This is a genomic window from Pseudomonas sp. TAA207, from assembly GCF_001529285.1.
Lineage (GTDB): Bacteria > Pseudomonadota > Gammaproteobacteria > Pseudomonadales > Pseudomonadaceae > Aquipseudomonas > Aquipseudomonas weihenstephanensis.
Genome location: NZ_LLWJ01000071.1, coordinates 171405 through 286384, shown reverse-complemented (window position 1 = coordinate 286384; position 114980 = coordinate 171405). Strand labels below are relative to the sequence as shown.

At 58.1% G+C, this 114980-nt stretch carries 105 protein-coding genes, 1 tRNA gene, 1 other RNA gene and 3 pseudogenes (2 of these 110 cut by a window edge); 77 read left to right on the top strand and 33 right to left on the bottom strand.

Annotation, left to right across the window (positions count from 1 at the left end):
• From AP059_RS19465 to AP059_RS19455, 3 genes are all read left to right on the top strand, one after another.
• A protein-coding gene (locus AP059_RS19465; RefSeq protein WP_048362548.1) for a cytochrome c1 crosses the window boundary here: on the top strand, window positions 1-197 show its 3' portion. The gene continues 583 nt to the left of window position 1, outside the view; the window shows 197 of its 780 coding nt (coding positions 584-780); its start codon lies off the left edge, out of view; the stop codon is at window positions 195-197.
• Window positions 198-383: 186 nt separating this feature from the next.
• Window positions 384-1001 (top strand): glutathione S-transferase N-terminal domain-containing protein, encoded by a 618-nt coding sequence (locus tag AP059_RS19460; protein WP_048362549.1) that lies wholly within the window; start codon window positions 384-386, stop codon window positions 999-1001.
• A gap of 17 nt (window positions 1002-1018) precedes the next feature.
• Entirely contained in the window at window positions 1019-1432 is a 414-nt protein-coding gene (locus tag AP059_RS19455) for a ClpXP protease specificity-enhancing factor (protein WP_059765097.1), read from the top strand.
• Between the two features lie 110 nt (window positions 1433-1542).
• Here AP059_RS19455 and AP059_RS19450 read toward each other — a convergent pair whose 3' ends face one another.
• The 4 genes from AP059_RS19450 to AP059_RS19435 all read right to left on the bottom strand — a co-directional run bounded on the left by AP059_RS19450 (window position 1543) and on the right by AP059_RS19435 (window position 4986).
• Window positions 1543-2124, bottom strand: coding sequence for a BON domain-containing protein (locus tag AP059_RS19450; RefSeq protein WP_048362551.1), 582 nt, complete (start codon window positions 2122-2124; stop codon window positions 1543-1545).
• Window positions 2121-2714 carry a phosphoheptose isomerase gene (locus tag AP059_RS19445; RefSeq protein WP_048362552.1) on the bottom strand — a complete coding sequence of 198 codons (594 nt, stop codon included), beginning with the start codon at window positions 2712-2714 and terminating at the stop codon, window positions 2121-2123. Before AP059_RS19445 ends, AP059_RS19450 begins: the two co-directional genes overlap by 4 nt.
• A gap of 137 nt (window positions 2715-2851) precedes the next feature.
• Window positions 2852-3214 (bottom strand): YraN family protein, encoded by a 363-nt coding sequence (locus tag AP059_RS19440; protein WP_059765094.1) that lies wholly within the window; start codon window positions 3212-3214, stop codon window positions 2852-2854.
• Complete coding sequence (locus AP059_RS19435) at window positions 3214-4986, bottom strand: penicillin-binding protein activator (RefSeq protein WP_059765092.1); 1773 nt, start codon at window positions 4984-4986, stop codon at window positions 3214-3216. The genes AP059_RS19440 and AP059_RS19435 overlap by 1 nt, the downstream gene beginning before the upstream one ends.
• A 235-nt stretch (window positions 4987-5221) precedes the next feature.
• Here AP059_RS19435 and rsmI point away from each other — a divergent pair, with 235 nt between their 5' ends.
• The 18 genes from rsmI (at window position 5222) to lpxC (ending at window position 24742) form a co-directional block, all read left to right on the top strand.
• The gene (gene rsmI, locus AP059_RS19430) at window positions 5222-6079 is read left to right on the top strand and encodes a 16S rRNA (cytidine(1402)-2'-O)-methyltransferase (protein WP_059765204.1); all 858 of its coding nucleotides are present in this window, start codon (window positions 5222-5224) and stop codon (window positions 6077-6079) included.
• A 136-nt stretch (window positions 6080-6215) separates the two neighbouring features.
• An RNA gene (gene rnpB / locus AP059_RS19425) (RNase P RNA component class A) lies at window positions 6216-6569 on the top strand.
• A gap of 357 nt (window positions 6570-6926) precedes the next feature.
• The gene (mraZ, locus tag AP059_RS19420; RefSeq protein ID WP_047273774.1) at window positions 6927-7382 is read left to right on the top strand and encodes a division/cell wall cluster transcriptional repressor MraZ; all 456 of its coding nucleotides are present in this window, start codon (window positions 6927-6929) and stop codon (window positions 7380-7382) included.
• Window positions 7379-8326, top strand: a complete 948-nt coding sequence (rsmH, locus tag AP059_RS19415; RefSeq protein ID WP_048362555.1) for a 16S rRNA (cytosine(1402)-N(4))-methyltransferase RsmH — start codon at window positions 7379-7381, stop codon at window positions 8324-8326. The genes mraZ and rsmH overlap by 4 nt, the downstream gene beginning before the upstream one ends.
• Window positions 8323-8616 (top strand): cell division protein FtsL, encoded by a 294-nt coding sequence (gene ftsL, locus AP059_RS19410; protein WP_019823808.1) that lies wholly within the window; start codon window positions 8323-8325, stop codon window positions 8614-8616. Before rsmH ends, ftsL begins: the two co-directional genes overlap by 4 nt.
• On the top strand, window positions 8613-10355 hold the full coding sequence (locus tag AP059_RS19405) for a peptidoglycan D,D-transpeptidase FtsI family protein (RefSeq protein WP_048362556.1): 1743 nt from the start codon (window positions 8613-8615) through the stop codon (window positions 10353-10355). The genes ftsL and AP059_RS19405 overlap by 4 nt, the downstream gene beginning before the upstream one ends.
• Window positions 10355-11818, top strand: a complete 1464-nt coding sequence (locus AP059_RS19400; RefSeq protein ID WP_059765089.1) for a UDP-N-acetylmuramoyl-L-alanyl-D-glutamate--2,6-diaminopimelate ligase — start codon at window positions 10355-10357, stop codon at window positions 11816-11818. The genes AP059_RS19405 and AP059_RS19400 overlap by 1 nt, the downstream gene beginning before the upstream one ends.
• Window positions 11811-13178 (top strand): UDP-N-acetylmuramoyl-tripeptide--D-alanyl-D-alanine ligase, encoded by a 1368-nt coding sequence (locus AP059_RS19395; protein WP_059765087.1) that lies wholly within the window; start codon window positions 11811-11813, stop codon window positions 13176-13178. Before AP059_RS19400 ends, AP059_RS19395 begins: the two co-directional genes overlap by 8 nt.
• Window positions 13178-14260 carry a phospho-N-acetylmuramoyl-pentapeptide-transferase gene (mraY, locus tag AP059_RS19390; RefSeq protein WP_047273782.1) on the top strand — a complete coding sequence of 361 codons (1083 nt, stop codon included), beginning with the start codon at window positions 13178-13180 and terminating at the stop codon, window positions 14258-14260. Before AP059_RS19395 ends, mraY begins: the two co-directional genes overlap by 1 nt.
• A 5-nt stretch (window positions 14261-14265) precedes the next feature.
• Window positions 14266-15612, top strand: a complete 1347-nt coding sequence (gene murD / locus AP059_RS19385; RefSeq protein WP_059765085.1) for a UDP-N-acetylmuramoyl-L-alanine--D-glutamate ligase — start codon at window positions 14266-14268, stop codon at window positions 15610-15612.
• A complete protein-coding gene (gene ftsW / locus AP059_RS19380) occupies window positions 15609-16823 on the top strand; it encodes a putative lipid II flippase FtsW (RefSeq protein ID WP_059765082.1) in 1215 nt (404 codons plus the stop codon). The genes murD and ftsW overlap by 4 nt, the downstream gene beginning before the upstream one ends.
• Window positions 16813-17883: an undecaprenyldiphospho-muramoylpentapeptide beta-N-acetylglucosaminyltransferase gene (murG, locus tag AP059_RS19375; protein ID WP_059765080.1), complete on the top strand. Its 1071-nt coding sequence runs from the start codon at window positions 16813-16815 to the stop codon at window positions 17881-17883. Before ftsW ends, murG begins: the two co-directional genes overlap by 11 nt.
• Window positions 17876-19336: a UDP-N-acetylmuramate--L-alanine ligase gene (gene murC, locus AP059_RS19370; RefSeq protein WP_048362562.1), complete on the top strand. Its 1461-nt coding sequence runs from the start codon at window positions 17876-17878 to the stop codon at window positions 19334-19336. The genes murG and murC overlap by 8 nt, the downstream gene beginning before the upstream one ends.
• Window positions 19333-20289: a D-alanine--D-alanine ligase gene (locus tag AP059_RS19365; protein WP_059765078.1), complete on the top strand. Its 957-nt coding sequence runs from the start codon at window positions 19333-19335 to the stop codon at window positions 20287-20289. The genes murC and AP059_RS19365 overlap by 4 nt, the downstream gene beginning before the upstream one ends.
• A gap of 4 nt (window positions 20290-20293) precedes the next feature.
• Window positions 20294-21160 (top strand): cell division protein FtsQ/DivIB, encoded by an 867-nt coding sequence (locus AP059_RS19360; RefSeq protein WP_048362564.1) that lies wholly within the window; start codon window positions 20294-20296, stop codon window positions 21158-21160.
• A gap of 15 nt (window positions 21161-21175) precedes the next feature.
• The gene (ftsA, locus tag AP059_RS19355) at window positions 21176-22435 is read left to right on the top strand and encodes a cell division protein FtsA (RefSeq protein WP_048362565.1); all 1260 of its coding nucleotides are present in this window, start codon (window positions 21176-21178) and stop codon (window positions 22433-22435) included.
• A 65-nt stretch (window positions 22436-22500) separates the two neighbouring features.
• Window positions 22501-23718 carry a cell division protein FtsZ gene (gene ftsZ / locus AP059_RS19350; RefSeq protein ID WP_048362566.1) on the top strand — a complete coding sequence of 406 codons (1218 nt, stop codon included), beginning with the start codon at window positions 22501-22503 and terminating at the stop codon, window positions 23716-23718.
• Window positions 23719-23830: 112 nt separating this feature from the next.
• The gene (gene lpxC, locus AP059_RS19345; RefSeq protein WP_047273792.1) at window positions 23831-24742 is read left to right on the top strand and encodes a UDP-3-O-acyl-N-acetylglucosamine deacetylase; all 912 of its coding nucleotides are present in this window, start codon (window positions 23831-23833) and stop codon (window positions 24740-24742) included.
• A gap of 151 nt (window positions 24743-24893) precedes the next feature.
• Here lpxC and AP059_RS19340 read toward each other — a convergent pair whose 3' ends face one another.
• The 6 genes from AP059_RS19340 to AP059_RS19315 form a co-directional block, all read right to left on the bottom strand.
• Complete coding sequence (locus AP059_RS19340; RefSeq protein WP_059765075.1) at window positions 24894-26213, bottom strand: OprD family porin; 1320 nt, start codon at window positions 26211-26213, stop codon at window positions 24894-24896.
• A gap of 191 nt (window positions 26214-26404) precedes the next feature.
• Window positions 26405-26629, bottom strand: a complete 225-nt coding sequence (locus AP059_RS19335) for a hypothetical protein (RefSeq protein ID WP_059765202.1) — start codon at window positions 26627-26629, stop codon at window positions 26405-26407.
• A 125-nt stretch (window positions 26630-26754) separates the two neighbouring features.
• Window positions 26755-28143: a heavy metal sensor histidine kinase gene (locus AP059_RS19330; RefSeq protein WP_371260639.1), complete on the bottom strand. Its 1389-nt coding sequence runs from the start codon at window positions 28141-28143 to the stop codon at window positions 26755-26757.
• The gene (locus AP059_RS19325) at window positions 28136-28810 is read right to left on the bottom strand and encodes a heavy metal response regulator transcription factor (RefSeq protein WP_048362568.1); all 675 of its coding nucleotides are present in this window, start codon (window positions 28808-28810) and stop codon (window positions 28136-28138) included. Before AP059_RS19325 ends, AP059_RS19330 begins: the two co-directional genes overlap by 8 nt.
• Before the next feature lie 8 nt (window positions 28811-28818).
• Window positions 28819-31914 (bottom strand): multidrug efflux RND transporter permease subunit, encoded by a 3096-nt coding sequence (locus AP059_RS19320; RefSeq protein WP_059765073.1) that lies wholly within the window; start codon window positions 31912-31914, stop codon window positions 28819-28821.
• Window positions 31911-33065, bottom strand: coding sequence for an efflux RND transporter periplasmic adaptor subunit (locus tag AP059_RS19315; protein ID WP_059765071.1), 1155 nt, complete (start codon window positions 33063-33065; stop codon window positions 31911-31913). Before AP059_RS19315 ends, AP059_RS19320 begins: the two co-directional genes overlap by 4 nt.
• Window positions 33066-33275: 210 nt before the next feature.
• On the opposite strand from AP059_RS19315, the gene AP059_RS19310 reads away from it, so the two are divergent.
• The 4 genes and pseudogenes from AP059_RS19310 to AP059_RS23120 form a co-directional block, all read left to right on the top strand.
• Window positions 33276-33611, top strand: a complete 336-nt coding sequence (locus AP059_RS19310; RefSeq protein WP_059765069.1) for a hypothetical protein — start codon at window positions 33276-33278, stop codon at window positions 33609-33611.
• 72 nt (window positions 33612-33683) lie between these two features.
• Window positions 33684-33929 (top strand): hypothetical protein, encoded by a 246-nt coding sequence (locus tag AP059_RS19305; RefSeq protein WP_059765067.1) that lies wholly within the window; start codon window positions 33684-33686, stop codon window positions 33927-33929.
• 153 nt (window positions 33930-34082) lie between these two features.
• Window positions 34083-34364: pseudogene (locus AP059_RS23125) on the top strand (PAS domain-containing protein); the annotation flags it as partial.
• A gap of 312 nt (window positions 34365-34676) precedes the next feature.
• Window positions 34677-35669, top strand: a pseudogene (locus AP059_RS23120) (methyl-accepting chemotaxis protein); the annotation flags it as partial.
• 4 nt (window positions 35670-35673) lie between these two features.
• Here the strand turns inward: AP059_RS23120 and AP059_RS19295 are convergent.
• The 4 genes from AP059_RS19295 to norR all read right to left on the bottom strand — a co-directional run bounded on the left by AP059_RS19295 (window position 35674) and on the right by norR (window position 39216).
• Window positions 35674-36150 (bottom strand): GNAT family N-acetyltransferase, encoded by a 477-nt coding sequence (locus AP059_RS19295; RefSeq protein ID WP_059765063.1) that lies wholly within the window; start codon window positions 36148-36150, stop codon window positions 35674-35676.
• Between the two features lie 2 nt (window positions 36151-36152).
• Window positions 36153-37055 carry a chemotaxis protein CheV gene (locus AP059_RS19290; protein ID WP_048362575.1) on the bottom strand — a complete coding sequence of 301 codons (903 nt, stop codon included), beginning with the start codon at window positions 37053-37055 and terminating at the stop codon, window positions 36153-36155.
• Window positions 37056-37222: 167 nt separating this feature from the next.
• Complete coding sequence (locus AP059_RS19285; RefSeq protein WP_059765061.1) at window positions 37223-37624, bottom strand: hypothetical protein; 402 nt, start codon at window positions 37622-37624, stop codon at window positions 37223-37225.
• 44 nt (window positions 37625-37668) lie between these two features.
• Window positions 37669-39216 carry a nitric oxide reductase transcriptional regulator NorR gene (gene norR, locus AP059_RS19280; RefSeq protein ID WP_059765059.1) on the bottom strand — a complete coding sequence of 516 codons (1548 nt, stop codon included), beginning with the start codon at window positions 39214-39216 and terminating at the stop codon, window positions 37669-37671.
• A 162-nt stretch (window positions 39217-39378) separates the two neighbouring features.
• Between norR and hmpA the strand changes: the two genes are divergently transcribed.
• The 7 genes from hmpA to cyoE all read left to right on the top strand — a co-directional run bounded on the left by hmpA (window position 39379) and on the right by cyoE (window position 46904).
• Window positions 39379-40560 (top strand): NO-inducible flavohemoprotein, encoded by a 1182-nt coding sequence (gene hmpA, locus AP059_RS19275; RefSeq protein ID WP_059765057.1) that lies wholly within the window; start codon window positions 39379-39381, stop codon window positions 40558-40560.
• Between the two features lie 210 nt (window positions 40561-40770).
• Complete coding sequence (locus AP059_RS19270; protein WP_059765055.1) at window positions 40771-41280, top strand: disulfide bond formation protein B; 510 nt, start codon at window positions 40771-40773, stop codon at window positions 41278-41280.
• 802 nt (window positions 41281-42082) lie between these two features.
• On the top strand, window positions 42083-43021 hold the full coding sequence (gene cyoA, locus AP059_RS19265; RefSeq protein ID WP_048362579.1) for a ubiquinol oxidase subunit II: 939 nt from the start codon (window positions 42083-42085) through the stop codon (window positions 43019-43021).
• Window positions 43022-43024: 3 nt separating this feature from the next.
• The gene (cyoB, locus tag AP059_RS19260) at window positions 43025-45049 is read left to right on the top strand and encodes a cytochrome o ubiquinol oxidase subunit I (protein ID WP_059765053.1); all 2025 of its coding nucleotides are present in this window, start codon (window positions 43025-43027) and stop codon (window positions 45047-45049) included.
• 3 nt (window positions 45050-45052) lie between these two features.
• Window positions 45053-45679, top strand: a complete 627-nt coding sequence (locus AP059_RS19255) for a cytochrome o ubiquinol oxidase subunit III (RefSeq protein ID WP_048362581.1) — start codon at window positions 45053-45055, stop codon at window positions 45677-45679.
• On the top strand, window positions 45680-46006 hold the full coding sequence (gene cyoD / locus AP059_RS19250; protein WP_048362582.1) for a cytochrome o ubiquinol oxidase subunit IV: 327 nt from the start codon (window positions 45680-45682) through the stop codon (window positions 46004-46006).
• Between the two features lie 10 nt (window positions 46007-46016).
• A complete protein-coding gene (gene cyoE / locus AP059_RS19245; protein ID WP_047273811.1) occupies window positions 46017-46904 on the top strand; it encodes a heme o synthase in 888 nt (295 codons plus the stop codon).
• 227 nt (window positions 46905-47131) lie between these two features.
• Here cyoE and AP059_RS19240 read toward each other — a convergent pair whose 3' ends face one another.
• A complete protein-coding gene (locus AP059_RS19240; RefSeq protein ID WP_371260641.1) occupies window positions 47132-48262 on the bottom strand; it encodes a methyl-accepting chemotaxis protein in 1131 nt (376 codons plus the stop codon).
• Window positions 48263-48691 (bottom strand): annotated as a pseudogene (locus tag AP059_RS23115) (MCP four helix bundle domain-containing protein); the annotation flags it as partial. It abuts the gene before it with no gap.
• A 412-nt stretch (window positions 48692-49103) separates the two neighbouring features.
• On the opposite strand from AP059_RS23115, the gene AP059_RS19235 reads away from it, so the two are divergent.
• The 3 genes from AP059_RS19235 to AP059_RS19225 all read left to right on the top strand — a co-directional run bounded on the left by AP059_RS19235 (window position 49104) and on the right by AP059_RS19225 (window position 51735).
• Window positions 49104-49655, top strand: coding sequence for a DUF924 family protein (locus AP059_RS19235; RefSeq protein WP_371260640.1), 552 nt, complete (start codon window positions 49104-49106; stop codon window positions 49653-49655).
• A gap of 121 nt (window positions 49656-49776) precedes the next feature.
• Window positions 49777-50097, top strand: a complete 321-nt coding sequence (locus tag AP059_RS19230) for a hypothetical protein (RefSeq protein ID WP_059765046.1) — start codon at window positions 49777-49779, stop codon at window positions 50095-50097.
• A gap of 75 nt (window positions 50098-50172) precedes the next feature.
• Window positions 50173-51735 carry a hypothetical protein gene (locus tag AP059_RS19225; protein WP_059765045.1) on the top strand — a complete coding sequence of 521 codons (1563 nt, stop codon included), beginning with the start codon at window positions 50173-50175 and terminating at the stop codon, window positions 51733-51735.
• 1 nt (window position 51736) lies between these two features.
• Here AP059_RS19225 and AP059_RS19220 read toward each other — a convergent pair whose 3' ends face one another.
• Window positions 51737-52189, bottom strand: coding sequence for an Lrp/AsnC family transcriptional regulator (locus tag AP059_RS19220; protein ID WP_059765042.1), 453 nt, complete (start codon window positions 52187-52189; stop codon window positions 51737-51739).
• Between the two features lie 158 nt (window positions 52190-52347).
• Between AP059_RS19220 and AP059_RS19215 the strand changes: the two genes are divergently transcribed.
• Entirely contained in the window at window positions 52348-52965 is a 618-nt protein-coding gene (locus AP059_RS19215) for a LysE family translocator (RefSeq protein ID WP_059765040.1), read from the top strand.
• Between the two features lie 162 nt (window positions 52966-53127).
• Here the strand turns inward: AP059_RS19215 and AP059_RS19210 are convergent, their stop codons facing one another.
• The 3 genes from AP059_RS19210 to AP059_RS19200 form a co-directional block, all read right to left on the bottom strand.
• Window positions 53128-55560: a TonB-dependent siderophore receptor gene (locus AP059_RS19210; RefSeq protein WP_059765038.1), complete on the bottom strand. Its 2433-nt coding sequence runs from the start codon at window positions 55558-55560 to the stop codon at window positions 53128-53130.
• A gap of 98 nt (window positions 55561-55658) precedes the next feature.
• A complete protein-coding gene (locus AP059_RS19205; RefSeq protein WP_059765036.1) occupies window positions 55659-56627 on the bottom strand; it encodes a FecR domain-containing protein in 969 nt (322 codons plus the stop codon).
• Complete coding sequence (locus tag AP059_RS19200) at window positions 56624-57130, bottom strand: sigma-70 family RNA polymerase sigma factor (RefSeq protein WP_059765034.1); 507 nt, start codon at window positions 57128-57130, stop codon at window positions 56624-56626. The genes AP059_RS19205 and AP059_RS19200 overlap by 4 nt, the downstream gene beginning before the upstream one ends.
• Window positions 57131-57312: 182 nt before the next feature.
• Here AP059_RS19200 and AP059_RS19195 point away from each other — a divergent pair, with 182 nt between their 5' ends.
• Window positions 57313-57708, top strand: a complete 396-nt coding sequence (locus AP059_RS19195) for a c-type cytochrome (RefSeq protein ID WP_059765031.1) — start codon at window positions 57313-57315, stop codon at window positions 57706-57708.
• On the opposite strand, the gene AP059_RS19190 is transcribed toward AP059_RS19195, so the two are convergent.
• Entirely contained in the window at window positions 57702-58031 is a 330-nt protein-coding gene (locus AP059_RS19190) for a hypothetical protein (RefSeq protein ID WP_059765029.1), read from the bottom strand. The genes AP059_RS19195 and AP059_RS19190 overlap by 7 nt on opposite strands.
• 93 nt (window positions 58032-58124) lie before the next feature.
• A tRNA-Leu gene (locus tag AP059_RS19185) sits at window positions 58125-58209 on the bottom strand.
• Window positions 58210-58315: 106 nt separating this feature from the next.
• Between AP059_RS19185 and queA the strand changes: the two genes are divergently transcribed.
• The 6 genes from queA to AP059_RS19155 all read left to right on the top strand — a co-directional run bounded on the left by queA (window position 58316) and on the right by AP059_RS19155 (window position 64403).
• Window positions 58316-59377: a tRNA preQ1(34) S-adenosylmethionine ribosyltransferase-isomerase QueA gene (gene queA / locus AP059_RS19180; protein ID WP_048362594.1), complete on the top strand. Its 1062-nt coding sequence runs from the start codon at window positions 58316-58318 to the stop codon at window positions 59375-59377.
• A gap of 11 nt (window positions 59378-59388) precedes the next feature.
• The gene (gene tgt / locus AP059_RS19175; RefSeq protein ID WP_088500051.1) at window positions 59389-60504 is read left to right on the top strand and encodes a tRNA guanosine(34) transglycosylase Tgt; all 1116 of its coding nucleotides are present in this window, start codon (window positions 59389-59391) and stop codon (window positions 60502-60504) included.
• 42 nt (window positions 60505-60546) lie between these two features.
• Complete coding sequence (gene yajC / locus AP059_RS19170) at window positions 60547-60882, top strand: preprotein translocase subunit YajC (protein ID WP_047273832.1); 336 nt, start codon at window positions 60547-60549, stop codon at window positions 60880-60882.
• A gap of 67 nt (window positions 60883-60949) precedes the next feature.
• Window positions 60950-62818: a protein translocase subunit SecD gene (gene secD / locus AP059_RS19165; protein WP_048362596.1), complete on the top strand. Its 1869-nt coding sequence runs from the start codon at window positions 60950-60952 to the stop codon at window positions 62816-62818.
• 9 nt (window positions 62819-62827) lie between these two features.
• Complete coding sequence (gene secF / locus AP059_RS19160) at window positions 62828-63742, top strand: protein translocase subunit SecF (RefSeq protein WP_059765026.1); 915 nt, start codon at window positions 62828-62830, stop codon at window positions 63740-63742.
• A gap of 121 nt (window positions 63743-63863) precedes the next feature.
• The gene (locus AP059_RS19155) at window positions 63864-64403 is read left to right on the top strand and encodes a glycine zipper 2TM domain-containing protein (RefSeq protein WP_059765024.1); all 540 of its coding nucleotides are present in this window, start codon (window positions 63864-63866) and stop codon (window positions 64401-64403) included.
• Window positions 64404-64537: 134 nt separating this feature from the next.
• On the opposite strand, the gene suhB is transcribed toward AP059_RS19155, so the two are convergent.
• Window positions 64538-65353, bottom strand: a complete 816-nt coding sequence (suhB, locus tag AP059_RS19150; RefSeq protein WP_047273836.1) for a type III secretion system regulator SuhB — start codon at window positions 65351-65353, stop codon at window positions 64538-64540.
• 143 nt (window positions 65354-65496) lie between these two features.
• On the opposite strand from suhB, the gene trmJ reads away from it, so the two are divergent.
• The 21 genes from trmJ (at window position 65497) to AP059_RS19045 (ending at window position 84237) form a co-directional block, all read left to right on the top strand.
• Window positions 65497-66267 carry a tRNA (cytosine(32)/uridine(32)-2'-O)-methyltransferase TrmJ gene (trmJ, locus tag AP059_RS19145; protein ID WP_059765022.1) on the top strand — a complete coding sequence of 257 codons (771 nt, stop codon included), beginning with the start codon at window positions 65497-65499 and terminating at the stop codon, window positions 66265-66267.
• Between the two features lie 2 nt (window positions 66268-66269).
• Window positions 66270-67046: a serine O-acetyltransferase gene (cysE, locus tag AP059_RS19140; RefSeq protein ID WP_059765020.1), complete on the top strand. Its 777-nt coding sequence runs from the start codon at window positions 66270-66272 to the stop codon at window positions 67044-67046.
• A gap of 209 nt (window positions 67047-67255) precedes the next feature.
• Window positions 67256-67747: a Fe-S cluster assembly transcriptional regulator IscR gene (gene iscR, locus AP059_RS19135; protein ID WP_048362601.1), complete on the top strand. Its 492-nt coding sequence runs from the start codon at window positions 67256-67258 to the stop codon at window positions 67745-67747.
• A gap of 49 nt (window positions 67748-67796) precedes the next feature.
• Entirely contained in the window at window positions 67797-69011 is a 1215-nt protein-coding gene (locus AP059_RS19130; RefSeq protein ID WP_048362602.1) for an IscS subfamily cysteine desulfurase, read from the top strand.
• Window positions 69012-69107: 96 nt separating this feature from the next.
• Window positions 69108-69494 (top strand): Fe-S cluster assembly scaffold IscU, encoded by a 387-nt coding sequence (iscU, locus tag AP059_RS19125; protein WP_007929523.1) that lies wholly within the window; start codon window positions 69108-69110, stop codon window positions 69492-69494.
• A gap of 62 nt (window positions 69495-69556) precedes the next feature.
• Complete coding sequence (gene iscA, locus AP059_RS19120; protein ID WP_059765018.1) at window positions 69557-69880, top strand: iron-sulfur cluster assembly protein IscA; 324 nt, start codon at window positions 69557-69559, stop codon at window positions 69878-69880.
• An 8-nt stretch (window positions 69881-69888) separates the two neighbouring features.
• Window positions 69889-70410 (top strand): co-chaperone HscB, encoded by a 522-nt coding sequence (gene hscB, locus AP059_RS19115; RefSeq protein WP_059765016.1) that lies wholly within the window; start codon window positions 69889-69891, stop codon window positions 70408-70410.
• Between the two features lie 50 nt (window positions 70411-70460).
• Complete coding sequence (gene hscA / locus AP059_RS19110; RefSeq protein WP_059765014.1) at window positions 70461-72323, top strand: Fe-S protein assembly chaperone HscA; 1863 nt, start codon at window positions 70461-70463, stop codon at window positions 72321-72323.
• A gap of 3 nt (window positions 72324-72326) precedes the next feature.
• Window positions 72327-72668 (top strand): ISC system 2Fe-2S type ferredoxin, encoded by a 342-nt coding sequence (gene fdx, locus AP059_RS19105; protein WP_048362606.1) that lies wholly within the window; start codon window positions 72327-72329, stop codon window positions 72666-72668.
• 12 nt (window positions 72669-72680) lie between these two features.
• Entirely contained in the window at window positions 72681-72881 is a 201-nt protein-coding gene (gene iscX, locus AP059_RS19100; protein ID WP_059765012.1) for a Fe-S cluster assembly protein IscX, read from the top strand.
• Between the two features lie 94 nt (window positions 72882-72975).
• Window positions 72976-73401, top strand: a complete 426-nt coding sequence (ndk, locus tag AP059_RS19095; RefSeq protein ID WP_003443361.1) for a nucleoside-diphosphate kinase — start codon at window positions 72976-72978, stop codon at window positions 73399-73401.
• Window positions 73402-73429: 28 nt separating this feature from the next.
• Window positions 73430-74566, top strand: a complete 1137-nt coding sequence (rlmN, locus tag AP059_RS19090) for a 23S rRNA (adenine(2503)-C(2))-methyltransferase RlmN (RefSeq protein WP_048362607.1) — start codon at window positions 73430-73432, stop codon at window positions 74564-74566.
• A gap of 12 nt (window positions 74567-74578) precedes the next feature.
• Window positions 74579-75337 carry a type IV pilus biogenesis/stability protein PilW gene (pilW, locus tag AP059_RS19085; RefSeq protein WP_059765010.1) on the top strand — a complete coding sequence of 253 codons (759 nt, stop codon included), beginning with the start codon at window positions 74579-74581 and terminating at the stop codon, window positions 75335-75337.
• A complete protein-coding gene (locus AP059_RS19080; protein WP_059765009.1) occupies window positions 75337-76326 on the top strand; it encodes a RodZ domain-containing protein in 990 nt (329 codons plus the stop codon). Before pilW ends, AP059_RS19080 begins: the two co-directional genes overlap by 1 nt.
• 3 nt (window positions 76327-76329) lie before the next feature.
• Entirely contained in the window at window positions 76330-77439 is a 1110-nt protein-coding gene (gene ispG, locus AP059_RS19075; RefSeq protein ID WP_048362610.1) for a flavodoxin-dependent (E)-4-hydroxy-3-methylbut-2-enyl-diphosphate synthase, read from the top strand.
• A gap of 22 nt (window positions 77440-77461) precedes the next feature.
• Window positions 77462-78751 carry a histidine--tRNA ligase gene (hisS, locus tag AP059_RS19070; protein WP_059765007.1) on the top strand — a complete coding sequence of 430 codons (1290 nt, stop codon included), beginning with the start codon at window positions 77462-77464 and terminating at the stop codon, window positions 78749-78751.
• Between the two features lie 41 nt (window positions 78752-78792).
• Window positions 78793-79434 (top strand): tetratricopeptide repeat protein, encoded by a 642-nt coding sequence (locus tag AP059_RS19065; protein ID WP_059765005.1) that lies wholly within the window; start codon window positions 78793-78795, stop codon window positions 79432-79434.
• Entirely contained in the window at window positions 79427-80578 is a 1152-nt protein-coding gene (gene bamB / locus AP059_RS19060) for an outer membrane protein assembly factor BamB (RefSeq protein WP_059765003.1), read from the top strand. Before AP059_RS19065 ends, bamB begins: the two co-directional genes overlap by 8 nt.
• Before the next feature lie 138 nt (window positions 80579-80716).
• Entirely contained in the window at window positions 80717-82186 is a 1470-nt protein-coding gene (gene der, locus AP059_RS19055; RefSeq protein ID WP_048362614.1) for a ribosome biogenesis GTPase Der, read from the top strand.
• 123 nt (window positions 82187-82309) lie between these two features.
• A complete protein-coding gene (locus AP059_RS19050; RefSeq protein ID WP_059765001.1) occupies window positions 82310-83458 on the top strand; it encodes a pyridoxal phosphate-dependent aminotransferase in 1149 nt (382 codons plus the stop codon).
• Window positions 83446-84237: an amidohydrolase gene (locus AP059_RS19045; protein WP_059765000.1), complete on the top strand. Its 792-nt coding sequence runs from the start codon at window positions 83446-83448 to the stop codon at window positions 84235-84237. Before AP059_RS19050 ends, AP059_RS19045 begins: the two co-directional genes overlap by 13 nt.
• A 181-nt stretch (window positions 84238-84418) precedes the next feature.
• Here the strand turns inward: AP059_RS19045 and leuA are convergent, their stop codons facing one another.
• From leuA to xseA, 3 genes are all read right to left on the bottom strand, one after another.
• Window positions 84419-86098, bottom strand: a complete 1680-nt coding sequence (leuA, locus tag AP059_RS19040; protein WP_059764998.1) for a 2-isopropylmalate synthase — start codon at window positions 86096-86098, stop codon at window positions 84419-84421.
• Between the two features lie 330 nt (window positions 86099-86428).
• Complete coding sequence (locus AP059_RS19035) at window positions 86429-87253, bottom strand: peptidoglycan DD-metalloendopeptidase family protein (protein ID WP_059764996.1); 825 nt, start codon at window positions 87251-87253, stop codon at window positions 86429-86431.
• Window positions 87254-87256: 3 nt separating this feature from the next.
• Window positions 87257-88636 carry an exodeoxyribonuclease VII large subunit gene (gene xseA / locus AP059_RS19030; RefSeq protein ID WP_059765198.1) on the bottom strand — a complete coding sequence of 460 codons (1380 nt, stop codon included), beginning with the start codon at window positions 88634-88636 and terminating at the stop codon, window positions 87257-87259.
• 166 nt (window positions 88637-88802) lie between these two features.
• On the opposite strand from xseA, the gene AP059_RS19025 reads away from it, so the two are divergent.
• The 3 genes from AP059_RS19025 to guaA all read left to right on the top strand — a co-directional run bounded on the left by AP059_RS19025 (window position 88803) and on the right by guaA (window position 92784).
• Window positions 88803-89351 (top strand): hypothetical protein, encoded by a 549-nt coding sequence (locus AP059_RS19025; RefSeq protein ID WP_048362618.1) that lies wholly within the window; start codon window positions 88803-88805, stop codon window positions 89349-89351.
• Between the two features lie 283 nt (window positions 89352-89634).
• Window positions 89635-91104: an IMP dehydrogenase gene (gene guaB, locus AP059_RS19020; RefSeq protein WP_059764994.1), complete on the top strand. Its 1470-nt coding sequence runs from the start codon at window positions 89635-89637 to the stop codon at window positions 91102-91104.
• A gap of 102 nt (window positions 91105-91206) precedes the next feature.
• Entirely contained in the window at window positions 91207-92784 is a 1578-nt protein-coding gene (gene guaA / locus AP059_RS19015) for a glutamine-hydrolyzing GMP synthase (RefSeq protein ID WP_059764991.1), read from the top strand.
• 97 nt (window positions 92785-92881) lie between these two features.
• On the opposite strand, the gene treR is transcribed toward guaA, so the two are convergent.
• Window positions 92882-93586, bottom strand: coding sequence for a trehalose operon repressor (treR, locus tag AP059_RS19010; protein WP_059764989.1), 705 nt, complete (start codon window positions 93584-93586; stop codon window positions 92882-92884).
• Between the two features lie 268 nt (window positions 93587-93854).
• Here treR and treP point away from each other — a divergent pair, with 268 nt between their 5' ends.
• From treP to tadA, 7 genes are all read left to right on the top strand, one after another.
• On the top strand, window positions 93855-95297 hold the full coding sequence (gene treP, locus AP059_RS19005; protein ID WP_059764986.1) for a PTS system trehalose-specific EIIBC component: 1443 nt from the start codon (window positions 93855-93857) through the stop codon (window positions 95295-95297).
• Window positions 95298-95338: 41 nt separating this feature from the next.
• Entirely contained in the window at window positions 95339-96985 is a 1647-nt protein-coding gene (gene treC, locus AP059_RS19000; RefSeq protein WP_059764983.1) for an alpha,alpha-phosphotrehalase, read from the top strand.
• A 65-nt stretch (window positions 96986-97050) separates the two neighbouring features.
• Entirely contained in the window at window positions 97051-98274 is a 1224-nt protein-coding gene (locus AP059_RS18995) for a maltoporin (RefSeq protein ID WP_059764982.1), read from the top strand.
• Window positions 98275-98333: 59 nt separating this feature from the next.
• Window positions 98334-100850 carry a phosphoenolpyruvate--protein phosphotransferase gene (gene ptsP, locus AP059_RS18990; RefSeq protein WP_059764981.1) on the top strand — a complete coding sequence of 839 codons (2517 nt, stop codon included), beginning with the start codon at window positions 98334-98336 and terminating at the stop codon, window positions 100848-100850.
• A gap of 2 nt (window positions 100851-100852) precedes the next feature.
• The gene (locus AP059_RS18985) at window positions 100853-101131 is read left to right on the top strand and encodes a PTS transporter subunit EIIB (protein WP_059764979.1); all 279 of its coding nucleotides are present in this window, start codon (window positions 100853-100855) and stop codon (window positions 101129-101131) included.
• A gap of 180 nt (window positions 101132-101311) precedes the next feature.
• Window positions 101312-102688 carry a multicopper oxidase family protein gene (locus AP059_RS18980; protein WP_059764977.1) on the top strand — a complete coding sequence of 459 codons (1377 nt, stop codon included), beginning with the start codon at window positions 101312-101314 and terminating at the stop codon, window positions 102686-102688.
• Window positions 102688-103179 carry a tRNA adenosine(34) deaminase TadA gene (gene tadA / locus AP059_RS18975; protein ID WP_059764975.1) on the top strand — a complete coding sequence of 164 codons (492 nt, stop codon included), beginning with the start codon at window positions 102688-102690 and terminating at the stop codon, window positions 103177-103179. Before AP059_RS18980 ends, tadA begins: the two co-directional genes overlap by 1 nt.
• A 109-nt stretch (window positions 103180-103288) precedes the next feature.
• Here tadA and cmoB read toward each other — a convergent pair whose 3' ends face one another.
• The 6 genes from cmoB to lon all read right to left on the bottom strand — a co-directional run bounded on the left by cmoB (window position 103289) and on the right by lon (window position 109308).
• Complete coding sequence (gene cmoB, locus AP059_RS18970; protein WP_059764974.1) at window positions 103289-104245, bottom strand: tRNA 5-methoxyuridine(34)/uridine 5-oxyacetic acid(34) synthase CmoB; 957 nt, start codon at window positions 104243-104245, stop codon at window positions 103289-103291.
• A complete protein-coding gene (gene cmoA, locus AP059_RS18965) occupies window positions 104242-104985 on the bottom strand; it encodes a carboxy-S-adenosyl-L-methionine synthase CmoA (RefSeq protein WP_059764971.1) in 744 nt (247 codons plus the stop codon). Before cmoA ends, cmoB begins: the two co-directional genes overlap by 4 nt.
• A 107-nt stretch (window positions 104986-105092) precedes the next feature.
• Window positions 105093-105728, bottom strand: coding sequence for a lysoplasmalogenase (locus AP059_RS18960; protein WP_059764970.1), 636 nt, complete (start codon window positions 105726-105728; stop codon window positions 105093-105095).
• A gap of 1 nt (window position 105729) precedes the next feature.
• Window positions 105730-106122, bottom strand: a complete 393-nt coding sequence (locus AP059_RS18955; RefSeq protein ID WP_059764969.1) for a protease inhibitor I42 family protein — start codon at window positions 106120-106122, stop codon at window positions 105730-105732.
• An 89-nt stretch (window positions 106123-106211) separates the two neighbouring features.
• Complete coding sequence (locus tag AP059_RS18950; protein ID WP_256209945.1) at window positions 106212-106592, bottom strand: hypothetical protein; 381 nt, start codon at window positions 106590-106592, stop codon at window positions 106212-106214.
• 286 nt (window positions 106593-106878) lie between these two features.
• The gene (lon, locus tag AP059_RS18945) at window positions 106879-109308 is read right to left on the bottom strand and encodes an endopeptidase La (RefSeq protein WP_059764967.1); all 2430 of its coding nucleotides are present in this window, start codon (window positions 109306-109308) and stop codon (window positions 106879-106881) included.
• 428 nt (window positions 109309-109736) lie between these two features.
• On the opposite strand from lon, the gene AP059_RS18940 reads away from it, so the two are divergent.
• The 3 genes from AP059_RS18940 to AP059_RS18930 all read left to right on the top strand — a co-directional run.
• Window positions 109737-112079, top strand: a complete 2343-nt coding sequence (locus AP059_RS18940; RefSeq protein WP_059764966.1) for a putative bifunctional diguanylate cyclase/phosphodiesterase — start codon at window positions 109737-109739, stop codon at window positions 112077-112079.
• A 162-nt stretch (window positions 112080-112241) separates the two neighbouring features.
• Window positions 112242-114278 carry a type VI secretion system tip protein TssI/VgrG gene (gene tssI / locus AP059_RS18935; protein WP_059764965.1) on the top strand — a complete coding sequence of 679 codons (2037 nt, stop codon included), beginning with the start codon at window positions 112242-112244 and terminating at the stop codon, window positions 114276-114278.
• On the top strand, window positions 114275-114980 hold the 5' portion of the coding sequence (locus tag AP059_RS18930; protein WP_059764964.1) for a DUF4123 domain-containing protein. Its footprint extends 143 nt past the window's final position; only the first 706 of its 849 coding nucleotides appear in the window; it begins with the start codon at window positions 114275-114277; the stop codon falls past the right edge of the window. The genes tssI and AP059_RS18930 overlap by 4 nt, the downstream gene beginning before the upstream one ends.

Below are 114980 nucleotides of genomic sequence, written 5' to 3'. Positions count from 1 at the left end.
TGTTGCCAAAAACTGGCGCCCTGACTGAAGAGCAGTTCGATGAGAAGATCAAGAACCTTGTGACCTTCCTGGCCTATTCGGCCAACCCGGTGAAGCTTGAACATCAGCGCATCGGTACTTACGTACTGCTCTATCTGGCCTTCTTCTTTGTATTCGCCTATCTGCTGAAGCGTGAATACTGGAAAGACGTGCACTGATATCGTTACACGCATTGCTGTTAAACGTGCGCGCCCGAGGGTGTCTCTGAATAGGTAACAGTGCAGGATGGGTGGCAAGTGAGGTCTTACGACATTGCTTGCCACGGTTCTGCGGTTACTGGAGGCTCACCTCGGGCGCTTTCGTTTTTCTGCTTCTGACCATTTCAACAAGCGAGGAGGACCGCCATGGGCGTGACCAATCGGTTGGCCTGTTACTCCGACCCCGCCGACCACTATTCCCATCGAGTACGCATTGTGCTCGCCGAGAAAGGTGTCAGCGCCGAGATCATTAGTGTGGAGGCGGGTCGTCAACCGCCCAAATTGATCGAAGTGAACCCCTACGGCAGCCTGCCAACACTGGTCGATCGCGACCTGGCGTTGTGGGAGTCGACGGTGGTGATGGAATACCTGGATGAGCGTTATCCACACCCCCCTTTGCTGCCGGTTTATCCGGTGGCGCGTGCCAATAGCCGCCTGTTGATTCATCGCATTCAGCGTGACTGGTGCGCCTTGGTCGATTTGATTCTCGACACACGCACCAAAGAGCCTGCACGGGTGCAGGCGCGTAAAGAGTTGCGCGAGAGCCTGACAGGTGTATCGGCGTTATTTGCAGACAAACCTTTTTTCCTCAGTGATGAGCAAAGTCTGGTCGATTGCTGTCTATTGCCGATACTCTGGCGTTTGCCAATTTTGGGTATTGAACTGCCGCGGCCTGCCAAGCCGCTGCTTGATTATATGGAGCGCCAGTTTGCGCGTGAGGCTTTCCAGGCAAGCTTGTCTGGTGTCGAACGCGACATGCGCTAAGGCTTTAGGAGCCCTTGATGAATTCAAGTCGACCTTATTTGGTGCGTGCGCTCTATGAGTGGATTGTGGACAACGATTGCACGCCGCACATGTTGGTTAATTCCAATTACCCGAAGGTGCAAGTGCCTCAGGGCTTTGCCAGTGACGGGCAGATTGTACTGAACGTATCGCCCGTTGCTGTGCGCAACATGCACATGGACAACGAAGCTGTCAGTTTCGAAGGTCGCTTTGGCGGTGTGCCACATACGCTGTACGTGCCTATTGAGGCCATTTTGGGGGTTTACGCCCGTGAGAATGGTCAGGGCATGGTGTTTGACCTGGAAGAGTCTCTTGAGGCTGATGACGAGGTTGAGCCGGATGATGATCTGCCGCCTCCAGGTTCCGAGCCGCCGCGTCCTAGCGGTCGTCCAAGCCTGAAAGTGGTGAAGTAATAAAAAAGGCGACCTGAGAAGGTCGCCTTTTTTGTACCTGCGTTGCAGGCCTGAACGTGCTCGCGATGATGGCGGCGCGGTCTATTGCAACGTTCGGGGGGGCGTCGTGATCAGTCGATGTATTCGAACAATTTGACGATTTTTTGTACGCCCGACACGCTCTGGACCAGGTTGGTGGCGCGGGTGGCTTCTTGCTTGGTGACCAGGCCGAGCATGTACACAATGCCGTTTTCCGTCACAACTTTGATGCGAGAGCCTGGAATGGCGCTGTCGGTCAGCATTTGCGATTTGATCTTGGTGGTCAGCCAGGCGTCATTGTTGCGGGCCAGGATTGAAGACGGCGCCATGACTTGCAGTTCATTGTTGACCTTCTTTACGCGCTGTACTGACGCGGCGGCTTGTTCGGCCATGGCTTTAAGGTCGGCACGCGGGGTTTGTCCGGCCAGCAGCACAATGCCGTTATAGCTGGTGACGACGATATGTGAGCCGTTGTCCAGGTCAGGGCTGGCCTTGGCGACGTTGACGGCCACTTTGGTCTCGATCAGAGAGTCGTCAATCTTGCTGCCGAAGGTGCGGGTGCCCCGGTCATCTTCAATCGGCGTGTCGCGCGTAGCCGTCAAGACTGAGCTGCAACCGGCAGTCAAGCCCAGGCACAAGGTCAGGGCTACTAAGCCAAGGCGATTAAAAGTCATTCTTCACTCCCGAACAGTTGGCTGTCGATCAGATCGCACAGGCAGTGGATCGCCAGCAGGTGGACTTCTTGGATGCGTGCGGTAACAAGGGCGGGTACGCGAATTTCCACGTCCTCTGGCAGTAGCAGGGAGGCCATGCCGCCACCATCCCGGCCGGTCAGCGCGACCACGGTCATCTCACGGTCGTGGGCCGCCTGAATGGCCTGAATAATATTGGCCGAGTTACCGCTGGTTGAAATTGCCAGCAGCACGTCACCGGGTTGACCCAGGGCGCGGATTTGCTTGGAGAAGATTTCGTTGAAGCTGTAATCGTTGGCTATCGAGGTCAGCGTCGAGCTGTCGGTCGTCAGGGCGATGGCCGGCAAGCTAGGGCGCTCGCGCTCGAAGCGATTGAGCAACTCGGAGGAGAAGTGCTGCGCATCGCCTGCTGAGCCGCCGTTGCCGCACGAAAGCATTTTGCCCTCGTTAAGCAAGGCATTGACCATCACTTGGCTGGCTAGCTCAATGTGGGGTGCAAGCACTTCCATCGCCTGCTGTTTGGTGTCGATGCTGGCCTGAAAAAGCTGGCGAATCCGGGATTGCATGTCCATCTATGTGACCTTAAGTAGGGCGGCTGGTCGGGCGTGATTCAGGTGTTCCTGAGTGACTTCCCGGCACAAAAAATGTGCGGCCCGCAAAGCAAAGCAAAATCGTTAATAAAAGGGTGCTGGAGTCGGTTCGCCAGCGTTTAGCTGTCGAAGGCATTCCGTAGCCAGTTCAAATGGGGTGTGGTGCTGTCGATGGCGACGACATCGAATCTGCACGGGTGATTGGCCCAGCGGGTTTCGCGCTGTAAAAAATACTCGGCAGCCAACACCAGCTTTCGGCACTTGCTGGCATCAATGCTGGCCAGTGCACCACCCCATTGCGCGTGCGTGCGGTAACGAACTTCGACGAATACTACTGTATCGCCGTCGAGCATGACCAGATCCAGCTCACCGCGCTTGCACAGCCAGTTCTGGGCCAGCAAGCGCAACCCGTGTTGCTCAAGGTGCCGGAGCGCCAGGTGCTCGGCATCCTTGCCGGATTGTTGGCGTGAGCGGTCGGGCATCAGTTGCGCGTGTCCGGGAGGTTTTGAACCTGGCCGTTGACGAACTCGGCCCACGGCAATTGACGCTCGATGCGCTGGCTTTGGCTCATGCTCAAGCTGCCGGACAGGCCGTCAATGCGGCTGTCTGGTAGCGCCTTTAGTTGCCCCAGACTTGGCGTCAGGCGATAGGCGTCTACACCCATCGCGTAGAGTCGGCCCAGGCTGCCGTTCGCTTGTGGCCATTGCGCAGACACTTGTTGGCGCAATGGATTGGACGGATTGAGCAGCCACGGGGTTTCGCAGAAATGGATGCCGTTCATGTCGTTGTATTGGTTTTGGTCGCCGCTGGCACTGAATACGTGGGACGTTGCGTAAACCGGCAAGTCACCCGCGTATTGGTAGTTAAGGGTCGGTTTGATCTGTTGGGCTTGCTGCGGGGTCGCGGCGAGGAAGATGAATTGCATGTCCTGGCGACGCGAAGGCTCGCTTGAGTTGCCGCTTTTGCGCAACTGCACCAGATCGGCCACTTGCTTGGCCAGTGTCACCGGTTTGTCGATGTGCTCGACCCCGACGAGGGTGCCGCCATTGGCTTCCCACTCCTGACGGAAGGCGTTGAGCACGCGATTGCCCCATTCACCTTGCGGAACCATCGCGCCAGCGCGGGTCAGGCCGTCAGCGCGAGCGCGGCGGGCAACTTCACGGGCTTCGTCTTCGGCAGCCAGGCCAAATTGGAACAGCTGTGCCGGGCCTTGTGCGCCCTCGCTGTAGTTCAGCGCCAGTGTGGTAATGGGCAGTTGCGCGCGTGCATTCAGCTGTTTGACCAGTGGCTTCTCCAATGGGCCTACCACCAGTTGCACGCCGTCGGCCTGGGCTTTGCGATAGAAGTCGTCAAGCGAAGTCAGGCGTGAGCTGTCATAGAACAAAATTTGCGGCGGGTTTTGACCGGCCTGCTGAGCCTGGTAGTGGGCGGCCATGAAGCCGTCGCGCAAGGCTTTGCTGACTGACGCCAGTTGGCCGTCCTGAGGCAGCAGCAGGGCAATTTTGGTCAAGGGTTGGTTGGCCAGTGCCTTGAGCTTGATCAGGGGTGTCGGGAGCTGAACGGCGGCCGGATGGGCGGGGTTCTGCGCGCGCCACTGGTCGATCGCGTTTTGCTGATCGGCGAGCGTGCCGGCGCTTTTGACCGCCAGTGCGAGGGACATCCAGCCGCCCAGCACGTCATTGCTTTGAGCTTTCAATTGATCGACTGGCAACGCGGCGACCAAGGACCAGAGAGCATCATTGTTGCTGGTGGCGGCATCGCCGGTCAGCAGGGTGTTCATGGCTGCGCGTTCACGGGCTGCCGCGAGTGTCTGGCCATCGGCTTCAAGGGCGCGAGCGTGAATGGTATGGGTGCGCACTTGCAAGTCGGCTGGCATCTCGTTGATGCGAGCAATGCTGGGGTGGCTCAAGGCAACCAGCGCTTCTTTGGTCTGATTGCGGCTCATGGCCAGCTCGGCTGACAAAGTGCTGGCAAACGCTTGCTGAGCCGGTTTGAGCTGATCCATCGGGATGAGCGCCAGAATTTGCGTCGCACGATCAAAATTGTGCTGTTTGTAGGCCAAGTCGGCAGCAGACAGTCGCAGCAGGGCTGCCTGATCTGGTTTTTGGCTCTGGGCGGCCTGCTGGAGCAACTGCTCTAGGCTGGCGTCCGGGGTTCTAGGGAGTTCGCCAAGGCTGGACGAGGGCGAGCTGGCGCAAGCCGCCAAAAGGGCAGCGAGGCAGAGGGCAGTGAACAGCCGCAGGCAAGCGATCATGTAGTGTTCCTGATACTCGATCAAATAAGGGGGGGAAGTGTACCCAAGCGCTGGCCGGGGTGCGATGTTACTGGTGATAAAGCCTAAATTTAGATGACTTCAGGCGTCTGTGACGGACAATCTTTTCCTTATATCTCTTTTGTGTCGCGCCTCAGGGTGCTGTGAGTGAGGTTCTACGCGCTACAATGGCGCCTTTCACTCTTTTGAGGTACGCGTTTTGACTGCTCCAGGTGCTCTGAATTCCGTTGTTGGCTCGCTTTATGTGGTGGCCACGCCCATCGGTAACCTGGACGACATCAGTGCGCGTGCGCTCAAGGTGTTGCGTGATGTTGCACTCATTGCGGCCGAAGACACCCGGCATTCGCTGCGACTGATGCAGCACTTTGGTATCTCTACGCCGCTGGGTGCGTGTCACGAACATAACGAACGTGATGAAGGTAATCGTTTCATTCAGCGTTTACTCGCGGGTGAAGACGTTGCCTTGATCTCTGATGCAGGCACCCCGCTGATTTCCGATCCGGGTTATCACTTGGTGCGTCAGGCGCGAGCGGCAGGCGTGCCCGTTGTGCCGGTGCCGGGTGCGTGCGCTTTGATTGCTGCGCTGTCGGCCGCGGGACTGCCTTCTGATCGTTTTATTTTCGAAGGGTTCCTCCCCGCCAAAGCAGTTGGTCGCCGTTCTCGGCTGGAGTTGCTTAAAGAGGAGCCGCGCACACTGATCTTTTATGAAGCGCCGCACCGTATTCTTGAGTGCCTGCAAGACATGGAGCTGGTATTTGGCGCGCAGCGCCCGGCCTTGCTGGCAAGGGAGCTGACCAAGACGTTCGAAACGCTCAAGGGTTTGCCACTGGCTGAGTTGCGGGCTTTTGTCGAGGGCGACAGTAATCAGCAGCGCGGTGAGTGTGTGGTGTTGGTGTCCGGTTGGACCGCCCCTCAAACCGACGAAGTCGTCAGCAGCGAAGCGATGCGCATTCTGGATTTGCTGCTCAAGGAAATGCCGCTTAAGCGTGCCGCTGCCTTGGCTGCCGAAATCACCGGTGAGCGCAAAAACGTGCTGTATCAGGTAGCGCTCGAAAAGCAAAAAACCGATCAGTAAGCGTCGAGCTGCTGGCCATTGGCTGCTTTTGAGCCGTTTTAGTGCCTGGTGTGAGGCTTTCAGATAAGGGTTTCAAGGCGTTGTGCGGCTTTTAAAGCTTGTCCTATACGCGTTGTGCCGTTAATCTTCGCGCCGGAGAGTCGATTGGACAGTCGCTGCCCTCTATGAAAATTAGGGGGGGGAGGAAAGTCCGGGCTCCATAGGGCGAAGTGCCAGGTAATGCCTGGGAGGCGTGAGCCTACGGAAAGTGCCACAGAAAATAACCGCCTAAGCGCGCAAGCGCCGGTAAGGGTGAAAAGGTGCGGTAAGAGCGCACCGCACGACTGGCAACAGTTCGTGGCTAGGTAAACCCCACTTGGAGCAAGACCAAATAGGGTTCCAAGGCGTGGCCCGCGCTGGAACCGGGTAGGTTGCTAAAGATGTCCAGTGATGGCCATCGTAGACGAATGACTGTTCACGACAGAACCCGGCTTACAGATCGACTCTCCACCTTTTTTATCTTCTGCTTGCGCTGCGAGCAGTTGGCACGATGAACACGCGCTTGACCCCCTCGCTTTAATCGCCAGAAAAAAACTCAATGTAATGCCAAAAAGTTCTTACTCTTAAGAAACTACTTTAAGTTTGAGCTTCAGGGCTTTGAGTTTGCTGCGCATCCCTCGTCAAAAAATCTTATCTCCTCCTGCTGTACGTCTATTTACCTAGCTAAATCTCCGTTATGTAAGGGTTTTCCTTCGGGCCGCGCCTTGACGGTGTGGTGGGCGCATTCCTATAGTGTGCGCAAGTGGCGAAAAGTGGCATAAAGTGGGTTTTCTAGACGTAAAACGCTAACATTTGGAGAAACGCAGCCGTGTTTCGTGGAGCCAACGCTATCAGTCTCGATGCCAAGGGTCGTCTCGCAATGCCGAGCCGGTACCGTGACGAGCTGATTTCGCGCAGTTCCGGGCAACTGATTGTGACCATTGATGCGGTAGATCCCTGCTTATGTGTGTACCCGCTCGATGAGTGGGAGCTGATTGAAACCAAGCTGCGGGCGTTGCCTTCATTGCGTGAAGAGAACCGCCGTTTGCAACGTCTGTTGATTGGTAATGCTGTCGACCTTGAGCTCGATGGCAGTGGTCGTTTTCTGGTGCCGCCGCGTTTGCGTGAATATGCCAAGTTGGAGAAGCGCGCAATGTTGGTGGGCCAACTGAACAAGTTTCAACTGTGGGACGAGGATGCCTGGGAAGCCGTTTCGGCCGCCGACCTTGCAGCCATTCAACAACCGGGCGCGATGCCTGACGAACTGCGTGATTTAATTCTGTGACTATAGATAGCGGCTTCAACCACATCACCGTACTGCTCGACGAAGCCGTAGAGGCTCTCGCCGTACGTCCTGATGGATGCTATCTGGATGGCACCTTCGGTCGCGGCGGACATAGCCGCCTGATACTCCAGAAGCTCGGCCCGCAAGGGCAACTGCTCGGGTTTGATAAAGATCCACAAGCGATTGCCACCGGGCAAGCGCTAGCGGCCGAAGACGGCCGCTTTGTCATTGTGCAACGCAGCTTTGCCGAAATGGGCTCAGAGGTCGCAGCGCGCGGCTTGGCTGGAAAGGTCAGCGGTGTATTGCTCGATCTGGGCGTGTCCTCGCCGCAACTCGATGACCCGGAGCGCGGTTTCAGTTTCATGAACGATGGCCCGCTGGACATGCGCATGAATCCGGACAGCGGTATCAGCGCTGCCGAATTTGTGAACAGCGCTTCTCAGGAAGAAATCGCCCGCGTGTTCAAAGAGTACGGCGAAGAGCGTTTTTCTGGCCGTATGGCGCGTGCGGTTGTCGAGCGGCGTGACATCCAGCCGTTCGAACGCACGGCTGACCTGGCAGAAGTGTTGAAAGTCGCTAACCCAGCCTGGGAGAAGGGCAAGCACCCGGCGACCCGCACCTTCCAGGGCCTGCGCATTCACGTTAACAATGAATTGGGTGATCTTGAGGCGGGCCTTGAAGCTGCGCTGGAGTCGCTGGAAATCGGCGGCCGGCTGGTGGTAATCAGCTTTCACTCCCTTGAAGACCGTATCGTCAAATTGTTCATGCGCAAGCTGGTCAAAGGCGAGCCGGACAACTTGCCGCGTGGCTTGCCGGTTCAGCACGTTGCCTTTGTTCCAAAAATTAAAATTCACGGCAAGGCGCAGACAGCCTGCGAAGCAGAAATCAAAGCCAATCCGCGCTCGCGCAGCGCTGTTATGCGCGTTGCGGAGAAGCTTCGTTGAACAAGCTCTTCGCCAAACCACTTCCCGGCGGAAGTTTTTTCATGCTGCTGTTGTTTATTGGCGTGCTGGTATCGGCTGTGGGCGTTTCTTACAGTGCCCACTGGAACCGTCAACTGCTCAACACCCTGTATGGGGAGTTGAGTGTGCGTGACAAGGCGCAGGCCGAATGGGGCCGCTTGATCCTTGAACAAAGCACCTGGACCGCCCACAGTCGCATCGAAACCCTGGCCAGTGAACAGCTGAAAATGCGCATCCCCGGCGCCGCAGAAGTGCGGATGGTGGCGCCATGATCAAACTCGAAGGCGCGCTTTACCCGTGGCGTTTTCGTGTAGTGCTGGCCTTGCTGGCACTGCTGGTAGGCGCTATCGCCTGCCAAATCATTTACCTGCAAGTGATCGACCATGACTTCCTCAAGGGTCAGGGCGATGCGCGCAGCGTGCGGCACATTCCGATTCCGGCGCACCGCGGCCTGATCACCGACCGTAATGGCGAGCCTTTGGCGGTCAGTACCCCGGTGACCACGTTGTGGGCCAATGCCAAGGAAATGCAGGTAGCCAAAGACCGCTGGCCCGCCTTGGCGCATGCGCTTGGGCAAGACCCCAAAGTGCTGACGGCGCGTCTTGAACAGCAAGCCAACAAAGAATTTATCTATCTGGTGCGTGGCCTGACGCCTGAGCAAGGGCAGGTCGTGCTCGATCTAAAAGTGCCTGGCGTGTATGGCATTGAGGAATTCCGCCGCTTCTACCCGGCCGGTGAAGTGACCGCGCACATGGTTGGCTTTACCGATATTGACGACAAGGGTCGCGAAGGTGTCGAGCTGGCTTACGACGAGTGGCTGGCAGGGGTTGCGGGCAAGCGACAGGTCATCAAGGACCGACGCGGGCGTCTGATCAAAGACGTGCAAGTGACTAAAAACGCCAAGGCAGGGAAGACCTTGGCGTTGTCGATTGACCTGCGCCTGCAATACCTGGCCAACCGCGAACTGCGCAACGCGCTGGTTGAAAATGGCGCCAAGGCGGGCAGCCTGGTGATCATGGATGTGAAGACCGGCGAGATCCTGGCCATGGTCAACCAGCCCACCTATAACCCGAACAACCGTCGTAACCTGCAACCGGCAATGATGCGTAACCGCGCCATGATCGACGTGTTCGAGCCGGGTTCGACGGTCAAACCGATCTCGATGAGTGCCGCACTGGAAACCGGTCGCTGGAAGCCCACTGACAAGGTTGAGGTGTATCCGGGCACGTTGCAGTTGGGCAAATACACCATTCGTGACGTGTCGCGTACCGAAGGCCCGATCCTCGACCTGACCGGTATTTTGATCAACTCCAGTAACGTGGGCATGAGTAAGGTGGCCTTCGATATTGGCGGCGAAGCGATTTTCCGTCAGATGGCGAAAATGGGCTTGGGTCAGGACACGGGCCTGGGTTTTCCCGGCGAGCGTGTTGGCAACCTGCCTAACTACCGCGAGTGGCGCAAAGCTGAAACCGCGACCCTGTCTTACGGCTACGGCGTGTCGGTGACCGCGATCCAGTTGGTGCACGCGTTCTCGGCCTTGGCCAACAACGGCAAGCTGGCCCCGCTGACGCTGCTCAAGGCCGACAAACCGGCCCAGGCGGCGCAGGTAATGCCTGAGCAAGTGGCCAAAACCGTGCAAGGCATGCTTCAGGAAGTGATCGAAAACCCGCGTGGTGTGTGGCGAGCCAAAGTGCCCGCGTACCACGTCGGTGGCAAATCGGGTACGGCGCGTAAAACGTCCTCCGGTGGCGTCAAAGGTTACGCGGTGAACTCTTATCGTTCCCTGTTTGCAGGCTTCGGCCCGATGAGCGATCCGCGTTACGCGATCGTGGTGGTGATCGACGAGCCGAGCAAAGCGGGCTACTTCGGTGGCCTGGTTTCGGCACCGGTGTTCAGTAAAGTCATGTCCGGCACCCTGCGCCTGATGAACGTTACGCCCGATAACCTGCCCACAGCGGCGGAGCAACAAGCAGCAGCGGCCGCTGCGGCAGCCAAAGGAGGGCGCGGCTAATGTCCCTGAGCCTGAACAAAATTTTCCCCCACGCCGGTCACGACTTGCTGATCCGCGAGCTGACCCTCGATAGTCGCAATGTGCGCGCAGGCGATCTGTTTCTCGCCGTGCCAGGTGGCAAGCTCGATGGGCGTGAGCACATCAGTGACGCGTTGGCCCGTGGTGCCGCCGCCGTTGCCTATGAAGTGGAAGGCGCCTCGGTGTTGCCTATCACCTCAGTGCCGCTGATTCCCGTCAAAGGGCTGGCGGCGCAATTGTCCGATATCGCCGGGCGGTTTTATGGCGAGCCGAGCCGTCAGCTCAATCTGGTGGGCGTCACCGGCACCAATGGTAAAACCAGCGTGACTCAGCTGGTGGCGCAAGCGCTTGACCTGCTGGGGCAACACTGCGGCATCGTCGGCACATTGGGCACCGGTTTTCATGGTGCGCTGCAAAGCGGTCGTCACACCACGCCTGACCCGATTGCGGTGCAAGCCATGTTGGCTGACTTGAAAAAAGCCGGCGCCAAAGCTGTTGCAATGGAGGTTTCCTCTCACGGCCTGGATCAGGGGCGGGTCAGCGCGTTGGCGTTTGATGTGGCGGTACTGACCAACTTGTCGCGCGATCATCTGGACTACCACGGCACGATGCAAGTCTACGCGGCGGCCAAGGCCAAACTGTTCGCCTGGCCAGGTTTGCGTTGCCGTGTACTGAATCTGGACGATGACTTTGGCCGTCAGTTGGCCGCTGAAAAACACGATTCGCGCTTGATCAGTTACAGCCTTGAAGACAGCAGCGCGTCCCTGTATTGCCGCGACGCGATATTCGATGACAACGGCGTGCGTGCCACCGTGGTAACAGCTCAAGGCGAGCACTTACTGCGCAGCAGCTTGCTGGGGCGTTTCAACCTGAGCAACGTGCTGGCTGCGATTGGCGCGCTGCTGGGGCTTGAGTACGCGCTGGATGAAATTCTCAAAGTGCTGCCAAAACTGGAAGGTCCGGTAGGTCGCATGCAGCGCTTGGGCGGCGGTTCTAAACCGTTGGTGGTGGTTGATTACGCCCACACCCCCGATGCGCTGGAAAAAGTATTGTTGGCGCTGCGTCCGCACGCCAAAGGCAAGTTGTTGTGCCTGTTCGGCTGCGGCGGCGACCGTGATCGCGGCAAGCGTGCGTTGATGGCCGAAGTGGTTGAGCGTTTGGCAGATGGCGTCCTGGTAACGGACGACAACCCGCGCACTGAAGCGCCGTCGAACATTTTTGACGACATTCGGGCCGGTTTTACTGTGCCTGACCGCATCCAGTTCGTGCCGGGCCGTGGCGCCGCCATCGCCCGGATGATTGCCAGCGCCAGCGCCGACGACGTGATCGTACTGGCCGGCAAAGGTCACGAGGACTATCAGGAAATCAATGGCGAGCGCCATGATTTCTCAGATCTGGTCGAAGCCGAAAAAGCCCTGGCCATTTGGGAGGCTGCCCATGCTTAAGCCACTGCGGTTGAGTGAGGTCTGCGCCCAGCTGGATGGCCGTCTGGTTGAAGCTGACGCGAGCTTCAATGGTGCCAGCATCGACAGCCGTGCCATCACCAAGGGCCAATTGTTTATTGCCCTGACCGGCCCGCGTTTCGATGGGCATGACTACCTCAATGAAGTGGCGGCCAAAGGTGCCGTTGCCGCGCTGGTTGAGCGCGAAGTCCCCGAATCGACGCTGCCGCAACTGATCGTCAAGGACACTCGCGTTGCGTTGGGCCAATTGGGCGCGCTCAATCGCGCTGGCTACGACAAACCGGTCGCCGCGATCACCGGTTCCAGCGGTAAAACCACGGTCAAGGAAATGCTTGCCTGCATCCTGCGCACCCGTGGTCCGGTACTGGCCACCAAAGGCAATTTGAACAACGACCTGGGTGTGCCGCTGACCCTGCTGGAACTGGCGCCAGAACACTCGGCCGCGGTGATCGAGCTGGGTGCCTCGCGTCTGGGCGAAATCGCCTACACCGTCGCCATGACCCGTCCTCATGTGGCGGTGTTGAACAATGCGGGCACGGCCCATGTCGGTGAGTTTGGTGGCCCCGACAAAATCGTCGAAGCCAAGGGCGAAATCATTGAAGGGCTGCACGCTGATGGCGTCGCCGTACTCAATCTGGATGACAAGGCTTTTGCTATCTGGCAGGCGCGCGCTGCCGGGCGCAAGGTGCTCAGCTTTGCCCTGACAAATTCTGATGCACATTTTTACGCCAGCCAATTGTCCCGCGATGCACGCGGCTGCCCCTCTTTTACGCTGCACAGCCCACTGGGTGCTGAGCGGGTTCAGCTCAATTTGCTGGGCACCCATAACGTCGCCAATGCCCTGGCCGCTGCTGCTGCTGCTCATGCGCTGGGTGTCTCACTGTTTGGCATTACCTCAGGGCTTGAAGCCGTACAGCCGGTCAAAGGCCGCGCAGTCGCTCAACTGACCGCTGGGGGGCTACGAATTATTGATGACACTTACAATGCAAACCCCACCTCAATGTGCGCTGCCGTTGATATACTCGCCGGCTTTTCCGGTCGCACCGTCCTGGTGCTCGGAGACATTGGTGAGTTGGGTGAGTGGGCGGAGCAAGGACATCGTGAAGTAGGCGCATATGCCGCCGACAAGGTTTCAGCGCTCTATGCGGTGGGGCCGATGATGGCTCATGCCGTCGCTGCATTTGGACACCCGGCTCGTCACTTCGCCAATCAGGCTGACCTGATCAAGGCGCTTCGCGCTGAACACGAAACAAACACCACTATTTTGATCAAGGGCTCGCGCAGCGCAGCGATGGAAAACATCGTTGTGGCGTTGTGCGGTTCCAGCGGGGAGAAACATTAATGCTGCTGCTGCTAGCGGAGTATCTGCAACAGTTCTACAAGGGCTTCGCGGTCTTCCAGTACCTGTCCTTGCGCGGGATTCTGGGCGTACTGACCGCGCTGTCGTTGTCGCTGTGCCTTGGGCCGTGGATGATCCGCACCCTGCAAAACCGTCAAATCGGCCAATCGGTGCGTAACGACGGCCCGCAATCGCACTTGTCCAAATCCGGTACGCCGACCATGGGCGGGGCACTGATTCTGTCCGCCATTACCATCAGCACCTTGCTTTGGGCCGACCTGAGCAACCGTTACGTGTGGGTGGTGATGCTGGTGACTCTGTTGTTTGGAGCCATCGGCTGGGTCGATGACTACCGCAAAGTGATCGAGAAAAACTCCCGTGGCCTTCCGAGCCGCTGGAAGTATTTCTGGCAGTCGGTGTTTGGTCTGGGTGCAGCGATCTTCCTGTACATGACCGCGCCGAGCGCCGTCGAAACCACGCTGATCCTGCCGATCCTTAAAGACGCCAGTATCCCGCTGGGAATTGGCTTCGTGGTGCTGACCTACTTTGTAATCGTGGGTTCGAGCAACGCGGTCAACCTGACTGACGGCCTCGATGGCCTGGCAATCATGCCGACGGTGATGGTGGGCGGTGCGCTAGGCATCTTCTGCTACCTGTCGGGTAACGTGAAATTTGCCGACTACCTGCTGATTCCTTATGTGCCGGGCGCAGGCGAACTGATTGTGTTCTGCGGCGCCCTGATCGGCGCAGGGCTGGGGTTTCTGTGGTTCAACACCTACCCGGCCCAAGTGTTTATGGGTGACGTCGGCGCTCTGGCACTCGGCGCTGCATTGGGCACCATCGCCGTGATCGTGCGTCAGGAAATCGTGCTGTTCATCATGGGCGGCGTGTTCGTGATGGAAACCCTGTCGGTGGTGATCCAGGTAGCGTCTTTCAAGTTGACCGGCAAGCGGGTGTTCCGCATGGCGCCGATTCATCACCACTTTGAACTCAAAGGCTGGCCCGAGCCGCGCGTGATCGTCCGTTTCTGGATTATCACCGTGATCCTCGTGTTGATCGGTCTTGCTACGCTGAAGCTGAGGTAGAACCTGTGTCTCTGATCGCTTCTGACCACTTCCGCATCATTGTCGGCCTCGGCAAGAGCGGCATGTCCCTGGTGCGCTTTCTGGCGCAGCAGGGCGTGTCGTTTGCCGTGGCAGACACGCGGGAAAATCCACCGGAGCTGGCCACGCTGCGCCGTGACTACCCGCAAGTGGAAGTGCGTTGTGGCGAGCTGGATGTCGAATTCCTGTGCCGCGCCGACGAGCTCTACGTGAGCCCCGGCCTGGCGCTGGCAACGCCTGCCTTGCAAGCGGCTGCCGCCCGTGGCGTGAAGCTGTCGGGTGATATCGATCTGTTCGCGCGTAACGCGAAAGCGCCCATCGTGGCAATCAGCGGTTCCAACGCCAAAAGCACCGTGACCACGCTGGTCGGCGACATGGCGGCAGCGGCGGGCAAACGCGTTGCAGTCGGCGGTAACCTCGGCACGCCTGCGCTGGACCTGCTGGGCGATGACATCGAGTTGTATGTCATGGAACTGTCGAGCTTTCAGCTGGAAACCACCAACCATCTGGGCGCTGAAGTGGCCACCGTGCTCAACGTCAGCGAAGACCACATGGACCGCTACAGTGGTCTGCCGGCGTATCACTTGGCCAAGCACCGGATTTTTCGCGGTGCCAAACAAGTCGTCGTCAACCGCCAGGATGCGCTGACCCGTCCGCTGATGAGCGAAGGCCAGCCTTGCTGGACATTCGGCCTCAGCGCGCCGGACTTCAAAGCGTTTGGTCTGCGCGAAGAGAACGGCGAAAAATACCTCGCCTTCGAATTCCAGAACCTGATGCCTGTGCGCGAGTTGAAGGTGCGCGGCGCGCACAACCAGGCCAATGCGCTCGCCGCCCTGGCACTCGGTCACGCCGCCGGTTTGCCGTTCGATGCGATGTTGCACAGCCTGCGCAACTTCACCGGCCTTGAGCACCGCTGCCAGTGGGTCCGTGAGCTCGATGGCGTGAGTTATTACAACGACTCCAAAGCCACCAACGTGGGCGCCGCACTGGCGGCCATCGAAGGTCTGGGCATGGACATGGCCGGTCAGCTGATCCTGATCGCCGGCGGTGACGGCAAGGGCGCTGACTTCAGCGGCCTGCGTGACTCCGTGGCGCAATACTGCCGCGCCGTGGTGTTGATCGGGCGCGATGCTGATCTTATTGCCGATGCATTGGGCGACGCCGTGCCGCAAGTGCGCGCGGGTTCGCTGGATGAGGCGATTGCCTTGAGCCGCTCACTGGCTGAGCCGGGCGATGCGGTCCTGTTGTCGCCTGCGTGCGCCAGCTTTGACATGTTCAAGAACTACGAAGAGCGCGGACAGCTGTTCGCCCGCGCAGTGGAGGCCCTGGCATGATCTTCGGCATCCTCAAACCGTATCCTTCACCGCTGATCACGGGCCGTGGCATCGACCTCGACTTCCCGTTGCTCGCCGGTTGCCTGGCATTGCTCGGCCTGGGGCTGGTGATGATCACCTCGGCCTCCTCGGAGGTCGCGGCGTTGCAGTCGGGTAACACGCTTTACCACATGATCCGCCACCTGTTTTACATCGTGCTCGGTCTGGGCGCGTGCATCGTGACCATGATGGTGCCGATTGCAACATGGCAGCGCTGGGGCTGGATGTTGCTGGTCGGCGCTTTCGGTTTACTGGTAGCCGTGCTGATCCCGGGGATTGGCCGTGAGGTAAACGGCTCCATGCGCTGGATCGGTTTCAGCTTCTTTAACGTACAGCCTTCGGAAATCGCCAAGGTCTTTGTGGTGATTTACCTCGCGGGTTATCTGGTACGTCAGCAAAAAGAAGTGCGTGAAAGCTGGATGGGCTTCTTCAAGCCGTTCATCGTGCTGTTGCCAATGGCGGGTCTGTTGCTGATGGAGCCTGACTTCGGGGCCACTGTCGTCATGATGGGCGCGGCGGCGGCGATGCTGTTTCTGGGCGGTGTGGGCCTGTTCCGCTTCGCATTGATGGTGGCGTTGGCCGTGGGCGCGGTGTTCGTTCTGGTACAGGCGCAGCCTTATCGAATGGCACGTTTGATCACCTTCACCGACCCGTGGTCCGATCAGTTCGGTTCGGGCTATCAACTGACACAGGCGTTGATCGCCTTTGGTCGCGGCGAGTGGTTCGGTGTAGGTCTGGGCAATAGCGTGCAGAAGCAGTTCTACCTGCCCGAGGCTCACACCGACTTCGTGTTCTCGGTATTGGCTGAAGAGCTGGGCGTGGTGGGTTCATTGCTGACCGTGGCCCTGTTTGTCTTCGTTTGCGTGCGCGGCATGTACATCGGCTTGTGGGCTGAGCGCGCCAAACAATATTTCGCGGCCTATATGGCGTACGGCCTGTCGTTCCTGTGGATCGGCCAGTTCCTGATCAACATCGGGGTGAACGTTGGCCTGTTGCCGACCAAGGGCTTGACCTTGCCCTTCCTCAGTTATGGCGGCAGTTCGTTGGTGATTTGCTGCGTGTGCATGGGGTTGTTGCTGCGCATCGAGTGGGAGAGTCGAACCCACTTGGGCAGCGAAGAGACCGAGTTTAAAGAAAGCGACTTCGCAGAGGAGCCGAACCGTGGGCGCTAATGTGCTGATCATGGCGGGCGGCACCGGTGGACATGTGTTCCCGGCTTTGGCCTGTGCGCGCGAGTTTGAAGCCCGTGGCTACACCGTGCACTGGCTGGGTACGCCGCGCGGTATTGAAAACGAACTGGTGGAGCCTGCGGGCTTTACCTTGCACCGAATCAACGTGGCGGGCCTGCGTGGCAAAAGCAAATTGTCACTGCTCAAGGCCCCCTTTGTGTTGCTCAAGGCGTTGTTTGAAGCGCGCAAAATCATTCGCCAGCTCAAGCCTGTGTGTGTGCTGGGTTTTGGCGGCTATGTGACAGGCCCCGGTGGTCTGGCGGCCAAAACCTGCGGCGTGCCGGTGATTATCCACGAACAAAATGCTGTGGCCGGTACCGCGAACCGCTTGCTGTTACCGATGACCGAGCGCGTGCTCGAAGCGTTCCCGGACACCTTCGACGTCTCGCTCAAGCGCCATACCACAGGCAATCCTGTGCGCCCTGAGCTGTTCACTCTGGCCGAGCGTGCGCCGTTGCCAGGGCGCAAGGCCCGCTTGCTGGTGTTGGGCGGCAGCCTTGGGGCGGAGCCGTTGAACAAACTGCTGCCCGAGGCCCTGGCTCAAGTGCCGGTCGACGTGCGTCCTGAAGTGTTTCATCAGGCGGGCAAACAACACGATCAAATCACCGCCGAGCGCTACCACGCGGTCGGTGTAGAGGCTCAGGTACAGCCTTTTATTAAAGACATGGCCCATGCCTATGGCTGGGCCGACCTGGTGGTTTGTCGCGCAGGCGCGCTCACCGTCAGTGAACTGGCTGCGGCCGGTCTGCCTTCGCTGCTGGTGCCTTTGCCCCACGCGATCGATGACCATCAGAGCCGCAATGCCGACTTTTTGGCTCGGGAAGGCGCGGCTTTCCTGATGCCACAAGCGACGACTGGCGCAGCCGAACTGGCTGCTCGCCTGACAGAGGTTTTGATGCAACCGGAACGACTGAACAGCATGGCGACCAACGCTCGCCGCCTGGCCAAACCTGATGCGACCCGCAACGTTGTCGATATCTGCCTGGAGGTGGCCCATGGTTGAGAATCAAAAAGCCATGCCGCAACCGGAAATGCGCCGTATCCGCCGCATCCACTTCGTCGGTATCGGCGGTGTGGGCATGTGCGGTATCGCTGAGGTATTGCTCAACCTGGGTTATCAGGTGTCGGGTTCTGACCTGAATGCTTCGCCAGTGACGGAACGTCTTGAGTCGTTCGGCGCACAGATCTTCATCGGCCATCGTGCTGAAAACGCAGCCAATGCCGATGTGTTGGTGGTGTCGAGCGCGGTGAACACGTCGAACCCGGAAGTGGCGAGCGCGCTGGAGCGCCGCATTCCTGTAGTGCCACGCGCCGAGATGCTGGCTGAGTTGATGCGCTACCGTCATGGCATTGCCGTTGCCGGTACGCACGGCAAAACCACCACCACCAGCCTGTTGGCATCGGTGTTTGCAGCAGGCGGGCTGGACCCGACGTTTGTGATCGGTGGCCGGCTGAATGCAGCGGGCACCAATGCACAACTGGGCACCAGCCGTTACCTGATCGCCGAAGCGGACGAAAGTGATGCCAGCTTCCTGCATCTGCAACCGCTGGTGGCGGTCGTCACCAACATTGACGCCGACCACATGGCGACGTACGAAGGCGACTTCAACAAACTGAAGAAAACCTTTGTCGAGTTTCTGCACAACCTGCCGTTCTATGGCTTGGCGGTGCTGTGCCTGGACGACCCGGTGGTGCGTGAAATCCTGCCGTTGGTCAAGCGTCCGACCGTGACCTATGGCTTCAGCGAAAACGCTGACGTGCGCGCGATCAATGTGCGCCAGCAAGGCATGCAAACCTTTTTCACCGTGTTGCGACCTGATCGTGCGCCGCTGGATGTGTCGGTAAACATGCCGGGCAACCACAACGTGCTCAATGCACTGGCCACCATCTGCATCGCATCGGACGAAGGCATCAGCGACGAAGCCATTGTTCAGGGTTTGTCGTGCTTTCAGGGCGTGGGGCGTCGCTTCCAGGTCTATGGCGAACTGCCGGTTGAAGGCGGCAGCGTGATGCTGGTCGATGACTACGGTCATCACCCGACCGAAGTGGCTGCGGTGATCAAGGCCGTGCGCGGTGGTTGGCCGGAGCGCCGCCTGGTGATGGTTTACCAGCCGCACCGTTTCAGCCGCACCCGCGACCTGTACGACGATTTTGTGCAAGTGCTGGCCGACGCCAACGTGCTGCTGCTGATGGAAGTCTACCCGGCGGGCGAAGAACCTATCCCGGGCGCGGACAGCCGCCAGCTGTGCCACAGCATCCGTCAGCGTGGCCAGTTGGACCCGATCTACATTGAGCGCGGCGTGGAGCTGGCGCCGATCGTCAAGCCGCTGCTGCGTGCTGGCGACATTCTGCTGTGCCAAGGGGCGGGCGACATTGGCCGCCTGGCCCCCCAACTTATTAAAAGCCCGTTGTTTGCCGGCGCCGTTGTGGCAGCCAGCGAAGGAAAGTTGAAATGACTGCTGCCTACGCCACTCTGTTCTCGACCCTTGCCCCAGCCGACTTCGGCCGTGTGGCGGTGCTGTTCGGCGGCAAAAGCGCTGAACGTGAAGTGTCGCTCAAGTCGGGCAATGCGGTATTGAGCGCGCTGCAAAGCGCTGGCGTTGATGCATTCGGCATCGACGTGGGCGACGACTTCATCACCCGCATCACGAGCGAGAAGATCGACCGCGCGTTCATCATTCTCCACGGCCGCGGCGGAGAAGACGGCAGCATGCAGGGCCTGCTGGAATGCCTGGGCATCCCTTACACCGGCAGCGGCATCCTGGCCTCGGCTCTGGCGATGGACAAGTTGCGCACCAAACAGGTGTGGCACAGCCTGGGGATTCCGACCCCGCGCCATGCGGTCCTGAGCACGCAAGCCGATTGTATTTGCGCCGCGAAGGAACTGAGCTTCCCTTTGATCGTCAAACCGGCCCATGAAGGTTCAAGTATCGGTATGGCCAAAGTGAACAGCGTTGAGGAACTGATCAGCGCGTGGACCGAAGCCAGTAAGTACGACTCGCAAGTGTTGGTAGAGCAATGGATCTCGGGTCCCGAGTTCACCATCGCCACCCTGCGTGACCAGGTGTTGCCACCCATTGCCCTGGGCACCCCGCATACGTTCTACGACTACGACGCCAAATACGTGGCCAACGACACTCAGTACCGGGTGCCGTGCGGTCTGGACGCGGCCAAGGAAAAAGAATTGATGGACCTCACGGCCAAAGCCTGTGAGGCAATCGGTATCGCCGGTTGGGGACGTCTGGACGTGATGCAGGACACCGATGGCCAGTTCTGGCTGCTGGAAGTCAACACCGCGCCGGGCATGACGGACCACAGCCTGGTGCCGATGGCGGCCAAGGCGGCGGGTCTTGATTTTCAACAGTTGGTGCTGTCGATTCTGGCAGCCAGTGTAGAGGCGCGGGGTTAAGTCCATGCAAGGCGCACAGCATCGCCAGCCACCACTCGCTCCCGGCCGCAAGCCGGTGCCGCGGGGTGCAAGCCGAATGGTGGCTAAAGAGCCGATGTCGGTGCGCCTGCCGAAAGCCAACTTTGGCTTTCTCAAGGCATTGTTTTGGCCTGTGCTGTTGGTTGCGCTGGGATTTGGCACCTATGAAGGCGCGCAACGGCTCATGCCTTACGCGGATCGGCCGATTACCAACGTCAACGTGCAAGGTGATCTGACTTACATCAGTCAGCAGGCCGTGCAACAACGCATCGCCCCCTACATCGCCGCGAGCTTTTTTACGGTCGATCTGGAAGCGATGCGTACCGAGCTGGAACAGATGCCCTGGATTGCCCACGCCGAAGTGCGTCGGGTGTGGCCGGACCAGGTCGTGATTCGCCTCGAAGAGCAACTGCCGGTGGCGCGTTGGGGGGATGAAGCACTGCTCAACAACCAGGGGCAGGCGTTTACCCCGCGTGAACTGGCCAATTACGAACATTTGCCGCAGCTGTTCGGGCCGCAACGGGCTCAACAGCAAGTGATGCAGCAGTATCAGGTGTTGAGCCAAATGCTGCGTCCGATGGGTTTTTCCATCGCCCGGCTGGAGCTGCGTGAACGCGGTAGCTGGTTCCTGACAACGGGGGCTGGCAGTGCAGGGCCGGGTATCGAGCTGCTGTTGGGGCGCGATCATCTGGTAGAGAAAATGCGTCGCTTCATAGCCATCTATGAAAAAACGCTGAAAGAACAGATTACGAACATAGCGCGCATTGATTTGCGTTATGCCAACGGATTGGCCGTCGGCTGGCGGGAACCTGTGGCACCCACGATAGCCCAACCCGCTGTCGCGAAGAATTAAGAAGAGGCAGGACCCATGGCAAACGTGCAAAGCGGAAAAATGATCGTCGGTCTCGATATCGGCACCTCCAAGGTGGTGGCGCTGGTGGGCGAGGTCGGCGAAGACGGCATGATTGAAATCGTCGGTATTGGCACGCATCCGTCCCGGGGCCTGAAGAAAGGCGTGGTGGTGAACATCGAGTCCACCGTGCAATCGATCCAGCGCGCCATTGAAGAAGCGCAGCTGATGGCCGGTTGCCGGATCCACTCGGCGTTTGTCGGCGTGGCCGGTAATCACATTCGCAGCCTGAACTCCCACGGCATCGTGGCGATTCGCGACCGTGAAGTCAGCGCGGCTGACCTTGAGCGAGTACTGGATGCCGCCCAGGCGGTCGCCATCCCCGCTGACCAGCGTGTGTTGCACACGTTGGCGCAAGACTACGTGATCGATAACCAGGAAGGCGTGCGTGAGCCACTGGGCATGTCGGGCGTGCGTCTGGAAGCCAAGGTGCACGTGGTGACCTGCGCGGTGAATGCTGCGCAGAACATCGAGAAGTGCGTGCGTCGCTGTGGCCTTGAGGTGGACGACATCATCCTGGAGCAACTGGCGTCGGCGTACTCGGTGCTCACCGATGACGAAAAAGAGCTGGGCGTGTGCCTGGTGGACATCGGCGGCGGCACCACGGACATCGCGATCTTCACCGAAGGCGCCATTCGCCACACGGCGGTGATCCCGATTGCGGGCGATCAGGTGACCAACGACATCGCCATGGCGTTGCGCACACCGACCCAGTACGCCGAAGAAATCAAGATCCGCTACGCCTGCGCACTGGCCAAACTGGCGGGCGCCGGTGAAACCATCAAAGTGCCAAGCGTGGGCGATCGTCCGCCGCGCGAGCTGTCGCGTCAGGCATTGGCCGAAGTGGTCGAGCCGCGTTACGACGAGCTGTTCACCCTGATTCAGGCTGAGCTGCGCCGCAGTGGCTACGAAGATTTGATCCCGGCAGGCATCGTCCTGACGGGCGGTACGTCAAAAATGGAAGGCGCGGTCGAGCTGGCCGAAGAAATCTTCCATATGCCCGTGCGTCTGGGCGTGCCGCACAGCTTCAAGGGTTTGACCGATGTGGTACGTAACCCGATTTACTCCACGGCTGTGGGCTTGCTGCAATACGGGCTGCAAAAGCAGTCCGATGGCATCTCTCTGTCGGGCCTAGGCAACCGCGACAGTTACAGCAGTGAAGAACAAAAAGCCCCGGTACTTGAACGTTTGAAGCGTTGGGTACAAGGCAATTTCTAAGCAGTAAATGATTCAAAAGCAGTAGAAGTAGGCGAAAAAAACTAGAGAAGGTAAGGAGAGGGACCATGTTCGAACTCGTAGACAACATCCCGCAAAGCCCGGTAATCAAGGTTATCGGTGTTGGTGGTGGCGGTGGCAATGCTGTTAACCATATGGTTAAGAGCAACATCGAAGGTGTGGAATTCATCTGCGCCAACACCGACGCACAAGCACTCAAGAGCATTGGTGCGCGCACCATCCTGCAATTGGGCACAGGCGTGACCAAAGGCCTGGGCGCTGGCGCCAATCCTGAGGTCGGTCGTCAGGCCGCTCTGGAAGACCGCGAGCGCATTGCCGAAGTGTTGCAGGGCACCAACATGGTGTTCATCACCACGGGCATGGGTGGCGGTACCGGTACCGGTGCAGCACCGATCATTGCCGAAGTGGCCAAAGAAATGGGGATTCTCACCGTTGCGGTGGTGACACGTCCGTTCCCGTTCGAAGGTCGCAAGCGCATGCAGATTGCTGACGAAGGTATTCGTCTGCTGTCCGAAAGCGTCGATTCGTTGATCACGATTCCGAACGAAAAACTGCTGACCATCCTCGGTAAGGACGCCAGCCTGCTGTCGGCTTTCGCCAAGGCGGATGACGTACTGGCCGGCGCCGTTCGCGGCATCTCCGACATCATCAAGCGTCCGGGCATGATCAACGTCGACTTTGCCGACGTGCGCACCGTGATGAGCGAAATGGGCATGGCGATGATGGGCACTGGCTGCGCCAGCGGTCCGAACCGTGCACGCGAAGCGACCGAAGCGGCCATCCGCAACCCGTTGCTCGAAGACGTCAACCTGGAAGGTGCGCGCGGCATCCTGGTGAACATCACCGCCGGTCCAGACCTGTCGTTGGGTGAATACTCGGACGTGGGTAGCATCATCGAAGCGTTTGCTTCGGAGCACGCGATGGTCAAAGTCGGTACGGTTATCGACCCGGACATGCGCGACGAACTGCACGTAACCGTTGTAGCGACCGGTCTGGGCGCGAAAATCGAGAAGCCGGTCAAAGTGATCGACAACACGGTTCAATCGTCCTACTCGGCGTCTTCGGCTCAAGCCGCGGCGGCACGTCAGGATGTGCGTCAGGAGACTCGCCAGGAGCTGCCAACGGTTAACTACCGTGACCTGGATCGCCCGACCGTGATGCGTAACCAAGCCCAGCAAGGCGCCACCACGGCTGCCAAGCTCAATCCTCAAGACGATCTGGATTACCTGGACATCCCGGCTTTCCTGCGTCGACAGGCTGATTAATGAAATCAATCAGGGGGATTAAGGTGATTGGTATTCAGCAAAGGTTCGGTCTGCTATTATCGCCAGCCTTTGTTGATACCAGTTCGCAATTTGCGCTGAAGCGGCCAATGCCATGATTAAACAACGCACCCTGAAAAATATTATCCGTGCCACAGGTGTCGGCCTGCACTCCGGTGAGAAGGTCTACCTGACCCTCAAGCCTGCGCCTGTGGACACCGGCATCGTGTTTTGTCGTGCAGACCTTGACCCTGTGGTGCAGATCCCTGCTCGCGCGGAAAACGTCGGCGAGACAACCATGTCGACCACGTTGGTCAACGGCGATACCAAAGTAGACACGGTAGAGCACTTGCTCTCGGCCATGGCTGGCCTGGGGATCGATAACGCCTACGTCGAACTCTCCGCGTCTGAAGTCCCTATCATGGACGGTAGCGCTGGACCTTTCGTATTTTTGATTCAATCTGCCGGCCTGGAAGAACAGGACGCGCCGAAGAAATTCATCCGCATCCTGCGTGAAGTGACAGTGGAAGATGGCGACAAGCGCGCCACTTTTGTCCCTTTCGAAGGCTTCAAGGTGACTTTCGAGATCGATTTCGATCACCCGGTTTTCCGTAATCGCACCCAAAGTGCAAGCGTGGATTTCTCAAGCACTTCTTTTGTAAAAGAAGTCAGCCGCGCCCGTACCTTTGGCTTCATGAGTGATATCGAGTACCTGCGCAAGCACAACCTCGCACTCGGTGGCAGCGTGGAAAACGCGATCGTTGTCGACGCGGACGGCGTACTGAACGAAGACGGTCTTCGCTATGAAGACGAATTCGTGAAGCACAAGATCCTCGACGCAATTGGCGATCTCTACCTGTTGGGCAATAGCCTGATTGGTGAGTTCAAAGGCTTCAAGTCTGGCCACGCACTGAACAACCAGCTGCTTCGCAAGCTGATTGAGCAGAAAGATGCATGGGAAGTCGTGACCTTTGAAGATGCCAGCACTGCACCGATCTCGTACATGCGTCCGGTTGCGGCAGTTTAAGTAAAACTTCTTTCTCTAGTTTTTGAAGGCCACCCTCGGGTGGCCTTTTTTTTTGTGCGCCCAACCGTGCTGATGGCTGAATCAGGGCTGCACCGTTGTGGCTGGGTACAGTCCTGAAACTGGATCGCTACTCGCCGGCTTGGCTCACGGCTTAAAACACATCCAGCGGGTAATCGATGATCACGCGGTACTCATCCACATTGTTGTCCACTGCCTGATACGCATCGTTACCGCGGTTGGCTGACCAGCGCAGAGCGACGCCGAGATTTTTCGCCGGGCCTTCTTGCAGCACGTATTTGACAGTCAGGTCGCGCTCCCAATGTTTGGCATGCTTGCCGTCGGCGTTGTACCAGTTGCTGTAGCCGACGCTGTTGGGGTCAACCTTGGTCAGGTCCAACTCACCACGCGAGTAGGACACCATCGACGTCAGGCCCGCCAGACCCAGTCCGGCAAAGTCATATTCGTATTGCAGTTTCCAGGAGCGCTCGTTCGGGCCGTTGAAGTCCGAGTACTGCTGGGAGTTGTCCAGGTACACGCTGTCGCCCTGGTAGATGTAGTCAAACGGCGTGTTGCCGTTTACCCGCTGGTACACGGCAGTGACCGTGTGTCCGGCGACGGCCACGGCAAAGTGCAGGCTGAACGTGTTGTTGTCGATATCCCCGAGCAGCGCTTTGCCCGTGTCCTGAGTGTGGTAGAAGTGCAGGCCGGGGTTGAGGCTGACACGTTCGTTCAGGGCGTAGGTGTAATCCAGGTCGTAGTAGTACTGGTTCCAGATGTCCTTGAGCTCGGCGGCGTAAAGGTTGCTGGTCAGCTCCGGTACGCCGTTCCACGAGGCCCCGGCCCAGTTGATGTGTTGGCTGCTCTGGCCTTTGAGGTCGCCGTACATGGTGGTCATGCGGCGCATGCCGCTTTGGTTGTACGGTTTTTCGAAACTGACCTGCCCGCCTTCGAACATCCAGCCTTCCAGGCTGTGATTGGTCAGCGTGACGCCGCGAAAAGCCTGCGGCAGCATACGCGTCTCGCCGCCGGCAATGACCGGGTTGGAGATGAACATGTCACCGGCTTTAAGCTCGGTATCAAACGCGCGCATTTTCAGCGCTGCGCCCGCAGACGAAAACTCGGTCGGCGCCTTGCCGTTGCCATCGCTGACCGGCAGGATGCTGCTGCCATCGGTGCCGCCACCGCCATCAAGTTTGAGGCCGAGCATGCCGTAGGCATCCACACCAAAGCCCACGACACCTTGGGTGAACCCCGACTCAAACGTGCCAATAAACCCCTGGCCCCACTCTTTGCTGTCATCGCCTTTCGGGCTGCGAATGTCGTGATTCATGTAGTAATTGCGCAGGTGCAGCTTGAGGCTGGAGCCTTCGATAAAACCTTCCTTGGCGGTGTCATCGTCAGCGTGAGCGAATGTCGGGATCGTTGCGGCCAGCGCGAGGAATAGCGGGCTGAGCTTGAGTGTGTTCTTCACCGGTAAATGGCTCCTTTTTTGGGGTGGCAGTTTTTATTTTCTGTAGGCATTTGAATGCGTATTCAAAGACGCCAAACGCTGTGGCGGCTTTTTTTAAAACAAAAAAAAGCCGCTATAGTAGCGGCTTTTGAAACAATCAGTCACATATAAAGGCCGTGACTGACTGGGTCGGGAAGACTTCAGGTGGGCAATCAGCTGTCTTTGGTATCAACGCTAGCGCTGGTTTTGACCTGTGATGGCTGAGGCTTGGCCTCGTTTTGGTGGTTGGCCGTCAGTTCCTGTTGGTGCTGCTCATAGGCGGCTGCGCGGGCTGCATTTTGCGCGACGAACGCGGGCGACTCTTCCGCCATGGCCAAGGGCGACAACAACAAAGACGACAAAGCGAAAACGCTGGCCATACCCATACTGCTGGACATTTCAAAGACCTTCTTGCTGAGCAAGTTCTGTGTGGTGCGATCAAAATATAGACAACCCGCCCCCTGAAAAAGCCCTGCGCTGGATAAGGACTTTTGCGTTTTGAGTAACAACGCGATAACCGCTCCTACGCGGTATGGGGCGGGAGGTGCAGGCCGAAGGTATTCATTCCGTCGCGACTGTAGGCAAACACATCTCCGCCATGCATGTGCGCGATTGCTTTGACGATGGCCAATCCCAACCCGTGATTACTCCCGCTGTTGTGGCGCGCGGCATCCACGCGATAAAAGCGTTCAAACAGGCGGGGCAGGTGTTCATCGGCTATCGGAGCGCCGGGGTTGCTGATGCTGATGCTGATCCGCTCAGGGCCTTGAGTGATGTGTACGTCAATCTGCTGGCCGGCCCCGGTGTGTTGCACGGCGTTGTTCAGCAAGTTGATGAGCGCCCGGCGCAGGTGCGGTGTTTCAATGCTGGCCTGGGCATCGCCGCTGACCTGTACCTGCACGCGCGCATCTTCAAGGATGAAGTCCAGGTAATCCAGGGTCGTGGCCACTTCGTCCGCCAGCCAGGCACGGGTTAACGCACAGGCTTTGCTGCCTTGATCGGCACTGGCCAAAAACAGCATGTCGTTGATGATGCTGCGCAAGCGTTCCAGTTCTTCGAGGTTCGATTGCAGCACTTCAAAGTAATGCTCGGCCGAGCGCCCACGGGTCAGTGCGACTTGGGTCTGGCCAATCAGATTGGTCAGCGGCGAGCGCAGTTCGTGGGCCACATCGGCATTGAATGACTCCAGCCGCGTGTAAGCCTGTTCGACGCGATCCAGTGTGGCGTTGAATGCATTGACCAACTGATCCAGCTCAGGCGGCAGGGGTGACACCCGCAAACGCCCGGACAAGCGTGGAGATGCCAGTTTTTGTGCTTCTTCACTGAGTGTGATCAAGGGTTTGAGACCCACACGCGCGACCCAATAGCCCAGCAGCGAGGCCAGCGCGACCCCGATGATTGCCAGGCTGATCAGCGCAATCAACAAGTGGTGTTGGGTTTGGTGGAAGGTCTCGGTGTCGATGGCAATCAAAAAGCGCAGCGCGGGGCGTTGATCTTTGGCCGGCACGTCGCTGGTCAGCACTTTGAGCGGGGACGACATGCCGGGCAACGTCAGGTCACGAATACCTTCCGGGCCTTGGGCGAAGGTGCGAACGCTTGCATCGGCATCCCCGAACTCATAGTCAGGGTGCGGGCTGATGACCCAAAACCGGATGCGCTTGTCTTCTTCGGTCAGCAGTTTGAGTTTGGCGCTGATCTTGGCCCAATGGTCCGGGTTGCCGAAACGGTTGATCGACGACTCCAGCACGCTGTAGCGCGCCTCAAGTTCAGCTTCGGGGAGCCTGGCGATGCTTTTGTCGACTTGCTGGTACAGCGCGCCGCCAATCAACACGAACACCAGCAGGGCCACGAGCGTGAACAGCAGGCTCAGACGCAGGGCGATTGCGTTCAAACGCAGCGCGGGCTTAGACACTGCGCCGCTCCAGCACGTAGCCCATGCCGCGAATGGTGTGCAGCAACTTGTGTTCGAATGGCCCGTCGAGCTTGGCGCGCAAGCGTTTGATCGCGACTTCGACGACGTTGGCGTCGCTGTCGAAATTGATGTCCCAGACCAGTTCGGCGATGGCGGTTTTAGACAGGATTTCACCTTGGCGCCGCGCCAGTACGCTGAGCAATGAAAACTCTTTGGCAGTCAGGTCCAGACGGCCCCCGGCGCGGGTGGCCTTGCGGCTGATGAGGTCAATCCACAGGTCATCGACCATGACCTGTACCGGTTCATGGCCGCCGCTGCGCCGGGTCAATGCTTGCAAGCGCGCCACCAGTTCCAGAAACGAAAACGGCTTGCCCAGGTAATCGTCAGCCCCTTCGCGCAACCCGCGAATGCGGTCTTCGACCCGTTCACGGGCGGTCAGCATGATCACTGGGGTTTGCTTGCGGGCACGCAAGGCGCGCAGCACGCCAAAGCCATCGAGGCCGGGCAGCATGACGTCGAGCACAATGACCGCGTAATCGCTTTCGAGTGCCAAATGCAGGCCCTCAATACCGTCGCGCGCCACGTCCACGGTGTAGCCCTGTTCGGTCAAGCCGCGGCGCAGGTAATCAGCCGTTTTTTCTTCGTCTTCAATAATCAGAACGCGCATAACCCGCCTCAGTGATCAGTCGCCAGCAAGCTGACGGGTTTGGACCGGTGGAACAGCCTTTCAAGCCACAAGTATATGACTGGCGTGGTAAATAGCGTCAGCGCCTGACTCACCAGCAGCCCGCCCACCACCGCAATGCCCAAAGGCTGACGCAGCTCGGCGCCGGTGCCGTAGCCGAGCATCAGCGGCAGTGCGCCCAGCAATGCGGCGAGCGTGGTCATGATGATCGGCCGAAAACGCGTCAGGCAGGCCTCATAGATCGCGTGCTCGGGCGCCAGCCCACGAGTGCGTTGAGCATGCAGGGCAAAGTCGATCATTAGAATGCCGTTTTTCTTCACGATGCCAATCAGCAGCACCAACCCGATCAACGCCATGATCGAAAAGTCTTGCCCGCAGATCCACAGCATCAGCAACGCGCCGAGGCCTGCCGAGGGCAAGGTTGAGATGATGGTCAGCGGGTGCACGAAGCTTTCGTACAGCACACCAAGAATGATGTACACCGCCACCAGCGCCGCCAGAATCAACCACGGCTGACTGGCCAGCGAGCTTTGAAAGGCCTGGGCCGCTCCCTGAAAGTTGCCGCTGATCGTGCTGGGCATGCCGATGTCATTTTTTGCCTGATTGAGCATCAACACCGCATCGCCCAGCGCCACGCCGGGAGCGAGGTTGAACGACAGGTTAGCGGCCGGGAACATGCCGTCATGGCTGATGGACAGTGGGCCACTGATCGGCGCATCGACCTTGGCCACGGCAGACAGCGGCACCATGTCGCCGGTCTGCGGCGAACGCAGGTAGAAGTAGTTCAGGCTTTGGGCCTTGGCGCGTTGTTGCGCGTCGAGTTCAAGGATGACGTTGTACTGATTGATCTCGGTCTGGAACTCATTCACCTGTCGCTGGCCAAAGGCGTCGTAGAGCGCTTCATCGACATCGGTGGCGGTCAGTCCGAAGCGCGCGGCGGCGTTTCGGTCGATGCTGATGTGGGTGATGCTGGCGCCCAGTTGCAGGTCGTTGGACAGGTCGCGAAAGGCCGGGTTGGTGCGCAGTTTTTCCGTCAGGCGCTGGGTCCAGGCAGTCAGGGTCGGCCCGTCATTACTCTTGAGCACGTATTGATACTGGCTGCGGCTGGGGCCGGCGCTCAGGTTGATGTCTTGTCCGGCGCGCAGGTACAGCACGATGCCGGGCACTTTGGCCAGTTGCGGGCGTATACGGTCGATGAACTCACTGGCCGACACATCGCGCTCACTGCGGTCTTTGAGGGCGATCCAGAAACGCCCGTTGGCGATGGTCTGGTTGCTGCCGGTCACGCCCACGGAATGCGAAAACGCCTTGACGGCAGGATCGTTGCTGACGATGTCGGCCAGGGCCAAATGTTTTTTCACCATGTCCGGGTAGGACACGTCGGCGGCAGCCTCGCTGGTGCCCAACACAAAGCCGGTGTCTTGCACCGGGAAGAACCCTTTGGGGATCAGCACATAACCGGCCACGGCCATGGCCAGCGTTACGCCAAACACCCCCAGCATTAATCGTTGGTGCGCCAGGGCGCGCGTTAAGCCTTTTTCATACAGCGCGAGCAACCGTTCACCGAAGCCGGGTGTGGCATCGGCCGGGTGCACCGGGGCTTTCATGAACAGCGCGGCCAAGGTCGGCGCGAGGGTCAGGGACACCAGTACCGAAATCAAAATGGTCGAAGTCGCGGTCAGGGCGAATTCCTTGAACAGCCGCCCGACCACACCGCCCATGAACAACAGCGGGATAAACGCCGCCACCAGCGACAGGCTGATCGACACTACGGTGAAGCTGATTTCGCTGGAACCCTTGATTGCCGCGTCGCGCATGCTGTCGCCCGCTTCGAGGTGACGATGGATGTTTTCCACCACCACAATCGCATCGTCGACCACAAAGCCCACGGCCACCACAATTGCCACCAGCGTCAGATTATTGAGGCTGAAGCCCAGCACGTACATCAGCGCGAAACTGGCGATCAACGACACGCCCAATACTGACGAGACGATCAGCGTGGCTGACCATTGACGCAGGAACAGCGCCATCACGGCAATCACCAGCAGCACGGCAATCAGTAGCGTGATTTCGACTTCGTGCAGCGAGGCGCGGATGGTTTGCGTGCGGTCACTGAGCACCTTCACCTCGACCGACGCCGGGAGCATGGCTTGCAAGCCGGGCAGGGCAGCCTGAATGCGGTCCACGGTTTCAACGATGTTGGCGCCGGGCTGACGTGAAATCACCAGGTTCAAACCTGGCTGATGCCCGGACCAGGCTTGCACGTAGTCGTTTTCTGAGCCGTTGATCACCCGCGCCACGTCGCGCAATTGCACTGGCGCGCCGTCTTTGTACGCGACGATCAGTTGGGCATAGTCATCGGCGTTAAACAGTTGATCGTTGGTCGACAGCGTGGAAATGCTCGATGGCCCATACAGCGCGCCCTTGGCCAGGTTGAGGCTGGTTTGCTGAATCGCCAGCCGGATGTCGGCCAGGGTCAGGCCAATGGCCGCCAGTTTGTCGGCAGACGCCTGAACGCGGATTGCCGGACGCTGCTGGCCGGTGATATTGATCAGCCCTACGCCGTCGATCTGGCTGATTTGCCGCGCCAGCAGGGTTTCAACGTAGTCGCTCAATTCGGTGCCGGGCATCTGCATCGAACTGATGCTGAGAATCAGCACCGGGCTGTCCGCCGGGTTGACCTTCTTCCAGGTGGGTAGCGTCGGCATGTCTTTGGGTAATTTGCCGGAGGCGGTATTGATGGCCGCCTGAACTTCTTGGGCGGCCGTGTCGATACTTTTGTCGAGGGTAAATTGCAGGGTCAGGGTGGTCGAACCCAGCGCGCTGCTGGAGGTCATTTGCGTCACGCCGGGGATGGCGCTGAACTGCACCTCCAGCGGGGTCGCCACCGACGACGCCATGGTGTCGGGGCTGGCGCCGGGTAACTGGGCCGAGACTTGAATGGTGGGGAACTCCGCCTCGGGCAGCGGCGCAATGGGCAGGCGTGGAAACGCAATCAAACCGACCAACACCAGCGCGAAAGTCAGTAGCACCGTGGCCACCGGGTGATCAACGCACCAGGCTGAGAGTGAGCGACTGGCGGTCATGGTTGCACCAACGCGTCAGGCGTCTGCGCAGGTTCATGCAAGACCTCAATCCGCGAACCGGGCTTGAGCCGCGACTGACCGTCACTGACCAGCGTGTCGCCCTCGTTGACGCCGCTGATGATATTAAGGTCGGTGTCTTGATACACCATGCGCACCGGCACACTTTCGACGCCATCGCCTTTAACCCGGTACACGAAGTAGTTATCCAGCCCGCGTTGCACCACGCTCGGCGGCACCACCAAAGCGTTCTGCTCAACCCCGGTTTGAAGCTCGACATTCACCAGTTGGCCGGGCCACAGCGTGTGCTGGGGGTTATCAAACTGCGCTTTGACCTTGATCGTGCCGGTAGTCGCCGACACCTGATTGTCGATCAGGCTTAAACGCCCTTCGCCCAAGGGGGTGATGCTGTGCTCGCTGTCGCCGATAAAGGCTTTGACCAAGGCCGGTGTCTTGGCCTCAAGCAAGTCATGGAGGGTGGGCAGTTGCTGTTGTGGCAGCGAAAATTCCACGGCAATCGGGTCGATCTGCGTCACCGAAAACAGCCCCTGCGCGTCGCTGACCCGCAGGAAATTACCGGGGTCTACCGCACGGATCCCCACGCGCCCGGTGACCGGAGAATGAATGTGCGTATACGACAACTGCACCTTGGCCGCCGCGATGGCGGCCTGATTGCCACGGGCTGTGGCTTTGAGCTGATTGACCAGCGCTTGTTGCTGATCGAGGGTTTGTTTGGAGATGCCGTTGTCGACGCTCAGCAGTTGATAGCGTTTAAGGTCGATCTGCGCCACCCGCAACTGCGCCTGATTTTGCCCCAGTTGCGCGTTGGCTTGATCGAGGCTGGCCTGAATCGAGCGATCATCCAGCGTGGCCAGCAAATCCCCGGCCTTGACGCTTTGGCCTTCCTTGACCAGCAACTGGGTGAGGATGCCGTCGATTTGCGGGCGGATCATCACACTGTGCAGTGACAGCACCGCGCCTATCGCGCTCACATAGCGTGGCACATCGCGTTGCACCACCTGGATCACGCGCACCGGAACGGTTGGCGCGTGGGTGGGTTTGGTTTTAGCCGGGCGAGTGAGCAGCCAGAGGCCGGTCACGATCAAGGCCATGATCAGCAGGCTCAGCAGGATCTTGTTGTTTGAAATGCGCATGCCGGGTAAACGCCGTGTGCGTGAAATGAGAGTGTTTGCAATGTGCCAGCGGTTATAGCGCGTCAACCCGGTCAGTAGCGTGACGTCAAACTGACATTGCTGACAGTTAAGTGAAAAGCCGGTTTATAACCCTAAAGAAAACAGGGTCTTGGCCGATGGTCTGGTTATAAGAGTGGGGCGCTGGCGCGTCCCTGAACCGGGGGGTAATTGATGAAAGTATTTGCACTGGGGCTGGCAGCTTGTGTGTTGTTTGGGCTTTCCAATGAGGCGGTGTCTGAAACCGCCACCAAGGGTGGCACGATTGAATTTCGCGGCAAGGTGATGGAGGCCGCGTGTGAACATGGCCGCTCGGGCGCCGTGGATTTTGGCGAACAGACGAAACTGATTGAAGTGGCCCCCAGCGTGGTGCTGGCAGTGAACATGGCGAACAATGCCTGCCGCACGGGCCAGTTACCGTTTGTCGCCTCCTATCAGAAGCTCAACACCCCGGCTTACAGTGAGGAGCAAGGTGTACGCAATGGTGTGCTGACTATTTCCTACCTCTGAGTGCAACGCGGGGCGAGGATGGCAGGTATACTGCGCGGCTTTATTCCTACCCCCGCATTCTCCGGAGCTTTCATGACTTCCCCTAAACAACCGACGGCTCCCGAAACACTGGCGGCAGAACAGGTCGAGCTTGAAACAACTGCGAACGCTGCTGACAAACCGGCCGTTCCTGCGTTCAGCTTTCCGTTCAACCCGGCGGCGTTTGCCCAAGGCAAAAAAGATAACCAGCCGTGGTATCAAAAATCCGGCAAGGGCGGTCACGACAAAACCCCTGGCGCGCCGCCGCACGGCACGCGCAAAACCATGGGTAAGCGCTGATTATTGGCGTCGAAAAAACGTCATTTATCCCCCATTTTCATCGTGTGCCCGATTAACTTCGGCACACCTGCGCTAGATCAGTGTTTGGTTAATAGGTGCGCTTAGAGTCGACAGCCCTGCCGACTCTCACCTAATAATTCGAGCGCGCCTGTCATGAAAATCAATCTACCGATTACCGGCCGATCCGTTGATTTTGCACCCGACGCAAACATTCTCTCCACCACCGACCTCAACAGTTGCATCACTTACGCCAACCCCGACTTTATAAACGTCAGCGGGTACGCGCTGAGTGAGCTGTTGGGCAGCCCGCATAACCTGTTGCGTCATCCTGATATGCCCGCCGCTGCCTTCAGTCACATGTGGCAGACGCTCAAGTCAGGTCGCTCGTGGATGGGCATGGTGAAAAACCGCTGTAAAAATGGCGATCACTATTGGGTCAGCGCTTACGTCACGCCGGTCAAGCGCAATGGCCAAATCGTGGAGTACCAATCGGTGCGTACCCATCCGTCCCCCGAGCGGGTCGCCGTGGCTGAAGCCTGCTACGCGCGCATGCGTGCCGGGCGCGGATCTGTGTTGCAGCGTTTGGGGCACCTGGGGCTGACGAGCAAGCTGGCGCTGATTGTCAGTGCGGTGTTTGGCGCAGTGACGGCTTTGGGCGCGCTGCTGTTGCCCCAGATCGACCTGCAAGCGGCGGTGACGGTGTGGCTGGTGGGCAGCCTGCTGAGTTCGGCGGCCATTAGCTGGCTGCTCCAGCCTTTGAATGCTTTGGCCCGGCGTGCAAAAGGCGTGGGCGATAACCCGCTGAGTCAGCAGATTTATACCGGGCGGCGCGATGACGTCGGCCAGATAGCGTTCGCGCTGAACATGCTGGAAGCGCAAGTCGGGGCGGTGGTGGGGCGTATCGGTGACGCCTCGCAACGTTTGGCCGGGCATGCCAGCGAGTTGGTTGAACACCTGCAAAGCAGCCATGACAGTACGCTGCATCAGCAACTGGAAACCGACCAGGTGGCGATCGCCATTAACGAAATGGCGGCCAGTGTGGCGCAAGTGGCCAACAATGCGCAGCAAGCCTCTCAAGCCGCCGACCGGGTCGAACATGAAACCCGCGAAGGCCATGACCTGGTGATGCAAAGCCGCACCTCGGCGCAGTATCTGGCCAGCGAGCTGGCGCGTGGCACTGAGGTGGTGCATCACCTTGAGAGCCACAGCAGTGATATTTCATCGGTGCTGGAGGTGATCCGCAGCATCGCTGAGCAAACCAACCTGCTGGCGCTCAATGCAGCAATCGAGGCGGCGCGTGCAGGTGATCAAGGGCGCGGTTTTGCCGTGGTGGCGGACGAGGTGCGGGGTTTGGCGCAACGTACCCAGCAGTCCACCCAGGAAATCCAGCAGATGATCAGTAACTTGCAGGGGGGAGCGCGTGCGGCGGTAGAAGTCATGCAGCACAGCAGCGAATATGCGCAGACCAGCGTCAATCAGGCGCAGTTGGCCAGCAGTGCGTTGAGCGGTATCAGCCTGCAAGTGAAGAGAATCAACGAGATGAACCTGCAAATTGCCTCGGCGGTGGAAGAGCAAAGCGTGGTCAGCGAAGACATTAACCGCAACATTGCAGGCATTCGCAGCGCGTGCGAAGTCACAGTCGATGCCGGACAACACAGCCACCGCAACTCGGGGGAAGTGGCCGATCTGGCCGCAGGCTTGCGCTCGCTGGCGCAGGAGTTCTGGCAAACCCGGCGTTAAGCGCTTAAAGGCTGAGCCTTTGCACCAGCGCCATGCCGTGTTTTGTGTACAGGCAGCAGGCCTTGAGGTTGTGCGCCATGACCTTGAGGTCGACGCAGGCTTCGCCCCGCTGCTTGAACACGCTGAACACATGCGCCAATAACGCGCTCGCAATGCCTAGACCTTGATAGTGCGGGTGCACGACCAAGTCTTTGAGGTAGGCGCTGGTCCAGCCTTGGGCGACGCCCACCACGCGGGCGTCCTGCATCGCTAAAAAACACAGTTGCGGATCGTATTCGGCATCGTGAATCAACGCCTCTCGCCACAGCTCCAAAGGTTCAACGCTGCCGTGGCCGGGCGCATAGCCTTCGACAAGCAAGGCGTGCGCGTCGGGCAGGCATGAGTCACTGAGGCTCACCACGCGGATGCCTGCTGGCCAGTGCGCGGGAGGGAGTGGCCCGCGCAAGTCTTTGCGCAGCAGCAAGCACGTGTCACCCGTCACGCTCAGTAACCCTGCGCGGCAACCGTGCGTGCGGCTTCAATCAGACATTTGGTCAGGTCAGGCGACGAGAACTTGGTCAGCACCGCATTGGCCCCGGACAGACGCGCTTTTTCGCTGTTCATCGCGCTGTTGAGCGAGGTGTGCAGCAGCACATAAAGGTGCTTGAAGTCCGGGGTTTCGCGCAGCGTGCGGGTGAAGGCGTAACCGTCCATTTCAGACATTTCGATGTCCGACACCACCAGGTTGATTTGCTCTTTGGTGCCTTGCAGTTCCAGCAGACGGTCGATGGCTTCCTTGGCGCTGCGGGCGGTGTGGCATTGCAAGCCCAGATTGCGCAGGGTAATCACTGACTGTTGCAAAGCCACCTGACTGTCATCGACCACCAGAATGCGGGCATTGGCCAGCAACTCGGCTTCTTCCATCGTCACCGCATCCGGCTCCTCGATGATTTTCGAGGGAGCGATGCCGTGAATCACTTTTTCGATATCGAGCACTTGTACCAGCACATCATCGACCCGGGTCACGCCGGTGATGAACGAGCGCGAGCCGCCTGCGCCGTAGGGTGGCGGGCGAATATCTGTGCTCAGGCAGTGAATGATCTTGCTCACTGCCTGCACGTGCAAACCTTGTTTGGAGCGACTGACATCGGTCACGATCAGACAACCGCCGTTGGGGTCTTCCAGTGGTTGCTCGCCGATGGCACGGCTCAGGTCGATGACCGACAGCGACGCACCGCGCAGCACGGCAATGCCTTTTACGTGAGGGTGCGACTCAGGCATTTTGGTCAGCGGCGGGCAGGGAATGATTTCGCTCACTTTGAGCAAGTTAATCGCCATCAGCTTGCCGCTGCGCAAAGTGAATAGCAGAAGCGAAAGAGAGTCTGCGCGGGCGTTGTGGGATGACATAAAAACCTTCTGTGTAAAGAGATGCGCGCGGGCTAAAAGCCAACAGCAGCGGGCGATACAGGGTTATCGACCTGATTTAGTGGGTCTTTAGCCAGTAGGGCCAATCAGATCACAACGCGACCTTGAGCACTCGCTCTCTAGTGCGGCCTGCATGGCAGGCCACAGTGTTACCCGCCTACGGAGAGATCGCGCAAAAAGTTTTTCAATCTCGACTGTTGGCCGCACCCAATAAGCAACCACAGTAAGAGTCTGGCTTTGCGCGGGCACAGAAAGCCGCTCATATGCAGGCCTTTGCGGGTCAAGTCGATTTCTCCCCCTTTGAACCCATAGGTGTTGAAGGCCGTGGAGCCCGCCCCTGTGCGTGAGCCAACGATGACCGGTATTTTGGCCGCAATCGGTTGTAGAACCTCAGCCCAGAGTTCGCTCAAATGCCCGGCGCCAAAGCCTGCAATGACCAAGCCTTCATAGCCCAACCGCACTAGTTGCTCCACAAGTAGGGCATCGGCTGACAGCGAGGCTTCCAGTAACGCGACTTTATGAGACGTGCGCGAAGGCAGAGGCAGCGTCATGCGTGCCTCGCGATGTTCGTCAGCGACAGGTCAGTGCTTGAGGCTTATTTCAACCCCAACCGTTTGGCCATACGGCCGAGGTTGGCCCGATCCAGCCCCAGTTCTCGCGCCGCGCTGGCCCAGTTATTTGGGTGGCGTTCAAGGCAGGCGCTGATGAGCTGGCGTTGGTAGGCTTCGGTCGCCCGGCGCAAATCACCGACGGCCGCAGGGGGTGGGGTTGGTGGTGTCGTGGCCGTCTCAATAACCTCGCAGGAGGGCAAGTCCAGGTCTTGCGCGGTCAGGGTCAAAATACGCGGCCGTGTGCTGCAATTGCCCAAGGCTTTTAAGGCGCTGCGCCCGATCAGGTGTTCCAGTTCGCGCACGTTACCCGGCCAGTCGTACTGCACGAGTGCAGCTTGGGCGTCGGGACTCAGGCGCAGGCTGCCCAAGCCCATGCGCGAGCGGTTTTGTTCAAGGAAGAAGCCGCTGAGCAGCAACACGTCGCGCCCACGTTCACGCAAGGCGGGCACTTTGAGCGGGTACACGCTCAGGCGGTGATAAAAGTCGGCGCGGTAGCGGCCACTGCGCACTTCTTCGGCCAGGTCACGGTTGGTGGCGGCGATCAGACGCACGTCGACGCGGTGTTCCTGATCCGAACCCAAGCGTTGCAATTGGCCGCTCTGTAGCACGCGCAGCAGTTTGGCTTGCACGGTGAGTGACAATTCGCCGACTTCGTCCAGGAACAATGTGCCGCCATTGGCCAGTTCGAATTTGCCGCGCCGGTCATTCATCGCGCCGGTAAAGGCGCCGCGTACATGGCCGAACAGTTCGCTTTCGACCAGCGTGTCGGGCAACGCCGCGCAGTTGAGGCTGACCATGGGTTTGTCTGCGCGTGGTGAGGCGGCGTGAATCGCTTGCGCGACCAACTCTTTGCCGACGCCGGTTTCACCGGTGATCAACACGGTCAGGTCACTGCTGCCTACGAGCGCGATTTCATCGAGCAAGCGTTTATGGGCTTTGCTCTGGCCGATCAGTTCTTTGTTGGGCGTACCGTGCGCCTGGCGATACAACTCGGCTTTGAGTTGCTCGTCCTCAACCCGCAAGGCGAGTCGCTCAATGCGTTGGGCAACGTTGACGGTGGCCGCTGCGAGGCTGGCGAAAGCTTGCAGGGCGTCCAGTTCAATCGGCTCAAAACGTTTGGGGTCGAGCGCGTCCAGCGTCAGCAACCCCCAGGGCTTCTCATCTATAAACAGCGGGCAACCCATGCAGTCGTGGATTTCCAAGTGTTCGGCCAAGCCGTCAACCAGCCCGTCATACGGATCGGGCAAGTCGCAATTGCTGGGGAATCGTGTGGGGCCGGGGCTGCTGAGCAGCACGTCAAAGCGTGGGTGTTCACTGACTTTGAAGCGACGCCCCAAGGTGTCCAGGCTCAGTCCGTCCACGGCCAATGGCACCAGCCAATCGCCGTCCAGCCGCAGCAGTGCCGCTGCGTCGCAAGGGAGCAGGGCGCGCATGGCTTCGAGCAGGCGTCGGTAACGCTCACTTTCAGGCAGCTCGCGTGACAGATCGGCTACCAGAGGTAGCAGGGTGGTTAGCAGTAATTTTGCAGTCATTTTGACCTCGTGTAGTCGAAGTGACTATAAAACAAGCTGAGTCATAATGACTATTTAGTTTGCAAGTCGCTGTTTTTAAAGGGTTTTAAAGTTGGCACGATTACTGATAGCTAAAAGGTAATCAAAGTTTAGTTAATGCCTACGTGCTCAGGAGTCAACTTTATGCTTACTGCTCAGGATCGTGCCATCGTCAAATCCACTGTGCCGCTGCTGGAAAGCGGCGGTGAAGCGCTGATCACCCATTTTTACCGTTTGATGCTGTCTGAATACCCCCAGGTGCGCCCGCTGTTCAATCAGGCGAACCAGGCCAGCGGTGATCAGCCGCGTGCGTTGGCCAATGGCGTGCTGATGTATGCGCGCCACATCGACCAACTCGACCAGTTGGGCGATCTGGTGGCCAAGATCATTAACAAGCACGTGGCCCTGCAAATCCTGCCGGAGCATTACCCGATTGTCGGCACCTGCTTGCTGCGTGCTATCGAAGAAGTGCTGGGCAGTGATATTGCAACGCCCGAGGTGTTGGCCGCCTGGGGGGCTGCATACGGTCAATTGGCCGATATCTTGATTGGCGCCGAAGCGGCGATCTACGACCAGAAAGCCGCAGCGCCGGGCGGCTGGCGTGGCGGTCGTGAGTTCAAGCTCGCGGCCCGCATTCAGGAGAGCGCGGAAATCACATCGTTTTATTTCCGCCCGGTGGACCAGCAACCGATCCTTGAGTTTGAGGCCGGGCAGTACATCGGCATCAAATTGGACATCGACGGGGTCGAAGCGCGTCGCAACTATTCGCTGTCGGCGCTGGCGCAGGTCGGCCGCTACCGTATCAGCGTCAAGCGCGAGGCGGGTGGGGTGGTGTCGAACTTCCTCCACGACCGTCTGCAAGTGGGTGACATTGTTGAGTTGTTCCCGCCCGCAGGTGAGTTCACCCTGACGGCCAGCGACAAACCGCTGGTGTTGATCAGTGGCGGTGTGGGTATTACCCCGACCTTGCCCATGCTGGAAGCGGCACTGGCGACCCAGCGTCCGATTCATTTTATTCACTGCGCGCGCAATGCCCAGGTGCATGCATTTCGGGGCTGGGTGGATGAACTGGCCGAGCAATTCCCGCAATTACAACGTTTTTACTGCTACGCCGAACACGACGGGCAAGGCCCTGCGGTAGACCATGTGGGCATGCTCAACGCTGAAGTACTGGAAAAATGGCTGCCCGAGGATCGTGATGTAGACGCCTATTTCCTGGGGCCTAAAGGCTTCATGGGCGCGATCAAGCGTCAGCTCAAAGCCTTGGGTGTGCCGGAAAAACAGAGCCGTTACGAGTTCTTCGGCCCGGCGGCTGCGCTGGAGTAAGCCCTTTGGGTGAGTGCATCTGATTGGCGCGTAAGCCCGCAGCGGTCGCATTCGACGATGGCTGCGGGCTTTTTGTTAATCGCGCTTTAATCCGACTCGCAGTTAAATCCCTTCCTACAGTTGCCCTGCATCTACATTCGGGGTCTGGGTGTAAACTGCGCGCTTTATTCGGCTGTATGGCCATTCGAAAATCAGGCAAAGGGAAGCGGTATGACGGATGACATGATGCGACTGGGGCGCGAGAAGCGCTTTCTGGTCTTGCTGGGGCTGATCTGCCTGGCGCTCATTGGCGGTGCGCTGTATATGCAGATCGTGCTCGGTGAGGCGCCTTGCCCGCTGTGCATCCTGCAACGTTATGCACTGCTGCTGATCGCGCTCTTTGCCTTTGTTGGCGCGGCCATGCGCACCACACGCAGCATTACGGTGTTTGAAGGGTTGGTGGTGCTGAGTGCCATCGGTGGCATCGTTGCGGCGGGGCGCCATGTCTACATTTTGGCCAATCCGGCGGTGAGCTGCGGTCTGGATGCCTTGCAACCGATTGTGGATGGCCTGCCGCTGGCGGCGATCTTCCCGCTGGGCTTTCAGGTTGACGGCTTCTGCTCAACGCCGTACCCGCCGGTGCTAGGCCTGTCGTTGGCACAATGGGCGCTGGTGGCGTTCGTGCTGACCGCCGTACTGGTTCCGCTGGGGATTTACCGCAACCGGAACAAATCCGCCTGAATCACTAAATCAGGGTATAGCCGCCTCGTCCTTCTCCCGAAGTGCGGGGCTTTTTTTCGTCTACGAAAAATGTGAAGGGAATGTGATGCGGCGCAGTGTAGGGGGTTGCGACACTGCGACATATTGTCACGGATAAATTGTCACAAGGCATGTTTTTATTTCACAATACACAGCTGAAACGTCTCATCTGTTTTAGGGGGGATGAGGCGTTTTGACGGTGATGCCGGGGTTGAAATCGCTGGGTCGTGGCCCGATGAAAAACCCCTGAAACCCTTTTTCTTTGGGCGTCTTGAGGCACCGGGACGCGCGCGCAGGTGCGTTAAAAAGGGGCGATTTTTAAGGGGCAGCAAGGGCGTGCTACAGGTGCGTCGGGGGGAGGGTATAAACGCGGGGCGTAATAATAGTGTGGGATTGTTACCGCAGCCGAGAATAATTATTTCGGGATGAGACATGGTTTATAGAGAGCTACCTAACTACAATCGCCCGCACTGAACGTCCAGCCTGCTCATCCCTGAGCCCAAGCGGGAAGTTGAAGGTCGTCTGGGCAGTGAGTGACAGGCTACCCATGCGACTCCCAAGGTACTGGCAACCCTTCTAAGTTCCGCACCAAATGGAATTGGTCTGTGACAAGGCCTTTGACCACGTATCGAATAAGAAATCACTGCTAACCCAGGATTTGCCCACTCGCCTTACAGCGATGAAGCAGGCCCTTATTCAATCGGAAAAATGCCAACCCTTGGCAGGGTGAAGTGTTGGCGCATAAAACCAACTGCATTATGCAAGCTGTTTTAGAGGTCGTGAGATGACTAAAAAAAGGTACCCCAGACTCTTTGGCTTATTGCCACTTTTCGGCATGTTGTTGCTGGGAGGCTGCAATATGACGTTGCTCGATCCGGTGGGGCAGGTCGGCATCGATGAGAAGAATCTGATCATCACTGCAACATTGCTGATGCTCTTGGTCGTGGTTCCGGTCATCCTGATGACCATCATTTTCGCGTGGAAGTATCGCGCGTCGAACAAAAACGCCACTTACGCACCGAAATGGTCGCACTCCACCAAGATCGAAGTTGTGATCTGGACCGTGCCGATTTTGATCATCATCGCCCTGGGCGTGATCACCTATAAGTCGACCCACGCACTGGACCCTTACCGTCCGATTCAGTCTGACGTCAAGCCAGTCACCATCGAAGTGGTGGCAATGGATTGGAAGTGGCTGTTTATCTACCCGGACCAGGGTATTGCGACCGTCAACAAGATCGTGTTCCCGGCCAACACACCGGTTAATTTCCGTATCACCTCCGACACGGTCATGAACTCGTTCTTCATCCCGGGCCTGGGCGGCCAGATCTACGCCATGGCCGGTATGACGACCAAGCTGCATTTGATTGCCAACAAGAACGCCGAGCTGGATGGCATCTCTGCCAACTACAGCGGTGCGGGCTTCACCGGCATGAAATTCAAAGCAATCGCGACTTCCCAAGCTGATTTCGATGCGTGGGTAAGTGAAGTCAAAGCGTCACCTAAACAGCTTGATACAGCTGAATACGCAGCCTTGACCAAGCCGAGTCAGAACAATCCCGTTGAGCTCTACTCCTCGTACGCACCGAACCTGTTCCAGACCATCATCGACAAGTATGAAGGCATGAAACCAGGCAAGCCGGTAAACCACGAGAAGAAAGAAGTGGCCGGGACCGAAGGTTTGGACACCAGTTCGCATTCAGCTGCCGGGGCAGAGGAGTAAACGATGTTTGGTAAATTAAGTCTGGACGCCATACCGTTCCACGAGCCGATAGTGATGATCACCGTCGCTATGATTCTGCTCGGTGGTCTGGCGTTGGTTGCAGCACTCACGTACTACAAAAAGTGGACCTACCTGTGGACCGAATGGCTAACGTCAGTCGACCACAAGAAGATTGGCGTGATGTACATCATCGTCGCCATGGTCATGTTGCTGCGCGGCTTTGCCGACGCCGTCATGATGCGTACCCAGTTGGCGATGGCCACCGAAGGTTCGCCGGGCTACCTGCCGCCTGAACACTATGACCAGATCTTCACCGCCCACGGTGTGATCATGATCATCTTCATGGCGATGCCATTCTTCACCGGCCTGATGAACCTTGCAGTGCCGCTGCAAATCGGCGCACGTGACGTTGCCTATCCGTTCCTGAACTCCCTGAGCTTCTGGCTCCTGGTGTCGGGCGTGGTACTGGTCAACCTGTCGCTGGGCGTCGGCGAGTTCGCCAAGACCGGTTGGGTTGCGTATCCGCCGCTGTCGGGTCTGGCCTACAGTCCGGGCGTGGGTGTGGATTACTACATCTGGGCGCTCCAGTTATCGGGGTTAGGTACGACGTTAACCGGGGTTAACTTCCTGGCCACCGTGCTGAAAATGCGTACCCCGGGCATGAAAATCATGGACATGCCGATTTTCACCTGGACCTGCACCTGGGCAAACGTTCTGATCGTGGCCTCGTTCCCGATCCTGACTGCTACTCTGGCGCTGCTGACACTTGACCGTTACATGGATTTCCACATTTTCACCAATGAACTTGGTGGCAATCCAATGATGTACGTCAACCTGTTCTGGGCGTGGGGTCACCCTGAGGTGTACATCCTCATTCTGCCGGCGTTCGGGGTCTTCTCTGAAGTCATCTCGACCTTCACTGGCAAGCGTCTGTTCGGTCACCACTCGATGGTCTACGCCAGTGGCGCGATCTCGATCCTGGGCTTCATGGTTTGGCTGCACCACTTCTTCACCATGGGTTCGGGTGCCAGCGTCAACGCCTTCTTCGGTCTGGCAACGATGCTGATTTCGATCCCCACGGGTGTGAAGCTGTTTAACTGGCTATTCACCATCTACCGCGGTCGTCTGCAATTCACCAGCCAGGTGATGTGGACACTGGGCTTTATGGTGACCTTCGCCATCGGCGGCATGACTGGCGTATTGCTGGCCATTCCGGGTGCTGACTTCGTACTGCACAACAGCCTGTTTGTAATTGCTCACTTCCACAACGTGATCATCGGCGGCGCCGTATTCGGCTACATCGCTGGCTTCAGCTTCTTCTTCCCTAAAGCGTTCGGCTTCAAGCTGAACGAGAAGTGGGGCCTGGCTGCCTTCTGGTTCTGGATCGTTGGCTTCTTCGTTGCGTTCATGCCGCTCTATGCACTGGGCTTCATGGGCATGACCCGTCGTCTGAACGCCAGCACCAACCCTGAGTGGGTGCCTTACCTGTACGTGGCTGCATTCGGTGCTGCCTTGATTGCTGTCGGTATTGCCTGCCAGTTGATCCAGCTGTACGTCAGCGTACGTGACCGCAACAAGCCAGAGAACGCCTGCGAATTCGGCGATCCATGGAATGGTCACACCCTGGAATGGTCGACTTCGTCGCCACCTCCGTTCTACAACTTTGCTGTGCTGCCAAAAGCCGACGGTATCGACCCGTTCACTGAAGCCAAGGAAAACGGTACTGCGTACCAGGCTCCGGCCAAGTACGAACCGATCCACATGCCAAACAACACCGCTACCGGTGTGGTGATGGGCGCACTGCTGACCGTGTTCGGTTTTGCAATGATCTGGCACATCTGGTGGTTGGCGATCGTCAGCCTGGTTGGCACTGTCGCGTACTTCGCGATCCACGCTGCCCGTGATGACCAAGGCTACATGGTGCCGGTGGAAACCATCGAGCGCATCGAAGCCGAGCAGCACAAGCGTCTGGTAGCGGCTGGCAAGATCCCGGCTACCCGTGTTGAAACCAAGTTGGAACAGGCATAAACCATGTCGAACTTAGCGACCCATGCTGGACACGCCCATGGTCAAGACCATGGGCATGATGACCATCACCACGACTCGGGCGAGATAACCATATTTGGTTTCTGGCTCTACCTGATGACCGACTGCATCTTGTTTGCGTCGATCTTCGCGGTGTACGCGGTACTGGTTAACAACGTAGCGGGTGGCCCGTCGGGCCACGACATCTTCGAACTGCCGTACGTGCTGGGTGAAACCGCACTGCTGTTGGTCAGCTCGATCACCTACGGCTTCGCCATGCTGGCGTTGTTCAAGGGCAAGAAAAGCCAGGTGCTGTTCTGGCTGGCCATGACCTTCCTGTGCGGTGCCGGCTTCATCGGCATGGAAATCAACGAGTTCCACATGTTGATTTCTGAAGGCTACGGCCCTAGTCGTTCGGGCTTCCTGTCCGGGTTCTTCACCCTGGTCGGTACCCACGGTCTGCACGTGACCAGCGGTCTGATCTGGATGGCGATCATGATGTATCAGGTCCAGAAAAATGGCCTGACAGCGACCAACAAAACCCGTCTGAGCTGCCTTAGCTTGTTCTGGCACTTCCTGGACGTGGTGTGGATCTGCGTATTCACCGTTGTTTACCTGATGGGGACTCTGTAAATGGCTAACGCACATTCTGACGGCGCGAACCACGGCAGCGTGAAGTCCTACGTAATCGGCTTCATCCTGTCGGTCATCCTGACCGTCATTCCGTTCGGGCTGGTGATGTACCCATCGCTGCCTAAAATGACCACCCTGGCGATCGTACTGTTGTTCGCTGTGGTTCAAGTGATTGTTCACCTGGTGTATTTCCTGCACCTGGACCGTTCGCCTGCACAACGCAATAACGTCACAGCGCTGGTATTCGCAGCCCTGGTTATTGTGCTGCTGGTGGGCTTGTCCCTGTGGATCATGTTCAGCATCCACACTGAAATGATGGCGAAGTGAGGTAAGCCCGATGTCCTTTAAGCACTTTATCCAAATCACCAAACCGGGGATCATTTTCGGTAACGTGCTTTCTGTGGCAGGCGGGTTCTTCCTGGCCTCGAAGGGGCATTTTGATCTTGCCCTGTTCCTGGCTGCGGTGATCGGCACCTCCTTGGTGGTTGCGTCGGGTTGTGTATTCAACAACTGCATCGACCGCGACATAGACATCAAGATGGACCGCACCAAGAACCGCGTGCTGGTGCAAGGCCTTATCTCCCTCAAGGTGGCGTTGGTTTACGCCACCTTGCTGGGGGTTGCAGGCTTAGTGCTGCTGTATCGCGTGGCCAACCCGCTGGCAGCATTGTTTGCCGCGATCGGCTTCGTGATCTACGTCGGTCTGTACAGCCTGTACTTCAAGCGCAAGTCGGTTCACGGCACGCTGATTGGCAGTCTGTCGGGTGCAATGCCGCCTGTTATCGGCTACGTGGCTGTGAGCAACAGCTTCGACCTGGCCGCACTGACTTTGCTGGTGATGTTCAGCCTGTGGCAGATGCCGCATTCCTACGCCATCGCGATCTTCCGCTTCAACGACTACCTGGCCGCATCGATTCCGGTGTTGCCTGTTAAGCGCGGGATCAAAGTGGCCAAGAAGCACATCCTGCTCTACATCCTCGCGTTCCTGATCGCGACCCTGATGCTCACCCTCGGCGGTTACGCCGGTATGAGCTACATGGCCGTGGCGGCTGCGATGGGCATGTACTGGCTGTACATGGCGTGGACCGGTTACAAAGCGGTCGACGACAAGGTGTGGGCACGCAAGCTGTTCGTGTTCTCGATCTTCACCATCACCGCGCTGAGCGTCATGATGTCCCTGGACTTCAAAGTGCCGACGGAGTTGTTACTAACTTACGCGCACTAAGAGCCTCAGGACAAAAGATCCCCGCCCTTCGAAAGAAGCGCGGGGATTTTTTTTAGTCCAGGTGGGCGACGGTCTTGCAGGCAGGCTTGCTGAGGGGCCTGCATGGCTTCACAGGCGTTGATCCTCAGCTCTTCGGGGGCCATGTCCTCGAAGTCCTTTTGTGCTGGCCATGCAGCGCTGTCCTGTGGCAAAGCGCTGCACGGTGCCGGCTCCAACAGGCAGCGGGGTTAGAGGCTAAAACGCGCCACCATTGCATTCAGGTCGGTGGCCAGGCGCGCCAAGTCATTGCTGGCAAGGCTGGTCTGGCTGGCGCCACTGGCCGATTGCACAGACAGGTCGTTGATGTTGATCAAGTTGCGATCCACTTCGCGGGCCACTTGTGCCTGTTCTTCAGCCGCGCTGGCGATCACCAGATTGCGCTCGTTGATTTCGATCACCGCGCCGTTGATGGTTTCCAGCGAGATACCTGCGCCACGGGCGATGTTGAGGGTCGACTCGGCGCGCTCGGTGCATTGGCGCATTGAGCTGACGGCGTGTTCGGTGCCGCCCTGAATGCTGCCGATCATGTGCTCGATTTCGCTGGTCGATTGCTGGGTGCGGTGGGCCAGGGCACGGACCTCATCGGCCACAACGGCAAAGCCGCGTCCCGCTTCGCCTGCGCGCGCAGCTTCAATGGCGGCGTTGAGGGCCAGCAGGTTGGTTTGATCGGCCAGGCCGCGAATCACGTCCAGTACTTTGCCAATGTCTTGCGACTCTTTGGCCAGATTGCCAATCAGGTCGGCGGTGGTTTGCACGTCGCTGCCCATGCTCTCGATGGCGGTCACGGTTTCTTGCACCAGGTCGCGCCCGTCACCCGCCGAATCAGCTGCACTTTTGGAGGCTTGGGAAGTGCTCACGGCATTGCGGGCCACTTCTTCGACCGCGCTGGTCATTTCGGTCACGGCAGTGGCGGCCTGTTGAATCTCATTGTTTTGTTGCGTCAGCCCTCGGGCGCTTTCGTCGGTCACGCTGTTCAACTCTTCTGCGGCGCAGGCCAGTTGGGTGGCGGAACCTGCGATGTGCTGCAAGGTGTCGCGCAGCGTGTTTTGCATGCTCTGCATCGCCAGCAGCAACCGCGCGGCTTCATCACGGCCTTCGACGTTGATCGGGCGCGTCAGATCGCCACTGGCAATGGTCTCGGCTGCTTGCAAGGCTTGGCTGATGGGGCGGGTGATGCTGTTGGTCAGCAGCCACGCGCACAGAATGGTCAGTGCGGTGGCAATGATTAGCAGGGCGATGGTGAAGTTGAAGGTGGTGGCGTAGTTTTCAGTGCTTTGGCGATTGGCGAGAGCGCTTTGTTTGGCGTTGATGTCCAGCATGGATTCGATGGCGGCGCTGATATTGCGTGACACCACACTTAGCGGGCCGGCTTGCAGACGTTTCAATTCGTCTTGTTGATCGTTGCGCGCCAGTTGGATCAATTGCGCTTCCAGGGTGCGGTACTGCGCTTGCTCACGGCTTAATTGCTCATAACTGGCTTGTTCTTGCGCGCTGCTGATGAGCGCAATGTAATCGGCCATGGCCTTGTGCGTGCTTTCTTCCAGTGATTGCAGCTCGCTGAATATACGGGCCTTGGCGTCTGGGTCCGGCTCATCTCGCAGTTGATAGCTCAGTACGCGTTGGCGCTGGTTGAAGTAACTGAAATTATTGAGACCGACCAGGCTGGGCATGTCGCTGGTCGCAATGCTCTGTCCCACTTGATGGATTTTGTTCATTTGTACGAGGGCGTAAATGCCCAAAATCAACATCAGGGTGCCGATCAGGGAGAATCCCAGCAGCGCACGTGGGGCAATGTTCATGTTACGTAAGTTCATCAGCGATCCTAAAAATCAAAGGCAGCCTGCACGCGGGGTGCAGGTAAGACAGCGGCGCGAACAGGCTCGCACCAAACAGTAATGGCGCAATGCTATCGTCCGGTGGCTGGATAACTTGACCTTAGAGTCAAACTAATTTGTGAAAAAGTGTGCGCCGAGGTCGGCCTGCTTGCATTGCTTGACCCGCGCGTTGAGCAAGGCATCGTCTTGCTTGAATGCGTTGGGGCGAACAGGGCGCGGTCAAGACTGGCTGCGCACGTCTGAATACGCCCGTTACAACCTCACAATCGGTCTAAGGTGTAGGCATCGTTTTTCATCACACCCAGAGGAATAGCGCGTGATCACCATCGACAGCAACGTTCAACCTTCTGCGCACAGCGTGATTGAGTTCTGGAAACAGGCAGGTCCAAAGCATTGGTTCGCCAAGGATGAAGCGTTCGATAACCGGTTTCGCGATGTCTTTTTCATCCCCCACTTCCAGGCCGCCCGCCGCGAATTGGCCCATTGGATGTCGGCACCTGACAGTGCGCTGGCGTTGTTGATCCTGCTCGATCAATACCCGCGCAATGCCTTTCGTGGCACCGGCCATATGTTCGCCACTGATCCGCTGGCACGTTTTTATGCGCGGCAGATGATTGAGGCGGGAATGGACAAGCAGATCGAAGCCTCCTTGCGGGTGTTTTGCTACTTGCCTTTCGAGCACTCCGAAGATTGGGCCGATCAGCAGTTGTCGGTAAAACTGCACCAGGACTTCGAGCCAAAAGACGTCAAATGGGCCAAGGATCACGCGGACATCATTGAAAGATTTGGTCGTTTTCCGCATCGCAATGAGGTTTTGGGGCGCGAGACAACCGATGAAGAGCGCGCCTTTTTAGCGAGTGGGGGATTTGCCGGGTAAGGCGCTTGAGCCTGAATAATGCCGCCCTGATCGGTGGCTCATAATGTTCAAGGTTTTCTGTCAGGCGGTTCGCGAGACAGTGAGTGGGTAGTCATTACCTCTCATTAAAAAGGAACGCGTCATGTCTGATCATGAAAACCTCGGCTCCCCCTACCGTTCGCAACTGGCTGCGTGCAATGACCATTACCACGCGGTGCGCTCGATCAATAAATACGGCCCTATCGCCCATACCCACGCCTTGGCGCAGGTGTTTATGATGCAAAAAGTGGCGGATGACGAGTGGCAAGCGCTTGAAATGGCGCGTGTGTCGCTCGACCAAACCCGGCGCCTGGCCGCGGGTGAACTGCTTAACAAGCAAGCCCATGCCGTACTCAATGCACATTCTGCCCGGCACGCAGCGGGTGAAGATTGCGCTGCCCCCGCAGGTTTTTTGCCTGCGTGACAGCACTCAGGCGCCAGACGCGTTCGCGCTTGGCGCTTCACCCCGTGGTTTGTTGGTGATTAGAAGGCCTGACAGATGAACAACACTCAAAAAGTAGACAGCCGCACCCGTGACTCCCTGGCCCCGACCGTGGCCGACATGCTCACGGTCTCGTTACAGGAGAGCAAGGAGCTGATCAACCGCACCTCATTGTTCGAGGCCTCAAATGTGCTGGGGGCTTTTTCCACGAGCGTGGTCGACTACGGCAAGAGCGCCCGAAAATGGCGTGCGCATACCTTGTCGCGTCTGCCTCTGGAGCACTGGAAGCACAAAGATGGCTTCTTTTATGTAGCGCCGCTCAAAGAGGCGTCGCTCAAATACATGAGCACCACCGCGCCTGACGCCGCGGACGAGAATGCCTGGAACCAACTCGAAAATCGCAAAGCGGTGCACAAGGCATTAGTAGAAATACTGCCTGCGCAGGTGCGTCAGCAGTATGCGGCCATGCTGGAGTGGACTCAGATCGAGCCTCAGTCAGAGACTCAGCCGGTGCTGGAAGACATGGCTTTGGCTCGCAGTATTTATGCCTTGGACCAGCTGTTTTACCGGGAATACGCGGTGTGTGAAGCCCGGTTGCGGCGCGAAAAAGGTTTTGCGGACGGTGATTCGATCCCGTGCGACTGGATAGGCTGGCTGGCCGACAAGGCGGCGCAAAAGGTCGATGCTCATCTGTACGTGTGGGGTGTGCAGCCGCTGCCTTGGCAGGTCGATGAGCGCGATGAAGCGGGCCAGCAACCCGCCGAGTCATCAGTCGAAGGGATCTACAAACCTGACGGTGAGCTCACGCTGGAGTTGCTGTGCAACTTGGTAGGGAATCGGGCATTGCTTGAGTCCGCGCGTATCGCAGAGCTGGCCGATCAAGCCACCAAGGTCAGTACTGACTTGCTGCACGCGCTCAATCGCAATGGCAAGTGTGAAGTCCCTGAAGTGCGCAATTGCAACGACCTCAGAAACGAACTAACAGCATGGTTTGGCGATGAGGGTGTGTTGGCGCATGAGCCCGGATTCGGCACGCCGCTCAAAGGCCATAACCTGGAGGTGGCGCTGTATCACGCCTTAGAGGTGCAAAAACACTATGTGAAAACGCGCGGAGCCATCGACCCTTCTGCGCATCGTAACCCGGACAACAGGTTTATTTTTGCGCTGGCCCTGGTGGCCTGCTTTTACGCGCAGGTCAGCCTGGACAAGGAGTATTCGGGCAGTACGTACGCCACCTATGCGGTGTTCCCGGCGCAGAACAAAGCACAGCGTTTTGAACCCTTGCCAGCGCATGCCAGAGAAATGCTCAAGAGCCTGTATGGCCAAATGTTCTATGCCAACACCGGCTGGGAGATTCGTGCAGAGGCGATAGAGGCATACGCCCAAAACTTCGCGCTCAAGCGTTCTTGCTTGCAAGAGCTGACATTCAACACCTTCAAGCGCATGGCCCCAGAGCGACTACTGGCGCTGCACCAAAAACTGGCTCGAATGGGGCAGAGCAAGAAAACCAGGCTGTTGCAGTCAATGCCTGAAGGCGCCACGCCGCCCAGCGAAATGGCCTGCATCCTGGCTGCGATTGATGACCTGTTCTCCCCGCAAGCCTTGGCGGCTGCTCGATAGGTTAAAGCGGTAATACGCGGTCATGGATGACCCGCTTCATCACCAACGTTGACACCAGACGCTGCACGTTAGGCAGCGCACTCAGTTGCTCATCGTAGAGCTGCTGGTACGCGGGCAGGTCCTTGGCGATGACATGCAGCAAATAATCCGGGTCCCCGAACAATCGTTGCGCCTCCACGATCTGCGGGATCTCAGGCAGCGCTGCTTCAAAATCGGCAACCGCCTGGCGCGTGACTTCGCGCAAGGTCACGAACACCATCGCCGAAAAATTCAGCCCCAGCTCACTGGGTGCCAGCACCGCGCGATAGCCCAGAATCACCCCGGACTCCTCCAGTGCCCGCACCCGGCGATGGCACGGTGACAGGCTCAGCCCCACGCGTTCGGCCAGCTCGGTGAGAGAAAGCCGACCGTCATGGTGCAGCTCAGCAAGAATCTTTCGATCAATTCGATCCACTTGGAAGAACCTTCTAATTAGGCGGGGTTGGGCAGGTATAAACGAAAGATAATCCTAGCAGCATTTGCTTAATCTTCTACTGGCTGCTTTCACCTGTGCCGGTGTGAGCAACACGGCTTATTTTTTATAACGTGTCGCTGAAAGAAGGTATTTATCCCGTGACTCTGAGTGTTCTGGCCGCTTTCTGGGCGGTGTCATTTTTGTTCATCATCACCCCCGGTGCCGATTGGGCGTATGCGATTTCAGCGGGCATGCGTGGGCGCTGGGTGACGCCGGCCGTGGCGGGCTTGCTTTCGGGGCATTTGCTGGCAACGGTGGTAGTGGCCGCGGGTGTCGGCGGGTTGATGGCCAGTAATCCGATGATTCTCAAGGGGCTGACCGTGGCCGGTTCGCTGTACTTACTGTGGCTGGGGGTGGGAATGCTCAGAAACCCGGCGGTGCCTGAGTCGGGTCGGGTTCAGGTGTCTGACACGTGGTCGCGCTGGGCCTGGAAAGGGTTGTGCGTCAGCGGGTTGAACCCGAAGGTGTTCTTGTTGTTTTTGGCCTTGTTGCCGCAATTCACCGATCCGTTATCGACATGGCCGATCCCGGTGCAAATCGTCGCGTTGGGTGGGTTGCATGCCCTCAGTTGTGCAGTGGTGTACTTGCTGGTCGGGTTTGGAGCCCGCTCGGTGTTGCAGACCCGCCCTGGCGCGGCGCAAAAAGTGAGTCAGGTATCGGGGGCGGTGATGATCGTCATCGCCGGGGTGTTGTTGAGTGAGCAGGTGTTCGCATAGCGTGCTGAACCCTTGCGTTTGCACCAGTTTGAGCTTGATCCGATGTTTGATTGGCAGCGCCCTTGGGGCATGGAAGCGGGCATTACCGTGCTGGGTCGGGGTTGGCCCAACACGGCTGTGTCGTTAACCTGGCCAGAGCAGCTTGACGCTGAGGCGCCGGGTTTAAAAATCCGCCTTGAGCGACATCACGAGGTTGCGCGGTTCACCGTAGAAATTGCCAAACCCTTCGGTGCCCACGGTGGCGTAATAGCGCTTGTCGAGCAGGTTGTTGCCGTTCAGTGCCACCGACCAGGTGTCGTCGATGCGATAGCCAATACGCCCGTTCCACACGGCATAACCCGCTTGGCTGATGTCGTTGCCGCTGATAGGGGATACGCGGTAGTTGCTGCTCTGAGCGTTAACCCCGGCGCCGACGGTCACGCGCTCCAGCGCGCCCGACAGTGCGTAATCGGCCCATACGCGTAGCAGGTGGCGCGGCACATAGGCGTTGTAGGCCAGGCCATCCTGTTCAGGGTTGGCGTCCTCCAGCACTTTGGTCTGGGTGTAGGTGTAGCCGGCCAACACTTGCAGACGGTCGATGACTTCACCGCTGATTTCAGCCTCGAAACCTTGAGCACGGACCTTGCCGGAGTTGATCGAACAACTGCTGTCCGGGCACCGCGGGTCGTCTTGGGCGGCGTCCTTTTGAACCGTGCGGAACAGGTTGAACGAGCTGTTCAGGCGCCCGTCGAGCCATTCGCCTTTGATCCCCAGTTCATAGCTTTGCCCGATCAGAGGTTTGAGGGTCGTGCCTGTAAAGGTGGCATAACCGCCTTGCGGGGTGAAAATGTCGGTGTAGCTGGCGTAAGTGGTGAGGTTGTCATTGAGGTCAAACAGCACGGCGGCAAACGGGGTGACTTGCCCGGTCTCTTTGGCCTTGGCACTGAGAGGAGTGCCCTCGCCGCGCCAGTACGAGATCTGATGGCTGTCAGAGGAGTACCAACTGACGCGGCTGCCCAGCACCACCGTCAGCGGGTCGGCCAGTTTCAGTCGAGTGAGGGAGTAGGCGCCGTATTGCTGGATACGCATGTCCAGCGGGCCGCCTCGTGAGGCATTGGCCAAGTAATAGCTTTCGTCAGGGCGCGGCAAGTGGTGGTCCGGGTTGAGTACGTTCTGACGCTGAGGCAACGCGGCCACAGCGTAGAAGTCATCTTTGTGGGAACGGCTGGCATTGGCCCCCACGATCAGTTCGTGCTGTTGGCCGAAGGCATCAAATTTACCGTCTACGTACGCATCGAACCCGTAATCGACCTGGTCGTAGTCATACGTGCTGCCCAGCATCAAGGTGTGAGTGGCGGTGGCGCCGACGGGCACCGAGCCGCTGGGGAACGCGTACTCCATGTTTTGTGTGTTTTTGGAGTAAACCCCGGCGACTTTCAGTGCCCAGTCGTCATTGAGCTGGTGCTTGAGGTCACCGAACACGGTGGTGCGTTTGCTGCGCTGGTTGTTCCATGCGGTATTCAGGCAAGTGGAGCGTTTGAGTTTCAGGTCGCTGCCATCGGCATAGCGCGGCAGCCCACCCCAGCAGGGTGTGGCGTCGACGTCTTCATAGGCCAGGCCCAGCCCCAGCGTGGTATCGGCGCTAAGGTCGAAGTCCAGAGCGCCGTAGTAGATCTGGTCTTTGCGCGCGGCCACGTCATAAAAATACTGGCGGGTCTGTTGCGTGACCACGGCGCGGCCACGCACGGTGCCAGACTCGTTCAACGGGCCGCCAGTGTCGACCTGGCCCCGGTAGTTGTCCCACGTGCCCGCAGAGAGCGACAGTTGCGTATGCGGTGTGTAATCGCCACGTTTGCGCACAAAGTTGATCCCGCCTGCCGTGCCGCCCGCGCCTTTCATCATGCCAGCGGCGCCACGCAACACTTCCACCCGGTCATAGATGGCCATGTCGCTGTTGAAACTGTCGGCTTGCACGTAGCTGCTGCCGATGTCCAATGGCACACCGTCGTATTGGTACTGCCCGGTCATGCGAAACCCGCGCGAATAGAAATACTTGCCGCCCATGGGCGAGTCGTACACGGTGATGCCGGGTGTTTTTTCCATCACCTGCTCAATGGTGTTGAGGTTCTGGTCGTCCAGCATTTTGCGGGTGATGACCGTGACTGATTGCGGGGTCTCCTTGAGGCTGTGGGACCCCTTGCCGATGGTCACTGCCTGAGCGGTGTAAGAGCCGGAGCCTTCAGTGGTGGCGTCGCGGTGTTGCTCGACGATGTGGGTGAGGCCCAGTTGCAGCGCCTCGCCGTTTTGCGGGGCGGGTTCGACGCTGAAGTCACCTTGCTCTGTAATGCGCAATTGCAGGCCGCTGCCGCTAAGCGCCGTGTTCATCGCCTGTTCGGCAGACATGTGCCCCATTACCGCTGGCGCCTGTTTACCCTGCACGAGGGTGGGTTGCAGCGAGATGATCTTGCCGCTCTGGCTGGCGATGGCATTGAGCGTATTGGCCAGCGGGCCAGACTTGAGATTGAAGCTCAGGTCTTGCGCCTGAAGCGCGGCTGAGTTGGCCAGCGTTGCCAGGGCAACAGCGACAGTTAGGGCATGGGGCCACGGATTGAGCACGGCATTCTCCTGATCGTGTGCAAGTGTCAGGAGATAGGTGGGATGAGAAATGAAAACCGGACACAAATAAGATTAATTTTCAAAAAGAAATCGCCCGCTCATTTGGCGCTGATCACTGTCAGCCACGGGCTGTAATGGTCCACACGGATCGCAAGGGTGTGTGCCAGTGCCGTGAAGGCGCGTTGCGGATCATTGAGCGGGTACACGCCTTGTACGCGCAAGTTGCGCACCTCGGGCGCCACGCGCACATAACCCCGGGTATAGGGCCGCAGCGCATCGATCACGTATTCAAGCGAATCATCCAGCACATTGAGCCGGCCGCTCTGCCAGTCGGCACGCTGGCGTTGTTCGCCGGGTAGCCGACTGATGCGGTCGGTGTAGAGCAGCGCGCTCTGACCTTCTTGCACATTCAGCACGGTGCCGTTGAACAGTCGTGCTTCAATGCTGTGCTCAAGCACGACCACACGGCTGGCGCCAGGCTCTTGGGCCACCAGAAAGCGCGTCCCCAGGGCGCGGATTTCGCCTTGCGCGGTGCGCACACGCAACGGGCGGTGCACATCAGGCGCAACCTGGATCACCAGTTGGCCGTGGCGCAGAATCACCAGCCTTTGCGTGGCATCGAATTGCAGGTCGACCGCGCTGTTGGCATTGAGACTCAGATGGCTGCCATCCGCGAGGGTGTAATCCTGTCGCTGAGCATGGCCCGTCGACAGGTCCGCCAGCAGCGAATCCCCCACCGGGCTGCGGGCGCCCAGCCATAACCCGCCACCGAGCAACCCCAGGCCCGCGATCACGCGCAAAGCATCGCGGCGCGAGGCGTGGGGTTGCAGCAGTAACTGACGCGCCTCGCCCGCCTGGCCGGGTACGCGTTTATCCAGTGCGCGTACGGTGTTGAACGCGCCGCCCAGGCGATCGTGCAGCAGCGTCCAGGCTTGCTGGTGGGTCGGGTCTTGGCTTAGCCACTGGTTAAAGCGTGCTTGCAGTGCAGCATTTGGCGTGCCTGCGCGCAGCTTGACCATCCAGTCAATCGCCTGCTCGCCGACAGGGTCCAGCGCTGGCTTGCTCATACGCCCGAATCGCTCAGGTAACACTGGCGCAGGGCTTGTTTCATGTAGCGACTGACGGTGCGATCCGACAAGCCCAGTTTTTGTGCAATCGCCACATAACTCAAGCCATCGAGCTGGCTGTACAGGAAGGTGGCCTTGACGATCATGGGCAAGCCGTCGAGTGCGCGGTCGATGGCGATTAGTGCCTCTGTCAGTTGCCATTGCTCTTCGGGGGAGGGCGCCACGGCTTCGGGCAATAGGGCCAGCCGTTCCAGATACGCCAACTCCAGCTTGCGCCGCCGGTGGCGATCGAAGATAAGCCGCCGCGCAATGGTCGACAGGTACGCACGAGGTTGCTCGATGGTGTCAGGGTCGACTTGGGCCGCCAGCAACTGGCAAAACGTATCCGCCGCCGTGTCCTGCGCATCAGCATGGTTGCGTAAGCGTCGCTGAATATGTTGCAGCAGCCAGCGATGGTGATCGCTGAAAAAGAAACCCAGCTTGCTGGTTGGGAGAGATTGCACCGGTCGGCTTTCCAGAGGTGAGTGCGAATAGTTCTCAATATTAGCGGCGAGATGATGGCCACTGCAATCTCTGGTTACGTGCAGGTGCGAGTTGCGCGAGTGAGCTGTGAATGGTGGCGTGGCGAGGAGGCGGGCATAATCGTCGGCTGAAATTGTGTGCAACATCTGATCTGGAGTCGCTCATGAACCTATCGGCTTTCACCACTTTGGCCCTGACCATCACGCTCGGCATTTTCAGTGCCGCGGCCGCGGCGGCGGGTGATGCCGACGCAGGGGCCAAGTTGTTCACCAAAACCTGCGGGGGCTGCCACAGCATCGGGCCGGGTGCGCGAGGTGGTTTCGGTCCGCAGCTCAATGGCGTGATCGGACGCACTGCCGGGGTCACGCCGGGTTATCAATACTCGGACGCGATGAAGAACTCAGGCGTGGTCTGGAGCCGCGAAACGCTGGCCGCCTACATCGAGGCGCCGAAAAAAGTCGTGAGCGGTACACGCATGATTTTCTGGGGCATCAGCGACCCGCAGAAGATCGACGATCTGCTGGCCTATATCGCGACCTTTCAGGACACCGATCACTGAATGTCTTTGAGGTAGTCTTTGAGCTGCTCCAGCGGGGTGTGCAGTTGGGCCAGCGTTTTCGCGTGCTGGAACGCACAGGCCAGCTTGTACAGCTCGCGGCCCAAGGGCTTTTCGGCACCGCCCAACGCGTTTAACGCCTGCCTCAGGCACTCGGCGACTTTGTGCTGAATGCCCGCGATATCGCCGTTACGCACCAGCAAGGCAAAGAGTTCGCGTTGATAGTCAGCCATCACATAATCGTCACGCAGCACCGGGCTTTGACCGTCCGTCTCGTGCACCAGCTTGAGAGAGAAAAGCGCAACTGCCTCCAGCGACGATTCCATGCAATAGGTTCCTGTGAGTGGGTGCCAAGCAAGCGAATTCACTTTTTGACAGGCGAAAAAAAAGACCTTGAATTTCAAGGTCTTTTTTTAAGATGGTGCCCCGAGGGAGACTCGAACTCCCACTTCTTGCGAAAACGGATTTTGAATCCGCCGCGTCTACCAATTCCGCCATCAGGGCTCAATGGCGGCGAAGTATAGAGATGAGTTTTAGGTCGGTCAACAACTTATTGGTCTATTTTTACTAAGTCCGTTAAACTCCCCGGCCCTGCTAGACGAAACCTATCATGCGCGTTGCTGACTTTACTTTCGAACTCCCTGATTCGCTCATCGCACGCCATCCTTTGGCGGAGCGCCGCAACAGTCGCCTGCTGACCCTGGATGGGGAGAGCGGGGCGCTGGCACATCGTCAATTTACTGATTTGCTTGAACATTTGCGTTCGGGTGATTTGATGGTGTTTAACAATACCCGGGTGATTCCGGCACGCCTGTTTGGCCAAAAGGCTTCGGGCGGCAAGCTGGAAATTCTGGTTGAGCGCGTGCTCGACAGTCATCGGGTGCTAGCGCATGTGCGCTCCAGCAAGTCGCCAAAGCCAGGTTCAAAGATCCTGATCGATGGCGGTGGCGAAGCGCAGATGCTGGCGCGCCACGATGCGTTGTTTGAGCTGGGCTTTGCTGAAGAAGTGTTGCCCTTGCTGGACCGTGTCGGGCACATGCCGCTGCCGCCGTACATCGACCGTCCGGACGAAGGCTCGGACCGTGAACGCTATCAAACGGTCTACGCTCAGCGCCTGGGTGCTGTGGCTGCGCCAACGGCCGGGCTGCACTTTGATGAGCCGCTGATGCAGGCCATTGCCGCCAAAGGCGTTGAAACGGCGTTCGTGACCCTGCATGTGGGCGCGGGCACGTTCCAGCCGGTACGGGTTGAGCGCCTTGAGGATCACCACATGCACACTGAATGGCTGGAAGTGGGCCAGGACGTGGTGGATGCCGTGGCGGCGTGCCGTGCACGGGGCGGGCGAGTGATTGCCGTGGGCACCACCAGCGTGCGTTCGCTGGAGAGCGCAGCGCGTGATGGCGTGCTCAAGCCGTTCAGTGGTGACACCGATATCTTTATTTTCCCGGGCCGGCCGTTTCATGTGGTCGATGCGCTGGTGACCAATTTCCATTTGCCAGAATCCACGCTGCTGATGCTGGTTTCGGCGTTCGCCGGTTATCCCGAAACCATGGCGGCCTACCAGGCTGCGGTCGAGCATGGATACCGCTTCTTTAGTTACGGTGATGCAATGTTCATCACCCGCAATCCCGCGCCGACGGCTCCTGCCCCGGCCCCAGAGGATCAAGCATGAGCAACTGTCGTATGTCTTTCGAGTTACTTGCCACCGATGGCAAGGCTCGTCGCGGTCGTCTGACCTTCCCGCGTGGTGTGGTGGAAACCCCGGCGTTCATGCCGGTGGGTACCTACGGCACGGTCAAGGGCATGTTGCCGCGCGATATCGTCGATACCGGCGCGCAGATGATTTTGGGTAACACCTTTCACCTGTGGCTACGTCCTGGCACTGAAGTGATCAAAAAGCACGGCGACCTGCACGACTTCATGAAGTGGCAAGGTCCGATCCTGACTGACTCGGGTGGTTTTCAGGTGTTCAGCCTGGGGGCCATGCGCAAGATCAAAGAAGAGGGCGTGACCTTTGCCTCGCCCGTAGACGGCGCCAAAGTCTTCATGGGCCCGGAAGAGTCGATGCAGGTTCAGCGCGATCTGGGCTCCGACGTGGTCATGATTTTTGACGAGTGCACCCCGTACCCGGCCGACGAAGACGTGGCTCGGGTGTCTATGGAGCTGTCGTTGCGCTGGGCTCAGCGCTCTAAAAATGCTCACGGCGATAACACCGCAGCCCTGTTCGGGATCGTCCAGGGCGGCATGCACCAGAACCTGCGCGAGCGTTCGCTCGAAGGTCTGAACAAGATCGGCTTTGATGGCCTGGCCATCGGCGGTTTGTCGGTAGGCGAGCCCAAGCACGAAATGATCAAGGTGCTGGATTACCTGCCTGCCATGATGCCGGCTGACAAACCTCGTTACCTTATGGGGGTTGGCAAACCTGAAGATCTCGTGGAGGGTGTGCGCCGCGGTGTGGACATGTTCGATTGCGTGATGCCAACCCGTAATGCCCGCAATGGGCATCTGTTCATCGACACCGGTGTGATCAAGATCCGCAATGCGTTCCATCGCCATGATGATTCGCCGCTGGATCCGACCTGCGACTGCTACACCTGCCAGAACTTCTCCCGTGCTTATCTGCATCATCTGGACAAGTGCGGCGAAATGCTGGGTAGCATGCTCAATACCATCCACAATTTGCGGCACTATCAGGTGCTCATGGCTGGTTTGCGCGAGGCTATTCAACAGGGTACATTGGCCGCCTTTGTCGATGCCTTCTATGCCAAGCGCGGGTTGCCTGTACCGCCCCTGGACTGATTTTCGGACCCTAAGAAACACTTTTTGCAACTGGAGTGCTTAATGAGCTTTTTCATCTCTCCCGCTTTCGCGGACGCTGCTGCACCTGCTGCTGGCCCAGCCGGTACTGGTTTTGAGTGGATTTTCCTGGTCGGCTTCCTGGTCATCTTCTACCTGATGATCTGGCGTCCACAGGCCAAGCGCGCCAAAGAGCAGAAAGCCCTGTTGGGTAACCTGCAAAAAGGCGACGAAGTTGTAACCACTGGCGGTATCGCCGGCAAAATCACCAAAGTGACGGATGCTTTTGTTGTGATCGAAGTGTCTGACACTGTCGAGCTGAAAATTCAGAAGGGCGCTGTAGCCGCCACGTTGCCTAAAGGCACGCTGAAAGCGATCTAAAGTTTCAACTTTTAACAATCGACGGGGCGCGCAAGGCGCCCCGCGTTCTAAGCGGGCGGCGTGATTGATGCTGAACAAATACCCTCTGTGGAAATACGTACTGATCCTGGCGGTGCTGGCGATCGGTTTTATTTATTCCGCTCCCAATCTCTACCCGGATGATCCGGCTATTCAGGTGTCTGGCGCGAGCACGGCACTGCAAGTGACCGACGCTGATCTGGAGCGTGCGAGCAAAGCGCTCAAGGATGCCGGCATTGCTGTGAAAGGCGCCACGTTGGCAGCCAACGGCAAAGGCGGTTTGTTGCGTCTGGCGAGCAAAGACGACCAGTTGCCAGCAAAAGACGTGGTGCGCAAGGCTTTGGGTGACGACTACGTCGTAGCACTCAACCTGGCTCAGACCACGCCACAATGGCTGCGTAACCTGGGTGCTCACCCAATGAAGCTGGGTCTGGACTTGTCGGGTGGTGTGCACTTCCTGCTGGAAGTCGACATGGACAAGGCCGTCGACGCGCGCATGAAAGTGTACGAAAGCGACGTCAAAAGCCTGTTGCGTAAAGACAAGCTGCGTTATCGCAGTCTGCCGCAGCTCAATGGTGCCATTCAGTTGGGTTTTGCTGATGAAGCAACCCGTGAGCAAGCGCGTAGCCTGATTCGCAAGAACTTCAATGACTTCGACATTGCCGCTGCGGATCTGAACGGTCAGCCGGTGCTGCGTCTGGCGATGACCCCGGCCAAGCTGGCGGAAATCCGTGAATATTCCATCAAGCAAAACCTGACAACCGTCCGTAACCGGGTTAACGAGTTGGGTGTTGCCGAGCCTCTGGTTCAGCGTCAGGGTGCCAACCGCATCGTGGTTGAGCTGCCGGGCGTGCAAGACACCGCCGAAGCCAAGCGTATCCTGGGCAAGACGGCCAACCTTGAGTTCCGTCTGGCCGCAGAGCCGGGCGCATCCAAAGCCACTTCCGAGACGTTCGAGTTCCGTGAAGGCAATCGCGCTTCCGCGCAAATCGAGCGTGGCTTGATCATCACGGGTGATCAGGTAACCGATGCGCAAGCGGGTTTTGACGAGCACGGCCGACCACAGGTGAACATCAAGCTTGATGGTCATGGTGGCGAGTTGATGAGCCGTTCCACTCGCAGCAACGTCGGTCGCAGCATGGCGGTTATCTTCATCGAGCAGAAGCCGGTGACGACCTACACCAAGCAAGTGGTTGACGGTGTTGAGAAGGAAGTGCCGGTTCAGACCTTCAAGGAAGAGAAAAAGATCATCAGCCTGGCGACCATCCAGTCGCCGCTGGGCAGCCAGTTCCGGATTACCGGTCTCAATGGCCAGGGTGAAGCGTCCGAGTTGGCACTGCTGCTGCGTGCCGGTGGTCTGGCGGCACCGATGTACTTTGCGGAAGAGCGCACCATTGGTCCGAGCCTGGGTGCTGACAACATCACCAAAGGTGTTGATGCATCGCTGTGGGGTATGCTGTTTGTGTCCATTTTCATCATCGCCATCTACCGCTTCTTCGGTGTGATCGCGACGGTGGCGTTGGCGGGCAACATGGTCTTGCTGCTGGCGCTGATGTCGTTGCTGGGCGCTACCCTGACCCTGCCGGGTATCGCGGGTATCGTGTTGACGATGGGTATGGCGGTTGACGCCAACGTGCTGATCTTCTCGCGTATTCGTGAGGAAATCGCCAATGGCATGACACCGCAGCGGGCGATCAATGAAGGCTTCAATCGTGCATTCACGGCGATTATCGACTCCAACCTGACAACCCTGTTGGTCGGCGGGATTCTGTTTGCCATGGGTACCGGGCCGGTCAAAGGCTTTGCGGTGACCATGTCTCTGGGGATCTTTACCTCGATGTTCACGGCCATCATGGTGACCCGCGCAATGGTCAACCTGGTTTACGGCGGTCGGGACTTCAAGAAGTTGTGGATTTAAGGGGCTGCCATGTTACGTACAATCAACTTCATGGGCGTTCGCAACGTTGCGTTCGGCGTCACTGTGCTGCTTACCGTGCTGGCCTTGTTCAGCATGTTTCACAAGGGCATGAACTACGGCCTCGACTTCACCGGCGGTACGCTCATCGAGCTGACCTACGAGAAGCCGGCTGATTTAACCAAGGTGCGAACCGAACTGGCCTCGGCCGGTTTCCACGATGCAGTGGTGCAGAGCTTTGGCGCAACGACCGACTTGCTGGTGCGTATGCCGGGCGACGATCCGTTGCTGGGCAACAAGGTGGCCGCTGCGCTGGGGCAGGCAGATACCACCAACCCGGCCGTTATCAAGCGTGTCGAGTTCGTAGGCCCGCAAGTGGGTGAAGAGCTGCGCGATCAGGGCGGTCTCGGCATGCTGATGGCGCTGGGCGGCATCATGCTTTACCTGGCTTTTCGCTTTCAGTGGAAATTCGCGGTCGGCGCCATTGTTTCGTTGGTGCACGATGTGATCGTGACGATGGGTGTGCTGTCGTTCTTCCAGATCACCTTCGACCTGACAGTGTTGGCGGCGGTGCTGGCGATCATCGGTTACTCGCTTAACGACACCATCGTGGTGTTTGACCGGGTGCGAGAGAACTTCCGTGTGCTGCGCAAGGCCAGCCTGATCGAGAACATCAATATCTCGACCACGCAAACCCTGCTGCGCACCATGGCGACGTCGATCTCCACCTTGCTGGCGATTGCAGCGCTGCTGATCTTTGGTGGCGACAACCTGTGGGGCTTCTCGATTGCCTTGTTTGTGGGTGTATTGGCGGGTACTTACTCTTCGATCTACATCGCCAACGTGGTGCTGATCTGGCTGAACCTCAACAGCGAGGATCTGATTCCTCCTGCGGCGAGCGAAAAGGAAATCGACGACCGTCCATGACGGTGAGTTGATCTCTGGCGATCACCTAAAAGGCGCGAGTATTGAACTCGCGCCTTTTTTTATGCTCCAAGGCTAGGATTAGCGTGGGATTGTTCCTACGTAGGATGGCCTGGAGGTTCGCGTGAACAAATCTTTGCTGGTAGGTGCTGTTTTGGGTGCTGTCGGTGTCACTGCCGGTGGTGCTGTTGCCACTTACAGCTTGGTTAAAGCCCCGGAGTCTGCGCAAGTGCTGGCTGTTCAGCCGGTCAAGCAACAGATTAAAACGCCGCGTGAAGTGTGCAAGGACGTGACTGTTACACGTCGAGCGGCGGTCAAGGATGAGCACCAGATTGTCGGTAGCGTGATTGGTGCGGTGGCGGGTGGTCTTTTGGGTAACCAGGTCGGTGGCGGTAGCGGCAAGAAGATTGCGACCGTTGCGGGTGCAGTAGGCGGGGGTTATGCCGGTAACAAGGTGCAAGAAGGCATGCAGAACCGTGATACCTACACCACGACGCAAACGCGCTGTAATACCGTTAACGACATCAGTGACAAAGTGGTCGGTTACGACGTGCGTTATTCGCTGGATGGCAAGGAAGGCAAGGTGCGTATGGATCACGAGCCGGGCAGTTCAATCCCGGTGGGTAAAGACGGCAATTTGATTCTTGGGCAGGGCCCGCAATAAATTTGGCCTGTTGAGTCTAGGAACTGCCGCCGCTTGCCCGCTTTATTGTCAAAAGCGCGCAGCCAGCGGCAGCTACGGATTTAGGAGGCAAAAAAAAGCACCCCGAGGGGTGCTTTTTTGTTTGCGTGCTTCGCTTAGCGTTTCAGCGAGGCAGGCAGGTGCGGCTGAATAGCCGTCAGCACAGCTTTGAAGCACTTGGTGTTGCCGGCAACGATGTGGCCTTTTTCAAGGAAGTCGTGGCTGCCGGTGAAGTCGCTGACCAGGCCGCCTGCTTCTTGAATCAACAGTGCGCCTGCGGCCATGTCCCATTCGGACAAGCCCGACTCCCAGAATGCGTCGAAACGACCGGCGGCCACATAGGCCAGGTCCAGGCTGGCAGCGCCTGCACGACGGATACCAGCGGTTTGACCGACCAGACTGCGGAACATGCCCAGATAGTTGTCCAGGTTGTCCATTTGGTTGTCGCGGAACGGGAAGCCGGTACCCAGCAGGGCGCCTTCAAGGCTGGTGCGACCGCTGACGCGCAGGCGGCGACCATTGAGTTGGGCGCCACGGCCACGGCTGGCGGTGAATTCTTCCTGGCGAACCGGGTCAAGTACGACGGCGTGCTCAAGGCGGCCACGGTATTTGCAGGCAATGCTGACTGCGAAGTGCGGAACGCCACGCAGGAAGTTGGTAGTGCCATCCAGTGGGTCGATGATCCACAGGTAGTCGGCGCCTTCGCCGCTGCCAGCGTGCAGGCCGGTTTCTTCACCGAGAATGCCGTGTGTCGGATAAGCCTTGCGCAAGGCGTCGATGATTTTCTGCTCGGCAGCACGATCGACTTCAGAGACGTAATCCTTGGCGTCTTTTTCGTCAACCTTGATGGTATCCAGGCGCTCGATGGAGCGGAAAATCAATTCACTGGCGCTGCGGGCGGCGCGCAGCGCGATATTCAGCATGGGCTGCATGGACGTTTCACCTAGGTCGTTAAAGAAAGCCGAACATTCTAGCAGAAAAGTTTGGCATATGAAGGTTTGCGTTAGCTTTCGTAGCTTAAGGTGATGGGCTTAGGTAAGATTTGCTCCCTTTTAACGGTCTGTGAGCGCTCCCATTGCTGTCAAATATTCGTGTCGTTCTGGTCAATACCAGCCATCCCGGCAACATCGGTGGTGCTGCGCGTGCCATGAAAAACATGGGCTTGTCGCGACTGGTTCTGGTTGAGCCGAGGCTGTTCCCGCATCACGAGGCCGATGCGCGTGCGTCGGGCGCGGGCGATATTCTCGAAAATGCACAGGTAGTGGCCACGCTGGAGGATGCTCTGGTGGGGTGCAATCTGGTATTGGGTACCAGTGCGCGCGATCGCCGTATCCCATGGCCGTTGCTCGATCCGCGTGAGTGCGGGCAAAAAGTTGTCGAAGATGCCACGCAGGGCGCTGAGATTGCTCTGGTGTTTGGTCGTGAAGATTCGGGCCTGACCAATGATGAGTTGCAGCGCTGCCACTTCCATGTGCACATTCCATCGGATCCTGAGTTCAGCTCGCTGAACCTGGGTGCGGCAGTGCAGGTGCTGAGTTACGAGATCCGTATGTCCTGGCTGGCGGCTCAGGGGCAGCCGAGCAAAATGGAAAAAGATGAAGTGGCTTCCACCAAAAGTGGTGAGCTGGCGACCATGGATGAGCTGGAGCGCTTTTACGAGCATCTTGAGCAGACGTTGGTCGCGATCGAGTTTCTTGATCCTGAAAAACCGCGCCACCTGATGGCGCGTCTGCGTCGCCTGTATGGCCGCAGTTCGGTGAGTCGTGCCGAAATGAACATATTGCGTGGCATTCTTACTGAAACCCAAAAGGCAGCCCGTGGCGAGCTGCTCAAGCGCAAGGATTAAAGATGTTCGAGCGTCTGCGTGAAGATATCCAGAGTGTGTTTCATCGTGATCCGGCGGCGCGCAATGCTTTTGAAGTGCTGACCTGCTACCCGGGGATGCATGCCATCTGGATACATCGCCTGTCCGGGTTGTTGTGGCGCGCGGACTGGAAATGGCTGGCGCGGCTGGTGTCGAACTTCGGACGCTGGCTGACCGGGATTGAAATTCATCCGGGGGCGAAGGTCGGTCGCCGTTTCTTCATCGATCACGGCATGGGGATTGTGATTGGCGAAACCGCTGAAATCGGTGATGACGTGACGCTTTATCAGGGCGTAACCCTGGGCGGCACTACGTGGAACAAAGGCAAGCGCCATCCCACGCTTGAGGATGGTGTGGTGGTCGGGGCGGGAGCCAAAGTGCTAGGCCCGTTTACCGTGGGTGCGGGAGCCAAGGTCGGCTCCAATGCGGTTGTCACCAAGGCAGTACCGGCGGGGGCGACGGTCGTGGGTATTCCGGGCCGTATCATCATCAAGCATGACGATGAGGTGCAGGCCAAGCGCAAGGCAATGGCCGAAAAGATCGGTTTTGATGCTTACGGTGTCAGTGAAGACATGCCGGACCCTGTTGCGCGTGCCATCGCTCAATTGCTGGATCACTTGCAGGCGGTCGACGGCAAGCTGGATGGCATGTGTGGTGCCCTCAAAGATCTTGGTAGCCCGTATTGCGCCAAGGACTTGCCGCAGTTGCGTGAAGAGGATTTCGCCTGTGTGCAGGGCAAGGATGAAGTGAAGCCGGGGTAGGGTTGTGGTGGCGGCGGATGGCTGCGCAGGCTTGGGCGGCGAATGCGTACAGCGCGCTTGTGTGCTCATGTGCCATTACGCTGCAGACCCTGCTACAATGCGGCCGCTGTTTTGCGGGTAATCCCGACTAAAGTACTAGGTCTAATAGTTGACTTAAATAGTCGGGAATAGCATACTCGCCCCCATTCCGAATTCCGTGGTACCTGTCCATGAGACTGACTACAAAAGGCCGTTACGCCGTCACTGCAATGCTCGATTTGGCGTTGCATGCACAGCACGGGCCGGTGTCCCTGGCCGACATTTCCGAGCGCCAGGGCATTTCCCTTTCCTACCTTGAGCAACTCTTTGCAAAGTTGCGCCGCAGCAGCCTGGTTTCCAGTGTGCGCGGCCCTGGTGGTGGCTATCAGCTATCGCGCGACATGCAAGGTATTCAGGTGGCCCAGGTTATCGATGCGGTAAACGAGTCCGTCGACGCCACACGTTGCCAGGGCCTTGGCGATTGCCATGCCGGTGACACGTGCCTGACCCATCACCTGTGGTGTGACTTGAGCCTGCAAATACACGAGTTTCTCAGCGGTATCAGCTTGGCTGATCTTGTCACTCGCCGTGAGGTACAAGAAGTAGCCCAGCGTCAGGATCTGCGCCGCTGTAATGGCAAGGCGCCGCACCTGGATAAGATCGAAGCGTCCGCCGTCGATTGATTGCATGAAAACGACGGTGCGCCAGCCAGCCTGATTTAGGAGATAGTCCATGAAATTGCCGATTTACCTTGATTACTCAGCCACCACCCCGGTTGATCCGCGTGTTGCTCAAAAAATGAGCGACTGCCTGTTGGTTGACGGGAACTTCGGTAACCCGGCTTCGCGCTCCCACGTATTTGGCTGGAAGGCCGAAGAAGCGGTTGAAAACGGTCGTCGTCAGGTTGCTGATCTGGTCAATGCCGATCCGCGTGAAATCGTCTGGACATCCGGCGCTACCGAGGCCAACAACCTGGCCATCAAGGGCGCTGCGCATTTCTATGCGACCAAAGGCAAGCACCTGATCACTGACAAAATCGAACACAAAGCCGTACTCGACACCATGCGTCAGCTGGAGCGAGAAGGCTTTGAAGTGACCTACATCGAGCCAGGTGAAGACGGTCTTGTCACACCTGCGATGGTTGAAGCCGCCATGCGCGACGACACCATTCTGGTTTCGATCATGCATGTGAACAACGAGATCGGCACCATTAACGATATCGCTGCCATTGGTGAGCTGACGCGCTCGCGCGGCGTGTTGTTTCATGTGGATGCTGCTCAGTCTACGGGCAAGGTTGAAATCGACCTGGCCAAGCTGAAAGTCGACCTGATGTCTTTCTCGGCACATAAAACCTACGGTCCGAAGGGTATCGGCGCACTGTACGTGAGCCGCAAGCCTCGTGTGCGTATCGAAGCAACCATGCACGGCGGCGGTCACGAGCGCGGCATGCGTTCGGGCACTCTGGCCACCCACCAGATCGTGGGCATGGGTGAGGCGTTCCAGATTGCCAAAGAAGAAATGGCCGCTGAAAACGTGCGCATCAAAGCTTTGAGCGACCGTTTCTTCAAGCAGGTTGAACACCTTGAAGAGCTGTACGTCAACGGCAGCATGACTGCTCGCGTCCCGCACAACCTGAACCTGAGCTTCAACTACGTTGAAGGCGAGTCGCTGATCATGGCGCTCAAGGATCTGGCGGTGTCGTCCGGTTCGGCCTGCACATCTGCATCCCTTGAGCCGTCTTACGTATTGCGCGCCCTGGGCCGCAACGATGAGCTGGCTCACAGTTCGATTCGCTTCACGTTCGGTCGCTTCACCACCGAAGAAGAAATCGACTACGCCGCGCAGAAGGTGTGCGAGGCCGTTACCAAGCTGCGCGCCCTGTCGCCGCTGTGGGACATGTACAAAGATGGTGTCGACATCTCGAAAATCGAGTGGGCGGCGCACTGATATTTCAAGTCGCCGTAGATAGCTGCTGTAAACGCAGCGCATAGCCGCTTTTACAGCGTCTCAAGAGCGACTCTCTGATGAGTGAGGATAAGTACCATGGCTTACAGCGAAAAGGTCATTGACCACTACGAGAACCCGCGCAACGTCGGCAAGATGAACGCGGAAGATCCAGATGTAGGTACCGGCATGGTCGGCGCCCCTGCTTGCGGCGACGTCATGCGCCTACAAATCAAGGTGAACGAGCAGGGCATCATCGAAGATGCCAAGTTCAAGACCTACGGTTGCGGTTCGGCAATCGCTTCCAGCTCCCTGGCAACTGAGTGGATGAAGGGCAAGACTCTGGATGAAGCAGAGACCATCAAAAACACCCAGTTGGCTGAAGAGCTGGCTTTGCCACCCGTAAAAATTCACTGCTCCGTGCTCGCTGAAGACGCCATCAAGGCGGCCGTTCGCGATTACAAGCAGAAGAAAGGTTTGATCTGATCCATTGCGCCCTTATATGGCGCATGTGTGGTGAAGAAACCGGCAACAGGTAAGGAGTCACGATGGCTATCAGCATGACAGAAGCGGCTGCCAAGCATATTCGCCGCTCCCTTGATGGGCGCGGCAAAGGTGAGGGGATTCGTCTGGGTGTTCGCACCACGGGCTGTTCCGGTCTTGCCTATGTGCTGGAGTTTGTCGATGAAGTGGGCGAAGACGATAAAGTGTTCGAAACCCATGGCGAAAAAGTGATCATTGATCCAAAAAGCCTCAGCTACCTGGACGGCACCGAGCTGGATTTCGTCAAGGAAGGTTTGAACGAAGGCTTCAAGTTCAATAACCCTAACGTGCGCGGTGAATGTGGCTGCGGCGAAAGCTTCAACATCTGAGGCTACTCGTGGGTACTCCTTGTCATTTTGCTTTGTTTGAACTGCAGCCGGGCTTCAATCTGGATCTCGACCAGTTGGCTGTGCGCTATCGAGAGTTGGCGCGTGGTGTTCACCCGGACCGCTTTGCTGACGCTTCCGAGCGTGAGCAGCGTCTGGCGCTCGAACAGTCCGCCGGCCTCAATGAGGCTTACCAGACGCTCAAAAACCCTTCTAAACGCGCGCGCTATTTACTTGCGCTCAAGGGCAATGAGACGCCGCTGGAAGTCACGGTGCATGACCCTGAGTTTCTGATGCAGCAGATGCAGTGGCGCGAAGAGCTTGAAGACCTGCACGACAGCGCCGATATGGCCGGTATTGCAGCATTCAAGCGTCGGCTCAAGGTTGCTCAGCAAGCACTGAACAACAGCTTCGCTGCTTGTTGGGATGATGCAGCGCAACGCGAACAGGCAGAACGCCTGATGCGGCGCATGCAGTTCCTTGACAAGCTCAATTACGAAGTGCGCCAGTTAGAAGAGCGCCTCGACGATTAACTCCGTGCTTTCCTGATTGCACGCCTGATTACAGATAAGTCCTGATAACGATGGCCCTACTGCAGATCGCCGAACCCGGCCAAAGTCCTCAACCGCACCAGCGTCGTCTGGCTGTGGGGATTGACTTGGGCACTACCAATTCGTTGGTCGCTGCATTGCGCAGCGGTCTCTCCGAGCCTCTGGCTGATGCGCGCGGCAATGTCATTTTGCCATCCGCTGTGCGCTATCACGCTGACCGTGTTGAAGTCGGTGAGTCGGCGCGCCTGGCAGCCTCCAGTGATCCGTTCAACACCGTATTGTCGGTCAAGCGCTTGATGGGTCGTGGTTTGTCCGACGTCAAGCAGTTGGGCGAGCAATTGCCTTATCGTTTTGTCGGCGGCGAGTCGCACATGCCGTTCATCGATACGGTGCAAGGCCCGAAAAGCCCGGTAGAAGTGTCGGCCGAGATTTTGAAGGTGTTGCGCGAGCGCGCCGAAAAAACCCTGGGTGGCGAATTGGTCGGTGCGGTGATCACTGTTCCGGCCTACTTCGATGATGCTCAGCGTCAGGCGACCAAGGATGCGGCCAAACTGGCCGGTCTGAACGTGTTGCGTTTGCTCAATGAGCCGACTGCTGCTGCGGTTGCCTACGGCCTGGATCAATCGGCTGAAGGCGTTGTTGCCATCTATGATTTGGGTGGCGGGACCTTCGATATTTCGGTGCTGCGTTTGACTGGCGGTGTATTCGAAGTCCTGGCCACTGGCGGCGACAGCGCGCTGGGCGGAGACGACTTCGATCATGCAATTGCCAGTTGGATGATCGAGCAGGCGGGTTTGTCTGCTGATCTCGATCCGGGCACCCAGCGTCAATTGCTGCAAGCGGCCTGTGCTGCCAAAGAAGCCCTGACCAACGCCTCCTCTGTGACCGTCACCTTTGGCCAATGGTCCGCCGAGTTGACCCGTGAAGCGTTCGAGGTGTTGATCGAACCCATGATTGCCCGCAGCCTCAAGGCTTGCCGTCGTGCTGTGCGCGACGCCAATATCGAGATTGAGGATGTGCAAGCCGTGGTCATGGTTGGTGGTTCGACGCGTGTGCCGCGCGTGCGTGAAGCTGTGGCGGACATGTTTGGTCGCCAGCCGCTGACGGATATCGACCCGGATCAAGTGGTTGCCATTGGTGCAGCGATCCAGGCCGATACCCTGGCCGGTAACAAGCGTGAGGGTGGCGAGTTGTTGTTGCTGGACGTGATTCCGCTGTCGCTCGGTCTTGAGACCATGGGCGGGCTGATGGAAAAAGTCATTGCGCGCAATACCACGATCCCGGTTGCGCGGGCGCAGGATTTCACCACGTACAAAGATGGCCAGACGGCCATGATGATTCATGTGCTGCAAGGTGAGCGCGAACTGATCAGCGACTGTCGCTCTCTGGCGCGCTTTGAATTGCGCGGGATTCCGCCGATGGTGGCAGGTGCCGCTAAAATTCGTGTGACCTTCCAGGTGGATGCCGATGGTTTGCTCAGTGTGTCGGCGCGAGAGCTGGGTTCTGGCGTCGAAGCCAGCATTCAGGTCAAGCCGTCTTACGGGCTGACCGATGGCGAGATCGCCAAAATGCTCAAGGATTCTTTCCAGTACGCCGGTGACGACAAAGTGGCCCGCGTGTTGCGCGAGCAGCAAGTCGATGCGCAACGCCTGATCGAGGCTGTGCAAGCGGCGCTTGAGGTGGACGGTGATCGTTTGCTGGACGCCGAAGAGCGGATGGTCATCGAGCTGCAAATGCAAGAATTGTCCGAATTGTTGAAAGGCACCGATGGTTACGCCATCGAGCAGCAGACCAAGCGTCTGTCTCAAGTGACCGATGCCTTTGCCGCCCGCCGTATGGACTTGTCCGTCAAGGCCGCTCTGGCGGGGCGCAACCTGAATGAAATCGAGGAATAACTGATGCCGCAGATCATTTTTCTGCCACACGCCGAGCATTGCCCGGACGGTATGGTTGTCGAGGCTGAGACCGGTAAGTCGATTCTCGAAGTGGCACATGACAATCACATCGAAATTGAAAGCGCGTGCGGCGGCGTCTGCGCCTGTACCACGTGCCACTGCATCATTCGCGAAGGTTTCGATTCGTTGGAAGAGGCTGACGAGCTGGAAGAAGACTACCTTGACCGTGCGTGGGGCCTTGAAGCGCAATCACGCCTCAGCTGTCAGGCCAAGGTCGGTACTGAAGACCTGACGGTCGAAATTCCGAAGTACTCGCTCAACCATGCGGCCGAAGCGCCACATTGATAAGGAATTGTCATGAGCCTCAAGTGGGTTGATGTGCAGGAAATCGCGATTCAGCTGGCTGAAACTCACCCGGATGTAGATCCGCTCTCGGTGAATTTCGTCACGCTGCGCAATCTGGTGATGGCACTACCAGAGTTCGATGACATCCCTGATCGCGGGGGAGAGAAGGTTCTCGAAGCCATTCAGGGTTTGTGGATCGAAGAAGCCGACTAAGCTTGTAATCGACGTAATTATGCAATGCCCCAGAACCCGCGTATAATTCGCGGGTTTAATTTTTCGCTTAAATCACTGTTTCTGGAGTTACACCATGGCTGTTCAACGCACTTTCTCCATCATCAAGCCTGACGCTGTTGCAAAAAACGTTATTGGCGAGATCACCACTCGTTTTGAAAAAGCCGGCCTGAAGGTTGTAGCTTCCAAATTGAAGCAACTGTCCAAAGCCGAAGCTGAAGGCTTCTACGCTGAGCACAGCGCTCGTGGCTTCTTCGGCGACCTGGTTGCTTTCATGATCTCCGGTCCTGTTGTTGTTCAGGTTCTGGAAGGCGAAAACGCTATCGCTCTGAACCGCGAACTGATGGGCGCTACCAACCCTAAAGAAGCAGCTGCCGGCACTATCCGTGCTGATTTCGCTGAATCCATCGACGCTAACGCTGTTCACGGTTCCGACTCTGAAGCAGCTGCTGCTCGTGAAATCTCGTACTTTTTCGCAGCAACTGAAGTAACCACTCGCTAAGTATTGGCGTGTGAGTGAGGGTGAAGACATGATTGCAACGACTGGCAAAACCAACCTGTTGGGTTTGACCCAACCGGAAATGGAGAAATTCTTCGACTCAATCGGGGAGAAGCGTTTCCGTGCCGGTCAGGTCATGAAGTGGATTCACCACTTTGGCGTCGATGATTTCGACGCCATGACTAACGTCAGCAAGGCCTTGCGCGACAAGCTCAAGGCTATTGCTGAGGTTCGTGGACCTGAAGTCGTCAGCGAGGACATTTCCACCGACGGTACCCGTAAATGGGTCGTGCGTGTGGCGTCCGGCAGCTGCGTCGAGACCGTTTATATTCCCCAGGGCAAACGTGGCACGTTGTGCGTTTCGTCCCAGGCTGGCTGTGCCCTGGATTGCAGTTTCTGCTCCACCGGCAAGCAAGGTTTCAATAGCAACCTCACCGCCGCCGAAGTCATCGGTCAGGTGTGGATTGCCAACAAATCCTTTGGCAGCGTCCCGGCAACCGTCGACCGTGCCATCACCAACGTGGTGATGATGGGCATGGGTGAGCCGCTGCTGAACTTCGACAACGTCATCGCCGCCATGCATCTGATGATGGATGACCTGGGCTACGGCATCTCCAAGCGCCGCGTAACCTTGTCGACCTCGGGTGTGGTGCCAATGATCGATGAGCTGGCCAAGCACATCGATGTGTCGCTGGCGTTGTCGCTGCACGCACCCAATGACGAGCTGCGCAGTCAGTTGGTGCCGATCAACAAGAAGTACCCGCTCAAAATGCTGCTTGAGTCCTGCCGTCGCTACATGGCGACCCTGGGTGAGAAGCGCGTTTTGACTGTTGAATACACCATGCTCAAAGACGTGAACGACCATGTCGACCACGCGCGTGAAATGATCGAACTGCTCAAAGACACGCCGTGCAAGATCAACCTGATCCCGTTCAACCCGTTTCCGCATTCCGGTTATGAGCGTCCGAGCAACAATGCCATTCGCCGTTTCCAGGAACTGCTGCAACAGGCCGGTTACAACGTGACCGTGCGCACGACACGTGGCGAAGACATCGATGCGGCCTGTGGGCAGTTGGTCGGGCAGGTCAATGACCGTACCCGTCGCAACGAGCGCCACTTGGCATCGATTGAAGCCGTTTCGGTGCAAAACGCTGCTGCCCAGCCCTGAGAGAGGCACTCTATGACCCTGCGTGCAGCGCTTTGTGTGGTGTTAGTCAGCGTGTTGGCTGGCTGCGTTTCATCGGGTGGATCAAACCCGATGAGCACCGACAAAGGCCGTGATGCAGCGCGTCAGGCGTATGTTCAGTTGGGGCTTGGTTATTTGCAGCAGGGCATGGCCGAACAGGCCAAAGTTCCCTTGGGCAAGGCCCTTGAGCTGGATCAGGACGCCCCGGACACCCACGCAGCGCTGGCCTTAGTGTTTCAGCGCGAAATGGAGTTTGAGCTGGCAGAGCAAAGCTTTCAAAAAGCCTTGGCTGCCCGCCCGCACGATGCCCGCACGCTCAACAACTACGCCAGCTTGCTGTTTGAACAGCAACGCTATCAAGACGCCTACACGCTGTTTCACAAAGCCGCCGCTGACAATCTTTATCCTGAACGCTCCCGGGTTTACGAAAATTTGGGTATAACGGCGCTCAAGCTGGGGCTGCCTGAAACAGCACGCGGTTACCTTGTAAAAGCATTGCGCCTGAACCCCAAACAACCGCGAGCCCTGCTGGAAATGGCCGAGTTGTCCTACCAGGACCGTCAATATGTGCCCGCGCGCGAGTTTTACGATCGTTTTAGCCTGCTTAGTGGGCAAAATGCACGTAGTCTATTGCTCGGTGCGCGACTGGCGGCTGTGTTCGATGATCGCGCCACACCAGCCAGTCATGGCCAGCAACTAAAACGACTTTATCCCGGCACGCCGGAATATCAGCAATACCTGTCGGAGCAATGATGAAAGCGGCGCAACCCGAAGTTCTAGCAGCGACTCGAGTCAATCCCGGTGAGACCTTGCGTCAGGGCCGTGAAAACAATGGATGGACATTGGCTGAAGTCGCCTTGAAGCTCAATCTCACGGCCAGTGCCTTGAGTCATCTTGAGACGGGCGCGTTCGACAAATTGCCAGGCCATACCTTTGCCCGTGGCTATATCCGCGCTTATGCCAAGCTGCTGGGTATGGATCAGACGGCCCTGGTGCATGAGTTTGATCTGTTTACCGGCACTGACTCGTCCGGCAGCAACGTACACAGTTTGGGCCGCATCGAAGAACCGGTGCGCGTGTCCCACACCATTTTGCGCATTGTCAGCCTGTTGCTGTTGTTGGCAGTGATTGGCGGCGGCTTTATCTGGTGGCAGGACCAAACGTCCATGCGCGCCAAGGACCTGATCGGCCTCACGCCCGAACACGTTGAAGTGGAAGGGGCAGACGGCACGACCCAGATCCATCCGCTGGACGAGCCTGAAGATCAGGCCGTGGCTGAAGCCAAAACTGAAAGCGAAGCGGCTGCTCCTGTTGCGCCTGCTGGTGATCAGACGGCTACGACCGCCTTGGCATTACCTGCCGCCCCCCAAGCGGCTGTTGCCGAAACGCCCGTGCCAGTGGTTCAGCCCGCTCCAGTCCCGGCGCCCGTGGTGCCGGTCGCTGTGGCGCCCGTAGTTGCAACGCCCGCACCGACAGCTGCGGCACCGGCAGCCGTCGCAGGTGCTGGCAACGTTGGCGTGCAATACACCGCTGATTGCTGGACTCAAGTCACCGATGCCACAGGTAAAGTGCTGTTCGGCGGCTTGAAGCGCAAAGGCGAAAATCTTGAAGTGAGCGGCAAGCCTCCCTTGAGCTTGCGCCTGGGCTTTGCCCGCGGTGCACAAGTGACCTACAACGGTCAGTCAGTGGACCTGGCTCCTTTCACCAGTGGCGAAACTGCTCGCCTGAAGTTAGGTCAATAAGTCATGCACGGCGAATCTCCAATCAAACGTCGCGAATCGCGAAAAATCTGGGTCGGCTCAGTGCCAGTGGGTGGCGATGCCCCTATTGCCGTACAAAGCATGACCAACAGCGACACCAACGATGTAGCCGCCACCGTTGCGCAAATCAATCGTCTGGAAGCTGCCGGTGTCGATATCGTGCGGGTTTCCGTGCCTGATATGGACGCTGCCGAAGCGTTTGGCCGCATCAAGCAATTGGTAAAAGTACCGTTGGTTGCCGATATCCACTTCGATTACCGCATCGCCTTGCGCGTGGCGGAATTGGGTGTGGACTGCCTGCGTATCAACCCCGGTAACATCGGCCGCGAAGACCGCGTGCGTGCAGTGGTTGATGCGGCGCGTGATCGTGGTATTCCGATCCGCATCGGTGTTAACGCGGGTTCGCTCGAAAAAGACCTGCAAAAAAAGTACGGCGAACCGACCCCGGCAGCCTTGGTTGAGTCGGCCCTGCGCCACGTTGAACACCTTGAACGTCTGAATTTCAAGGACTTCAAAGTCAGTGTGAAGGCGTCCGATGTGTTCATGGCCGTTGAAGCCTACCGTCTGTTGGCCAAAGAAATTGTGCAGCCGCTGCATTTGGGTATCACTGAAGCGGGCGGATTACGCTCAGGCACAGTGAAATCTGCCGTGGGCCTAGGTATGCTGCTCGCCGAAGGCATTGGCGACACCATTCGCATCTCGTTGGCTGCCGACCCGGTGGAAGAAGTGAAAGTCGGCTACGACATTCTCAAATCCCTGCGGTTGCGTTCGCGTGGCATCAATTTCATTGCCTGCCCAAGCTGTTCGCGCCAGAACTTCGACGTGGTAAAAACCATGAACGAACTGGAAGGGCGCCTTGAAGACTTGCTGGTTCCCTTGGATGTTGCTGTGATTGGCTGTGTAGTAAACGGCCCCGGCGAAGCCAAAGAGGCCCATGTGGGTTTGACCGGTGGTACGCCAAACCTGATTTACATCGACGGTAAGCCGTCGCAGAAATTGACGAATGAAAATCTGGTGGATCAACTCGAAAAATTGATCCGCCAGAAAGCGGCCGAAAAGGTCGAAGCTGACGCTGCTGTGATCGCGCGCGGCTAATCAAACGAATTAAGGATTTACTGTGAGCAAGTCACTGCAAGCCATTCGTGGCATGAACGACATCCTGCCTGAGCAGACGCCCCTGTGGCGCTTCTTTGAAGCTAAGGTTGCGCGTTTGCTGGATAACTACGGTTACAAGCAGATCCGTATGCCGATCGTCGAGTTCACCGAGCTGTTCAAGCGCTCGATCGGTGAAGTCACCGATATCGTCGAAAAAGAAATGTACACCTTCGAAGACCGCAACGGCGATTCGCTCACGCTGCGCCCCGAAGGCACCGCGGCCTGTGTGCGTGCAGTGCTTGAGCACGGCATCACCGGTGGCGGTCAGGTTCAGAAGCTGTGGTACGTCGGCCCGATGTTTCGCCACGAGCGCCCGCAAAAAGGCCGTTATCGCCAGTTTCATCAAGTGGGTGTCGAAGTGTTCAACCTCGATGGGCCGGACATTGATGCCGAGCTGATCGTGCTGACCTGGCGCCTGTGGGGTGAGCTGGGGATTCGTGATGCGGTCAAGCTGGAACTCAACAGCCTGGGCACCAGCGAAGCCCGTGCGCGCTATCGCAATGCATTGGTCCACTACCTGACTTCGCGCCTGAGCGAGCTGGACGAAGACAGCCAGCGTCGCCTCAAGTCCAACCCGCTGCGTGTACTCGACACCAAAAATGCCGACACTCAAGCGGTACTGGTTGATGCGCCGAAGCTGGTGGATTACCTCGACGAAGAATCCCGTGTGCATTTTGAGGGCCTCAAGGCACGTCTCGATGCTGCCGGCATTCCTTATGTCATCAATCCCAAGCTGGTACGCGGGCTCGATTACTACAGCAAAACCGTATTTGAGTGGGTCACTGACAAACTCGGCGCCCAAGGCACCGTGTGTGCCGGTGGCCGTTATGACGGCCTGGTGGAGCAAATGGGTGGCAAGCCCACCTCCGGCGTTGGTTTCGCCATGGGGATCGAGCGTTTGATCCTGATGCTCGAAACCCTTGAGCAGATCCCGCAAGAAATCTCGCGACAGGTGGATGTTTACCTGTGCGCCTTCGGTGAAGCCGCTGAACTGGCCGCGCTTGCCCTGAGCGAACGTGTCCGTGATCAGTTGCCCAGCCTGCGTCTGCAAGTCAATGCGGGCGCTGGCAGCTTCAAAAGCCAATTCAAGAAAGCCGACAAGAGCGGTGCCTTGTACGCATTGATCCTGGGTGACGACGAATTGGCCCAGCAAGTGGTAGGTGTCAAACCCCTGCGTGGCCAGGGCGAACAACAAACTATTGCCTGGGATGCTCTTTCCGAGCACTTGGCCACCTGCGTTGTGCAGGGTTGAAGCTGTAAAAACAGCCGATTTATCGAATAAGGAGTGTTGGGGTGTCGAGTAACGATGATGATCAGCTGGGCGAGTTGAAAGACTGGTGGCAGCGCAACGGCAAACCCCTGGTCACGGGCGGCTTGTTGGCGCTGGTGGTGGTGTTCGGCTGGCAGGCTTGGCACAAATATCAGAGCAATCAGTCGCAGGGTGCGTCGATTCTCTACCAACAACTGCTTGAAACAACACTGACGCCAACGGGGCAGCCCGATACAGCCCGTGTGGCTGACCTGTCCAACAAGCTCAAGAGTGAGTACGGCGGCAGTGCCTACGCGCAGTTTGGCGGTTTGTTCGTTGCCAAGGTTGCGGTTGAGAGCGGCAAGCTGGATGACGCAGCCAATGAGCTGAACGCCATTGTTGAAAAACCAGCCAACGCCACGTTGGGTGAAGTGGCGCGTCAGCGTCTGGCTCAGGTTCTGGCCGCACAAAACAAGGTCGATGAGGCCTTGAAGCTGCTTGAAGGTGATTCGGACAAAGCATTCCTGGCCAGTCGTGAAGAACTCAAGGGCGACTTGCTGGTACAGCAAGGCCGTACTGAAGACGCACGTGTAGCCTACGAAAAAGCCAAAGCTGCGCTGTCGGATGAAGCAGCGGTCGGCGGCTTACAAATCAAGCTCGACGACCTGGCCAAAGGGGATGCGTAACGTGAACCGTTGGAAACATGCAGCATTGCTGGCTCTGGTCATATTGGCCGCGGGTTGCAGCAGCAACAGCAAAAAAGAACTGCCACCGGCTGCACTGACTGACTTCAAAGAAGAAGTCGTCTTGCAAAAGCAGTGGAGCCGTTCGATCGGTGATGGCCAGGGCAAAACCTACAACATGCTGGTGCCAGCGGTTGACGGTAATACCCTGTACGCGGCCGATGTAACGGGTGTGGTGATGTCGCTGGATCGCATGACCGGTGACGTCAAGTGGAAGAAAGACCTCGAACTGCCGGTGTCCGGTGCCGTGGGCGCTGGCTATGGCCTGGTACTGCTGGGCACCTTGCAAGGTGAAGTGGTTGCGCTCGACGCCAGCAATGGCGAAGAAAAATGGCGTTCCCGTGTTACCAGCGAAGTACTGGCGCCGCCAGCAACCAACGGTGACGTGGTTGTTGTTCAAACTCAGGACGATCGTCTGATCGGTCTTGATGCATCGACCGGTGAGCAGCGCTGGACCTATGACAGCACGCCTGGCGTGCTGACACTGCGCGGTACGGGTGCACCGTTGGTGACCAATCACTTGGCAGTGGCAGGTCTTTCGACCGGTAAAGTCGTTGCGCTGGATACGCAAAACGGTGTGCCTGTATGGGAGCAACGTGTTGCGATCCCGCAAGGCCGTTCCGAGCTTGAGCGCATCGTAGACATCGACGGCGGTCTGCTGCTGTCCGGTGGCACGCTGTATGTCGCCAGTTATCAGGGCCGTATGGCCGCACTGGAGCTGGAAAGCGGCCGTGTGCTGTGGCAGCGCGATGCTTCGAGCTACGCAGGTGTCGCTCAAGGTTTTGGCAGCGTCTATGTCAGCTTGGCATCCGGCACTGTCGAAGGCGTTGACGAGCGTTCGACCACCGCCCTGTGGAGCAACGATGCTCTGGCTCGCCGTCAATTGTCGGCGCCAGAAGTGTTTTCCAGCTATGTAGCGGTTGGCGACATGGAAGGCTATCTGCACCTGTTGAGCCAGGTTGATGGCCGTTTCGTAGGCCGTACCCGCATTGACAGTGATGGCCTTCGGGCGCGTCCGCTGGTGGTCGGTGACATGATTTACGTGTTTGGTAACAGCGGCAAACTGGAAGCCCTGACCATTCGCTAAGGCGTCTATGCTTGAGACTCTAGGGTTTCAAGCAGCCTTGCTCTGGCAAGGCTTGCGGCACATTTGTGCTGTTCCGAACTCTGGCCGCTGCCTTGCAGCGGCTTTTGTATTTTCTGAAATAACGAAGTGGAGAGCCGCATGGTTCCCGTAATCGCCCTGGTGGGCCGACCTAACGTCGGCAAGTCCACCTTGTTCAACCGCCTGACCAGGACTCGCGACGCTATCGTCGGCGACTTGTCCGGTCTGACCCGTGATCGCCAATACGGTGAGGCCAAGTGGCAAGGGCGTTCCTACATTCTGGTCGACACCGGCGGTATTTCCGGTGACGAGCACGGTATGGACGAAAAGATGGCCGAGCAGTCGCTGCTGGCTATCGAAGAAGCGGATGTTGTGCTGTTCCTGGTTGATGCAAAAGCGGGCTTCACTGCCGCTGACCAGATGATCGGTGAACACCTGCGCAAACGTAACAAGCGCTCGTACGTGGTTGCCAACAAGGTCGACAACATCGACCCGGACATGGCCCGCGCCGAGTTCGCACCCTTGGGTATGGGCGACGCGATTCCAATCGCCGGTGCCCATGGTCGTGGTATCACGCAGATGCTGGAAATTGCCCTGAGCAACTTCCCGCGTGATGAAGAAGAGCCAGAAGACGGCGAAGAAGAAGTCGTACTCGAAGGTGAGGAAGCCAAGCGCATTCCTGGCCCTAGCGAAAAAGACGGCATCAAGATCGCCATCATCGGTCGCCCGAACGTAGGCAAATCGACGCTGGTGAACCGCATGCTCGGTGAAGACCGCGTCATTGTGTACGACCAGCCCGGCACAACCCGCGACAGTATCTACATCCCGTTTGAGCGTAACGACGAGAAGTACACGCTGATCGACACCGCCGGTGTGCGCAAGCGCGGCAAGATCCACGAAGAAGTTGAAAAATTCTCCGTGGTCAAAACCCTGCAAGCGATCAAAGACGCCAACGTGGTGATCTTTGTGATGGATGCCCGTGAAGGCGTGGTAGACCACGACCTTAACCTGTTGGGCTTTGCGCTGGAGGCCGGTCGTGCTCTGGTCATCGCCATCAACAAGTGGGACGGCATGACCCCAAGCGAGCGTGAGTTCGTCAAAGTCGAATTGACGCGTCGCCTGTTCTTTGTCGACTTTGCTGACATTCACTTCATCTCGGCCTTGCACGGCACCGGCGTCGGTAACTTGTACCAATCGGTGCAAAACTCCTTCAAGTCGGCAGTTACCCGCTGGCCAACCAACCGTCTGACCCAGATCCTGGAAGACGCAGTGGGCGAGCACGCACCGCCGATGGTCAACAGCCGTCGCATCAAACTGCGTTATGCCCACTTGGGTGGTGCCAACCCGCCGATTATCGTGATTCACGGTAACCAGGTTGAGAAGGTGCCGAAGTCTTACGTCCGTTACCTCGAAAACACCTATCGTCGTGTCTTGAAGCTGGTGGGTACGCCTATCCGCATCGAGTTCAAAGGTGGCGAGAACCCGTACGAAGCCAACAAGAACTCCTTGACCGACCGTCAGGTCAACAAGAAGCGCCGTATGATGTCGCACCACAAGAAAGCCGACAAAAAACGCAGAGACAAGCGTTGATCGCGCACGCGTAGAGCGTAATGAGAAAGGGTCCGAAAGGACCCTTTTTCGTGTCAGGCGTTTGGGCTATCCTCGGTGGGTCCTGTGCCGCAGTCAGTGCCGGGAACTCAACAGGGAACGGCCATGATGACCAGCAAGTTGCCGAACGTCGGCACCACTATCTTTACGCGCATGTCGCAGCTCGCGACACAAACGGGTGCGCTCAACTTGTCTCAGGGCTTCCCCGATTTCGATGGTCCACAAGCGCTGCGCGATGCAGTGGGCAAGCACATCGCCAGCGGTCACAACCAATATTCCCCGATGACCGGCTTACCTGCCTTGCGCGAGCAAGTGGCAGCCAAGATTGCACGCAGCTATGGCGTACAGGTCAATCCAGACACCGAAGTGACCATCACGCCGGGCGCAACCCAAGCCATTTTTTGTGCCATTCAGGCGGTGATTCATGCCGGTGACGAAGTCATTGTGTTTGACCCGTGCTATGACAGTTATGAACCCTCAGTCGTATTGGCCGGCGGCCGTTGCGTGCATGTGCCGTTGGCGCTGGACGACTTCGCGATTGACTGGCAAAAGCTTGAGGATGCCTTGAGTCCGCGTACGCGCATGATCATCCTCAACAGCCCGCATAACCCCAGTGGTGCGCTGATTACCCGCGCTGAACTGGACCAATTGGCCACACTTATCGAAAACCGTGACATCTACCTCATCAGCGATGAGGTGTATGAGCATTTGGTGTTCGACGGGGTGCCCCACGTCAGTGTTCTGTCACATCCCGAGTTGTACCATCGTGCTTTCGTTGTCAGCTCTTTTGGCAAAACCTACCACGTGACCGGCTGGAAAACCGGCTACGTAGTGGCGCCGCCCGCGTTGACGGGCGAACTGCGCAAAGTGCATCAGTACGTGAGCTTTTGCGGGGTGACGCCGCTGCAATATGCGTTGGCTGATTTCATGGCGGCCTGCCCGCAACATGTTGAAGAGTTACCGGCCTTTTACCAGGCCAAGCGTGACCTATTTTGTGACCTGTTAACCCCATCACGTTTCACCTTTAAACCGGTGGCAGGCACGTATTTCCAGTTGGTTGATTACTCCCAAATTCGTCCGGACCTCAATGATGTCGACATGGCCATTTGGCTGACCCGCGAACATGGCGTGGCGACCATCCCGGTTTCGGTGTTCTACCAGACCCCGCCCGAAGGGCAGCGGCTGGTTCGCCTATGTTTTGCAAAACGCGAGGAGACGCTGCGTGAAGCAGCAGAAAAACTATGCGTGATCTAAGTGGTTTACCCGATTTAACCGTAGCGCTGGTGCAAACCACGCTGGCCTGGCACGACCGACAGGCCAACTTTGATCATTTCGATGACCTGCTGGTTCAGGCCCAGGGCGCTGACCTGGTGGTGTTACCCGAAATGTTCACCACAGGCTTCAGTATGGATTCCAAAACCCTGGCTGAGCCTGAAGATGGCCCGTCGACCGACTGGTTGCGTCAGCAGGCTAAAAAGCTCAATGCAGTCATCACGGGCAGCGTGATCATCAAGGCGGTGGACGGCAGCCACCGCAATCGCCTGTTGTGGGCTCGCCCTGATGGCGAAGTGTTGCACTACGACAAACGGCATTTATTCCGTATGGCGGGTGAACACGAACACTTCACCCCGGGTGAGCGCCAGGTTCAGTTCGAAGTGAAGGGCTGGCGTATTCGTCCGCTGATTTGCTACGACCTGCGCTTCCCGGTGTGGAGTTGCGACCCCCACGACACCGACCTGCTGTTGTACACGGCCAACTGGCCGGGGGCGCGTCGCCTGCACTGGAACCGTCTGTTGCCAGCGCGGGCAATTGAAAACCTGTGTTATGTGGCAGCCGTCAATCGGGTAGGTGCCGATGGCAAGGGCCTCGTATACACCGGTGACAGCCATATCTTTGATTTTCAGGGTGAATCGTTGCTCAGTGCAGGCGAAGCGGATGGCGTGTTTAAGATGAGCCTGAGTGCGGGCGAGTTGGCCGCTTACCGTGAGCGTTTTCCGGCGGATCTGGATGCCGACGATTTTGAGCTGCGTTAACCGGCGCATCGGGTAGTCGCTGCCGCCAGGCTGCGATGGATGGCGCAGTAGCCCTGATTTTTGCAGGTCTATTTTGCGTCATCGCAGCCTGCGGCAGCGACGACCGGCTTTGCACACAACACACACGAAAAAGCCCTCATGGCTCACGTCATGGGGGCTTTTCGTGTATCAGGCAGCGCGTTTACGCGGCTTTTTCCTGCGCCTCGCTCAAGGCGCGGTTCAGCGCACTGAACAGGGCCTTGAAGCTGGCGGTGGTGATGTTTTCATCAATGCCCACGCCATGCACGGCACGTTCGCCATTCACGCGCAGCTCGATGTACGCTGCCGCTTTGGCGTGGGTGCCCGCGCCGATCGCATGCTCGTTGTAGTCCATGATCTCTGCCTTGACCGGCAGACCTGCCACCAGTGCTTCCAGAGCACCGTTGCCTTTACCGCTCCAGCGCAGGTTAGTTTCACCTGCACCCTTGGCCGACACTTCAACATCAACAGCGCTGTGGCCGTTTTCTTCTTGCAGGCGATGACTGACCAGTGCGTAAGGCGTGTTGGCTTGCAAGTACTCGCTGTGCAACAGGCTGTGGATTTGTTTGGCGGTCATCTCAAGGCCCAGGCGGTCGGTTTCACGCTGAACCACCTGGCTGAACTCGATCTGCATGCGACGCGGCAAGCTGATGCCGTATTCCTGCTCCAGCAGGTAAGCAATCCCGCCTTTGCCGGACTGGCTGTTGACGCGAATAACCGCCTCGTAGCTGCGGCCAATGTCCGCCGGGTCGATAGGCAAGTACGGCACTTCCCACAGGGCATCCGGTTTCTGCTGGGCGAAGCCTTTGCGGATCGCATCCTGGTGCGAGCCGGAGAATGCGGTATGCACCAAATCACCCACGTAGGGGTGACGTGGGTGAACCGGGATCTGGTTGCACTCTTCAACGACTTTGCGTACGCCGTCGATGTCCGAGAAGTCCAGCTGCGGGTCAAGGCCCTGGGTGTACATGTTCAGTGCCACGGTGACCAGATCGACGTTGCCGGTGCGTTCGCCATTACCGAACAGGCAGCCTTCCACGCGGTCAGCGCCCGCCAACAGGCCCAGCTCGGTTGCCGCAACCCCTGTGCCACGGTCGTTATGGGTGTGCAGGCTGATCAGCACGCTGTCACGGCGATTGATATGGCGACCGAACCATTCGATCTGGTCGGCATAAATGTTTGGGGTGGCGCACTCAACGGTGGCGGGCAGGTTGAGGATCATCTTGTGCTCAGGCGTCGGGTTCCACACCTCGATCACGGCATCACACACTTCCTTGGCGAACTCCAGCTCCGTGGCGCTGAAGGTCTCAGGCGAATATTCGAACGTCCACTGGGTTTCAGGTTGTTGCGCGGCGTATTTGACGAACAGTTTGGCCGCGCTGACGGCGATTTCTTTGATGCCGTCCTTGTCCTGATTGAACACGATGCGGCGAAAGGCCGGGCATGTCGCGTTGTACAAGTGAACGATGGCTTTTTTCGCCCCGCGCAAGGATTCGAATGTGCGTGCGATCAAGTCTTCACGGCCCTGGGTCAGCACTTGAATGGTGGTGTCGTCAGGGATGTGACCGTCTTCGATCAGCGTGCGCACGAAATCAAAGTCGGTTTGCGAAGCGGCCGGGAACGACGCCTCAATTTCTTTTACGCCAACGCTGACCAGCGTTTTCCAGAAACGCAGCTTCTTCGCGGCATCCATCGGTTCGATCAGCGACTGATTGCCGTCGCGCAGATCAGAGCTGCACCAGATTGGCGCGCTGGTGATGGTTTTCGACGGCCACGTGCGGTCAGGCAAATCAATGACCGGAAACGGGCGGTACTTGGAAGAAGGGTTTTTGAGCATGGTCATCAGGCAATCCTTATTGTACGAGCCGAAAAAAGGCGGCTAACCGTAGATACAAAGCAGAGGGGCGAGGCACCGCAATCAGCCTTGCAGTCGTGCACTGACGAGGCAAAGGCTGCGATGTTGACGTAGCAGAATGAGGGTGTGAGGTGTGTTCATGGCCTCAACCCTAACCATTGCCCGTAAAGATGGCAAGCGGCCAAAAAAGATTGAGATAAATGCTCGAATATCGTCGCTCTACGAGTTTTTATCGCGCAATACATGTCTTTTGTTGACAGGGATTGCGCTCCATAAAGGTAGTTGGGCGTTTTGTGCTGCTCAAGCGCTGCCGAATGGTTACGGCTGGAAAGCCCCAATAAAGATGGCCGGGTCTACGCGTGCATCATTCAGGCTGACGTTCCAGTGCATGTGCGGCCCTGTGGCGCGACCGGTTGAACCCACTTTACCTACCACCTCACCACGGGCCAGTTGCTGGCCAACCTGGGTGTCGATCTTGGACATGTGACAAAACATGCTGATGAAGCCTTGGCCGTGGTCGACAAACACGGTGTTGCCGTTGAAGAAGTAATTGCCGATCAAAATCACTTTGCCGGCTGCTGGCGTTTTGATCGGCGTGCCGGCTGGCACTGCAAAGTCGAGGCCTGCGTGCGGGTTGCGTTCTTCGCCGTTGAAGAATCGGCGCACACCAAACTTGCTCGACAACGGTCCGTTGACCGGTTTGTCCAACAGCAGGTTGCTCGGGGTGTTGGGGCTGAACGTGCGATACGCCTTGATCTGAATCGCCAGTTCATTGTCGATGCGCTTGATATCCGCCGGGTTCGGATTGACCTGGCGCTTGTTCTTCAGCGTGATGCGTTGCTCGGGGTATTTTTTGTAGCCCACTGTGAAGCTCAGGTCGCGCCCGGCCGAACTGATGAGCTGAGTGCCGGGTTTTACCGTCAGCGGGATGCCGACAATGGCACGCCATGTGTCTTGTTCTTTGACCACCAATACCGGCTTGCCTTGATAGGTGGCTTTGGGGGCTTGCGCACCTTTGCCCAGCTCGATCACGGCAACGCCCCCCGGCACAGGTTTGTTCAGTAATCGGGTGATGTAACTGTCAGCCGCGTTCGCAGTGACGGTCAGGCACAACAACAAAACAGCAGAGGCAAAGCGCAGCATTGATCAATCCAGTAATGAAAGGGTGACAGGCGTGAGGTGGTTATCTTCAACGCGCACGTGTAACTCGCCTTCACCCAGTTTGGCCTTCAAGCGTTGGCCGTTATGGGTTTGCCCGGCACTGCGAATGGCATTGCCGCGCTCGTCGAGCAAGATGCTGTAACCGCGCCCCAGCGTGGCCAGCGGGCTGACCACATGCAGGGTTTGCATCTGGCTTTGCAATTGCAAACGACGGGCCTTGAGCCCTTCGCGCATGGCGCGTGGCAAGCGCTCGGCCAGGCTGTCCAGACGCTGGCGTAAGAGCGCCAATTGGCGCCCCGGATGCTGACCGGCCAGACGGGTTTGGAGGCGAATCAAACGCTCGCGACGGATATTGAGATTACGCTCGAATGCGCGGCGCAGGCGCATGTCCAGGTCATCCAGCCGTTGTGCTTGCTGGCGCAAACGTTCGCCGGGGTGGCGTAAACGACGCGCCAGGCCGTCCAGGCGCAAGCGCTCACGCATTAAACGGTCGCGCATGCGCATCACCAGGCGGCGATGCAGGTTGTCGATGCGGTGCTGCAAGTCCCGGGTGTCCGGAGCCAGCAACTCGGCGGCGGCGGAGGGGGTGGGCGCGCGCACATCGGCCACAAAATCGCTGATCGAAACGTCGGTTTCGTGGCCGACGGCACTCACGACAGGGGTCACGCAGGCGTCAATGGCGCGGGCCACGGCTTCTTCGTTAAAGCACCACAGGTCTTCCAGCGAGCCACCGCCCCGGGCCAGGATCAGCGCATCAAAGCCGCGCGCATCGGCGAGTTTCAGTGCGCGCACGATTTGCGCGGTGGCTTCACGGCCTTGCACGGCAGTAGGGATCAGCGTCAGCTCGATGTGCGGTGCACGGCGGCGAAACACGCTGATGATGTCGCGAATCACCGCGCCCGTGGGCGAGCTGACAATACCAATGCGCTGCGGATGAGCGGGCAGGGCCACCTTGCGCTCGGCACTGAACAGCCCTTCAGCGCTGAGCTTTTCTTTGAGTGCATCGAAGGCCAGACGCAGCGCCCCCTCGCCTGCGGGTTCTACCGTATCGAGGATCAGTTGATAGTCGCCACGGCCTTCAAATAACGACACCTTGCCACGTACTTTTACCGCCAGGCCGTCTTTCAGCGCTTGGCGCACCCGTGCGGCGTTGTTGCGAAACAGCGCGCAACGTACTTGAGCGCCGCTGTCCTTGAGGGTGAAGTAGACGTGGCCAGACGCCGGGCGGGCGAGGTTGGAAATTTCACCTTCAACCCAGATATTGCTGAACACGTCTTCGAGCAACACCCGCGCACGGCCGTTGAGCTGGCTGACAGTCAGGACTTCGCGGTCCAGGTTGAGTCTTGCAAAAGGGTCTTTAATCATGAGGGCCATCATAAGGGCGGATGCTGATCACTGCACCTGTCGGGTTAAGGCGCGTGCACTAAAGAGTAGGCCCTTGGGGGATCAGGCTTTAAGCTGCGCGCTCTGAAAAAGCTCGCATGCAACCGCGACTACACCTTTAGGTTTGTTCTTATATGTGCCGTATCCCATGAATTCGCAAAGCATCATCGTGCCTAAAATTTCCACCTTGGCGGTGCATGAGCCCCGCGCCCGTGCCATCGTGCGCTGGCTGGTGCGCAAAAACATCATTGAAGCAGAACTCACGACCTGCGGCCGCACCGGCAATGGCATGGCTTATGCCATTGCGCCGGGGGCTGCGAGCGTGGTGTTGCACCCCGAAGCCTTGCCCTTTGGTGAGGCGATCAACGGGTTGGAGATCATTACCAAGCGCTGCATTTACACCCCGGCCAAGGGCTTTCTGGAAGAGGCCGGTTGTGCCGAGTGCCGCAAAGAAGTTGGCGAAGCACTGTTCGAAAGCCTTGAAGACTGGATGCCGGGGCGAACAGATAACTTCACCTGCCCGCTCTGCGCCCATGAAGATGACATCAACGGTTTTTTGTTTTTGCAGCCGTGCGCGTTTTCCAACCTGGGTTTCATCTTCAATAACTGGGCCGAGGCGGGGTTCAAGCAAAGCTTCCTCGATGAGTTTGCCGACTGGCTTGATCAGCCGGTGGCGTGGGTGAAAGTCGAACTGTGACCCCCGGATTGCGTAGCCGCTGCCGAGCCTGCGCGGCTGCGTGCGGGGGCGACGCCGTCGTAAAACCGGAATCCAGTTTTTACCTGACGTAACGCAGTAGCCTGACCTTGCGACCGCTTCACCGCCGGACGCGGCCTTCAGCAGCCGCTACGGATCGATTTCTGCCTTCGAAGTCAATAAATCATGGCCCTTAGCGCAAAACTCTCTAAAGGTTTCCGTTGAGCCGCACAGGTGTTTTAAGTACAATGGCGCGCTTCCATTTTCCCGCTCGGGAGCCCCAGCGATGCTGCGTATCAGCCAAGAAGCACTCACCTTCGATGACATCCTTCTCGTCCCCGGTTATTCCGAGGTTCTTCCGAACGAAGTCAGTCTAAAGACTCGTTTGACCCGTGGCATTGAACTGAATATTCCGCTGGTTTCCGCTGCAATGGACACCGTAACTGAAGCCCGTCTGGCTATCGCCATGGCTCAGGAAGGCGGTATCGGTATCATCCACAAGAACATGACCATCGAGCAGCAAGCTCACGAAGTGCGCAAGGTCAAGCGTTTCGAGGCTGGTGTGGTTAAAGAACCCATCACCATCGAGGCCGATGCCACCGTACGTGAACTGCTCGAACTGACTCGCCAGCACAATATCTCCGGTGTTCCGGTGCTGCAAAATGGCGACCTGGTCGGCATCGTAACGTCCCGCGACGTGCGCTTTGAAAACCGCCTTGAAGCCTCCGTTCGTGACGTCATGACGCCTAAAGAGCGTTTGGTGACGGTCATGGAAGGCGCGGACAAAGAAGAAGCCCGCGAGCTGTTGCACAAACACCGCATCGAGCGTGTTTTGATCGTTGACGACAAATTTGCCCTCAAAGGCATGATGACCGTTAACGACATCGAAAAAGCCAAGGCTTACCCATTGGCCAGCAAGGACGATCAGGGTCGTCTGCGTGTTGGCGCAGCGGTCGGCACGGGTAAAGACACTGCGGATCGCGTTGCGGCCCTCGTGGCGGCTGGCGTTGATGTGGTGGTGGTCGACACAGCTCACGGTCACTCCAAAGGCGTGATCGACCGCGTACGTTGGGTTAAACAAAATTTCCCGCAAGTGCAGGTGATTGGCGGCAATATCGCCACCGGCGCCGCGGCTCTGGCCTTGGCCGAAGCAGGCGCAGACGCAGTTAAAGTCGGTATCGGCCCAGGCTCGATCTGCACCACGCGTATCGTGGCTGGCGTTGGCGTTCCGCAAATCAGCGCGATTGCCAATGTGGCCGCTGCCCTTGAAGGCACCGGCGTACCCTTGATCGCTGACGGCGGCATTCGTTTCTCGGGTGATCTGTCCAAGGCCATCGTCGCTGGCGCTTCCTGCGTGATGATGGGTTCGATGTTTGCCGGTACTGAAGAAGCACCGGGCGAAATCGAGCTGTATCAGGGCCGTTCGTACAAGGCTTATCGCGGCATGGGTTCGCTGGGTGCGATGTCGCAATCCCAGGGTTCTTCCGACCGTTACTTCCAGGACTCCTCCGCAGGTGCCGAGAAGCTGGTACCGGAAGGTATCGAAGGCCGTGTGGCGTACAAAGGCTCGCTGTCGGCAATCATTCACCAACTGATGGGCGGTCTGCGTTCTTCGATGGGTTACACCGGCTGTGCCGACATCGAACAAATGCGCACCAAACCCGAGTTCGTGCGGATCACCGGCGCTGGCATGGCTGAATCCCACGTCCACGACGTACAAATCACCAAAGAAGCACCTAACTATCGCGTAGGTTGATAGTGATCGCGCCCCGGCCAGTTCGGGGTGCGATACGAATTAAGTCACCGGGGCTGTTTGATTCAGCCCCGTGTCGTTTCTGAAATTAATCGAGATTTTGTCATGGCCCTCGACATTCACGCTCACCGCATCCTGATCCTGGACTTCGGTTCCCAGTACACCCAACTGATCGCCCGTCGCGTGCGTGAGATCGGTGTTTACTGCGAGCTGCACCCGTTCGACATGGACGACGCCGCGATCCGCGAATTCGCCCCTAAAGGCATCATCCTGGCCGGTGGCCCGGAATCGGTTCACGAAGCCGACAGCCCGCGCGCGCCACAAGCCGTTTTTGACCTTGGCGTACCGGTTTTCGGTATCTGCTACGGCATGCAAACCATGGCTGAACAGCTGGGTGGCAAGGTCGAAGGCTCTGAGCTGCGAGAGTTTGGTTATGCCCGCGTAGACGTGGTCGGCAAAAGCCGCCTGCTCGACGGCATCGAAGACCACATCGACGCGGATGGCCTGTTTGGCCTCGACGTGTGGATGAGCCACGGTGACAAGGTCACCAAAATGCCATCCGACTTCCACATTCTGGCCAGCACCCCGAGCTGCCCGATTGCCGGCATGTACAACGACGAGCGCGGCTACTACGGCGTGCAGTTCCACCCGGAAGTGACCCACACCAAGCAAGGCGGTCGCATCCTGTCGCGCTTCATTCTCGACATCTGCGGCTGTGAAGCGCTGTGGACACCGTCGAAAATCGCTGAAGACGCCATTGCCAACATCCGCGCCCAGGTCGGCACTGACAATGTATTGCTGGGTCTGTCCGGCGGCGTTGACTCCTCGGTGGTAGCAGCCTTGCTGCACAAAGCCATCGGCGATCAGTTGACCTGCGTATTCGTCGACAACGGCCTGTTGCGCTTGCACGAAGGTGAGCAGGTGATGGCCATGTTCGCCGAGAACATGGGTGTCAAAGTGATCCGCGCCAACGCGGCCGATCAGTTCCTGAGCAATCTGGCGGGTGAAAGCGACCCGGAGAAGAAGCGCAAGATCATCGGCCGTACCTTCATCGACGTGTTCGATGCCGAATCCTGCAAGCTGGACAACATCAAGTACCTGGCGCAAGGCACCATCTACCCGGACGTGATCGAGTCGGCTGGCGCTAAAAGCGGCAAGGCACACGTCATCAAGTCGCACCACAACGTGGGCGGCCTGCCGGATGAAATGAACCTCAAGCTGGTAGAACCACTGCGCGAGCTGTTCAAGGACGAAGTCCGTCGTCTGGGTCTGGAACTGGGCCTGCCGTACGACATGGTCTACCGTCATCCGTTCCCGGGCCCGGGTCTGGGCGTGCGCATCCTGGGTGAAGTGAAAAAGGAATACGCCGACATCCTGCGTCGCGCTGACCACATCTTCATCGAAGAACTGCGCAAGGCCGACTGGTATCACAAAGTCAGCCAGGCGTTCGTAGTGTTCCAGCCGGTGAAATCGGTGGGCGTTGTTGGCGATGGCCGTCGTTACGCATGGGTTGTGGCCCTGCGTGCCGTAGAAACCATCGACTTCATGACTGCGCGTTGGGCACACCTGCCCTACGAACTGCTTGAAACCGTGAGCGGGCGCATCATCAACGAAATCGAAGGCATCTCCCGCGTTACGTATGACGTGTCGAGCAAGCCACCGGCAACGATTGAGTGGGAATAAGTCTGGCCGGGTAACCGGTTCAAACTAAAAAAGGCGGTCAACACCCAGTGTTGACCGCCTTTTTTGTTTTTATCTGACGTGCAGGAGTGGCGCTGTTTCAGCGCCGTGCCACGTCAGAAAAATAGAACTTGTCCAGTGTGTGCCGCGACTCGGTGTACTCAAACTGCCGCCCGTCCTGCAAGAACGTCTGGTTGCTGACCACAATGACATGGCTTTGATCGCCCAGATCCAGGTGTTGCTGATCATCTTTACTGCGCGGCACGGCTTCAATGGTGCGCTGGGCGTAGCTGATGTACAGGTTCAGCGTTTGCTCGATATAGGCGTAAATCGAATGCTGTGCAATGTCCTCGTTCAGCCCTGGAATCAACGCATTCACAAAGTGGTTGATGTCCAGAATCACGCGCTTGCCATCAATACGCCTTACCCGTTTGATGCGAGTGATCGAGCTGCCTGGCGGGGCGTCGATATGCTCGCACAGCGCACCTTCGAGCGGGAACTGCACGCACTCGACCACGTGGGTACTCACGTCATTGCCCAGTCGCGGCCAGGTTTCCTGAAAGCTGACGATGCCGCCCAACTGAAACTCAATCGGGCTGGATGACAGTACAAACGTCCCTTTGCCATGCACCTTTTGCGCAAAGCCGCGCTCTTGCAGCTGCTCGATGGCCTTGCGCACTGTGCCGCGGCTGGCGTCATAGGCGGCCATCAACTCGGCCTCGGACGGCAAGCGCGCACCGCGCTGCAAGCGTTCGGCGGTGATGCTGGCAAGCAGATCCGTATAGATCTGGTTGTATTTAGTCATGAAGAAGTTTCTTTGCCGTGGTGGCTCAAGGGCCGAACCTTAAGGGCAGGGTGCAGGCAGTGCAAGTCCCATAGAGTCTTACGCCTTTTCAGGCGATGCCTGAGGATTGGTCTTACTGTCAATTTATTTGACCCCATCGACATGTCCATAAAAAAAACAAACTCGTCTGTACCAGTTGTTGATTTAACTGGTACAGACGAGTAGCTTGCGTTTTAGCGCGCTGCACGGGTGACGCTCAATAACAAGAATTCCAAACAGGACATCCAGCATGAGTCACGATTACTCATCGATCGCCAGCCAGTTGTTGCACAGCCTCGGGGGGGCCGAAAACCTTGAGCAGGCTGCCCATTGTGTGACACGTCTGCGCCTGGCGTTAAAAGATCCTGCTCTGGTCGACAGCGCCACGCTCAATCAGATCGACTTGGTCAAAGGTTCCTTCTTTACCGGCGGTCTGTATCAGGTGGTGATTGGTCCCGGAGAGGTTGAAAAGGTTTACGCCGCTTTACGCGAGCAAACCGGGCTGGCGGCCTCCACCATCGCGGATGTCAAACAGAAGGGCGCCGACAAGGCCAACGCCATGCAGCGGTTGGTGCGCGTGTTCTCTGATGTGTTCATGCCCATTCTGCCAGCGCTGATCATCGCGGGCCTGCTGATGGGGGTGAACAACCTGCTTGGCGCCAAAGGCATGTTCATCGCCGACCAAACGTTGCTCGACGCCTACCCCTCACTCGACGGCGTGTGGAGCCTGATCAACCTGATGGCCAACACCTCGTTTGTATTCCTGCCGGCGCTGGTCGGCTGGTCGGCGGCCAAGCGCTTTGGCGGCAGTGAAATCCTCGGCATTGTGCTGGGCCTGATGCTGGTTCACCCCGACCTGCTCAATGCCTGGAACTACGGCAAGGCCGTTGCCGGGCTGGACGGCCAAAGCCTGCCTTATTTCGACATCCTGGGCCTGTTTCAGATCGAAAAAGTCGGTTACCAAGGGCAAATCCTGCCGATCCTGCTAGCGGCCTACGTGATGAGCGTGATTGAAAAATGGCTGCGTGCCCGGGTGCCCAATGCCATTCAACTGCTGGTGGTGCCGATCACCACGATCGTGGTGACGGGCGTGTTGGCGCTGGCCATCATCGGGCCTGTGACCCGGCATCTGGGTATTCTGATTACCGAAGGCGTGGTCATGCTGTTTGATCTGGCACCGGTGCTCGGCGGCTTAATCTTTGGCCTGCTTTACGCACCGCTGGTGATCACCGGTATGCATCACATGTTCCTCGCCGTTGACTTGCAACTTATTGCCACACAGGGCGGCACGTTCATCTGGCCGATGATCGTGATGTCCAATCTGGCGCAGGGCAGCGCTGCGCTCGGCGTGTTTTATATGAGCCGCAATGTGCGTGAACGCAGCATGGCGTCCACCTCGGCGGTGTCTGCCTACTTTGGCATCACAGAACCGGCCATGTTCGGTATCAACCTGCGCTACAAATTCCCGTTTTACGCCGCGTTGGCGGGGTCGGCGCTGGGCAGCATTTTCCTGTCGCTGAACAAAGTCCAGGCCTCGGCCATTGGTGTCGGCGGCTTGCCCGGTTTCATCTCGATTATTCCCCAGTACATCCCGATGTTCGTGATCGGGATGCTGGTGGCCATCGCGGTGCCGTTCGTTTTGACCTGTGCCTTGAGCCTGAAAATCATCCGGCCAGGCTTTCGCGTGGCCTGATTCACTGCCCCGCGCGTTAAAAATTTATTGAAGGAACCCCCATGCAAGACTGGCAGCGTTCGGTGATCTATCAGATCTACCCAAAAAGTTTTCACAGCCACGCGGGCAATGCCACCGGGGACTTGCTGGGGGTGGTCGACAAGCTTGATTACCTGCAATGGCTGGGCGTTGACTACCTGTGGCTGACGCCCTTTCTGCGTTCACCGCAACGCGACAATGGCTATGACATCAGTGATTACTACGCCATTGACCCGAGCTACGGCAGCATGGCCGATTGCGAGTTGCTGATCGGCGAAGCCCGCGCCCGAGGCATCAAGTTGATGCTCGACATTGTGGTCAACCACACCTCGATCGAACATGAATGGTTCGTGCAGGCGCGTAGCAGCCTCGACAACCCGTACCGCGACTTTTACATCTGGCGCGACCAGCCCAATAACTGGCAATCCAAGTTCGGCGGCTCGGCGTGGGAGTACGAGGCCCAAACCGGCCAATACTATTTGCATCTGTTTGATCACACCCAGGCCGACCTCAATTGGGACAACCCGAAGGTGCGGGCCGAAGTCTACAAACTGATGGGTTTTTGGCGCGACAAAGGTGTAGGCGGTTTCCGTCTTGATGTGATCAATCTGATTTCCAAGCCCGCTCACTTCCCGCAAGACGACAGCGATGGCCGCCGGTTCTATACCGACGGACCAAACGTGCATACCTACCTGCAAGAGATGCACCGCGAAGTGTTTGCCGGCCACGATCTGGTCAGCGTCGGTGAAATGTCCTCCACCTCTCTTGAACATTGCATTCGTTACTCCAACCCCGAGTGCAATGAACTGTCGATGACCTTCAACTTTCATCACTTGAAAGTGGACTACCCGAACATGCAGAAGTGGGTGCGCGCCGACTTCGATTTCCTTGAACTCAAACGGATCTTTTCTGACTGGCAAGTAGGGATGCAAGCGGGTGGCGGCTGGAATGCCCTGTTTTGGTGTAACCACGACCAACCGCGTGCCGTGTCTCGGTTTGGCAATGACGGCGAGTATCGCGTGGTCTCGGCCAAGATGCTCGCCACCGCGCTGCACTGCCTGCAAGGCACGCCGTATGTGTATCAGGGTGAAGAAATCGGCATGACCAATCCGGGCTTCGAACGCATCGAGCAATACCGCGATGTCGAGACCTTGAATATCTATCGCCTCAAGCGTGAGGCGGGTGAGTCTGAACCTGATTGCATGGCCGCCATCATGCAAAAGTCGCGGGACAACAGCCGCACGCCCATGCAGTGGAATCATCTGCCGAACGCGGGTTTCAGCACGACGCAACCCTGGATCGGGCTTCCTGATAACGCGTCATTGATCAACGTTGAAGACCAAGTGAATGACCCGGCTTCGGTGCTGCATCACTACCGTCAGTTGATTGCCTTGCGCCGTGCCGAACCGCTGTTGCAACACGGCCACTATCACGCGCTGCTGATCGACCACCCGCAGGTCTGGGCGTACCTGCGCCAAGGCGACAACGAGCGTTTGTTGGTGCTTAACAATTTTTATGGCACCGCCTGTGAGCTTGAGCTGCCCGAGCACGTCATCAGCCAAGGCATGACCCAGCGGGTAGTGATCAGCAACTACGCCGACTGTTCGCCGCGAACGCGCAGCATCCGGCTGAGACCCTATGAATCGTTCGTCTTGCACCTCAAACATTGAAACACCCCGCTGAAGGAGAGGGTGTTTAACGGCTCTGCCCCATAAAAATAAGAAAGGTTGTCTTTATGAACACAGCACTCAACCGCCGCATTTTCACCACCTGTTTATGCCTGCTGGCACCGCTGCCAGCGCAGGCCCTGGAGTTCTCGGGTTACTTGCGCAGTGGCGTGGGCAATTCGCTCAACGGGGGTAAGCAATCGTGCTTCAAACTGCCGGGCGCCGAGTCCAAATACCGGCTGGGCAACGAATGTGAACAATACGCTGAACTGGAGTTGCGCCAGGACCTCTACACCCTCGATGACGGTTCGGTGCTCAGCGTCGATGGCATGGCCTCTTTCTACAACCAGTACAACCGCCAACTGACCTTTCAGGGCGACAACGGCTCGGTGCGCATGCCCCAGCTATACGCGCAATGGTCCAACGTGCCGAGCCTTAACGGTGGTTCGCTGTGGGCCGGACGGCGTTACTACAAACGTAACGACATCCACATTTCTGATTTCTACTACTGGAACCAGAGCGCCACGGGCGGCGGGATTGAAGACGTGCTGATCGGCGGCCTCAAATACAGCTACGCCCTGTCACGCAAAGACAGCCTGTATCAGGAAGACTACGTGACGCGCCACGATTTCAACGTTGCAGGGTTCAACACCAACCCCGACGGGGCGCTGGAATTTGGTTTGACCTACCTCGACAAGCCTCAGCGCACTGACGCCCACAGTGGTTGGGCGATCACTGCGCAGCATGTGCAAAGCGCCTTTTTAGGCGGGCAGAACAAATTTGCCGTGCAGTACGGCGAAGGTTCCGGCACAGGCTTGGGCTACACCGGCAACACCAAACTGGACAACAGCAGCAAGCGTTACCGCATCGTCGAGTTCTTTGACTGGCAAGTGACCCCGCGTTTCGGTGGGCAGGTCGAAGCGGTCTATCAAAAGGATTTTCGCCCGCACGGTGGCAATCAGGAGTGGATGTCTCTGGGGGTACGGCCTGCTTATGCCATCAGTGAGCAATTCAAACTGGTCACTGAGCTGGGGCACGATCAGGTCAGGGCAAAGGATGGCACGCGCACATTAAGCAAGTTCACTTTCGCGCCCACCTGGTCGCCTAAAGGCCCCGGTTTTTGGGAACGCCCGGAAATCCGTTTGTATTACACCTACGCCAGTTGGAACAAAGCCGCGCAACGTGCCGCTAATCAGTTGGATGCAGGTTCGGCGTTGTCGGACAGCGGCGCTTTTGGCAATGCGCGGCACGGGTCAAACATGGGTGTGCAAGTCGAGTACTGGTGGAAATAAGCGACGCTGTCGGGGCTTGCGCTCCATCGGCATATACCGAATCAACTGTAGGTGAGTTCATGGCCATATCCCCACAACTGGAACTGCTGGCGCCATTGGCTGGCGTGCTGCTGGCGCTTGATGATGTCCCGGACCCGGTGTTCTCCAGTCGCCTGATGGGTGACGGCGTTTGCATTGATCCCACCTCGCAGGTGTTGTGTGCACCACTGGCCGGGGTGGTCAGTAATCGGCAACACACCGGTCATGCGCTCAGCATCACCCATGACACGGGTGTGCAAGTGCTGCTGCACATCGGCCTCGACACCGTAAACCTCGGCGGCGCAGGCTTTAATGCCCTGGTGGTCGAGGGTCAGCGGGTCGAGGCCGGGCAACCCTTGATTGAGTTTGATGCCGATTACCTGGCCCTCAATGCCCGCAGTCTATTGACGTTAATGCTGGTGATCAGTGGCGATGGTTTTGTCGCGCTGGATGCAGACCAGGGCGTGGTTGAGAGCGGCCAACCGCTGTTGCTGGTACGCCCGCGCGAGCTGGACGTGAAGCCTGAGGTTCAAGGCTGCGAAGCGTTGCACTCAGCGGCTCAGTTACTGGCTAACCCTAATGGCCTGCACGCGCGTCCGGCTGGCGTTTTGGCGCAGGCTGCGAAAACCTTTGATTCAGTCATTTATCTGCACCGACAGCACGAGACAGCGAACGCCAAGTCATTGGTGGCGATCATGGCGTTGCAGACGAAATATGGCGACAGTGTGCACCTGAGTGCGGCGGGCCATGACGCGCAGGCGGCGATCACGGCCTTGTCACACGTGTTGGCCAGCGGTTGTGGTGAATCTGTAACGAGCGCAACGCTCGCGCCACAGCCCGAACCCCTCGTCCAGCAGCCCGTTTCGGATGTGCTGCGCGGTGTGTGTGCGTCTGCGGGCGCGGCGTTTGGGCATGTGGTACAAGTGGCGGCGTGTACGCTGGAGGTGGTCGAAAACGCCACCGATGCGCCGCATGAACGGGCCTGTTTACAAGACGCTTTAGCGCAGGCAGACACCCAGTTACAGACGCTGCGCGACAACGCCTCGAACACTGCTCAAAGCGATATTTTCAAAGCACATCAGGCGCTACTGCAAGACCCGAGTCTGCTGGAGCATGCCGACGAACTGATTGATGCAGGCAAGAGCGCAGGCCATGCCTGGCGCAGCGCCACTGAGACCACGTCAACCTTGTTCAAGAGTTTGGGCGGCCAGCTGCTGGCTGAGCGCGCACTTGACCTTGACGATGTCGGCCAGCGGGTGCTCAAGCTGATCCTCGGCGTGCATGACAACACGCAGGTCTTGCCCCAGCATGCGATTTTGATTGCCGAGCAATTGACCCCCTCACAGACGGCGGCATTGGACACCCGCAAAGTTGTGGGCTTTGCCACGGTGGGCGGTGGAGCCACCAGTCACGTTGCCATTTTGGCCCGCGCTCTGGGCTTGCCCGCTCTGTGTGGAGTTGCCCCGCAGGTGCTGACACTGGCCAATGGCACGCCGGTTTTGCTCAATGCCGACGCAGGCGAGTTGCACTTGCAACCTGATGACGCCTTGGTCGAGCGGCTGGAGGTTCAGCGCGTTCAGCTTCAACAACGTCGTCAGCACGATGTGCAGCACGCATCGCTGGCCGCCTGCACCCGCGACGGGCACACCATAGAAATCACGGCCAATATCGCCTCGCAGGCAGAAGCTGAACAAGCCATGACCCTGGGGGCTCAAGGGGTCGGGCTGTTACGTTCGGAATTCTTGTATCTGGAGCGCAACAGCGCGCCCACGCATGAGGAGCAAGTGGCCACCTACAGGGCTATCGCTGACGCGGTGGGGCCTGAGCATAATTTGGTCGTACGCACGCTGGACGTGGGTGGCGATAAACCGCTGACCTACGTGCCGATGGCGCATGAGACCAATCCGTTTCTGGGCATGCGTGGCATTCGCCTGTGCCTGGAGCGACCTGAACTGTTGCGTGACCAATTGCGCGCAATATTGGCCAGTGCTGATCTGGCGCGCCTGCATATCATGTTGCCGATGGTCACTCATGTGTCCGAACTGCACGAAGCCCGCCGTGTGCTGCAAGACGAAGCGCAGCGAGCGGGTCTGGTCCAACTGCCCAAACTGGGCATCATGATCGAAGTGCCTGCGGCGGCGTTGATGGCCGACGTGTTCGCGCCCCACGTGGACTTCTTTTCGATTGGCACCAATGACCTGACCCAATACACCTTGGCGATGGACCGCGATCACCCGCGTCTGGCCAGCCAGGCCGACAGCCTGCACCCGGCAGTGCTGCGCCTGATCGCCCACACCGTCAAGGCTGCGCATGCACATGGCAAATGGGTGGGTGTGTGTGGGGCTTTAGCGTCCGAGCCGCAGGCGGTGCCTGTGCTGCTGGGGCTTGGTGTGGATGAACTGTCGGTGAGCGTGCCGCTGATCCCGACCATCAAGGCGCAAGTGCGCGAGCTGGATTTCAATGCCTGTACCACCTTGGCGGAGCAGGTGCTGGGGTTCGAAAGCGCGCAACAAGTACGCGCTGTTTTGCAGCCTCAATCCGTGGTGTTGGAGAACTGAACATGTTTGCAAAATTGCATCAGGCGTTTTGGAAAGCACTGACGCCGGACTTGCTCCCGGACACGAGCGTTGCCACCTCGTTACTCAACAACGCCACGTTGGCAGGCTTGGGGGGCGCGGTGAACGTCAAATCCGAACAAAAAGTGGCATTGACCCGCGTGCGCGTGGTGTTGCGCGACGGGTCGAAGCTGGACACGAAAGCGCTGCACAGGGCGGGCGTGCCGGGGGTCATGGTGCTGGCAGACAACGTGGTGCATGTGCTCGTGGGGCTTACACCTTAGGCCCTGCCGCGGGCTGCGATCTTCGGATGTGCTAAAAAGCCCGCAGCCAGCCAGGGTGTTTTCGGTGTGTGGACTGCGGCCCTTCGCCACCCCGGCCTTACTGTTTCTCAACCGCAGGTGTATCGTATTCGCCTTTTGCGGGCCTAAAGCCCGCTTACGATACGAGAGGTAGTTGAGCCCATGTCCTTTACCCGTCGACAAATACTCGGTGGTTTAGCCGGCCTGGTAGTGGTGGGTGTTGGCGCAGGAGGCGCTTCGCGTTACTGGTTGGGCAAAATGGCCGATGCCGAAGCGGGCCACGATTACGAACTGATTGCCGCGCCCCTCGACGTGGAACTGGTGCCCGGTCATCAGACCGAGGCCTGGGCCTTTGGCCCTTCGGCGCCGGGCACCGAATTGCGGGTGCGTCAGGGCCAATGGCTGCGGGTGCGCTTTATCAACCACCTGCCAGTCCCGACCACCATTCACTGGCACGGTATCCGCTTGCCGCTGGAGATGGACGGCGTGCCTTACGTCTCGCAGTTGCCGGTATTGCCGGGCGAATATTTTGACTACAAATTCCGCGTGCCAGATGCGGGCAGCTTTTGGTATCACCCGCACGTCAACAGCAGCGAAGAGCTGGGCCGTGGGCTGGTCGGGCCGCTGATTGTTGAAGAGCGCGACCCTACCGGCTTTACGCATGAACGCACCTTGAGCATCAAGAACTGGCATGTGGATCAAGAGGGCGGTTTTATGCCGTTCAGCATCACCCGTGAGGCGGCTCGCGGCGGTACGGCCGGGCGCTTGTCGACGATCAATGGCAGCCATGTGCCGACGATTGAACTGCCCGCAGGGCAGATCACCCGCGTGCGCCTGCTTAATCTCGACAACACCTTGACCTACCGCATCAACATCCCCGGCGTCGAAGCCAAAATCTACGCGCTGGACGGTAATCCCATCGAGCCAAGGCCGTTGGGCAAGGAATACTGGCTAGGCCCTGGCATGCGCATTTGCCTGGCCATCAAAGCCCCGGCGGTGGGCGAGGAGCTGTCGTTGCGTGATGGTCCGGTACGCCTGGGCACCTTGCGTTCGGTTGCCAGCAACGACGCTCCCGCCCAATGGCCCCCTGCGCTGCCTGCAAACCCGATTGCCGAGCCAGACGTGGCCAATGCCGAGAAGATCAATTTCAACTTCGAGTGGGTCGGTTCGGTGTCCGAGGATCTGGGACCTGATCAGCCGCCGAGCTTGTGGCAGATCAATGGCATTGCGTGGGACATCAAAGACAAAACCTGTGCTGATCGGCCCATCGCCAAACTCAAGCTGGGCCGCAGTTACATCTTCGAATTGAAGAACATGACCCAGTACCAGCACCCGATTCACTTGCATGGCATGAGCTTCAAGGTACTGGCGTCTAACCGCAAGAAAATCATCCCGTACTTCACCGACACCTACTTGCTGGGTAAAAACGAACGTGCTCGTGTGGCGCTGGTGGCGGATAATCCCGGCGTGTGGATGTTCCACTGCCATGTGATTGACCACATGGAAACCGGCCTGATGGCCGCTATTGAGGTTTCCTGATGCGACAAGGGCGTCAACCCCAGATCATCGACCGCAGCCGCGATCAAGATTATATGCGTGAAGCGCTGGCGCTGGCGGCACAGGGCGCAGCACTGGGTGAAGTGCCGGTGGGTGCGGTGCTGGTGCAAAACGGCGAAATCATCGGGCGCGGCTTCAACTGCCCGATCAGCGGTCACGATCCCAGTGCCCATGCTGAAATGGTCGCCATTCGGGCGGCTGCCGCTGCGGCCAGCAACTATCGACTGCCCGGCAGCACGCTGTACGTGACGCTGGAGCCGTGCAGCATGTGTGCCGGTTTGATCGTGCATTCGCGGGTCGCGCGAGTGGTGTACGGCGCATTGGAACCCAAGGCCGGGATTGTGCAAAGTCAGGGGCAGTTTTTTACCCAGGGCTTTCTCAACCATCGCGTGCTGTTTGAAGGCGGCGTATTGGCCGAGGAGTGCGGCACAATTCTCAGCGAGTTCTTCAAGGCCCGCCGGGCGAAATCCTGATCTGTAGCCGCTGACCAAGGCTGCGATAAAGGCCGAAGGACCTTCGTTTTGGTTTGAAAACAGGGCCGCAGCGCAGCCCATCGCAGCCTCCGACAGCGGCTACTGAGGTTTATTTTTTGGCCACAATCACTGCGCGCATCGGCGCAGGCAAGCCTTCGATGGTTTTGCTGTGATCGTTGGGGTCAAGGTAGTCACTCAGCGACTGGAACTTCATCCACTCTGTCGCCCGTTGCTCTTCAACGGTTGTAATGCTTACGTCCACGCAGCGCACATCGCTGAAACCGGCGCGCCGCAACCAGCGCTCCAGCGCAGCAATCGATGGCAAAAACCATACGTTACGCATCTGCGCGTAGCGGTCCTCGGGCACCAGCACCTGATTCACGTCGCCTTCAATCACCAGTGTTTCCAACACCAGTTCGCCACCTTTGACCAGGCAATCCTTGAGCGCCAGCAAATGCTCGATGGGGGAGCGGCGGTGGTAGAACACACCCATGGAAAAAACGGTGTCGAAGCCTTCCAGATTCGGTGGCAAGTCTTCAAACGGGAACGGCAGGTGCCAGGCGGCTTCTTGCTGCAAGAAGCGCTGCACGGCCTGAAACTGGCAGAAGAACAACCAATTAGGGTCCACACCGATCACGCTATGGGCGCCTGCACCGAGCATGCGCCACATGTAGTAACCATTGCCGCAGCCCACATCCAGGATGCGCTTGCCGTTGAGGTCGATGTGCGGCGCAACCCGTGACCACTTCCAGTCCGAGTGCCATTCGGTGTCGACATGTACCCCGAACAGGTCAAACGGGCCTTTGCGCCACGGCGACAAGCCCATCAGGGCCTGGCGCATGCGCACACGGATGTCTTCGTCACAGTCAGTGTCGAGCGTGAGGCCATTGAGCAGGTCGATTTCAGTGGGTTTGACGTCAGGCAGCGCATCCAGCGCGCTTTGCCAGCGTTCAAGGTCACCGTGACCTTTCTCCATTTTGCTGTCGAGCCGAGCTTGCAGGGTGTTGGCCCATTCAGCCAAAGGCGTGCCGGCCAGACGCCGGGCGAGAGGGGAAAGATCAATCATGGCAAGGCAATCAACGAGGCAAAGTTAAGACACTGGAACCACGGCACGACTTTCGAGAACCCGGCCGCCAGCAGGCGTTCGCGATGTTCTTCGAGGCTGTCGGGCTTCATGACGTTTTCGATGGCGCTGCGCTTTTGCGCGATTTCCAGATCGCTATAGCCGTTGGCGCGCTTGAATGCGATGTGCAAGTCGGTGAGCAGCGCGTGCTCGTCTGCGTCATTGAAGCGCAGCTTCTCCGAGAGGATCAGCGCGCCGCCCGGCAACAGCGCCTGGCGGATGCGGCCAAGCAAGGCCATGCGATCTTGGGGGGCAATGAATTGCAGGGTGAAGTTGAGCGCAACCACTGAGGCCGGCTCAAAGCGCAGCGCGAGAATATCGCCTTCGATCACGTCGACCGGCAACAACTCCTGAAACATCGAGTTTTGCCCATTCAAGTATTCGCGGCAGCGCTCGACCATCGCCGCCGAGTTGTCCACGGCAATCACCTTGCACCCTTCGCTGCGCACATGCCGGCGCAGTGCCTGAGTGACCGCCCCCAGCGAACAGCCCAGATCGTAGAGCACGCTATCAGGTTGGGCGAACTGGGCGGCGAGCACGCCGAGGTTTTCGACAATGGTCGGATAACCCGGCACCGAACGTTTGATCATGTCCGGGAACACCCGCACCACGTCTTCGTTAAAGGCGAAGTCCGGCACCTGGGCCAAGGGCTGGGCGAATATACGGTCGGGTTCTTTGCTCACGAGGGTTCCGGCGATGGAAATTTAAAAGGGGCGGCATTTTAGCCAAGTTGGCGCCGGGATGCGCGGTCTGTCTGATAAACCGTCTGGCGGGCTCGACAGATGCTGGCTCAGCGTTTGCTCTGGCTAAACGTTGAGGCCGCAATGCCCCATTGCCCGAGCCAGTAACTGAGGATGATCAGATACGGTGCGGCGCTGAACTTGAACACAAAGCGGTCGATGCCGATCAGGCTGTCCGAGACCACAAACGCCAGTGCCCCGGCTGCCGCCAGCCAGGCCGAGCGCGCGGGGACGGCTGTGCCCAGTCGGGCAAAGGCGCGCCACAGCATGGCGCTGATGGCCAGCGCGTACACGCTGACGGGAATCAACAATTGGCCCAGACCCTGCGCCGCCATGACGCTGAATAAACTCACGCCCGCCATCAAGGCTAACGTCAGCGGTAACCAGGCGACACGCCGGCAATCGCTCAGGTATGCCTTCAGATATGCCAAATGGGCCAGCAGAAAGGCGCCCAGACCGAACACAAACAGGTCCACCGGCCAGGCCAGCAGAATGTCCCCCAGCAGTGAAAACAACAGGCCAAGACTGATCCAGCGCCTGTACAGGCTGGGCGGTGCATCTTGCAGCCAACCGAGCAAAGCCAGTACCGGCAGCGGTTTACTCATTAAACACAGCAGCGTGGACTGCATGTTTACACCGTACAGATAGGCGGCGGCGCCCATGACCGCGAGTATCAGCCAAGGCATGTCATTTCACCGTGATAGCGCAGTCAAACACCTGTGCAGGTTCGGCCTCAGGTTCCCACGGTTGCTGATAGGTCAGGCGCAAGCGCCCGGAGCCTGCGGCAAATGCTTGAAAACGCCAGGTGGATTGCCCGCCGCTGCCCAGTAGCTGGCCACTGTCGGCGCTTTTGTAGACTTCTGGGCTGAGGCTGCGCAACACGCCGCCAGCGGAGTCCTGAATCGCCCAGCGATAACCGGTGGTGGGGTTGCTGGGCAAGGTCAGGGTCAAGTTTTGCCCGGTGTGCAATTGCATCGGGCAGTCACTTTGTTCTTCAACAATCACGTTGTGTGCCGATTGCTGGGCACAAGCCGTCAGCAGCGTGAGGCCGAACAAGGGAATGAGGCGCGCGAGGGACATTGAAGGCTCCGGTCAGACAATAACAAGCGCGCAGCATAACCCATGCAAGGTGTTGCACCACGCCGCGCGGTTAAAGTCGTACGCGCCCCTCAGTAGTTGAATGAGGCGTGGGGCGGGTTGATGATGAAGTCACCGCATATTTCGAAAGGCTCGTTGTTGTGGTCACAGCCATCAAAGGTAAACAAGCGTGCGCTGTAGCAACTTTCGACCACACTCAATTGCAGGCTGCCGACCTCTGCCTGAATCAAGTGGTAGACATACTCACCGTTCTTTTTGACGCACTCTGTGTATGACATCTCGCGCACAGGCCCACCCGCGCCGCGTTTGAACAGGTAGATACCAGACTGGATATTGACGTCCAGGGTGAATGCTACTGAGCGATGGCCTATAGACCCAAAGTCATCCATGTCAGCCGTAATGACGATTTTCTTGTGGCTACTGGCAAAGGTCATTTCATGGGCGTCGAACACGTCCCTGTCCAGAACATCGGCTTTAAGCTCACCGCTGGTTCTTGGATTGAATGAAGGACTGCCTAAAAACTTCTGACAGATAACCGCTGGATTTCCATATGCAGGGTGATGCAGTGCCATGATCGTTTCTCGACGCAGTTTTAACAGGCTTGGGGCTATTAGCGTCGGGAACGGAGCAGGTGTCTACTGACAACATTGACAGGGTGGTGTGAGCGGCTTGAATCGCGGGACCAGATACGAGGTGTAGCGCATCGTGTCCCGCGACATGCGGTGTTAGTGCAGGCGGTTAAAACAATACGTTTGCCACGTCGCTAAAGCGCTTGGCAAAGTGGGCGGTAATGCCTTCTTTCAAGTAGTCCGGCAACTCTTCGAAGTGCCCACGGTTGGCGTCAGGCAGGATCAACTCGTGAATTTTTTGCCTGCGTGCCGCAATCACTTTTTCACGCACGCCACCAATCGGCAGCACATGCCCGGTCAAGGTCAGCTCACCGGTCATGGCGATGCCTTTTTTGGGCGCTTGATTGCGGGCCAGGGACAACAGGGCGCTGGCCATTGTCACGCCAGCGCTGGGGCCGTCTTTGGGCGTGGCCCCTTCTGGCACATGCAAATGCACAAAGGCTTCATCGAAGAACTTGGGATCGCCGCCGAACTGCTTAAGGTTGGCGCTGATGTAGCTGTAAGCAATTTCAGCTGACTCCTTCATCACATCGCCCAATTGCCCAGTCAGCTTGAACCCGCGATTGAGCGTGTGAATACGTGTGGCTTCAATCGGTAACGTGGCCCCGCCCATGCTGGTCCAGGCCAGCCCGGTGATGACACCGGTGCCGCTGATCACTTGCTCATTACGGAATACCGGCATGCCCAGTGACGCCTCGAGGTCTTTTGGTCCAATTTTGATCACCGCTTTTGGGTCATCCAGCAATTTGACCACGGCTTTGCGCACCAGTTTGCCTAGCTGTTTTTCCAGCTGACGCACGCCGGCTTCGCGGGCGTAACCATCGATCACGGCGCGCAGTGCACTGTCACTGATACTCAGGCTGCCTTTAGAAACACCGGCCTTTTCAAGCTGTTTTGGCCACAAGTGACGCTTGGCAATCGCGACCTTTTCTTCGGTGATGTAACCCGACAGGCGTATGACTTCCATGCGGTCGAGCAGCGGGCCAGGAATTGAGTCCAGCGTGTTGGCAGTGCACACAAACAGCACTTTGGACAGGTCCAGGCGCAGGTCCAGGTAGTGATCGAGGAAGTCGACGTTTTGCTCCGGGTCCAGGGTTTCAAGCAAGGCAGACGCAGGGTCGCCCTGAAAACTTTGGCCCATTTTGTCGATCTCATCGAGCATGATCACCGGATTCATCACCTCAACGTCCTTGAGCGCCTGCACCAGCTTGCCCGGTTGGGCACCGATGTAGGTGCGACGGTGGCCCTTGATCTCGGCTTCGTCGCGCATGCCGCCGACGCTGAAACGGTAGAAAGGGCGCCCCAGCGACTCGGCAATCGACTTGCCGACGCTGGTCTTGCCCACCCCCGGCGGGCCGACCAGCAGCACAATCGAACCACTGACCGAGCCTTTGTACGCGCCAACGGCGAGAAATTCGAGGATGCGGTTTTTGATGTCATCCAGCCCCGCATGATGCGCGTCGAGCACTTTGCGCGCGTGCTTGAGGTCGAGTTTGTCTTTACCGAACACGCCCCACGGCACCGACGAAGCCCAGTCCAGATAGTTGCGAGTGACCGCGTATTCCGGCGATCCGGTTTCCAGAATCGACAGCTTGTTCAGTTCTTCGTCGATGCGCTTTTGCGCTTGCACCGGCAGGTTTTTGCCTTCAAGGCGTTGCTTGAATTGCTCGATGTCTGCGCTGCGATCGTCTTTGGTCAGCCCCAACTCTTGCTGAATGACCTTGAGTTGCTCCTTAAGGAAGAACTCGCGCTGATGTTCGCCAATTTTGAGATTGACCTCGGCCGAGATTTCTTTTTGCAGCCGTGCTACTTCGACTTCTTTGCGCAGCATCGGCAGCACTTTTTCCATGCGTTTGAGCATGGGCACGCAGTCGAGCACTTCTTGCAGCTCGTTACCGGTGGCCGAGGTCAGCGCTGCGGCAAAGTCGGTCAGCGGCGAAGGATCATTGGGGCTGAAGCGATTGAGGTAGTTTTTCAGCTCTTCGCTGTACAGCGGGTTGAGCGGCAACAGTTCTTTGATCGCATTGATCAGCGCCATGCCATACGCCTTCACCTCATCGGTGGGCTCTTTGGGCTGCTGCGGGTATTCAACCTCCACCAGATACGGCGGGCGGTGATGTTTGAGCCACATGCTGATGCGCACGCGGGTCAGGCCCTGGGCCACGAATTGCAATTTGCCGTTTTCGCGGCTGGCGTGATGCACTTTTACCAGCGTGCCGTATTCAGGAAGGCTGTCGGTGTCGAAATGGCGGGGGTCATCGGGCGGGGTGTCGACAAAAAACAGTGCCAGCGAGTGGTGAGGTGATTTGCTGACCAGTTCGAGGGTTTCGGCCCACGGCTCTTCATTGACGATGACCGGCAGCACTTGCGCCGGGAAGAACGGGCGATTATGGATCGGGATGATGTACACCTTGTCCGGCAGATTCTGTTCTGGCAACGCCAATTCAGTTCCTCCCGAGTGAGGTTGATGTTCGCTGTGCGGGTGTTCTATGTCGGTGTATTCAGTGCTGTTATCCGGGAAATCTTGCTGGTCGCTCATGGGGCACCTGCGCAATGGGGTATGAGGGTTAGATGGGGCGCGGTGTCAGTGGTTTCAATGGTGAAACGTTTTTCATCCTCAAGCCGCTGCCGAAGACTGCGCCGAGTAGCGTAGTCGAGCGCAGGGTTTGCGGTTCAAGATGCCTGTGTTCAAGCCTGTGGCGAGTGTCAGGGCAGGCCCTTGTCTCATTGATAAAATCTTCCCCCAAGTGCCCGCTCGCTAGGCCTTTGTCGCCAACAACTTGACGGTGGACGGCCCTGATTTATTAGGCGATCTTCTTTCTTGCAGCAGTTACGATTGATAACAAAAAAAAGGGATTGGAAGGCCTTGCGACAGGCTTTTCTGAAGATGCAGAGGGAGCGGCGTATGCCTCAGGACATAACCTCAGAGCGGGTACTGGCATTGACTCAGTGGAACGAGGAGGCAGCATGAAGCTGCGTAACAGTTTTCAGGCGCGTATCAGCCTGTTTCTGGCGTTGCTCTTGCTCGTGGTGATTGGTGCGGTGTACTTCGCCGTCAAAGCAGTGACCATTACGGTGGCCAGCGATCAGGCCGAAGAGCAATTGCGCACCGGCACGCGGGTGTTTGAGCGATTCATGGATTTGCGTTGGCGGCGCATCCAGTACGGGCTCAACTGGCTGACCAATGACTCGGACTTTCGCCTCGCGAGCATCAATGGCACCCCCGCGGACATCGAGAACGCCTTGCTGGAGTTTGAGGCCAGTATTCGCGGCAGTGATCTGTTTGTACTCGACCTCAATGGCAACATCATTACCAGCACCCTCAAAGGGTTACCGTCCGGGCAGGCCTTTCCCTACGCCAAGGCTTTGAAGATGGCGCGTCGTAACGCTCAAACCATGCTTGTCGGCGTACTCGATGGCCGCCCTTACATGATGGTGCAGAGTGCCGTGATGGCCCCTTTGCCGGTGGTGCGCGTGGTGTCTGCGATGCCGATGGACGACGTATTTGCCCATGAGTTGCGTTCGCTGAGCAACCTTGAAGTGTCGTTTATGACCCTTAATAACGGCGTGGACGGGGTGCTGAGCAGTACTCAGCCTGAAGCAATGAACGCCAGCATTGTCGCGTTCATGCACACGCATGCGCCGGGCCTGACCGTTCATTTCAGCGAATTTCAGCACCAGCGTTTTTTGGGCCAATTGTTGCAATTGGCCAACGCCGGCGACCCGGCTAACGGGCAAGTGATGGCGTTGCTGCAGAGCCCGCTGGATCAAACCATGCAGGCCTTTAATTCGCTTGATCGCAAGTTTTTGTGGGTCTCGGTCGGTGCGTTGCTGGCATCCTTGCTCGGTGCCTTGTGGCTGGCGCGGGCAGTGTCGCGTCCGGTCAGTCTGCTGGCAGAAGCCGCGCAGCGGATTGGTCGGGGCGACTACGAAACGCCCGTCGAACTCAAGCGTAAGGACGAACTGGGTTTTCTGGCCAAGGCCATCAACGCCATGCAGGCCGGTATTGCGCAGCGTGAGCAGCAATTGGCGCACAACGCCTTGCATGACGCGCTCACCGGCTTGCCCAATCGCGCTCTGGCCATGGAACGATTGGGCAGTGCGATCAGCGCCCGGCGCAACGTAGTCCTGATTTATCTGGGCATTGAAAACTACCGCGTGATCAACGAAAGCTTTGGCCCGGAAGGCATGGAGCTGATCATGCGCGAGGCCAGCCGCGCGATGCTCGACACTCTGCACGAGCGCGATACGGCGGCGCGCATAACCGGCAATGAATTTTTGTTGCTGCTGGAGAGCACCCAGGTTGATGCCGGGGTCGCGATGGCGGACACGTTGTATGCGCTGTTGAATCGACCCTTGAGCATCGATGGTCATGACGTGTTGCTCGAAATTTGCATGGGCATTGCGGTGTACCCGACCAACGGCCAAAGCGTCGAAGAACTGATCAGCAGGGCCGCGATCGCGCGCCGTGATGCAGCGGCCTTACCGGGGTATTTGCAGGTCTATCAGCAGGATCGGGACTTGGCGCATCAGCGGCAAATCCAGCTGATTCGCGACTTGCGCAGCGCCGCCAGCGAGGGCGAGTTGTTCTTGCAGTATCAGCCCAAGCTGGAGATTGGCAGTGGCCAGGTGCACCAGGCCGAAGCCTTGTTGCGCTGGTGTCATCCGCAGCTGGGCGTGGTGTCGCCAGCCGAGTTCATTCCCTTGGCAGAGCGTACGGGCAGCATGGTATTGCTGACGCAGTGGGTGCTGGAGGAGGGCGTTCGTCAACTGGCCGAGTGGAACCGCAAGGGGTTGGCGCTGCAACTGTCGCTGAACATTTCGGCCGCGGATTTGCACGGTGAAGACCTGTTGCATAACGTCGAAACCCTGCTCAAGCGTTATCAGGTGTCGGCCGAGCAACTTATTTTTGAAATCACCGAAAGTGCGGTCATGCGCGACCCTGAGCACTCACTCAACGTGCTGGAAAAACTGCGCGATGGCGGGATCAGTCTGGCGGTCGATGATTTCGGCACTGGTTATTCATCGCTGGCTCACCTCAAACGCTTGCCGGTACAAGAGCTGAAAATCGATCAGTCGTTTATTCGCAACCTGGATGAAACCAGTGAAGACGCGGTAATCGTGCGTTCGACCATCGAGATGAGCCACAACCTGGGGCTAAAAGTGGTGGCCGAGGGGGTGGAGTATCAACATACCCTTGACCTGCTGGAGCGCTGGCAATGTGACACGGCGCAAGGCTACCTGATCAGTCGTCCGCTGGATGCGCAGGCGTTTGAAGTGTGGCTGGCGCGCCTGCAAGAAACCGCGTGATGAGGCGTGTTGGTTGCAGCAATCTTGCGTTTTACGAGCGCTTTCTTTTCGTAATTGCAGAATCCTCCTACACCTGACCTTGAGCGCTATCCGTTAGCGTTGACCCCTTTTGCGCGCAGGCAAATGCAATGAGCTTTGCCGGGAGTGCCTGAGGTGTCACGGATGTCCACAAGTGCCCGTCAACCGCGTTTCAGTCTGAGCATTCAGGGCGTCGAGCCTGCCTTGCAGGTGTTGGCGTTCAAGGGTGAGGAAGCCATCAGTTCGCCCTTTTCGTTTGACGTGGAGCTGGTCAGTGACCGTTCCTCCATTGACCTCGCCTCCTTGCTGCACCAATCGGCCTTTTTAGCCTTTGACGAGCAGGACAATGGCATTCACGGGCAAATTAGTGCCGTGTCGAAGAGTTGCCAAAGTGCGCGCCTGACCCACTATCAAGTGACACTGGTGCCGCGTGTGGCGTATCTGGCCCATCGCACTGACCAGCGCATTTTTCAACACCAGACGGTGCAACAGATCATCGAGCAGGTGCTCAAGGGGCACGGCATTCTCGGTGACGCGTACCGGTTTGCGCTCAACAGTGTTTATTTGCCGCGCGAATACTGCGTGCAGTACGGCGAGAGCGACCTGCACTTTATTCAACGCCTGTGTTTTGAAGAGGGCCTGCATTATCACTTTCGTCATGCCGTGCACGGCCATGAACTGGTGTTTGGCGATGAGTTGATGGCCTTTGTCCCGGCCGCTCAGGCAACGCCTTACCACACGGGGGAGGGCTTGCTGGCGCCAGGGCCTGCGATTGACCTGTTCGAGGTGCAATTTCAGGCTCGCAGCAATCGGGTGACACTGCGCGACTACAACTTCAATAAAGCCAGTCGTGTGGTGCAGGCTGATCGCAACAACATGGCCGACAGGGCCGGGCCTGAATTGGAGCATTACACCTACCCCGGCCGTTTCACCGACACCGCTGAGGGCGAACGCTACAGTCAGAGGGCGCTGGAGCGCCACCAGGCCGCCTACGCTCAAGCCAGCGGTCGTAGCCACCAGCCGTGCCTGCGCAGCGGTCACTATTTGCAACTCAAGGAGCACCCGACACAGGCTTGTAATGGTGACTGGTTGCTGACGCGCATCGAGCATCAGGGCAAACAGCCGCAGGTCCTGGAAGAGCAGATCTCAAGCTCGCTGCTGCGGTGCGCCGACGGCTTTATTCAGGGCTACCGCAACACGTTTCACGCCATCCCCCAAAACGTCGCTTACCGCTCGCCCACGCGCTATGAAAAACCGCGTCTGCTTGGCAGCCAAAGTGCGCGAGTCTGCGGCCCGGCTAACGAAGCGATCTTTTGTGATGCCTTGGGACGCATCAAGGTGCAGTTTCACTGGGACCGAGAGGGCTCACAGGATGAAAACAGCAGTTGCTGGCTGCGTGTGGTCTCCGGTTGGGCAGGTGAGCGTTATGGCGCCGTCACGGTCCCGCGGGTCGGCATGGAAGTACTGGTCAGTTATCTGGAAGGCGACATCGACCAGCCTGTGGTCAGCGGTTGTCTGATCAATAGCCTGCATCCGGTGGCGCATGCGTTACCAGCCAATAAAACCCGTAGCGTATTGCGCAGTAAAAGCACCCCAGGCGCCAGCGGTTACAACGAGCTGCAACTTGAGGATCGTAAAGGCTGCGAATTGATTTATTTGCATGCCCAGCGCGATATGCAGCAACACATCAAACACGACAGCCGCGTGCAGGTGGCAGGTGAGTTTGAACACACCATCAAGGGCAACAGCACTGTAGTGTTCAAGGCCCAAGAGCAACATACCGTGGGGGCAGACCGAAAAACCCGGCTCCTGGCCGACGACTATCTGGACATCGCCCAAAGCAGCCATTGCCATGTGGGGCGCGTCATGACCGTCGAGGCAGGTCAGCAAATCCATTTCAAGGCAGGCACCACACTTAATATCAATGGCGGTGCAACCCAGAGCCTGATGGCCGGTGGTCAACACCTGTTGCTCACACCCGCGGGCATTTTTAGCAGTACGCCGGTTCAGCCTGGGGGCGTGCCAGCGCAAGGCACCCCGGCGTCATCAGGGCTGCCAGGTGGGGTTGAGGCCCTGCTGGCGCTGGCGCTGGTCAGTCAGACCCAGGCGTTTCAAGACGCGGCCAAGTCGATTGAACCGGTGTGCATGGCCTGCGAAGCCTTAAAGGACACAGCGCAATGAACCGCGCCTACCTTGTTCTCGACAGCACTCAAATCCCGGACCTTTACCCCCGACTTCATCAACTGTCACCGTTGGTGTTGCCCCATGCGCTTTACCTGACCACCCGTTACGCGGCAGTTGCGTCTTGTGGTCCCGTGCTTGTGCGGGTTGAACCCGGCAGTGAATTGGCCCGCACCTTCAACGCAGAGTGGCAGACCCAAGCCGGTATCTGGCTGGAGACCGAGGTGGCTGAAACGGTGTTGATGGCGCACATGCGCAGCCTGATACATGTACGGCTGGAGGGCGATGTCACGGGCTTTTTCCGTTTTTACGACCCACGTATTGCCCGCATGTGGCTGCGCGACCTGCCGACTGGCGAACGGGATCAGCTCATGGGTCCTGTGCGCGTGATTCGTTTGCCAGAAGCTGACGGCAGCCCGTTGCTGATCACTCAACACACCCCCGATCAGCCTTGCGCGCAGTACACCCATACACCCTGGCTGCGCTTCTCCTCGCTGCAACTTGAACAGTTGTGTAGGAGCAAACGTGAACAGTTTGACCATCACATGGTTGCCCACACGTTACGTTTTTTTCCCCTGTGTTTGCAGGGCCTTGATGCGCTGGAACAACAGCAATGGGCGCGCGCTTGCCAGCGTAATGCGGCGCGTCAGGGCTATAGCGCAGAGGATGAAGTGCTGTGCTGGACGGCCCTGTACGCCGCGT

Bases quoted from the DNA above. Each gene is read 5' to 3' on its own strand.
- cyoD (WP_048362582.1), top strand. From the start codon at position 45,680: ATGGCTAACGCACATTCTGACGGCGCGAACCACGGCAGCGTGAAGTCC.
- AP059_RS18995 (WP_059764982.1), top strand. From the start codon at position 97,051: ATGAACACAGCACTCAACCGCCGCATTTTCACCACCTGTTTATGCCTG.
- AP059_RS19080 (WP_059765009.1), top strand. From the start codon at position 75,337: ATGAAAGCGGCGCAACCCGAAGTTCTAGCAGCGACTCGAGTCAATCCC.
- AP059_RS19365 (WP_059765078.1), top strand. From the start codon at position 19,333: ATGACTGCTGCCTACGCCACTCTGTTCTCGACCCTTGCCCCAGCCGAC.
- lpxC (WP_047273792.1), top strand. From the start codon at position 23,831: ATGATTAAACAACGCACCCTGAAAAATATTATCCGTGCCACAGGTGTC.
- treC (WP_059764983.1), top strand. From the start codon at position 95,339: ATGCAAGACTGGCAGCGTTCGGTGATCTATCAGATCTACCCAAAAAGT.
- ftsW (WP_059765082.1), top strand. From the start codon at position 15,609: ATGATCTTCGGCATCCTCAAACCGTATCCTTCACCGCTGATCACGGGC.
- AP059_RS19405 (WP_048362556.1), top strand. From the start codon at position 8,613: ATGATCAAACTCGAAGGCGCGCTTTACCCGTGGCGTTTTCGTGTAGTG.
- AP059_RS19400 (WP_059765089.1), top strand. From the start codon at position 10,355: ATGTCCCTGAGCCTGAACAAAATTTTCCCCCACGCCGGTCACGACTTG.
- AP059_RS19455 (WP_059765097.1), top strand. From the start codon at position 1,019: ATGAATTCAAGTCGACCTTATTTGGTGCGTGCGCTCTATGAGTGGATT.
- bamB (WP_059765003.1), top strand. From the start codon at position 79,427: ATGCGTAACGTGAACCGTTGGAAACATGCAGCATTGCTGGCTCTGGTC.
- xseA (WP_059765198.1), bottom strand. From the start codon at position 88,636: ATGATTAAAGACCCTTTTGCAAGACTCAACCTGGACCGCGAAGTCCTG.
- iscR (WP_048362601.1), top strand. From the start codon at position 67,256: ATGAGACTGACTACAAAAGGCCGTTACGCCGTCACTGCAATGCTCGAT.
- iscA (WP_059765018.1), top strand. From the start codon at position 69,557: ATGGCTATCAGCATGACAGAAGCGGCTGCCAAGCATATTCGCCGCTCC.
- iscX (WP_059765012.1), top strand. From the start codon at position 72,681: ATGAGCCTCAAGTGGGTTGATGTGCAGGAAATCGCGATTCAGCTGGCT.
- AP059_RS19240 (WP_371260641.1), bottom strand. From the start codon at position 48,262: ATGCTGGACATCAACGCCAAACAAAGCGCTCTCGCCAATCGCCAAAGC.
- ispG (WP_048362610.1), top strand. From the start codon at position 76,330: ATGCACGGCGAATCTCCAATCAAACGTCGCGAATCGCGAAAAATCTGG.
- AP059_RS19290 (WP_048362575.1), bottom strand. From the start codon at position 37,055: ATGTCATCCCACAACGCCCGCGCAGACTCTCTTTCGCTTCTGCTATTC.
- AP059_RS19195 (WP_059765031.1), top strand. From the start codon at position 57,313: ATGAACCTATCGGCTTTCACCACTTTGGCCCTGACCATCACGCTCGGC.
- ptsP (WP_059764981.1), top strand. From the start codon at position 98,334: ATGGCCATATCCCCACAACTGGAACTGCTGGCGCCATTGGCTGGCGTG.
- murC (WP_048362562.1), top strand. From the start codon at position 17,876: ATGGTTGAGAATCAAAAAGCCATGCCGCAACCGGAAATGCGCCGTATC.
- pilW (WP_059765010.1), top strand. From the start codon at position 74,579: ATGACCCTGCGTGCAGCGCTTTGTGTGGTGTTAGTCAGCGTGTTGGCT.
- lon (WP_059764967.1), bottom strand. From the start codon at position 109,308: ATGAGCGACCAGCAAGATTTCCCGGATAACAGCACTGAATACACCGAC.
- ftsZ (WP_048362566.1), top strand. From the start codon at position 22,501: ATGTTCGAACTCGTAGACAACATCCCGCAAAGCCCGGTAATCAAGGTT.
- norR (WP_059765059.1), bottom strand. From the start codon at position 39,216: ATGACTGCAAAATTACTGCTAACCACCCTGCTACCTCTGGTAGCCGAT.
- secD (WP_048362596.1), top strand. From the start codon at position 60,950: ATGCTGAACAAATACCCTCTGTGGAAATACGTACTGATCCTGGCGGTG.
- AP059_RS19305 (WP_059765067.1), top strand. From the start codon at position 33,684: ATGACTTCCCCTAAACAACCGACGGCTCCCGAAACACTGGCGGCAGAA.
- AP059_RS18960 (WP_059764970.1), bottom strand. From the start codon at position 105,728: ATGCCTTGGCTGATACTCGCGGTCATGGGCGCCGCCGCCTATCTGTAC.
- AP059_RS19230 (WP_059765046.1), top strand. From the start codon at position 49,777: ATGTCTGATCATGAAAACCTCGGCTCCCCCTACCGTTCGCAACTGGCT.
- AP059_RS18940 (WP_059764966.1), top strand. From the start codon at position 109,737: ATGAAGCTGCGTAACAGTTTTCAGGCGCGTATCAGCCTGTTTCTGGCG.
- AP059_RS19440 (WP_059765094.1), bottom strand. From the start codon at position 3,214: ATGCCCGACCGCTCACGCCAACAATCCGGCAAGGATGCCGAGCACCTG.
- tadA (WP_059764975.1), top strand. From the start codon at position 102,688: ATGCGACAAGGGCGTCAACCCCAGATCATCGACCGCAGCCGCGATCAA.
- cysE (WP_059765020.1), top strand. From the start codon at position 66,270: ATGTTCGAGCGTCTGCGTGAAGATATCCAGAGTGTGTTTCATCGTGAT.
- AP059_RS19310 (WP_059765069.1), top strand. From the start codon at position 33,276: ATGAAAGTATTTGCACTGGGGCTGGCAGCTTGTGTGTTGTTTGGGCTT.
- queA (WP_048362594.1), top strand. From the start codon at position 58,316: ATGCGCGTTGCTGACTTTACTTTCGAACTCCCTGATTCGCTCATCGCA.
- ftsA (WP_048362565.1), top strand. From the start codon at position 21,176: ATGGCAAACGTGCAAAGCGGAAAAATGATCGTCGGTCTCGATATCGGC.
- AP059_RS19450 (WP_048362551.1), bottom strand. From the start codon at position 2,124: ATGACTTTTAATCGCCTTGGCTTAGTAGCCCTGACCTTGTGCCTGGGC.
- ndk (WP_003443361.1), top strand. From the start codon at position 72,976: ATGGCTGTTCAACGCACTTTCTCCATCATCAAGCCTGACGCTGTTGCA.
- AP059_RS19255 (WP_048362581.1), top strand. From the start codon at position 45,053: ATGTCGAACTTAGCGACCCATGCTGGACACGCCCATGGTCAAGACCAT.
- AP059_RS19315 (WP_059765071.1), bottom strand. From the start codon at position 33,065: ATGCGCATTTCAAACAACAAGATCCTGCTGAGCCTGCTGATCATGGCC.
- AP059_RS19460 (WP_048362549.1), top strand. From the start codon at position 384: ATGGGCGTGACCAATCGGTTGGCCTGTTACTCCGACCCCGCCGACCAC.
- AP059_RS19205 (WP_059765036.1), bottom strand. From the start codon at position 56,627: ATGAGCAAGCCAGCGCTGGACCCTGTCGGCGAGCAGGCGATTGACTGG.
- hmpA (WP_059765057.1), top strand. From the start codon at position 39,379: ATGCTTACTGCTCAGGATCGTGCCATCGTCAAATCCACTGTGCCGCTG.
- AP059_RS19045 (WP_059765000.1), top strand. From the start codon at position 83,446: ATGCGTGATCTAAGTGGTTTACCCGATTTAACCGTAGCGCTGGTGCAA.
- AP059_RS18985 (WP_059764979.1), top strand. From the start codon at position 100,853: ATGTTTGCAAAATTGCATCAGGCGTTTTGGAAAGCACTGACGCCGGAC.
- AP059_RS18980 (WP_059764977.1), top strand. From the start codon at position 101,312: ATGTCCTTTACCCGTCGACAAATACTCGGTGGTTTAGCCGGCCTGGTA.
- AP059_RS19270 (WP_059765055.1), top strand. From the start codon at position 40,771: ATGACGGATGACATGATGCGACTGGGGCGCGAGAAGCGCTTTCTGGTC.
- rlmN (WP_048362607.1), top strand. From the start codon at position 73,430: ATGATTGCAACGACTGGCAAAACCAACCTGTTGGGTTTGACCCAACCG.
- AP059_RS19285 (WP_059765061.1), bottom strand. From the start codon at position 37,624: ATGACGCTGCCTCTGCCTTCGCGCACGTCTCATAAAGTCGCGTTACTG.
- iscU (WP_007929523.1), top strand. From the start codon at position 69,108: ATGGCTTACAGCGAAAAGGTCATTGACCACTACGAGAACCCGCGCAAC.
- tgt (WP_088500051.1), top strand. From the start codon at position 59,389: ATGTCTTTCGAGTTACTTGCCACCGATGGCAAGGCTCGTCGCGGTCGT.
- cyoA (WP_048362579.1), top strand. From the start codon at position 42,083: ATGACTAAAAAAAGGTACCCCAGACTCTTTGGCTTATTGCCACTTTTC.
- AP059_RS19325 (WP_048362568.1), bottom strand. From the start codon at position 28,810: ATGCGCGTTCTGATTATTGAAGACGAAGAAAAAACGGCTGATTACCTG.
- AP059_RS19130 (WP_048362602.1), top strand. From the start codon at position 67,797: ATGAAATTGCCGATTTACCTTGATTACTCAGCCACCACCCCGGTTGAT.
- treR (WP_059764989.1), bottom strand. From the start codon at position 93,586: ATGACTAAATACAACCAGATCTATACGGATCTGCTTGCCAGCATCACC.
- guaB (WP_059764994.1), top strand. From the start codon at position 89,635: ATGCTGCGTATCAGCCAAGAAGCACTCACCTTCGATGACATCCTTCTC.
- treP (WP_059764986.1), top strand. From the start codon at position 93,855: ATGAGTCACGATTACTCATCGATCGCCAGCCAGTTGTTGCACAGCCTC.
- der (WP_048362614.1), top strand. From the start codon at position 80,717: ATGGTTCCCGTAATCGCCCTGGTGGGCCGACCTAACGTCGGCAAGTCC.
- secF (WP_059765026.1), top strand. From the start codon at position 62,828: ATGTTACGTACAATCAACTTCATGGGCGTTCGCAACGTTGCGTTCGGC.
- suhB (WP_047273836.1), bottom strand. From the start codon at position 65,353: ATGCAGCCCATGCTGAATATCGCGCTGCGCGCCGCCCGCAGCGCCAGT.
- AP059_RS19335 (WP_059765202.1), bottom strand. From the start codon at position 26,629: ATGTCCAGCAGTATGGGTATGGCCAGCGTTTTCGCTTTGTCGTCTTTG.
- cyoB (WP_059765053.1), top strand. From the start codon at position 43,025: ATGTTTGGTAAATTAAGTCTGGACGCCATACCGTTCCACGAGCCGATA.
- AP059_RS19025 (WP_048362618.1), top strand. From the start codon at position 88,803: ATGAATTCGCAAAGCATCATCGTGCCTAAAATTTCCACCTTGGCGGTG.
- AP059_RS19035 (WP_059764996.1), bottom strand. From the start codon at position 87,253: ATGCTGCGCTTTGCCTCTGCTGTTTTGTTGTTGTGCCTGACCGTCACT.
- AP059_RS19360 (WP_048362564.1), top strand. From the start codon at position 20,294: ATGCAAGGCGCACAGCATCGCCAGCCACCACTCGCTCCCGGCCGCAAG.
- cyoE (WP_047273811.1), top strand. From the start codon at position 46,017: ATGTCCTTTAAGCACTTTATCCAAATCACCAAACCGGGGATCATTTTC.
- AP059_RS19050 (WP_059765001.1), top strand. From the start codon at position 82,310: ATGATGACCAGCAAGTTGCCGAACGTCGGCACCACTATCTTTACGCGC.
- tssI (WP_059764965.1), top strand. From the start codon at position 112,242: ATGTCCACAAGTGCCCGTCAACCGCGTTTCAGTCTGAGCATTCAGGGC.
- AP059_RS19190 (WP_059765029.1), bottom strand. From the start codon at position 58,031: ATGGAATCGTCGCTGGAGGCAGTTGCGCTTTTCTCTCTCAAGCTGGTG.
- cmoB (WP_059764974.1), bottom strand. From the start codon at position 104,245: ATGATTGATCTTTCCCCTCTCGCCCGGCGTCTGGCCGGCACGCCTTTG.
- leuA (WP_059764998.1), bottom strand. From the start codon at position 86,098: ATGACCATGCTCAAAAACCCTTCTTCCAAGTACCGCCCGTTTCCGGTC.
- mraY (WP_047273782.1), top strand. From the start codon at position 13,178: ATGCTGCTGCTGCTAGCGGAGTATCTGCAACAGTTCTACAAGGGCTTC.
- AP059_RS19435 (WP_059765092.1), bottom strand. From the start codon at position 4,986: ATGATCGCTTGCCTGCGGCTGTTCACTGCCCTCTGCCTCGCTGCCCTT.
- AP059_RS19225 (WP_059765045.1), top strand. From the start codon at position 50,173: ATGAACAACACTCAAAAAGTAGACAGCCGCACCCGTGACTCCCTGGCC.
- AP059_RS18955 (WP_059764969.1), bottom strand. From the start codon at position 106,122: ATGTCCCTCGCGCGCCTCATTCCCTTGTTCGGCCTCACGCTGCTGACG.
- guaA (WP_059764991.1), top strand. From the start codon at position 91,207: ATGGCCCTCGACATTCACGCTCACCGCATCCTGATCCTGGACTTCGGT.
- yajC (WP_047273832.1), top strand. From the start codon at position 60,547: ATGAGCTTTTTCATCTCTCCCGCTTTCGCGGACGCTGCTGCACCTGCT.
- fdx (WP_048362606.1), top strand. From the start codon at position 72,327: ATGCCGCAGATCATTTTTCTGCCACACGCCGAGCATTGCCCGGACGGT.
- hscA (WP_059765014.1), top strand. From the start codon at position 70,461: ATGGCCCTACTGCAGATCGCCGAACCCGGCCAAAGTCCTCAACCGCAC.
- AP059_RS19320 (WP_059765073.1), bottom strand. From the start codon at position 31,914: ATGACCGCCAGTCGCTCACTCTCAGCCTGGTGCGTTGATCACCCGGTG.
- AP059_RS19395 (WP_059765087.1), top strand. From the start codon at position 11,811: ATGCTTAAGCCACTGCGGTTGAGTGAGGTCTGCGCCCAGCTGGATGGC.
- AP059_RS19445 (WP_048362552.1), bottom strand. From the start codon at position 2,714: ATGGACATGCAATCCCGGATTCGCCAGCTTTTTCAGGCCAGCATCGAC.